Here is a 115,343-nt window from a genome sequence, read left to right on the forward strand (position 1 = left end):
GCCGTTTAATATCAAAGCTCGTTCATACTTTTAACAAGTCTATTATTAACTCAGCCCTGCTGAGTCATTTTTTATGGTTTAGTCTAAACTCCAGTAGTAAAGCATCCTGGTAAATGAGAAACCAAGCTAAATATATACAATATACATTTTCTAAAAAATACTTCATAAAGTAGACATGAGGAGTTAGACTAAAACGATAGTCTGGGTCTTGTCCAATTTTTAAGTTATTAATATCTTCAAGAGCGTCTTCTAACTTAACAAATAACTGTTTGTCAGGAATCCTACTAAATTCTTCTTTGAGATATTCAACTAAACTTGATTCAAAATTATCAAATATCCGTTCATCAATAGCAGTAGATTGCAATTTAGATTCATCATGCTGTATTAAATTAAAAACTTTATAGATATATTTAACAAATTCATCCTCTGGCATTAATATGAGATCATCTTTTTGCTGGAATGCTTCTGTTAGTTGTTTACTTAAAGTTTCTGTCTGTCGTTTGTATTCTTGGGAATAACGTTCAAGTTGAAGTTTATCCCTAAATAGTTTTTCTAACCATGAGAATCTTGCACCTGACTTTTGAATTTCTTGCAATAGTTGGATTGCACGTCGGATATCCCCACGTTTTAAAGATAATTTGAACTGCTGACTTCGCCACCAATTTATGATAGGATTATGCATAACCAAATCCCTCTTTGCCTTCCATAATTTCTACATCTGGAAGTCGAAAAACTAACTTTTCCTTAAATTTCATATAGCTTACTTTCTCATCTTCATACCACCAAGAGTATTTTTGCTTAATTTCTTCAGCTTCTTGGCGAGTTGATGCTATAAGAGAACGACTGTCGCTAGCATGAAAAGCTTGAATTACAATTCTATCGGCGATGGCTAGTTTTTCAAAAAAAGCAGCTTCATCAGTTGCTAAAGTAGGAAGTAAAGGGGTAATAGTGATAGAAATTTTAGGAAGAAAACCTTTGAAATAATCAATACTTTGTTTTATTTTAGTAATAGCATTTAGTCTAGCTTTAATACTGGGCGATCGCGGTTCAAAATCTTTCCTCACTAATTCGCTACCAGTGGGAATGCTCATATTAATTCGCAATCGCTTAAATCGTTGTAAATAATCAATATCTCTAGTAATAATTGGGCTACGAGTTTGAATCACCAAAGTTGGAATTGGATAACCGTCAATCCCCATATCTAGCATTACCTCCAACAACCGACGAGTCAATTGATGTTTAGACTCAAGTGGTTGATAAGGATCAGTAACGCTACTCATGTATATACTAGGAGGAGTCTGAGGATTTTTTTCATACCATTTTTTTAATTCTTTCCCTAAAATCTCAGCAGAATTTTCCTTAAAAATTACCCATTTTCCCCAATCTTGGCGCATTTGAGCATTAGGGCTAAATGCAGCAGCATAGCAATAACTACAACCGTATTGACATCCCCTGTAAGGATTTAGAGTAAAATCATAATTACCAATAAAACCAGTAGCTTTTGTTAATAGTGATTTCGCATTTTGGGCATAAACATTGACATCTCCAAATTTTTCTTTGACTAATTTGGTAGGTATGCATTCGCAATAACCTTCATATTTTGGTTGTGCCATGTGAATCCTGATATTTATTGAGAGTGAATTAACGCACCCTACTTCTTATGATTCCCATTTTTATTTTTAAATTACTTCCCCAAGGTGTACGCTAGTGCGATAAATCATATAGACAAAACCACTCTCATCACAAAAGCGCTGATATAATTCTTGAAAACTATCAATAAGCTGTTCGTATGCCGAGCCTTCATGCGGTAGATAAGAAGCACTCATTGCTCGTCCAATCAGTCCAGTTAAATCTATTAATTTGGCTCATGGGTTTTTATGGAAAAATAAAAATGAACCTGTTAGTTGGGCATATTTTCAGGGAAACATAGAATTGTAGCCTATGAAATGCGTCAATCTACCAGAAATTATGACAGCTAAAGTGATAAGTATTTGTAACCTCAAGGGTGGAGTTGGCAAAACTACCATCGTCATGGCATTAGCAGAATATTTAGCCGGCGATACCATGTACAAAAAGCGTGTACTTGCTATTGATCTTGACCCTCAAAGCAATTTGACTAGTGCTTTAATGTCAGAAGAGGTTTGGGAAAAGGAATTTAACAATAGAGGATTGACATTGCCTTTCTTATTTAAAAATCCTGAATATTTTTTAGACAGTGCAAAAAATGAGAAGTTTATAGCTAAAAACAATATTTCAAATGTTAGAAATAACAATTCTTTTTCTCACCTACATCTTATACCCAGCAGTCCGAGGTTATTTGAAATTCAGGAAGATTTACCATCAGGCTATTATTCTTTAAACTTAAAACCTGTTGAGCTTCTTCGTACAATACTAAAACCATTATTGAATAATTATGACTACATATTAATAGACTGTGCCCCAAATATTAACACAATAGTTAAAAGTGCATTCCTAGCTAGTAATGCTTGTATAATCCCTTGTGTACCAAACAGAATGTCAATTCATGGATTAGATTTATTACTTGAACACATTGAAAAGTTTAACAAAGATTTTGAACACAGCTTACAACCAGTAGGAACTCTAATTTCGCGTTATAACGGAACTTTAGCCCAAACTGAGAATTTAAATTTTATTATCGGGCATCCTTTTTTTCCTACCGTTTTTCAAACAAAAATTCCAGAAAGAGCAAAAATTGCCGAAAGTTTAGATTGGAGTATTGAATTAACATATAAACAAAAATATGGTGGCGATGCTCACGAATCGATGGTGAAATTAACTAAAGAATTTATTCAGAGAGTAGGTAGATAATGGAAGCATCACAAATTGCAGATTTATTAAGAGCGATCGCAGAAGTAGTAGAATCCGATCCCAAACTTGCCAAGGCTGTAGAAAAATGTTTAACGAACAGTTTAAACGCTCAAAAAAGTAAAAAATTGTCCGAAGCAACACCAAAGCAATCAGACGCTAGTAAAACTCTTGAAAATGGCGATCTTATCCTAAGTGAATGTAGGCAAATTTTACGCGAACAGAGTGAAGAACAACTGAGGTTTTACTTAACTGAGCTAGGAGAACAGGTTAGAGAATTATTGAAACACGGTCAACTTGACCCGAAACGCTCTATGCGCCGCCGAAAGGATTTGAATATTATTATTGAGCATATTATTCAAAAATTGCAAGCTCAAGATAAAAGCGGTAAACTACTTGCAGCCTCAATCTCTAAAATATGATGCAGCTTTATTAATTCCTCTATTGCTGTTCTAACCAAGCTATCAAATCAGCAACTTCCGAAAAATCCAACAACGCCTCTCCCAAATTTTCTAACTGTTCAGCATATAAATTCCGAACCTGTTCAACTAACGATCCATCAATATCACCAAAACGCCGTTTAAGCTGACGACTAATCAATTTAAACGCTTCCTTTTGAACGATATCTTGATAAATTACAGACTCTTTCATAATATCCTCCCGCAAAAATTGCCAAACCAAATCTTTTGCAAACCTCAAAACGGTGAGAACTTCTATACAAACTGCAATATAAATAAAGTCGACAATATTTTTATACCGCGCCTCTACGATCCATTTCAAAACCATATACATAGATATCAGCAACCTTATAGCGTTTCTCTTTTTTCCGCCATTCAATAATGCCAATTTCCGCTAGAAAAGAAGCAAATTCTTCAAAATCTGCTATATCATGTGCTGACTCTTCCCATACTGTTTGTAACTGTTCTTTAGATAAGAAGGCCAATTTCCCCTTAAGAGAATCAAAAAATTTAGCCAAATCAGGGTATTCCTCTTTAATTTCTTCACATCGCTTTTCTGATGCTTTTTTCAAACCAAATTCTAGGGATTTTCCTTGAAGTAAGCGATCTGTACGGAATTTGCTTGATGATTGTCCCTTATAGGTTAGTTCTTGTTCTTTTGCTCCTTTAAGTAATATACTTAAACTCCGAGGAAAAGTAGTACCACTTGAATCTGTTAATCGTTCATAAACCCATCGAGATACATTTTTAGCTCTGTTTCCACCTCGGCGACGACTTCCCCAAAGTATTTCTAAAGCTTTATCAATCGCCTCTTCAGTAGCTTGGTCAATACTTTCAAAAGCAACAGGAGATATTCGGTCAACCAAATTCTTGAAATCTTCAGATTGTATTGCTTGGCGAAGTGCTAATCGGAGAAAGTCAATCCTAGTCCATTGTAAGATAATGTCCCGTCCAGTAAAATGACTTTTATTGTCGAAACTTAAATGATTCCATATATCTTCTCTCAAGAAAATTTTAAATCTAATTTCTGTTAATCTGTTAGCATCACAAGATTGAACTAATTGGAATAAGCCAGTGAGTGCTTGCTGTCTTACTCCTCCTACTTCAGGAAAATCTTCATCTAAATCATCGTAAAGAAACCACAGTTTTTGAGAATTATTTTTGGCTTCTTCATTAAGAAGAATATCTATGGCATCTTTGACTATGAGGCGGAGTTCAGAGTTAGTAGATAATTCTAACAAAACTTGAGTAGATTCAGACTGCCATCTTTCTTTAGGTAAATTATTAATAATTTTTTTCAGTTCACTAAACTTTGCACCTTTCTTACCTTTAGGAAAATTAAATAAATTTTCATGATGACATCTCAGCAGTAAATAAGCTCTCCAGAAAGCTTCCCATGTGCCACTATTTTGCTGCAAATTTTGATGGATGATTTGGAATTCATCACGAGATGGGCGACTTTTTTGGAATCTACCATGTGCTGATAAAAATATAGTCTTATCCAACCGTCCATGAGCTAGTTTTTGAGCAACACTTTTGTGTTTTAGAAAAAGCCAATAAAGTGCAGTTTTTCCTGTGCCTTTTCGTCCTCTAATTAGACAGGTTGTATCGTCTAAAAATCTTTCAAAATCAGTAGTGCGCTGAAATAGTAGATTCAAATCTTGTCTTTGATCAGCAGCATTTACTTCAGGAAATTGGAGAGTTTCAATAATATTCCACCGATGATCTATTGTATTTAAAACATTGCTACGTTTGAGTTCATCAGTTTTTTCATCAATTAAGTTCGCAATTTTTGTGTAGTAATCTTGCATACCTTGTACAAGATAGCTATCAGCCAAAGCGATTGGCAAAAGATAAGGGACTACTAAAAGTTTTTCTATTGGAGTTTGAGAATTATCTAAATCTGGCTCATCTTCATCTGTTTCATAGTTTTCATTTGTTACTGTATTTAATCTGTTCAGCAATGAGTACCAAATTTGTTTTACTTTCGACAAACCAATCTCAGTAACATCAGGAACAGGAGAAAAAACAAAATTAATGGATAAATTTTTTACCCATTGCAGGGATTGTATTAGCAGTTCTATTCCTTGTTTATTTTGTTCGTTAGGAAAAATAAATATAATTGCTTCGTCAGCTGCTTGAATTAATGATAAAGCTCCCCATTGATTGATTCCAGTTCTCGAGTCAATTAAAATAATATCAGGTTTTAATTGTTCGTAAATTTCACGTTTGAAAACAGACCAAAGATTTTGATCTCCATCAATAATAGTAGTAGCATGAAGATCATCAACTTTGGAGACATAATCAAGATTCAGACAACCAGCAGTAACAACAAATAATCTTCCTGTGGCGTTAGAGATTTTCACTTCACCAAAAATTTCAGCAATTGAAATACTTGGTTCTACGTCTTCTGGTAAGTAGGAACGCTCATAAAAATAGTCAACTATTCCATACTTTGGTTGTGGCTTGAGGTCGAATGCTGTACTCAACCCAGGTGCTTCTAAATCTAAATCCACAGCTACGACTTTAAGACCACGCATTGCCAAAATTGAGGCAACATGGGTTAATGCAGTAGTTCGACCTACTCCTCCTTTAAAGGAATAAAAAGTTACGGTTCTGGGTAAACTGGGTTCAAGCTGGGGAAGTTGAGGTTGATTTTGCGGATTTGCTGCTTGAATTGCTAAATCTTGCCAAGTTTGTATTGAAGTTGTATTAAAAGCCTGTGGTGCTGAAAGATTTAGTGAATCTGCTTCTTGACGCGTATATAAGGAAATAAACCCAGGAGATAAATGAGGAACTTGTGATTTAAGTAAATTAAAACTTTGTTCTTTCCTCTGAGGAATAGATAAATTAATAAAGCGATCGCTGACAATAGTCAAATTCAATAAACCTGATGTAGAAATATTTAAATCAACCCATTCTTCTGAATTATGCACATACTGGTTTGTAATTTCCTGTTTTAGCAAAACCTGCCAACTTTCCTGCATTTGACCACCTATTTAAAGTTGAGTAGTTTGCTTTTGTAACCACCTCTTGAGATTCTGATAAGCTTTTAACCAGCGTTTATAACTTTTATCATCAGGCTCAAGGCCACAATAACGCATATCTATAAAATTTTGGCTATTTGGATTTTCCACTTCATTAAGCCATTTTCGCACTTCAGGAAAATTAGCAATTCTAGATTTAAGTCGATTGTGCCGATTTAATGCTTCTGTGTAACTATGTCCCGGATTAGTAATAGTATGCCCAGGATTAGTAGCATCTGTCTTCCATTCCTGAGTTGCACCCTTTGGTAAGGTAGCAAAAATCATTGCTTTTAATAAACATTCAATAGTTACACCTCCAAAGTGCATAGCGGCTACTCTTCTTTCCGATTCCTTTCTACATAATATTTCAGTATCAAGGTGACGCTGCATAAAAGCGGCTTGGTAATCTTCCATTTCGTTATTTTCTCGTTTGAAACACCTGAATCTTGACATAAAAAAATAGCCGCCTCCACAAGGGAAGCAGCTATTTTTACAAACAGAGGACTACAAAGTATTAGTAATCGAAGTCGCCACCACCAGCGCCACCGCCAGCAGGAGCGCCATCCTTAGGCTCAGGCTTGTCAACTATAATACATTCGGTTGTCAACACCATACCAGCGATCGAAGCAGCGTTTTGCAGAGCAGAACGAGTCACTTTCGCAGGGTCAACAATACCAGCTTCTAACAAATCGACGAATTCGTTTGTCGCAGCGTTATAGCCAACATTAAATTCTTTCTCTTTCACGCGTTCAGCGATCACAGCACCATTCTGACCGGCGTTTTCAGCAATCCGCTTCAGAGGTGCAGGTAAGGCACGAACGACAATCAACGCACCAATCAACTCTTCATCTTTAAGATTGCTCTTTGCCCAAACTTCCAATTCAGGAGCAAGGTGAGCCAGAGTTGTACCACCGCCAGGAACGATACCTTCTTCCACAGCAGCTTTGGTGGCGTTGATAGCGTCTTCTAGACGCAGCTTCTTGTCTTTCATTTCGGTTTCGGTCGCTGCACCCACTTTCACTACAGCAACACCACCAGAGAGTTTAGCAAGACGCTCTTGTAATTTCTCTTTGTCGTAAGAAGATTCGGTTTCATCGATTTGACGACGAATCTGTTCGACACGAGCCTTAACAGCAGCTTCGTTACCTTCGGCAACAATTGTGGTGCTGTCCTTGGTAATGGTGATCCGGCGAGCTTTACCCAGGCTATCTAGCTTGGTGTTATCTAGCTTCAAACCAGCATCTTCGGTGATTAGTTGACCGCCAGTTAAAACAGCGATGTCTTCTAGTAGTGCTTTGCGGCGATCGCCAAAACCAGGAGCCTTAACAGCAGCCACGTTCAGTACACCGCGTAAACGGTTTACTACCAAGGTTGCCAAAGCTTCTTTTTCAATATCTTCGGCGATAATCACCAAAGGACGACCAGCACGAGCTACTTGCTCTAACACTGGCACAAGGTCTTGTACCAAAGCGATTTTCTTATCGGTCAGCAGTATGAAAGGCTCATCAAAAACCGCTTCCATCCGTTCAGCGTCGGTAGCGAAATAAGGAGAGATGTAGCCTTTGTCAAAGCGCATCCCTTCAGTAATTTCCAACTCGGTGAACATAGATTTCCCTTCTTCTAGGGAAATTACGCCTTCCTTGCCCACCTTGTCCATTGCTTGGGCAATCATCTGACCAACTTCTTCGTCATTACCAGCCGAGATCGCACCAACTTGGGCAATGGCTTTGGAATCTTCTACTGGACGGGCGTGTTCTTTGATTTTGTCTACCAAAAAGGCAGTAGCTTTGTCAATACCACGCTTCAGCGAAATTGCGTTAGCACCTGCTGCAACGTTCCGCAAGCCTTCTTTGACGATCGCATGAGCTAAAACGGTAGCAGTGGTGGTACCATCGCCCGCAGCATCATTGGTCTTAGAAGCAGCTTGACGAATCAGAGCTACACCAGTGTTTTCAATATGGTCTTCTAATTCGATTTCTTTAGCGATCGTTACACCGTCGTTAACAATTTGCGGTGCGCCAAATTTCTTTTCTAGAACTACGTTACGACCTTTGGGGCCAAGGGTAACAGCTACAGCCTCAGCCAGGATGTCAATGCCTCGTTCCAAGGCGCGACGGGCGTTTTCGTTGTAGATAATGCGCTTTGCCATAGGTGTCTAAATCCAGGGATTAGGTCAATTTTTTCTTGAATTGGGTATTGGGCATTGGGCATCAGGAAAACTGTTTCCTATTCCCCATTCCCCATTCCCCACTAGATAACGACTGCTAAAATATCTTTTTCAGAAAGCAGTACATATTCTTCGGTGCCGAGTTTGATGTCGGTGCCAGCGTACTTGGAGTACAGCACCTTATCGCCGACTTTAATATCCAATTCCTGACGGCTGCCGTCGTCGTTACGCTTGCCAGGGCCAAGAGCAACTACTTCCCCTACTTGGGGCTTTTCTTGGGCATTGTCGGGTAAATACAAACCGCCTGCGGTCTTTTCTTCAGGGGCGCTCACTTTAATGAAAACGCGATCGCCTAAAGGTTTAACTGTAGAAACGCTTAGAGATAAAGCAGCCATAATTATTTTCTCCAGAGTTTAGCACTCTCAACTCCTGAGTGCTAATCTACCGAAAATTAGCATCCAATGGCAAGAATCCCTGTAGTACGGGTTCCCGAACTACAGAGTCAGAGATGTACTTAAGTATAAATGCTTAATTAGTTATACCTTGCGGGTTCTGTTCCGTAAGTTACGAAGAGAGTAGGGAGTGGTGAGTAGGGAGTAAGGAGTAGGGAGTTATGAGAATTCTTCCCCATATCCCCATTCCCCATTCCCCATTCCCTTTTATTTGTTACGGAACTGTAATCAGGGAGCCGCTCGATGAGTAAGAATAGAGTGATCCAGTCTAGCCATCAAATCCCCAAAATCACTAAGTCTCTAAAACATAAGACCCTGAGTAATTGTGTAGAAAGTTTAGGAATTGCAAAAAATCAGCGACATATTTTTATTTGCGCTGACCAGATAATTGCTAATTGCTGCTCAAAACGAGCTAGTCTGGAATCCTGGGAATACTTAAAAAGCGACTTAGGAGTTAAAACTCAATGAGCCGCAACCGAGTTATCCCATTTACGTCTCTAGAACTAAAGCCAATTACTTGCGTGTTTCTTGTTCTAGACCCATAATGGTGGTTTAACCTGATGGTGTCTGGTATCGCCAAGCAAACCGGAAGTTACCCTGGGGATCGTCCGAGAACACTTAAATACGCATAATGGTGGTTGAAAAATATGCGTTTTTAACCGACCCTATGCCAGAAACTTCCCTAGTTTCTTGTGAACACCTCATAGAGGCTTAACAACCGAAGGATATGGTATAGCAGTAAGCTTAAAGAAAGTGCGGGTTGGTTTTGAGGTAGGGTCATCTTTAAGCCAATACTTACTTGTGAGTCAGAAGGATTATTATTTTATCAGTGTTTTCTCGCCCGCCCCTTTCAATGCGATATATAATAGCGCATTATAGATACTACTGCTATACGTATCCTTGCTGGACTTTTGCTATCGAGCTACTAGTCTATTGAAAATGCTCGGCATTTTTAAGACTTCGAGACAGCAAAGGCAAGTTAAGTAGGAAAAAGGACAACATCTCAGATAACCCACCACAGAGGATAAATATTCAAGACTTTGATGGACCGAAGCGCGACAAGTGCCACTGCTATGAAAGAGCCCAGCATGAAAGATCACAAACGACTTCTATTGATTGATGATGACCCTAACCTCATCTTGCTGGTGAAGGATTACTTAGAATTCCGGGGATATGAAGTCATCACCGCCGAAAATGGACGTGAAGCTCTGGAAATTTTAGAGCAAGATGTTCCAGACATGATCATCTGCGATGTGATGATGCCGGAAATGGACGGATATACTTTTGTGGAACAAGTCCGGCAAAACGAACGCACCAGCTGGATTCCGGTTCTTTTCCTTTCAGCTAAGGGACAAAGTGCAGACCGAGTTAAGGGTCTGAATAAAGGTGCTGATGTTTATATGGTCAAGCCCTTTGAACCAGAAGAACTCGTAGCCCAAGTTGAATCCTCGCTGAAACAAACTATCCGTTGGAAAGAACACCAAGCAAAAGGAGGCGAAAACGGTTCCCGTATCCAGGTTCCCTTCGATGTGCAATTAACCCCAACCGAACTGAAAGTAGTCCAGTTTGTCGCTAGGGGTTTAGCTAACCGTGAAATTGCTGAAGAACTAAATGTTAGTCAGCGCACGGTTGAAAGCCATGTGTCCAATATGTTGGGCAAAACCAATCTCCACAACCGCACTGAACTAGCGCGGTGGGCGATTGAAAATCAAATGGCTTAAACAAAGTTAAGAGTTAAAAGTTAGGAGTTATGAATTATAAATTTTTTAACTTCTAACTCCTAACTCCTAACTCCTAACTCCTAACTCCTAATTAAGATTTACCACCCATCTTCTTCAGGGCTGGATTGGTGCAAAACTTCTAAATCCAGTTCATCCAGGTAAGTTAGGGCGCTTTCAATCTGGGAAACAGTACCTCGCAGTTCCAAATCGAAGCAGCTATATTGTGGCACGTTTGCGCTGACTTGAGCATCAGCAATAATGACTGTAATGCCATAGTGAGAAACCAGTCGTGAAATGACTGGTTCCTCATGCAAGTCTTTAGGAATGCGAACCTGGATGCGAGTTTGGGTGCGTCTATTATCTAAAATATCTGTATTAGATTTTACTTGTTTATTTGGAATTGCCATTCTAGCTTCTTACTCGACTTCTGGGATGGGTGTTTCGCTTTGGATGATTTCTTTTAACACTAGCGTCACTTATCCCACCCAGGCAAGCAAGAAAGTATTTGCCTTAGTAAACCATTAATCTAAATGTAGTAAATGTGAAGAATTGCTCATAATCCGGTAGTTACGAGGTTGTTTGTTATTATATATAGTTTTTGCTCACATTGAATATAGCCAATCTGTAGGGGTACAACAGTTGTTGTACCCCTAATTTTTTTGTATATAATAAATATTATTGAAACTGCTTGTTCTAAGTCTCTCTCTTTCTAGGAGAGAGAAATAGAAGTGAGGTTTTCCAGATACCATGAAAAGTCAGGAACAGAAAGGGGATTGAAATCAGTTATCATTGTTAACTGTTCACTGATAATTAATAACTGGTTATAAGTAGGGGACTCTGATTATCAAAATTTCTGAACCCATAAACTTTATAACAAACCTTGTTTTTTCAACTTAGCTAGCGCATCTTCAGCAGCAGCTTTTTCTGCATCTTTTTTATTGCGTCCATTACCCGTTCCAAATGCTTCTTCCTGTCCATCCACAAATACTTCAGATTTGAACACTGGTGTATGAGATTCACCACCTATTTGTATTGTCTTATATATCGGAGGAGTAGTGATACCCCTGCTTTGCACCCATTCCTGAAAGCGATTTTTTGAGTCTACATTAGAGCGAGACACAACAATATTCTCAGGTACAGAATCAAACAGTGGTTCTACAATTGCGCGAACTTTTCCAATATCAGAACCATTGTCTAAATAGTAAGCACCAAGAACAGCTTCAAAGGTACTGCTAAGTAAATTGGGATTTTGGTAGCCTCCGTCTCGAATCGCACCTATTCCTAACTGCATCCTAAAGTCTAAACCAACCTCCTTGGCAAACTTTGCTAATTGCTTCTCATCTACCAACGCGGAACGCCGCCGCGTTAATTCATCTTCTCTTCTTTCTGGGTGACAACGATAGAGATACTCACCACTTAAGAAGTTCAACAAAGCATCACCAAGGAATTCTAAGCGTTCATTATGTTCACCTTCTCCTGGATTTTCATTGACATAAGAACGGTGGGTAAGCGCACGACGTAAAAGTTTTTCATCATGGAATATTAGAATTTGGTGCATTTTTATCTTGTGTCTTGTTGCAGAAATTGACTGTTGGGTAACTATACAAGTGTGTTTTTGTTCAGACATTAAAAAACCGCAATTTGCGGTGTCTTGTGAAAACCCAGTTGAGTAAAAAGCTGGGTTTTCCAAAGCTATCTTAGGCAGCCAGTATATCTAACTCAGTTAAAAATAACTCCTCATTTTGCTTTCGGACTTTGCCATCCTTTACAGCAACATCAATAAATTGACTAAAACGCTTAAATTTCTTGCCATCATCTGTAGAAATAGATGAGTATCCTTGATAGTTAGCATAACGTTGACGCATCAATTTATCAATGCGACCAAATACGCTAGGCTTACCTTGACTTAAGGCAGTGTTGATAGCTTCAGTTAGATACTCTATTGCCTCATTGTAATTAATCTGAGGCACAAGAGCCGTGTTTTTAGGTTGAGTTTTATTGCTATTGTCAACTAGCTGAGGTAATTCATCTACAAAGTAGAAGTTATCATTACCAACTAATTTAATTAGCTTTGGACTGGCACTACCTCTTTGAGCAAAGATGATCACTTTTTTACCTAAAGCCTTTAAAATGCAAATTAAGCCAGCATAGTCCCTGTCTCCTAACATCAGGATAATTATATTAACAGAAGCATTAAAGGCAACCCAATTAATACAGTCATTTATCAATCTATAATCTGCACTATTCTCTGAATTATCAGGAACATCAACACCCTTCATACCAAGAATTGCTAGCTCATTTTTGGTACCAACTTGGTTTATGTAGTGTGAATTATAGTAGACATTTTGACAGCCGATATGCCCCTTGGATTGGGCAAATTCCAGCAAAAAATGACCCTTCCCTTTGATTGAAGAGACGTTTTGAATATCGGCAAAAATACCGATAGAATTTTTCTGCTGTCTTGTTTGTTTTTTGGAAGATTGATTAGCGTGTGACATTGTAATATATCCAGTATTTTTTGGTGAACTGGACAGCTTCAACAAATCACACATCTAGCAGTAGCAGGGCTTTATACGAGGAATTTGTACTCAAAAAAAAGTACTACTCTGTAATAAAGCTATCTACTGTCGCTTTTCTTTGGTTTAAGTCTCAGCAGTAGAACTCCTAGTTTCCTAACAAGTTTCGCGTCATCCCCTCGCCTGAATATTTATCCAAACATCTCGTCTTCCCGTTGAAAGTCTAGTCAATCAGTTGACCGGACATTGGACTGAATACTCAGCCGAAGGGATGACACGAAGCTCGGCAGGAAACTAGGAATTCTGCTGCTGAGACAACTACCAAAAACCTGCGTTTTAGAGTGCGGTTATTTTGCTGTCTTAACTACAGGATTGCATAGCTGCTCCTGGATGTCAATATATTTATTTGTGAAGATTTCGTAAAAGCGCTCACCCATATCCATGAACTTTAAAAATGCTCTATGGTATTATTTCAAAAATATTTTAGCTAATAAATAATTTACGGTTTACTTTGCGCGTAGGCGTAGCCCGTCGTAGACATCGCACCATATAAAATACCTAAAATTTTCTTAATATCCTTAATATAATATTCACTCAAATCAATGGAAACTACATTACCTTCAAGTTTGAGAAATTGCCAGATTGTACCGATAGTAACAGCACCATATATAGCTTTGATTTGATTTCCACCTCTCTCGTTAAATAACTGAGCTGCTACCATTTCAGCAATACATTGGGCTAAACCAGACCTCAAATTTTCATTTTTACTTTCTACTATAACAATTACAGGACTACGGACAAGCAACTGCTCTGAAGAAAGACTCAAAATAAAATCACAAAAGCCATTTAGTCCTCGTTGGCTATCAACAGTAAAGTCAACTCCAGAGAAAAAGCTGATTTCATAATTAAATTTGCGTCTAATTTCTAATAAAATTGGACTTATTATCATTTCGCTCCGAGCTTTTTCAGAACTTATCGCTACTGCTAAATCAACATTTTCCCTCAGAATAGTAGATAATAAATCACTACACTCTTGCTCCTGTACATTTGCAAATAGTCCAGATGATTCGTGGATAACTAACTCAAAAGAATCAATAACTTCAATAAGTTTAAAATCACTATAAGCCATAAAACTTACTCCTTTGTCTTATGACTTAATTCTATAACAAAGTTTAAAACTTCACTTTGGCGGAAACACTCTAGCTAAATCAAGAGACAAATCAGAGAAGCAGGGAAAATTTATTACCTCATTTGACAAGACAATTCGCTTATTTGAATAACCATATCTGCCTTTGTTATCCTGATATGGTTCACTGTAAGCTTCCAAATAATTATCGAATAAATTGAATATCCAATAATCAGTAATACCCGCTTGAGCATAGAGAGTGATTTTCACATCTTGGTCATAAGCTAAAGAAGAATCTGAAACCTCCATCACCAATAACACATCAGTCGGTTTAGGGTGAGACGATAGATAATTATCATCTCGGTTTTGAACAATCGCAAAATCCGGTTCAGGTTCGCTCTTAGGTGGCAAAGTAATCGGGGCTTGAGATTGCAAAGTTGCCCTATCTCCTACAATTTTTGGGAGTTGCTTCCAGAAATTCCTTAAACAAGTTTCATGAGCTTTACCTTTGGATGCCATTTCAATAATTTCCCCGTTGATTAATTCAATGTGGTCATCTTCATGGAAAAAGCCTAATTCTCCAAGCCTGTGGTATTCATCTAGTGTGAAGCGTTTAGCCTGAGCAATACTCATAACCTTACCTTTCTCTCATTGCCATAATACTTATTCTAAAGGTGTCAGAAATTGGTATGCTAAAGGCCAAGACTCGCTATATTGCAAATAATGCCTGCGCCTACTATCAATCCCACCATCACTGCCTTTCCCTTGAGTGCCGTAGTCGGTCAAGAAGCAATAAAATTAGCCTTGCTGTTAGCCGCAGTTGATCCTGGTTTGGGAGGAGTGGCGATCGCAGGTCGTCGCGGTACGGCAAAATCTGTGATGGCTCGTGCTATCCATGCTCTACTACCGCCCATTGAAGTTGTCAAAGGTTCAATCAGTAATTGCGACCCCAACCACCCAGAAGAATGGGATGATGAACTTTTGGCGGAGTACGCAGACAAAGACATTCAAGATGTTCCCGTCGAAATTATCCCCGCGCCTTTTTTGCAAATTCCTCTAGGTATTACAGAAGACCGACTCCTCGGTTCAGTGGATGTGGAAAAGTCGGTAAAACAAGGTGATACCATTTTTCAGCCCGGTTTACTCGCTACAGCAAACCGAGGTGTACTGTACGTAGATGAAATTAATTTATTAGATGACCAAATATCAAATCAGCTTCTAACAGTATTATCTGAGGGACGCAACCAGATTGAACGGGAAGGAATTAGTTTTCAGCATCCGTGTAAATCTTTATTTATTGCCACCTACAACCCAGAAGAAGGCGGATTACGAGAGCATTTACTAGATAGAATTGCGATCGCCCTCTCTGCTGACGGTGTACTCGGCTTAGATCAAAGAGTAGAAGCAGTTGAGGTGGCTATCGCCTATTCCAAATCTCCCCAAGATTTTCTCAAGCAGTACAACGAAGATTTAGACTCACTCAAAACCCAAATCATCTTGGCGCGGGAATGGTTGAAAGAAGTAATCATCACCCATGAACAAATTGCCTACTTAGTAGATGAGGCCATTCGCGGCGGAGTTCAGGGACATCGCGCCGAGTTATTCGCCACGCGGGTTGCCAAAGCTGCGGCGGCTTTGGAGGGACGAACAACAGTTAATGCCGAAGATTTGCGCCGTGCGGTGGAATTGGTGATTGTACCACGCGCCACAGTTGTGCAGACACCACCACCCGATCAAGCACCACCACCGCCTCCACCCCCACCACAACAGAATCAAGAAGAACCCCAGGACGAATCGGAGGAGGAAGAAGAGGAAGAACAGGAAGAAAAAGAAGAAAATCAAGAACAAGAACCCCCTAGCATCCCGGAAGAATTCATTTTTGATCCAGAAGGGGTAATTCTGGATGACAACGTGCTTTACTTTACTCAAATGGCGAAGCGGCAAGGTAAATCTGGTAGTCGCAGTGTCATATTTTCCGATGACAGGGGACGTTACATTAAGCCAATGTTGCCCAAGGGGAAAGCGCGACGCATTGCAGTAGATGCTACCTTGAGAGCTGCGGCTCCTTATCAAAAATCACGAAGAGAAAGACACCCAGATAGAAAAGTTATTGTTGAACAAGCTGATATTCGCTCGAAACGCCTGGTACGCAAAGCCGGGGCGTTGGTAGTATTTGTAGTAGATGCTTCTGGCTCAATGGCCCTGAATCGAATGCAATCGGCTAAAGGTGCGGTAATGCAACTGTTGACAGAAGCTTATCAAAACCGCGACCAAATAGCATTAATTCCCTTCCGGGGAGAACAAGCAGAGGTATTATTGCCTCCAACACGTTCTATTGCTTTAGCGCGTAACCGCTTAGAAAGATTGCCCTGTGGTGGGGGTTCGCCCTTAGCGCATGGTTTAACTCAAGCTGTGCGCGTCGGCTTAAATGCCCAGATGAGTGGAGATATTGGGCAAGTTGTCCTTGTGGCAATCACCGATGGACGGGGTAATATTCCCTTAGCGCGTTCTTTGGGTGAACAGCTAGAACCAGGAGAAAAGCCAGATATCAAAGGAGAATTATTAGAAATTGCTGCCAGAATCCGGGCTTTAGGAATGCAACTATTAGTAATTGATACGGAAAGTAAATTTGTGTCTACAGGCTTTGCCAAAGAATTATCGCAAACAGCAGGAGGTAAATATTATCATTTGCCAAAAGCGACAGATCAAGCTATTGCTGCCATGACCAAAGGTGCGATCGCTGATTTAAAATCTAGATAATTAGTCATTTGTCACTTGTACTGAGTTTACGGTGAGCGCAGTCGAACTGCGGAGTCGTTGGCGCAGCCTCTCGTAGAGAAGTATTTGTCAGTTGCTTTTCTACTAACCACTGACCATTGACTAATGACTACGATCCCGTGGGCATTACCTGTGGTTGCAAATAGCAAATCAAATCTTGAATTCCCTTTTGCAGGTAGCGCGTTACTGTCATTGGACTTGTGCCAATATTTTTAGCTGCGTCCTTGCGAGAAAGTTCCTTCAAAAATACCATTTCAACTGCCATACGGGGCTTTTCTTCCAACATATTTATCGCGCCTTGGAGTTGTTGGCGTTCTTCTTCTTGTTGCAGAAGCACATGAGAACGAGGACAAGGAAGTGCCTCACCCAAGGTTATTTGACAATCAACATAGTTAACTGCGGTTGCATCTAAACTCAAAGGCATCCGATTTTGAGCAGCTAACTTGGTTTCTTGCCATTCTTGCACAGATACCTGAAGTTGGCTGGCAATTTCAGCATCCTTGGGCGGGCGACCTAAAGACATTGACAAGTCCTTGCGAATCTTTTGGCCTTCATTGTATAATTCTTGCCAACGACGGGGAATTTTTAATAGAGTACTGCGATCGCGCAAAAAGTGCAGCATCTCGCCGCGAATATATGGCACTGCAAAGGAACTAAAAGCATATCCTTGGCTAGGGTCGAAGCGCTCAATTGCCCTAATCAAGCCAAAATAACCGATTTGTTCTAAATCTTCATAAGGTTCATTGCATTGATGGCTAAATTTATGAGCCATCTTCCGCACTAAGCCAGTATGCAACTGTACAAGTTTATTACGAAGTTTAATAGAAGGATTCTGGTGGTACAAGTGTAATAATTCTATACCATCAGATCGTAAATAGGATTCACTTGTTGCCATATACATTCCTTTGTTGTAACTCCTACTTCCTAAGAAAATGGAGCTGCGTATATTTTCTTTTAAGCTGTCATTATTTTCCTTAGTCAAGGCAGAATAAGCCATCGTCGTTTCACTGAACTTATGAGGGGTCTAACTCCACAATTCCGTATTTTTACGCATGATTTTGCTAACTTCTCTGTTGCAGATTATTTTTGTTTTTTAGATAAAAATTTCAACCTTTCTTAATCTTTTTTATTTAGTTGTCTTCTACCTTGCACTTCCTGGTTTCTCATCCTAAATCTTGGTAAGAATAGGAATAAGCACAATGTCTTCCTAAAAAACAGTTTTTCAATATGAGCAATACCAGTAATTTTCGTGAAGCTATCCGTGAGGCTAAATCTCACGCCCTCGTTGGCCCAAACGTAATCGCCAACGCCCTCCCCTACGTCGGTGGTGGATTGGTGCTAACGGCATTAGGAACCTATGGCGGTTTGGGAGTTATCCGTACTAACCCCGGCATATTTTTTCCCACCTTCATTGGTGCGGTGATTTTGGAGTTAATTTTGTTCTTTGTTGCCCAAAATGTTGCCCAAAAAGGTAACAAGGGATTTGCACTACCTCTGTTGGCAACCTACAGCCTCTTGTCTGGATATACTCTCAGTGGCTTGGTATTTGTCGCTTTGAGATCCCAAGGTGTTGGCATTCAAGGCATTGGGTTGGCTGCCCTTGGTTGTGGCGTTACCTTTATTTTCGCTCGTCAAATTGGGTCAAATCTTTCTGAACAAGATGGCATGGCTTTGACGAAAACCATCAATCTTGGCGTTATCGCCTTGGTGGTTGTGTGCCTTGCCCAATTCGGCTTTGCGATGTTTGGTATTTACACGCCAAATTGGTTAGAAATTGCCATCTCTGGTTTAGGTGTGTTTCTGTTTGTTGGGGTTTCTGTTGTGGATTTCTACATCTTGCCCCGCACTTACAGCGATGACCAATATCTGCCTGCTGCTTTGTCGATGTATCTCACTTATATCAACTTGTTCGTCTTTATCTTGCGGTTGCTAATTGCCATTAATGGCCGCGATTAATTGTCTGTAGACACTCACAAAAGTAACCTTTTATAAAGCAAAAACCGTGGTTGAATTTTTAGCACCCACGGTTTTTTATCGTTTTCATAGTAGAATATACAGATAAGTTCAGCCTCAAGAGAGCAAAACTATGCTAGAACTCTTAAATATCAAAATCGAAGTAGAAAGGTTATCTAATATCTTGACCAAGGCTGAGGACTGTCTTTGACCTCCAATATTTGACTGCAAGAATTCAATATTTAGATCAAGTAATTGCTCAACCTGATTTTTGGAATAATCCAACCCGTGCTTATGAAGTACTTCAAGAAATTGAATACTCCATATTCTACAAGCATCAGGAATATCAGCGCTGGTGTTCGATTCTAGAAGATATCAAAGCTGCGTTGGAATTGCTGGAATTATCAGCTGATAAGCAATTGTTGCAAGAGGCGCAAACCAACCTTACCCAACTCCAGCAAGAACTCGAAACAGTAGAAATACAACAATTACTGTCTGACCCCTGCGACCAAAAGGGGGCATTCTTGACAATTACGGCTGAGGTTGGAAGTATAAATGCCCAACACTGGGCAGCTATGTTATTACAGCTATACCATCGTTGGGCAGTAAATCATCATCATAAAGTATATCTAGTGCAAGAGTCAGCAGGTGATTTCGGAGGGTTCAAATATGCCACCCTAGAAATTATAGGGCGTTATGCTTATGGCTGACTGAAATCGGAGCAAGGAACTCATGCAAGAATAGAGCGAATTTCTCCTGTTTATGGCAATGGCAAACGGGATACTTGCGTAGCCAGTGTAGAAGTCAGCCCGATTTTAGATGACTCTATTGATTTTGATATTCCAGAGAAGGATTTGGAAATTACTTTCCTACGCTATCAGGGAAATGTCAATCGGACAGAAATATGGGTGCGGGTGTTTCACATTCCTACCGGGATTAGTGTATTTTGCGACCAACAGCGTAGTCAGATAGAAAATAAAGAGAAAGCCTTAGCTATTCTCAAGAGTAAACTGTTTGCGATGCCTACGGCTGGCTACGCCTACGCACTAGCCCAAAATGTCCAGCTTGACGAAATTCAACCCCGGCTGATAAAATCTTTATCCAACAAGCTCATCCGTGAATATATCTTGCATCCTGATACCAAGGTGAAAGATTTACGTACCAATGTCGAAACACCTGCTGCGACAGAGGTGTTGAACGGTGAAATTGATTTGTTTATCAAAGCCTATCTCCAACAGCTAAATCACACTACTTCAGTGAGTAAAGAAGCCCTTGATAATTTCAAGTAACTTTTGTAACTAGTGCAGAAAAAATTTGCCCAATTACAGCTAAAATCAAGAAACATCAGTAGAATAAAGAGCAATTTTTTAATCCAAAGCGCTGTATCTCTCATTAAACAAGCATTATGGATGTCCTAGAACTCAAACGCGAAATCGAAACGTTGTCTAGCCGCCTGGGTAAAACCCAGGACTATCTTTGACATACCTGCACTGACAGCCAAAATTCAAGACCTGGAAAAAATATCAGCACAGCCAGAATTTTGGGATAACCAAACCCAAGCCCAACAAACGCTGCAAGAACTCAACGAACTGAAAGCCCACCTCCAGCAATACGATCGCTGGCACGCCAATTTAGAAGATACTAGGGCAGTTGTTGAATTATTGGAATTAGAAACGGATGAGGCACTACTCCAAGAAGCCGAATCTACCATCACCAAACTGAATCGTGACCTTGACCAGTGGGAGTTACAACAGTTACTTTCTGGCCCCTATGATGCTGAAGGTGCTGTATTGACAATTAGTGCTGGCGCTGGTGGCACAGATGCTCAAGACTGGGCATTTATGCTGATGCGGATGTACACGCGTTGGGGCGAAGCTCATGGCTATAAGGTAACTTTAGCTGAAGAGTCAGAGGGTGATGAAGCCGGAATTAAATCGGCAACCCTAGAAATTACCGGTCGCTATGCTTATGGTTACTTGCGTTCGGAGATGGGTACACATCGCTTAGTGCGGATTTCCCCTTTTAATGCTAACGGAAAGCGACAAACCAGTTTTGCTGGGGTGGAAGTGATGCCACAGATTGATAACTCTGTACAATTGGATATTCCAGACAAAGATTTGGATATCACCACAACCCGCTCTGGTGGTAAAGGTGGGCAAAATGTCAACAAAGTAGAAACGGCGGTACGGATTGTTCACATTCCTACGGGTCTAGCTGTGCGCTGTACAGAAGAGCGATCGCAGCTGCAAAATAAAGAAAAAGCCCTAAATCGCCTCAAAGCAAAGCTGTTGGTCATCGCCAAGGAGCAACGTGCCCAAGAAATCGCCGAAATTCGTGGCGATATGGTGGAAGCCTCCTGGGGAAACCAAATCCGTAACTATGTGTTTCACCCTTACCAAATGGTGAAAGATTTGCGTACAAATACAGAAACAACAGCGATTGGCGATGTGATGAATGGCGAATTTGATACATTCATCCAAGCTTATCTGCGCCAAGAAAATAAACTGGTAGAAAATACTCCAGCATAATTTGCGATTATTTACAAGTGCTAAGTAATTATTTTTAACATTACTTAGCACTTGTTATTTGTTTTTGAGGATTTTAAGATTGGCGCGACGCCGAATAGCCCGCACTTCTCTACGAAACGCTGCGCGAACGGCTACGCTCAACACAGGCTCAGTGACCGTCGTAGACATCCCATAGCACCCCATCTCATTGGTGCCTTTAAAAAAATCCCTTGTTAATATACAGGCGATCGCAATTCTATCCCAGACCAACTGTTACAGTTATAAAAGAGTCTGTAGACAAATAACTATGAGCAACTCTCCTTCAACAGAACCTCAACCTAGCTACGTAAAGCTTGCCATGCGAAACATGGTGCGGAAGGGTGCAACTTCCCTGAAGCACTTTGCGTTGACTGCGGTAGGGCTTTTAGCTCTCCTTGTTGGTCTTGCTTACCTAACTCACTAAAGACAAACCATAAACCTCAGACAAGGAGACTGCGTGCCCCTGAGCGTTGAACTATATGTGGAAGATTCTTTTTACGATTTGTCCCCGACAACATCTGTAAAGATTCAGGACACTTATGCCCGAATTACTCCTGAAACTTGGGAAAACTGGTTTAATCAATGGTTAGAAATACTTCACCCTCAGATTCCGCCAGCGCCAAGTTATGAAATCGGGCTGCGTTTGACAGATGACTCACAAATTCAAGAACTGAATGCCCAGTATCGTCAACAAAATCAGCCGACAGACGTTTTAGCCTTTGCTGCTTTGGAGGTGGACTTCCCGCAAACCGAAGAAATGCTTGCTTCTGTACCATTATATCTAGGTGATATTATTGTGTCTGTAAATACAGCACAACGTCAAGCTCAACAACAAGAACACAGTTTACCAACTGAGCTAGCCTGGTTAGCTGCTCACGGTTTATTGCACCTCTTGGGCTGGGATCATCCTGATGAAGAAAGTTTAGAGCGAATGTTAGAACAGCAAGTAAAATTGCTGAATACAATAGGTATTGCTATTGACATAGAATAGCAGTAGCTTGTGTATCCCTTAGTGTTGGGGTAATACTTTTATAATATTCGCGTGGAAAATTGCCTCATAGTTAATTCTGCCATTAAGATTGGCGAATATTCCCACTGTAGCAACTCTGTTTTTGTATTTTTAAGTCTATGTCCCCAAAAGTTTCTCCATCACCAACGCCCACCTCGTTACAAACACTGGTGTCTAACGAACGGGAATTTTCCTGGAAAGTAGCCTCTAATTTATTTGTTAGTTTTAAGTATGCCTGGGCTGGAATCAGCTATAGTTTTCAAACTCAACGTAATTTTCGCATCCATATAAGTGTTTGTGCAATGGCGATCGCATTAAGCGTTTTTTTGCATCTGCAAGCGGTGGAAATCGCGGTAATTGGTATCACTAGTGGTTTAGTTTTGGCATTAGAGTTACTAAATACAGCAATCGAGTCCGTTGTGGACTTAACCGTTAAGCAGACATACCATGATTTGGCAAAAATCGCTAAAGATTGTGCGGCAGGTGCAGTACTTGTCTCTGCTTTCGTAGCGATGCTAGTAGCTGGTACCCTATTGCTCCCTCCTCTGCTAAGGTTAATTATATCGGCTTTGTAGATGTGATTTGCCTAGACATAGCCCAACCCAGGCATTGCCAAGTTACTCCTTGAGAGGATCGCCCTCTGTCCCATCCCTTTTAGAGAAGACATTATTTAAGTCATGCGATGTCTACGACGGTCACTGAGCGACTTGCCTTGAGCGTTCGCGTAGCGTCTCGTAGAGAAGTCGAAAGGAGCCGAAGTGCGGGCTATTCGCCGTCGCGCCAAGCATCCTGGCTAAAAGGTTACTTGGTAATCTTTAGTAGAGTAACCGCTTTATATTTAAGCGTTCACGTTAGCGTTATTTTTACACCTAGCGAACAAATAGCATGAGATATTTGTCTATGCTTTTTGGAACTGATAAGTGGTAAAAACCAGGAGTGATGAGCTTTGATTATAGTTATAGATAATTACGATAGCTTTACATATAACTTAGTGCAGTATCTGGGAGAATTGGCAGCAGAATTCCCAGTTGCAAATGATATTCAAGTTTTTCGTAACGACAAGATATCCATAGATGAGATTCGGGCATTAAAGCCGCAAGCCGTAGTTATTTCTCCTGGGCCAGGTCGCCCGGAAGATGCTGGAATTTCCTTAGAATTGATTGAACAGCTAGGACAAGAGTTACCAATTTTGGGCGTCTGTTTGGGACATCAAAGTATTGGTCAAGTATTCGGTGGTAAAATAATTCCGGCTCCAGAGTTGATGCATGGCAAAACCTCTCAGGTGTCTCACAGTGGGGTGGGGGTTTTTCGGGGATTAGAAAATCCTCTAATCGCTACCAGGTATCATAGTTTGGTAATCGAACGTGAGACTTGCCCAGATGTGTTAGAAATCACCGCTTGGGTTGAAGATAACACTATTATGGGAGTGCGACACCGGAACTATCCTCATATTCAGGGCGTCCAGTTTCACCCAGAAAGTGTGCTGACATCTTCAGGAAAACAGTTGCTGCGAAATTTTCTGGAACAGTTACAGTCGAGAACATAATTAATGAAACGAAGACAGTTGATGGGCTATGCTGGGGCGGGGTTGGTCACAGCTTTGCTTACTAACTTGGGTTCTGAATCTCAAGCTGACGCACAATCTAGCGGTTTATCAGTTCAGTGGTTGGGTCATACTTGCTTTCTTTTTACTGGTGGCGGTGCGAAAATCCTCGTCAATCCATTTCGGACAGCCGGCTGTACTGCTGGGTATCGTCCACCAAAAGTTGCAGTAGATTTAGTACTGATTAGCAGCCAACTACTGGATGAAGGTGCTGTGGACATACTACCGGGAAATCCAAAACTCATCTACGAACCAGGAGTTTACGAGTTTAAAGGGATTAAGTTCCAAGGAATTGCCATAGACCACGATCGCAAAGGTGGTAGACAGTTTGGCTCAAATACTGCTTGGAGTTGGAAGCAAGGCGGAATTAATATCTTACACTTAGGGGGAGCGGCCGCACCCATTTCCATTGAGCAAAAAATCTTGATGGGTCGTCCCGATGTCGCATTCATTCCAGTGGGAGGCAGTGCAAAAGCCTACAATGCTCAAGAAGCAAAGCAGGCTATTCAAGTGTTAAATCCCAAGTTGGTGATTCCGACCCATTACCGCACACAAGCTGCTGATGCCGCTAAGTGCGATATTTCGCCACTAGATGATTTTCTCACCTTGATGAAAGGTATGACAGTCCGGCGTAGCAATGGAGATAGTATTTCCATTAGCCCTAAAGATTTGCCGGAAAGTAGCGTGATTCAGGTTTTGAGTTACAAGTTTTGAGAAGTACGGGATCAGGGAGAAATCAATTCAAAATTCAAAATTCAAGAATTTATTTCTACCTCCTGCCTCCTGCCTCCTCTTTCCCAATGCCCAATACTTCGGCTTACCTCGGCTCCGCCCTTCGGCTACGCTCAGGACAGGCTCGGCACAAGTCGCGGTTCCTGAGCGTAGTCGTACCACTTCGTGGAAGCAAGCTACGCGTAGCGTCTCGTAGAGAAGGGCAGTACAAGTGCCCAATGCCCCTAAATTTTAGAATGTGTACCATTCTGGAGTAAGTTTATCAGCATCGCTGATGGGATTGTCAACGGCTGTTGTGCCATCGATAGTCCAAATGGTGTCTGCACCACCTGTCTGATCGCGCCAGTAGATGTCGGTCTTACCATCGCCGTTGAAGTCGCCAAGGGATGGTGTCAAAGCTGCGTTATTAGTAGGTAGGAAAGCTTGAGTAGCAACTGTTGTGCCATCCATCAACCAAGCGGTGTTTTCGCCAGTTGTGCTATTGTGCCAGAAAATATCGGTCTTGCCATCGCCGTTGAAATCGCCAATTTTAGAAGTCCAGGCTGAGTCAAGTGTCCCCAAAGTACCCTCTGTGACTAAGATACCATTCATCGTCCAAACTTTGTTCTCACCTGTTTGAGTATTTCTCCAGAGAATGTCAGTCTTATAGTCGCCGTTGAAATCACCAAAGGTAGGAGTCCAGGCAGCATCCTGTGATTGCAGCGCCAATTCAGTCTTTTGTGTGCCATCCATAAACCAGGCGGTGTCAGCACCGGTTGTCGGATTGCGCCAGAAAATATCGCTCTTACCATTGCCATCAAAATCAACAATGCTAGGAGTTAGCGCGGGGTCTGTTTTATCTAAAACAGTTGCACTTAGAACTGTGGTGCCATCCATCTCCCAAATAGCGTTCTCACCAGTTGTAGCATTATGCCAGAAGATATCGGTTTTGCGATCGCCATTGAAATCGCCAATTTGAGGACTCCACGCTGGGTCAACGCTGGTTAGAGAAGCAGCATTAGCAACTTTGGTCCCATCCATTAGCACAATGCTATTTTCACCGGTTGTCTTATTGCGTAATAAGAAGTCGGTTTTGCCATCACCATTGAAGTCAGCAATTTTGTAATCATAGGCAGTTAGGTCGAATTTACCTAGAGAACCCTGTTCCAAAACTTTTGATCCATCCATTAACCGAATGATAATCTCACCGGTTGTAGAATCGACCCAAACTTTATCCGTTTTGCCATCACCGTTAAAATCAGGAGTAATGGCCGCACTAGTTATATAAGGATTAGGATTGGGATTTGATGACGTTTTAACAGGTACGGTCACTGGTTCACTTTGTAGTGATAGTGAGGAACTACTACTTCCAAGACCCAAATTAGTATCTAAACTACTAAGAGAATTTGTCAATATTTGTGATTTGGCAAGAGAGTCTGCTGCCCATTGATTTGTATTCAAAGATAAGATTGAGGAATTTGTAGTTCCAAGCATGGTGTATTTTTATGATTGGTTGTTATATTCTTTTAACTTTTTGCGATTATCTCTTTCTGTAACGAAATAACATTTACCGGGGTTTCAATATTTCTTTATAACTATTTTTTCTTTATTAATGTCATTCTTTGAAGATAAATATCTATTTGTTATAAACGATTATGATGAAATTTTCAAGTTCTATATAAGCAATTGTAAAATATCTTTTGTGCTTGATCTATATCATTATTTTTAGATAAAAATTGATTGTTTTTATCTATTCTATTTAATATTTAAAAGGTTAACTAAAACATCCAGATATATGTAAATGTTACTCGGTTACATAAAATATTTATACTATGTAATTCTAATGTAATTACCAATAAGATCCCCGACTTCTCAAATAAGTCGGGGATCTGAGCTTTTCAAGATAATTGATTATTCGCCAATGATTTATGACTTGAGTGTAAACAAATATTGGCTAGAATAACTTAGACATGATCTGTGCATCCTCTGGTTGCCCAAAGTGTAAAATAACACAATATTTTCATAAATACATCAACTATGCAAGCAGAATATCGGCAGCGTCGCCAGCAGTTAATGGCAAAAATTGGTGATGGTACAGCCATTTTTCGCAGTGCGCCAATGGCAGTGATGCACAACGATGTCGAGTATGTTTATCGCCAAGAAAGTGATTTTTTCTACTTGACTGGTTTGAATGAACCACAGGCAGTTGCAGTGTTAGCGCCACATCATTCAGAACATCGGTTTGTGCTATTTGTCCAACCAAAGGATCGTGAAAAGGAGGTATGGACTGGTTATCTTTGTGGGGTAGATGCAGCTAAGGAAATTTATGGTGCTGATGAAGCGTACCCCATTAGCGAGTTAGATGAAAAGTTGCCGCAGTATTTGGAAAAAGCCAGTCGGATTTATTATCACTTAGGACGCGATCGCACTTTTAATGACCAAATCCTCACACATTATCAAAGTTTACTGCGGACTTATCCTAAACGTGGTACAGGTCCGATCGCTATTGAAGATACTGGCACTGTCCTCAACAGCATGAGATTGATCAAAAGTGAAGCTGAATTAGAATTGATGCGTCAAGCAGCTGCGATCGCCACGGAAGCGCACAATTACGCCCAAGAAATCGCCGCACCCGGACGTTATGAGTATGAAATACAGGCGGAGATGGAACGGATCTTCCGAGTCCGGGGTGGCTTAGGACCAGCTTATCCTTCCATTGTGGCTTCCGGTGTGAATGCTTGCGTACTGCATTACATTGAAAATAATCGTCAAATGCAGGATGGAGAATTACTGCTAATTGATGCCGGTTGTGCCTATGGTTATTACAACTCGGATATTACCCGGACATTTCCTGTTGGGGGTAAATTTACGCCAGAACAAAAGACGCTGTATGAAATTGTTTTAGAAGCGCAAAAACAAGCGATCGCTCAAGTGCAACCAGGTAATCCATTCAAATTAATTCATGATACAGCAGTACGCGTCCTCACGGAAGGTTTAGTCGAACTTGGTATTCTCAAAGGTGAAATTCACAAGTTAATAGAAGAAGAGAAATACAAACCATATTATATGCACCGCACCAGTCATTGGTTAGGTTTGGATGTTCATGATGTGGGAGTTTACCAGCATGGTGAAGATAAACCGCAGATTTTACAACCAGGTCAAATTTTGACAGTGGAACCAGGACTATATATTGTGCCAGATACTAAACTAGCAGAAGACCAGCCAGAGACACATCCTCGATGGGTTGGCATTGGTATTCGGATTGAGGATGATGTGTTAGTTACACCTGGGGGACATGAAGTATTAACTGCGGGGGTTCCTAAAGCAGTAGATGAAGTGGAAAGATAAAAAATGGGGATGGTAGATAGCCCCGGCGATTGGAAATCGCGGCTACACAGACTTGTGTTGAGCGGAGTCGAAATACAAAACCTGCCTCCGCAGGTTAACAAACCTTTGATTTTTTCTTAGAGGTTGTTTGAAAAGTTTTTTTGTATACGCCTAACCCTTAGAGATCCCCCTAAATCCACGCCACTGCGGTCATGGGGGAAACCCCCAAGACCGCAGTGGCTCCCCTTCAAAAGGGTGACTTTGATTCTTCCCCCTTTTTTAAGGGGGGTTAGGGGGGATCATTAAGTGCCTAAAATCACAGCCAACCACTTTTCAAGCAACCTCTTAGGTGGACTTTGTTTGTGTAGTGGCGAATTCTTGCCCAATACTTTTTTCAACTCTTCATTTCTAAGGGAAAAATGACGGTGAAAGTAGAACCAACACCTACCTGGGAGACTAGGTTAATTTGACCTTGCAATAGTTTTACCAACCGGGAGACGATCGCTAACCCCAATCCTGTACTATCGGGAAGATAGGAGCGATCGCTAGAACTGACGCGAAAGTAGGGTTCAAATATCTGGGCTTGGTTTTCTGGTGCAATGCCAATTCCAGTGTCAGAAATTGCGATCGCCCATCTTTGGTTCTCCAATACCTGACACATAATAATCACAGTCCCCGACTCTGTATAACGAATCGCATTACTAATAAGATTTGTGACAATTTGTTGCAATTGAAAAGAATCTGTGATAATTTTTTCCGGAGCGCGATCGCAATCTGATACGATTTGTAAATTTTTTCCAGCAGCTAAAGGTTCCAACATTTCACACACATTATCGATTAATTGACGCACATCGGTAGGCACTAATTGGATTTTTATCTGCCCGGCGTCATAGCGTGAAAGTTCTAGTACATTATTGATCAGATGGAGTAACTGTCTACCATTGCGTAGTACCCGCTCAATATGTTCTAAATTGGTAAAGTTGTCTTTTATCTCAGTCTTTCGTCGTTGTTGGCGTAAAAACAGATCCGAGTAGCCAATAATGGAAGTTAAAGGATGTTTCAATTCGTGGGCTAGTTGGGAAAGATGGTCTTGATTGGCGCTAATTAACCGCGTGAGTTCCTGATTATGGAGTGTTAGTGATGCTTGCAACTCTTGTGATTGGCGCAACCGTTCCTCAACATAACTCTTGAAACACCGAGCGATCGCTTCATCTACAATCGCGTCAATCAAACGCATAGAACGAATTATCTCTGATGGGATTCCACTCAATAAATCTGATTGTAGAACATCAAATATTACTGTTCGCAGCAGATGATATTCTCTAGCAATTTCTGCTGGATCAAAGCCTTGTTCGGCTCGAATCGCTCCATGCTGAAAACTGGCAGTAACTATTGACTGAATATCATTATCTTGAGATTTTGAAAGCACTGTCACCAGAGCTTTCAAAACATCGGGGATATGATTTTTGATCGCTGTATAAGATAAGTCATCAGCACTTTCAATCCGTCTATCCTTGCGAACTGCTGCAATCCAATTATTGAGGATAGTGTCCGTTTTTTCAGCCAGTAGTTGACTAAAATCCATTATGTTAAATTCAGCTAGGAGATAGATGAGTAAACTTCCATATCCAATTATTTTACCGAGTGCAGTGATTTTCTACCAAATTTAGCTATATAGTTCACCTACCAAAAGAGATAGATTTTACAGATTCTTTGGTTGCTAGATTAACTATCCGTAGATAAGAATTAAAAAGTATAATATATATCTTAAGTTTGGCTAACAAAATTTTAGCCTTTAACAGTCTTGATGCTTAATTTAAGGGACTTCCAACAAATAAATTACTCAGCAGTTCTAGAAATTTCAGGGAAAGTCCCTGAGATAATATAATCATCCAGCCATCTTCTCGATACCGAAATTGAAAAGGATACAGAGTAACTAAACTTATTGAACGCGCTTACATCCCCTTGTGGGTGTGGGTGTAAGCGCGGCTAATCAAAAAGGCGATCGCCAAAAGATATGATAATTTACTTGTCGCTTGTGCGCGTGCATAGACATTACCCTGAAAGCACAGTTTCAAGCCCAAGAATCCTCAGCTTTCAATGGGTGGGAGTGTCTAATTAACGGAGCGCCATCAAACTTCCTTGTCGAAGCGAGAAGGGAAGAGCTATATTCCTCTATATTTATGATATCATTTGGCAACTCATCTTTTTACTCGTAAAATCGAAGACAAGATCAAGGTCAGTAGAAAAGAGTCCCTAAATTAATGAGTACGTTAATCAGTCAGGGTGGAAGAGCTATCACTAAATTTCAGGTGGTAGACCGGATAAACGATATCGCTTGGCAAGCTCATCAAGGTAGCGTTGCGGCGATTATTCAGCTATTGAACGAGAAGCTAGCCAAGTCTGGTGTCAGAACTAGAGCCATTTTTTCTGATGGTGTCTTACAACTTCTGTGTGAAGCGCCTCGGGTAGAGCAACTTGAGCAATCTCCCGTGGTAGAACAAATCGAGCAAATTCTTAAGTCCATCGCCCCGCGTCACATTCGCCGAGTCAATATCAACAGTCGAATTGTTCGGGAACAACAATTACTGTGGTTAAAGGAAATAGATAGCGATCGCGATAATCAATTGCTTTGGTCACAGGAAATTACATTAATTCAGCCAAATATTATAAAGCAACTAATTAAAGACTTCACAGAAGCAAAAGCTGAACTAGGAAAACCAAGTTTCCCTAAAACTCAAGTCTCTCGTCCTTTAGTACTTATTAGCAAAGAAAAACACAAGAATAAACCTAAAAAAAAGATATTAGCAGTAGTTAGTTTATGCTCACTGTTGTTGCTTAGTTGGATTGTTTATGCCCAATTAGGTAATAAACTAAAAAATTTAATCCAACTAGAAACTTCCAAATCTTTAACTACAGAAAATACTAACGCAAAGAAAGCCCAAATAACATTCCCATCTCCTAAAAATAGCCTTTCTGAACAACCTGATGACCCATTTGCCATATCTGTGCGAATTGCAAACCAAGCTTCTGCATCTGGAAAAACAGCCACAACCTCAACTCAGTGGTTAGAGATAGCTGCTAAGTGGCAAAGGGCTTCAGATTTAATGAGTACGGTGCCACAAAACCACAACCGTTATCAGGAAGCTAAGATTCGTACCCAACTATATAAAAAATACAGTGAGGCTGCACAGCAAGAAGCCGACAAGAGTAAATCTTAAGTTTTTGTGATTGGAAAACTTCAATTACTAATTGGTATTCCAGCAGTCGGGAATGGATTATTTACTTGACTTCATACTGTTGGAGAAAATTGAAAAAAAATCGACCTCTGTCAATAAGGTCGATTGAATCCAATACCCTTGGGGTAAAGTTTAACTCTTTGTTAAAGTCAATCTAAAATTTAAAATCCAAAATGTGCATCTTCCCTAACTCAGCAGTTCTCCTGTTTCTTGCAAGGAGTGCAAGCGGCGGTAAATACCCTCGTGACGCAAGAGTTCATCGTGGCTACCCACTTCTACAATCTTGCCTTGCTCCAGAACTACAATTTTATCGGCTTCCCGTACTGTGCTTAAACGGTGGGCAATGACGATGGTGGTACAAGTACCCTGAATCGATCGCATGGCTAGCTGAATTGAGCGCTCAGACTCATAATCTAAACTAGAGGTGGCTTCGTCAAAAATCAGCACGTCTGGTTGTACTAGCAACGCCCTCGCAATTCCCAAGCGTTGTCTTTGTCCTCCAGATAGTCTGACACCTCGTTCCCCGACGACGGTGTAATAACCTTGGGGTAAGTGCTGCATTACTTCATCGACTCTAGCAATTCTACACGCTTCCTGAACCTGCTCCAAACTAGCATTTGGTCTGCCATAGGTGAGGTTATCCAATATAGTACCGTTGAAAACGTCTACTTCTTGGTGAACGATCGCTAGCCTTCGTCTATACTTACCTACATTCAAAGTGCAAATATCTTGACCATCAATCAGAATTTGACCTGATTGAGGTTCAAAATATCGCAATAGCAATTTCACTAAAGTAGACTTCCCAGAACCGGAACGCCCCACTAATGCCACTGTTTGGTATGGCTCAATCAACAAGTTGATATCTTGCAAAACTTGACGGTTGGCATCATATCCAAAACTGACGTGTGATAACTCAACTTTTCCAGTGAATTTATAAGGTGATTCTGTCTGCTTGCTCTCTTCTAAAAGACTAGCTGAATCAGGTGCTGTTGGCTCTTGGAGAAATTCGTGAAACCGCAGCATCGAAGAATAACGACGAGCAAAAACTTCTGCCAAAGTGCCAATAGGTTCTAATTCGGCATAAGCCATGCTAGAAAGAGTTAAGGTCATGATAAAATGACCAAGAGAAATTCTCCCATGTACTGTTGCTGCTAGAGTTAAACCCAGGATCGTAAACACGCAAAACTGAATTACAGTCCTTTGCCAAGTAGCCAGTTTTACATAACCTTTGTGGATGCGATAATCAACCACCATTAGTTCACGATCCAAACGTTCCTTTTGCCGTTTCAGTTCATTAGCTTCTGTAGCAAATGCTTTCACCGTTTTGATGTTAGTGATCAGTTCAGAATTGCGGCTTTCCGTATTTTCTCCATATTTATCTAGAAGAGTTTCGTGCCAAATTATCTGCTGTAAATTCTTCAAAGTAAAGCTAAGAATAACCACAAAAGAAATCAGATATAAAATCGCAATTCGCCACTCAATCACAAAGATAAAGACGAAAATTGCTAGTATACGAACTAGTCTAGGAATTAACTGTCCGGCAATTTCGGGGTATGTAAAAGTGTGATTACCAATACCTCTAGCTATTCTTCCAGCAATGCGTCCGGGGTTATTTTCATCATAAAATTCCAGTGGGAGAGTCAGAATTTTTTCTATGGCTGTTTGGGCTTTCTGCCGACGCAATCTTAAGGATATATCCCAATGAAACCAATGGGTTAACCAGGGTTGTGTTGGCGCTCTCACTACGGTTACAAGGAATATTAAACCCAGTAATACACCCAAAGATAGAGTTTTATTAACTGGATAATTGGTGATGTTAGAAAAAGTTGCGATCGCATTTTGAAGTGGTTTATCCAAAGGTTGAGCAGACAAAACGTTTAAAATCTGCCCAATCGCATAAGGAACAACCAAATCAAGAATTTCGTAAATGCTGGATGTTGTAATACTAAAGAGACTCAGCTTCCAGTCAGAGCGAAAGTAATTGACAATATCTTGAAATTTGGCCATGATGCACACCGTCCAAGAGCGCGATCGTAAACTTGGAATTTATATACTACAAGCGTACTACAAAAGAGTCAATAGCTAGATGACAAATCACTCTTTGGGAATAGTTGGCAGTTATTGAGGGACCAATTTTAGGCGATAGTGGTAGAGGGTAACTGGTCGAGAACCAGCTTTAAAGTAATCTGGCTCTTGGGGTGAAAGATAGACAGCAGTAACTTGATCTGCTTCAATCGCCGGATTAGCTGTTGGAAGTTTCTGATAAGCAGTGGTAGATTCTACAGAGTTTAAATAGGGGCGTGAACCGCCTTTAAACAGTTGTTGAAACACTTCTGTGGTGATGAACTTGCCATCAGAGGTTATTTCTGTAGCCCGTGCAGTCACAATAGAAACTAGTTGGCGACTGCTACGCAAGAACGTAATTTGACGATTAGGTGAATCTGGATCTACTTTGACTAATAACACTGCTTCATCCCCTAAATAAGCCCTTGCCAAATTCAAACTATTAAATGCTCTATCTGCTATTAAAATGGGGGATTTTTTATCTATCTTAGGTAATATATTTAACCCAGGAGTATGTGGTTGCTCTTTCACAAATCTTACTACAAAACTCACAGGCTGGTTTAACTGTCGGCGATTACCTTCAAACCCTGGCGTTACGATTTCTGGTGCTAAAGGTGCAGCTAAATCTACTAAAGTACTTGTAACTTGCCAAGTACCAGCCATCCATTCAGGGTAAACTAAATCTCCCGATGCTGGCTGCACAGAGGTTAATTTTTCCCATTGAGGAAAGTTGGTTAACCGTTCAGATAATTCTCCGGCTTCAGCTTCTCCACTCCATAGCAGGAAAAAAGCAATTAAGCAAAAACTCCAAATCGCTTTTATAAAAAACATTAGCAGTTTTATATTTAACGTTTATTATTTATTGATTAAAAATTAATCTATAATATCAACTCCGATTGATTTTAGTGAGAGCGCCTCAAGGCTGGTATCTCTAAGCTATAATCCTCTTCAGTACCAGAAATGTTGAAGTTCTTTAAAGACTTGAGCTAGAGATGTTTTCGTAGCTTTTTGTCGCCCGTTTAAAAATTCTTGAAAAAGCTCAGGATCTAGAATTGCGGCCACTAATTCCTCTTCAGTATAGAATAGCTGAGGTTCTTGACTAGTCACATTAATTATTAAGGGTAGCTGTTTTTGGGCTTCGTAAAGTGTCCATTTAATTCTAAAAATCTCCAAGATTTAGAAACATTTCTTTCTATGTTTATTAGTTGGAATTATTGTAAGCTTAATTATTCTTCTTCAAGTGATTCAATTGATTAGAATTTTTTTAGCTTGGAAATAAATGCAACCTGAGATTGCTAACCTAATTAAAACTTTGATATAATATAGCGCTTCCCATTCAGATGCGGTACAACATTATATCACGAGATGTAGGGGCACGGCACTGCCATGCCCCTACTCACGTAAACGAGAACCGCTATAAAGCCTATATTTTTTAATTTCATGACCTTGCCTTAGTTAAATAAAATAACTGGTAATTGAAAATTTAGTTTTCCACAATTACCAATTATCAATATCAAGATTAAATTTCTGCTGGTAAAGGTTTCCAAACTTCTCCATACTTCTCTTTTAGAGTCTCCCAAGCTTCCACCTGTCCGGGTTCATATTCTCCCGGTTTACCCCATTGCAAAAATAGGCTTAAAGCAGATTCTTGTTTCTCATCTAAAAACCGAATAGCATAGGTTGTAAAATTACCCCTCTTCGCTTCACCAGTTTCAAATTTCACTTGAATAATTTTATCCATATTCAAGTGAAACTCAAAGCCTTCGGTGTGCATATTCGCATACTTACCTTTAGGCAATTCTGCATAAAATAGCTTTTCTATTTTGCCCCGTGCTTCTAATACAGCAGCGCTGCTAGTAACAATTAAACGCAAAGTTCCTAGAGTCTCACAAGCTTCTAAAAATTCTTTCAAAGTAGTACTCATAAATTATTATCCTTTCTTAGTTTTTTACTAATGACTAATGACCAATGACTACTTTTACTTTTCATATTGTTCATAAGCCGCAACAATGCGCTGAACTAGAGGATGGCGCACGACATCTTTTTGGGAAAATTCGCAAAAGGCAATGCCTTCAACGTGTTTTAAAATTTGTAAAGCCACTCCTAAACCCGATTGTTGGTGAAGTGGTAAATCAGTTTGTGTCATGTCGCCTGTAATCACCATCCGCGAACGGAAACCCAAACGAGTTAAAACCATTTTCATCTGAGCGGGTGTAGTATTTTGAGCTTCATCCACAATTACAAAGGCGTTATTGAGGGTGCGTCCCCGCATATAGGCGAGTGGGGCGACTTCAATCACACCGCGTTCCATTAAACTGGGTACTTTTTCTGGGTCGATGAATTCATAAATAGCATCGTAAAGTGGGCGAAGATAGGGATTAACTTTCTGCTGTAAGTCTCCAGGCAAAAAACCGAGTTTTTCACCGGCTTCGACAGCAGGGCGAGTTAAAATTAACTTTTCAACTTGGTTCGCAAGGAGTGCTTGCACGGCGACAACAACAGCGAGATAAGTCTTGCCGGTACCAGCAGGACCAACGCCGAAGGTGAGATCGCGTTTACGGAGTGCGTCGATATATTGACGCTGACGGAAGGTTTTGGCACGGACTTCTTCACCCCGGCGACTTTTGGCGAGGACATCTCGTTGTAAATCTTGTAGTTCTCCTTGGCGATCGCTATCTATGGCTTGACGGGCTGTTAAAATATCGGCACTGGAAATAGTATGGCCTTTAATCCAGAGGTCTTCAAGCGATCGCACTAATCGAGAAGCCAGATCAATTTGCCCTTCGGTGCCAGAAATCACTAATTCCTGTCCGCGTAGGACTAAAGTAGCTCCTGTTTGCCGAGATAGGAATTTGAGATTTTCTTCTCCATCTCCCCCAAGAGCGATCGCACTGGCAACATTCGGCAGTTGAATTGTTAAGACACCTGCCATAGTATTTCTTAATTGGTGAGGATCTGTGTTTGACAAAGGTTAATGTTTTCTCGCTAAGGACGAAATTACAGTTTTATTACTGACGTTTTGGAAAAATATTTGTAACAAATTAATCGGCTGTAGGGTTGCCCTCATCCCCTAACCCCTTCTCCCAATATGGGATTCGGGGAACTGGAGAATTTGCTCCCCTCTCCCATGTTGGGAGAGGGGCTGGGGGTGAGGGCATAGCCCCTACTGGTGAATACTCCAAAAAAAGATCCAAAAATCTTTTTGCTACTTTTTCTCTTTACAAAAATTCTGAGCGGAGGTAACAACAACCGCTCAGACTTGCTCTCTAGTTTCAACCTAGCGGAGGCGCGGTTTAACAATGGGTTTAGGCCCATCATTTGCACGCGGTTCTCTCTTCGTTGGCGGTGGCGATCGCTCTTCTGTGTCTTCATCAAAAGACATACCCTCGCGGCCTGGAGTGGTGCTGCCGTAGATATCCAGGTATGCTGATTGCCCAGCTGCGGTTGCAGCTGCGGCAATTACTGTGCGAATCGCCTGAATATTGCGTCCCCCTCGACCAAACACTTTACCTTTATCTGTGCTTTCAAAGGCGATGCGAACCCAAACCCGGTTAAGGGCTTGAGAAACTTCACAATCGACGCTTAATGTCTCTGGAGATTCCAAAAACGGCTGCACTAAAAACCGAACCAGCCCATCATAGTTAGGGCTAGCTGTTGGGAGTTTTGTTCCGAAATTATGATGCGGCTGTTGCACTGACCTGCTCAAAAACATTAGCTTTTACTAGAATGCGACGAACGGTGTCAGTGGGTTGAGCGCCTTGTTGTAGTCGCTTGACGATACCGGGAACGTCTAGTCGCACTTCATCGGTTCTGGGGTTATAAAAACCCAATTCTTCTAAGGGACGGCCATCGCGGCGAGCGAGGTTGTTAATGGCGACAATGCGGTAACTTGCTTCCCGCTTTTTACCGAATCGTTTCAAGCGCAGTTTGATCATGGTTGAAGAATTATTCTCCTGTTGTTAGATATTTAGCAACTAATTGGTGAGGAAGTAACCGAAATCTGGCTGTTGCCGAGAAATTGAGGGTTAGTTTCCTCTGCTGATAAATTCTGAGGTGGAAATGCTAATTTTAGCACTGCCTAGCATTTGCTGCTATTTGTCATTAGTCATTGGTCATTAGTCATTAGTCATTTGCAAATTACCAATGCCCAATGCCCCATGCCCCATGCCCCATACCCAATGCCCAATGCCCAATAACTAAAGATTGCCGAAGCCTTTTTTCTTTTTGTCTTTGGGTTTTTTCTTTTTCGTGGCTGGGGCACCATCATAACCTCGCCATCCAGGGGCTGCGGGACGATTACCAGCACCTGCGAAGGCGTTACCCATACCGCCACCGCCGAACATTCCCGGCATTCCCGGGAAGCCACCTTGACCCATTTGCTGCATGAGCGATCGCATTTTTTGGAAATCACCCACCAGTTTAGTTACATCTGACTCTCTATACCCTGAGCCACCAGCAATCCGCCGCCGCCGACTGGGAGAACTGGCTAATAAATCGGGGTCATGGCGTTCTTGGCGAGTCATGGAGTTAATCATCGCCTCACAGCGCTTCAGTTGGGTTTCTCCCTGCTTGAGTTGATCGTCTGAAAGCTTGTTCATCCCTGGGATCATCTTGATTAAGCCTCCCAGAGAACCCATGTTCTTCAGCATCCGTAACTGCTTGAGAAAATCAGTAAAGTCAAACTTCGCTGACAAAATTTTCTCCTGCATTTTCTCAGCATCCGCTAAGTCAAACTCTTCCTGGGCTTTTTCTACCAGGGTTAGCACATCACCCATCCCCAGAATCCGGGATGCCATGCGATCGGGATAAAACGGTTGCAGTGCCTCGACTTTTTCACCCACACCCACAAATTTAATCGGCGCTCCCGAAATCTGTCGCACAGAAAGCGCTGCACCACCACGGCTATCACCATCCATCTTGGTGAGAATCGCCCCAGTAATGCCGATCTTCTCATGGAAGGTGCGGGTAAGATTGGCTGCCTCTTGACCAGTCATCGCGTCCACCACCAACAGAGTTTCATGGGGTTGGACGGTTGCTTTGATGCGGGCTAATTCCGCCATCATATCTTCGTCAATTTGTAGGCGACCCGCAGTATCAATAATTACTGTGTTTACACCTTCTGCCCTAGCGCGTTCTACACCTTGTCGGGCAATTTCTACGGGATCGGCGTCGCTTCCTAGTTCAAATACTGGTACGTCAATTTGCTTACCCAACGTTAGCAACTGGTCGATCGCGGCTGGGCGATATACGTCTGTCGCTACCAATAAGCAGCTACGCTCTAATTTTCTCAGATGTAAGGCTAACTTAGCGGTAGCTGTGGTTTTACCAGTACCTTGCAACCCAGCCATGAGAATAATCGTAGGCTGTTCCGGGGCTTCTGCGATGGGAACATTTTCGTCTCCCATCACCTGCACCAATTCATCATGAACAATTTTGATGAACTGTTGGTCAGGTCGCACGCCGGTAATCACCTCGGCTCCCTGTGCTTTGGTTTCAACTTCGCTAATAAAATCTTTGACTACCTGGAGATTGACATCTGCTTCCAACAGGGCGCGGCGCACTTCGCGCAATGCATCTTGAATGTTGGATTGAGAAATTTTGTCCTGTCCCCGCAGTTTTTTCCAGGCGGATTCTAAACGGTCAGATAATGCATCAAACATAATGTAATTACAGGTAGTTCGCCAATGGGGAATTTTAAACCGCCGATGAATGCGATTTGGAATTTCCGCTAAAGTTTTAACGTGCTATTTACCAGCTTAGTATTTTTCACCGCGACTGTAGCAACCAGATACTTACCTTTATTGAACTGGCAAATTGTGCTTTGGATGTAAATTTTGATTTTTGCAAAGGCAGAAATGCCAGCACTATAGATGAAGTAAGGATTTTAGTGTGAATAGTTGAGAAAGCGCAGGAGAGCGAAAATATATGAAAGAATATAGGGCATATATGTGTGACTTTGGGCATCAGTGGTCTCTTTTCAAGGATAAACAAGACCCTGAAGATGAAGGAGACTGTATATGTTCAGAAGGTCATCCCGCAGTTATGCTCAGAAAGCAACCAGCAGTTGATGATGTTCAAATGACTTTTAGACCAGCAGGTAGAGTAGTAGATACACCCAAGCAGCAGGTTGATCGACGAGGCAAATACTATATAGTAATCTCTAACTTAGCAGGCACACAGGAAAGAGTTTCAAAAAAAGTATATTCTTGGGAAGAGATATATCAAATTGGTAAAAGGTTTGATAAGCGTTCATTTGAATGGGCATTAAATTACTGGGAAAGTCTTTATCTTTGACTGGATTCTGGCTATAACATACAAACTTCAGGAAAAATAAATTCAATAATTCAAAATTACTATTATTCATTAGCACACAAAAACTTCTCAAATACTCTTGGATACCTATGACTAGCAACACACTGCTTCAACCCACAGAAATCGTCCACCTATCGGGCATCAGTTGGCAAACTTATGAAAACTTGCTAACTGAACTTAGTGCTAGTCGCCGCCTCCGGCTTACTTACAATCGAGGTACTTTAGAAATTATGGTTCCTTCACCTGAACATGAACGATACAAAGAAATTGTGGGTCGATTTGTCGAAACTCTAGCAGAAGAACTAGAAGTGAGAATTGACTGCCTTGGTTCTACTACTTTTAAACTTCCAAAACTTAGTGGAGCGGAACCAGATAAATGCTTTTACATTGAAAATATTAATGTAATCAGAGGCAAAAAAAGAATAGATTTAACACAAGACCGTCCACCAGATTTGGTAGTGGAAATTGATATTACTAGCAGTTATAAAAATCGCTTTGAAGTCTACGCTGATATGGGTGTGCCTGAAATCTGGCGATATGATGGTAATAATTTTAGTATTAACATTTTACAAAATCAGAAATATATATCTGTTGAACGGAGTTTAGCATTTCCTAATCTGCCATTAACAGAGATTTCTAATTTTTTAGAGCAGGTGGGAGAAAAAGATTATTTGGAATTAGTTAAAGAATTTCGCCAATGGGTGAAAAGCCAAATTTAATATCAAAAAATAGCAAATTAATTTAGACAGATGTCGCAGCGAATCAAAGTATATTCATATTCGATATACCACTCGTCAAATTCATATATTGGTATTGCTCTTGCCGAAAAAGCATTGCGGGGTTTGCCTGTTGATGTTGAACGACGACCAATCTACATACCGAAAGAGCGAGGTATAAAGGTAGCTGACCTCCAAGGACGAAGTGAAACCGCTCTGTTATCGTCGTATCACAAAGAAGATTGTCTGCGGTGGGCAAAAAAGTACGGCATTGAAATTCGGCTCAAGGAGTATGAAGAATTTGGTAGGTGGGTCAAGCGCTGGGAGAAAATGAAATTTGGTCGGGAAGAACTTCCCGCGAGGGCGTATTACGCTGCTTGTGGAACTGGGAAAGAGCATCTACTTGATGCCGCTTTCTTTCGAGCGTCGTATATTGACCTTCTGGATGTCAACGATGAGTCTGTGATTAGGAAAGTTGCAAATGATGTCGGGTTGAATGGCGATCGCATTCTTGAATTAATCCACGGCGAAACAGCTAAACTTGCAGCAGTAGCAGCCTTAGCAGAATACGAGCAATTTGGTTGTCCTGGAGTGCCAACCTGGGTAGTAGAAGGCGAAAGATTTTGGGGAAAGGATCGTGTCGATTGGGTAACAGAAAAGGTAAAACAATTATGTAATATTACCGTGAACGATGAATGATGCGTAAGCAAGTTCGTAGTAAGGACTTTAGTCCTTATTTTCTCAGCATTAAAGAAGAATCCAGGCGATTAGAAATCGCGGCTACACAAACTTTCGTCCGCCTGCGCGGGCTAACATCAAAATAGAGTATAAAACAGCGCTAATAGGGTAGCACAGCTAGCTGTGCTACCTACGAATTACCTGTATTCCACGCTACCAAAGTTTTGGGTTATGAAATCCACATTATTTAGTAATGATTCAGGTTAATGCCAGCTTCTTTTGCCATTGCTTCTAACCCATTAATTTGTAGGGTTTTGATTGCTTTAGTAGACAGCTTTAATCTTACCCAGCGATTTCCGGCTTCCCACCAAACACGCTTGTTTTGCAGATTAGCGTGCTGAAGGCGTTTAGTACGGCGGTGGGAGTGGGAAACAGCAAAGGCGTTATTTGCCTTCTTACCAGTTAGTTCACAGCGACGGGACATAGCAATTATCTCCAGATTCTTATTTTAATACAGCCTTTCCATTTTAGGTCTTAGGCAACAGAAGTGGGGAATGGGGAGTGGGGAATGGGGAGTAGGGAGTGGGGAGTAGGGGAAGAATAACTATTAAACAATGCCCAATGCCCAATGCCCAATTCCCAATGCCCCAAGCACTACTTACTAGCTTGTTCCGTCAACTTAGTGAGTACCTCATTTGATCGCTCGACGAAAGATTTCATTCCCTCAGCGTCAAATCCCTTCTGAGACATCAGCGCTAAATCGTAGACGTGTTGGCAAATCAAGTTGACTAACTGATTTGTAGACGATTGACCGTCACCTTGAATAATACTACCTTGGCTAATATTTGCCAGATTTTGAATCAGTGGGTGAGCAGTATTCACGAGCAAAACGTGGTCTTCGGGAAATTCTACTGACTGCTGCTGCATCATGGCGTTCATTTCGCGCAGGCGGCGGAGAATCTCTGGTAAAAGCACGATCGCAGGTGGTGTACCTTGAGGATCGTCTGATTTCAAGGCTTCGGTACGGATGTTGAGTTTGGGTTTGTTGAGGGATTTCTCAAATAACTCTTTGATCGTCTCACTCCGGGTTTTATTCGTGTTGGGATCAACAATTTCCGTAGCTTTGTCTTGTTCTAGCAGGGTATTATCTAAATCTGAGTCTACCCGCGTAAATTTGACATCCTGATATTCCCGCTCTAGGAAGTTGATAAAGTGGGTATCAATAAAGGAGTCCATAAACAGGACTTCCAAGCCTTGATTTTTGTGCAGTTCTATGTATGTAGCTTGGGTTGCTCCATCGGTGGTGTAGAAAACTCGGTTTTCGTTGCGTTCTTTATTACGTTCTAGATACTCTTTCAGCGTGGTGTAAGGTGCGCTGGGTGCTGAGTTCTCAGAACTGGATGAGGGAGTGACATCTTGCCAAGCATCCCCGTCTGAAGACTGTACCTCAACCACTGGAGTTTCAGCAGCAACTTTTTCTGTCAATTTGGCGGTGGTGCGGAAGACGATGATATCTTCGATTTGTTTTTTGAATTTATCGTCGTTGAGAGCGCCAAATTTTACAAAGGTGCCAAGGTCTTTCCACGCGCTAACATATTGTTCGCGGTTGTCGCGGAAAAGTTCTTTGAGGCGATCGCCTACTTTTTTGGCAATGTAGTCACCAATTCGCTTCACGGTGCGATCGCCTTGCAAAGCACTACGCGATACGTTCAGGGGAATATCGGTACTATCAATCACACCCCGCATCGGCATCAGAAATTGCGGGATAATTTCTTCGCAGTTGTCGCTAACAAAAACTTGATTGCAGAATAGCTTGATTTGCCCTTTCGTCACATCTACATCGGGTCTCATTTTCGGAAAATACAGAATCCCGTTGATGATAAAGGGATAGTCTGTATTTAAATGTACCCATAACAGGGGTTCTTCCTGGAAAGGATACAGGTAGCGGTAAAACTCTAAATAATCTTCTTGACTCAGATTACTTGGAGAATCTCGCCACGGTGCTTTTTGCTTATTTACTACTTCACCATCGAGTTTAATTGGGACTGGCAAGAAGTCGCAGTAAGTCTTGACAAGATTCTTAATTCGTGCTGATTCGAGAAACTCCTCCTCTTCTCCTTCCAAGCTGAGAGTAATAGTAGTACCGCGAGTTGTCCGAGGCGAATCTTCGAGGGTGAAAGCTGGGGAACCATCACAAGTCCAGTGAACCGCTTGCGCTCCTTCTTGATAAGATAGGGTATCAATTTCTACCTTTTGCGCCACCATGAAGGAAGAGTAGAAACCAAGACCGAAGTGGCCGATTATCGGTTGATCTGATTTGCCTTCATACTTGTTAATAAATTCTTCAGCACTAGAGAAGGCAACCTGATTGATATATTTCTTAACTTCATCTGCCGTCATCCCGATACCGTTATCGGAAATCGATAGGGTTTTCTGATCTTTGTCAATGGCAATTTCAATTTCAGCTTCGCCGATATCTCCAGCATAATCTCCAGCGCGGGATACCATTTTCAGCTTTTGGATGGCATCTACAGCGTTGGATACCAGTTCCCGCAAGAAGATTTGGTGATCTGAGTAAAGCGACTTCTTGATGATGGGGAAAATATTATCAGTATGAATACTGATAGTGCCTTGTTCTAGCATAATTGGTAATCTTCGATGTTAGTATCTGAAACGATGATAGTAGGTAATACAACTTAGCCCTCATCTTTTCCAGGATAAACCCGGAGAACACAGAAGGACATGATACCAATTAGGATTTTAAAAGCATAGCTTAGGCGACCGCACCTTTTTTGAGCATTGTTTGCCCCCATTATCTGATTCGGATTTCCCTACTCCCCCATCTCCCCACTCCCTAAGTATTACTAGAATTCTTCTGCAACACCAAAAAATAATGGTATGGATAACTGGGATCGATAAATTCTTGCTTGACAGTTAACCCAGCTTTGGCAACAGAGTTTAAAATTCGGGTTTTGGGATATCCTTTCAAACCCATTTCCCAGTAGTGTTCGTCACAGACTGGCGTTGTACTCCAGAATTTCGGCATATTGAATAATAAATACCTTGGTCTACCTGAAAAAGAAGTATTGATCTGAAACGAGAGGTATTGGGTGCAATAGGGAATCGAAATTACCAAAAATTTCTTTGTTGCTTCTGCCAGTTTTTTCAATGCTGCTTCTGACTCAGGGTAGGGAAAGTGTTCCAGAACTTGAAACAGAACGATCGCATCAAATTTATCTTTTGGCAATGAAAAATCTGTGGTCAAATCCAAGATCATTTCTGGCTTGAGGTTGGGGTCAACATCGGCGGTAGTGACGTTGTATCCATTATTTTTCAGGATATCTGTTAATAGAGAATTAAAAATGCCAATTTCCAAAACGTTTTTTACCTGATTACCCAGCGAAAAAATTAGACGCAGCTGGTGATGGTAACTAACGAGGCGATTTTTTGATAAATATTCTGAATTTCTAATATCTAGTGAGGTGATGAGTTGCATAAAACTTGCCTACCTAAGCTGATAGACTGACAAATGTGGTGCCTATACAACTACAGGGTTCCCGGAAAAATCGTGAAATTAACAGCATTTTAATTCGACGACATCGGGAAGCGATCGTTTATGTGCAACATACTCTGACCTCTCTCCTCAAAGGCTATGGTGGAATGGCACTAAGTTAAGATATAGCCCTTGCCCTCACTGGAACAAGCCTCCAAGCTGGGAATCCATTCTGGGAGGGCTGCCGCCTCCTTTTTCTTGACGAGAGGCAGCAGCCCATTCGGAATACATTCCCAGTCTTCAGACTGCAAACAAGGTTACACAAGGCTTTCGGCTTTTCTTGGTGCCATTTGGCTATTGAATAATTTATTTGCTAACTCTATAGATTGGTCTAACCTGACGATAAGTATTAAGTAAGCTCAGAAATTTCTTTCCATCAAAATTTATCGGGTCAACTTTTTTACCAGAACGGTCTACTAAATGGTGAGTAGTAATGCGATGGTCTGGGACTTGACTTTGAGCAATTAACCAAGCAAGAGAATGATATTGAGCTTCCGTGTAGCCGCTATGGGTTTGTTCGCTGCTACTGTCATAACTATCTGGCGGTGTTTCCAAAGAAACGTGATAAGCGAAATTATTCACCGATGCCGGCAAATGCGGATTAGTCTGCACAGTTTCCACTCCCTCGGAACCATCAAACACTGAGTTAGCTGCACCAAAAGCCCGCTTTTCTGGCGGTACTAGATAAACCACCGTTCCGTCTAACTTGACTAAAGCGTGGTAACTTGCTTGCACACCTTCATCGTTATGGGCTACTTGAAAGAAATTAACGGCGCTGGAAGCAGAATAACCAGTTTCATGGAGGACGATAATTGGTTGGTTGTTGACAGGAACGCCGTTCACATCTTGGGTGTAACGTTCTCCATAGTTACTGGGATCAACTGAAGCAACTTGATAACTAGGTCTGTAGTGTGCAAAAGCTTGAGTGGTTACATACTTTGCTACAGACTTGTTAATCTTGACTGGGGACTTGATAACATTTTGAAATTTCTTCTCTGGCTCTTTCGCTGATTGGAATTGCACCTGCGGATATTGACTGAAGGCCATAACCCGTGGATTGGATATCTGGGATGTTGTCGGATTATGTTGTAATTTTGTTGCTCGTCCAATTAGCAGCACTACAACTAAAGCCATGAACATCAGCGAGATTAGTAGCACCCTAGTCGCCCAGTCTTTAAACCTCATTTTTCTAATACCCGTAAAACGGTAGATTTTAATTTATAGCTAAACTGGCGTATCCCTGGTAGAGGCGCACTTCTGTAAACCCCTAACGCCTATGGTATCCAAACGAGAATCGCTATAATACTTTAATTCTAGTCAAATATACGTTATTAGTATATCTTGGAATGCTAAGTAATTGTTTTAAATGCTTCCTCTGTCTAGGGAGCTATTTAAATGCTCTCAAAACCATTGCTACTCGTTCAGGTAATGTGTTGATGAATTGTGTCTCTACAATTCAAATTCATCATCTCAAATCTAAAATAGTTAGCGTTTATACTCTGCTGCGTGGTGTTCGCATAGCCACAGGTAATGTCCCTCTGGAGTCAAGACTTTCTTTAATCCGCCCCAGTGCTGCTGGGGATCTTTTTCTTCTAAAAGTTGACGCAAGGCACGCAAAGCTGCACCATCAGCGCGTTCTGGGTCTAAATCTTCACTTTTAGGAAATTTGTTTGCTAATTCTAAATCTTCAGATTCTTTGAGTTCAGGTAATTTTGCTGCTAGTTCTTTAAATAGTTCTAAATTATTTTTAAATAGGGTTTCATATTCTTTGGGATCTACCACACCTAGCCAAGGGCCAATTATCGGTGCGGCAAATTTCAAGACTTTGAATAATCTACCAATATAAGGTGCTGTTGCTCTCAGCCATTCGGCAGGTTCATTTATTTCATATAAACCACCTTCTTGGGTGGGATGCCAACAGCCCGGTGCTTGGCAATAGAGTTGTAAATCTAATTTTTGTCCAATTAGATTCTTTTGCCAAGCTGTGCCGCCACCGGAATACAGGATAAAGACATTGGGACAGTGAGAATCGATGATTGCTTGTTCGCGGCGGAAGGCATTGGTAAATTCCCGTTGCGTCAGTTCTCGGAGATTTTTGAGTTCATCGAGAATTAATGCTTGTCCGTCAACAACTTTTGTTTCTAACTCGTCAATGCGTTCTAGCACTGCATTTTGGGTATTCAAGTCTAAGCCATATAAGAGTTCTGATACTGATACATCTTCCATAACTTCTGGACATTCAATTGTTCCTCTCTTTTTTTCCCAGCGTTGCGAAAGTTGTTTATAGTCAAATTCGTGAGTACATGGTTGACCATTATGACCATGACATGGAATTGTGCGTTTAATATCTAATCCGGGAAATCTGGCGAGAGTGAGTTCGATGCCATCTCGAAGCAGGACAAAGAAATTTAGGGGGTTGCGGCCTCGCACTGTTAATTTAATATAGCGATCGCTTTTAACAGCTTCCACTAACGCTAAATGTTCCTGTTCATAAGCAAATAAGACTCCGTTACGCCAATGAATACCAGTTGTGAAGCGGTGTTGACGCGCAATAAACCAAGTGGGAATTCCCGCAGGAATGGTATTGAGTTGAAATTTCATCGAAATTTCATTGCACTCACCTGTTTGTTTAATTTGCTGCCATTCCTGCTCATAATTAGGCGGGTCGAGGGGCAAACGTTCCACAACCAGACTGAGATCCCGGTTTTCTTGAGTGCGGTAGGAAAGGTCAAAACGCTCCATGAGGCGCAGAAAGTGATCCCGCGTTGATGGCTCTAAGTCATGCCAAAGTCGATCCATTTCCTGACGGGTAAAGATGCCCTTGCGGTTGATTACGTTTTCGCTTTCCAGCACTTTGCTGATATATTCAGTTACCCACTGGGGCTTGAGGATAACGGTATCATTAAGTTCTTCGTTGTCTTGGAAGTAGAGAATTTCACCTAATTCATGCAGCCATCGCGCTAGCACTTCCTTGCTGATGTCAGCAACTTTGGACTCAATTATGATGTCCCACAATTGCTGGGGTGTGATTTGTTTTTTTGGCTGGGTGCGGATGGCGTTGGCAGCATTTAGCCAAGTAGTAGGCCAGATTTCACCCATTAAGGGTAACTTGGCGGCTGTTTCTGCAATTCCTTGCCGCAATTCTTCAACGCCGAGGCTGATTTTTGAGCTAATTTTACAGTGTTCAATAATCTGGGGGTACTTGTCGCGTAACTCTTTCAGGGGAAGGTCTGCATCTCGCTCGTCGATGTGGGTGGCGACGAGTAATATCGGAGAATCGGGGGCTAAGGCTTTGATTGTATCCAGCCAGTAGTTGAGTTTACCTTGCTCAAACCCTAGTCGAGCATTCCAGGCGAGTAAGAACAGCGATCGGTTGGTGAGAAAGAATTGGTGGGTTGCATGATAGATTTCCTGTCCGCCAAAATCCCAGGTGTTCAGTTGCATGGTGACATCTGCTTGCGTGGGATGGGTTAATTCCAGGGATTTAATTTCAATGCCGTGGGTGGTGGATTCCTGGGTGTCGAACTCTTCACCGCGTAATGCTCTTAATAAGGATGTCTTGCCCACACCTCCTTCACCGACAACTAGTAGTTTAGAAACCCACTGCCGTTGGCTACCCTCTAACCTTTCTCGAAGATAGGTCAAAGTTGCCTGGGTTCCCTGCTCGACAATTTCAGGCGGCGGCGAGGTTAGTTGGGGATTGTTATCGAGGGATAGCCTTCTCAAGTTAGAGAGTTGGCTGATTTCTAGCGGCAGGCTGCTGAGTTGATTGTCAGAGAGGTATAACTCAGTCAAGTTGGAGAGTTGGTTGATTTCTGGCGACAGGCTGCTGAGTTGATTGTTATGGAGGTATAGCACTGTCAAGTTGGAGAGTTGGCTGATTTCTGGCGGCAGGCTACTGAGTTGATTGTTATCGAGGTATAGCTCAGTCAACTTGGAGAGTTGGCTAATTTCTGGCGGCAGACTGCTGAGTTGATTGTTATCGAGGTATAGCTCAGTCAACTTGGAGAGTTGGCTGATTTCTGGCGGCAGACTGCTGAGTTGATTGTTTGAGAGGGATAGCGTTATCAAATTGGAGAGTTGGCTGATTTCTGGCGGTAGGCTGCTGAGTTGATTGAAAGAGAGCAATAGCCTTGTCAAATTGGAGAGTTGGCTGATTTCTGGCGGCAGGCTGTTGAGTTGATTGTTATAGAGGGATAGCGTTCTCAAGTTGGAGAGTTGGCTGATTTCTGGCGGCAGGCTGTTGAGTTGATTGTTATGAAGGAATAGCGTTGTCAAGTTGGAGAGTTGGCTGATTTCTGGCGGTAGGCTACTGAGTTGATTGAAAGAGAGGTTTAGCTCCGTTGCCTTTTTCTTCACAGCTTTTTCTATAATTTGCAACAGTTCTTCGTTTGTCATCTGCAAACCTCACCAACTTTGTAGCGATATTTACTACAGTAGTATACTGCAACTAAGCGTTAGAGACTGGATTCGTGGGTTTATCTGCATAAAAACGGCTGTGATGTTTAAATTAGCGGGGTGCGATTTTTAACTTTGCAATAACATTCACTCATTCAGGAGTCAATAGGGTTCGGTTAAGGCATGAGACGCGATAAATTGCCGTCTCTACAATGGACTGATTATTGTAAAGACGGCGATTTATCGCGTCTTTGTGATCTAGGATCTGTCATGAAAAAACCTTATCGTTATCCTGTATTGATTCACGAGTATCAAAGACTCGTCGGCGAGTATAAAAGACTCATTCACGAGTATCAAAGACTCGTCGGCGAGTATAAAAGACTCGTTCACGAGTATAAAAGACTCGTCGGCGAGTATAAAAGACTCATTCACGAGTATCAAAGGCTCGTTTACGAGTATAAAAGACTCATTCACGAGTATAAAAGACTCATTAACGGAGTTCAAAGGGTGCATTACGCTTTCGCGCTAACACACCCGAAGACTACGATCGCTTTATAATTGCCATCGCCCCACCAACATTACAGGCGATCGCCTCATGGCATACATTGAATATAGTTAGCAATCGGCAATGCCATGAATATTCGTCAAGACAAAAAACGCATTTAGCCCACGGACGATAAGCTTCTTGTCTGTGTAGCTGTAAATGACCTTCACCAAGGCGCTTTTACCTAACTTCAGAATAAAAGCTGCCAAAAATATCACAATTTGGGAAAATAATAAAGTAGGTCGAATATAGCGTTTATCACTGGCGTGCATTACAGTTTTGACCTCTCTCCAAACCTCTCTCCTACAAGGAGAGAGGCTTTGAATATTACTCCCCTTCCCTTGTAGGGAAGGGGTTGGGGGTTAGGTCTGTATTGGACTCAACTGCAAGCAGCTATATTATACGACTAACCCAAATTATTCTCGGAAAATATGACTCATCCTTTCCTTGAACGCCTGCGTAGTCCAGATAGCCCAGTTCTCGTTTTCGACGGGGCGATGGGAACCAACTTACAAACCCAAAACCTGACTGCTGAAGACTTCGGCGGCGCACAGTATGAAGGTTGCAATGAATACTTAGTCCACACCAAACCCGAAGCTGTCGCTAAGGTTCACCGAGACTTTCTCGCTGCTGGTGCTGATGTCATTGAAACGGATACCTTTGGTAGTACGTCCCTGGTGCTGGCAGAATATGACTTAGCAGACCAAGCCTATTACCTCAGCAAGACAGCCGCAGAATTGGCGAAGCGTGTGGCTGCGGAATTTTCCACGCCAGAAAAACCCCGGTTTGTGGCAGGTTCCATTGGCCCCACAACGAAACTCCCCACCTTGGGACATATTGACTTTGACACCATGAAAGCTACTTTTGCTGAACAAGCAGAGGCGCTGTGGGATGGTGGTGTGGATTTATTTTTGGTGGAAACTTGCCAAGATGTGCTGCAAATTAAGGCGGCGTTGAATGCTATTGAAGAGGTGTTTGCTAAGAAGGGCGATCGCAGACCGTTGATGGTGTCTGTGACAATGGAAAGCATGGGCACAATGCTGGTAGGTTCCGAAATCAGCGCTGTGCTGACAATTTTGGCACCTTACCCAATTGATATTCTTGGTTTAAACTGTGCCACTGGCCCAGACTTGATGAAACCACATATCAAGTATCTGGCAGAACATTCACCTTTCATCGTTTCCTGTATTCCCAACGCGGGTTTACCTGAGAACGTCGGCGGTCAAGCGCACTACCGCCTGACACCGTTGGAATTACGGATGTCATTGATGCATTTTGTTGAAGATTTGGGTGTCCAAGTGATCGGGGGTTGCTGTGGGACACGTCCAGAACACATTCAACAATTGGCAGAACTTGCTAAAGACCTGAAGCCAAAAGTTAGACACCCTAGCTTAGAACCAGCAGCAGCATCAATTTACACCACTCAGCCTTACGACCAAGATAATTCCTTCTTGATTGTCGGCGAACGTCTCAACGCCAGTGGTTCCAAAAAGTGCCGCGATTTGCTAAATGCGGAAGATTGGGATGGACTCGTTTCAATGGCCAGAGAACAAGTCAAAGAAGGCGCACATATCCTCGATGTCAACGTGGATTATGTGGGACGTGATGGGGTGCGGGATATGCACGAATTAGTTTCGCGCATTGTTAATAATGTCACACTGCCGTTAATGCTTGACTCCACCGAATGGGAAAAGATGGAGGCGGGTTTAAAGGTTGCCGGTGGGAAGTGTTTGCTGAACTCCACCAACTACGAAGATGGGGAACCGCGCTTTTTAAAGGTGCTGGAGTTAGCGAAGAAATACGGTGCTGGTGTAATCATTGGTACTATCGATGAAGATGGAATGGCGCGGACAGCAGACAAAAAGTTTGCGATCGCCCAGCGTGCATACCGTCAAGCTGTAGAATATGGCATACCACCCACAGAAATATTCTTTGATACCCTCGCGTTACCAATTTCCACCGGGATTGAAGAAGACCGAGAAAACGGTAAAGCTACCATTGAATCTATCCGGCGGATTCGTGAAGGATTGCCTGGATGTCATGTGATTTTGGGTGTTTCTAATATTTCCTTTGGTTTGAATCCAGCCTCGCGGATGGTGCTGAACTCGGTGTTTTTGCACGAAGCGACGACGGCGGGAATGGATGCAGCCATTGTCAGCGCTAACAAAATTTTACCGCTTGCGAAGATTGACGCCCGCCATCAAGAAATTTGTCGCCAGTTGATTTATGATGAGCGGAAATTTGAGGGTAATGTTTGCGTTTACGATCCTTTGGGAGAGCTTACCACAGTATTTGCTGGAGTCACAACCAAGCGCGATCGCTCCTTAGATGAAAGTCTCCCCATTCCAGAACGTCTCAAACGCCACATCATCGACGGCGAACGCATTGGCTTAGAAGAACATCTCAAAAAAGCCTTAGAAGAACATCCCCCCTTGCAAATTATCAACACCTTCCTGCTAGATGGGATGAAAGTTGTCGGGGAATTGTTCGGTTCTGGACAAATGCAACTACCCTTCGTTTTGCAATCTGCGGAAACCATGAAGGCGGCGGTAGCGTTTCTAGAACCGTTCATGGAAAAATCAGAATCAGGTAACAATGCCAAGGGAACCTTTATCATTGCCACAGTGAAAGGCGATGTTCATGACATTGGTAAAAACTTGGTGGATATTATTTTATCCAACAACGGTTACAAGGTGATTAACCTGGGAATTAAACAGCCAGTAGAAAACATCATCAACGCTTACGAACAGTACAAACCTGATTGTATTGCCATGAGTGGTTTGCTGGTGAAATCCACCGCTTTTATGAAAGAGAATTTGGAGGTATTCAACGAAAAGGGAATTAGTGTCCCTGTGATATTAGGTGGTGCGGCGCTGACTCCCAAGTTTGTCTATGAAGATTGCCAAAAAACCTATAAAGGTAAAGTTGTTTATGGCAAAGATGCCTTTTCTGACTTGCACTTTATGGATAAATTAATGCCAGCAAAGGCTGCTGATAACTGGCAAGATTTGCAAGGATTTTTGAATGAGGTAGAAACTGCTGAAGTTTCGACGAATGGTAACAAAGAATCAGTAACTACAACTGGGGAGAAAACAACATCTGCTGAACCAAAAGAAGTAGATACCAGACGTTCTGATGCTGTGGCGATAGATATTGAACGTCCGACGCCGCCTTTTTGGGGAACGGAGTTATTGCAGCCTAGTGATATTCCCATCGAGGAAATATTCTGGCACTTGGATTTACAAGCTTTAATTGCTGGACAGTGGCAATTCCGCAAACCAAAAGAGCAATCTAAGGAAGAATATCAGGCTTTCTTAGCTGAGAAAGTTCACCCAGTTTTAGAAACTTGGAAACAGCGAATTATTGAGGAGAAGCTGTTACATCCCCAAGTTATTTACGGGTATTTCCCCTGTCAAGCTGAGGGGAATTCTCTACATATATATGACTCAGAAAACCACTCACAACAGGTTACAACTTTTGAGTTTCCTAGACAGAAGTCTTTAAGGCGGCTGTGCATAGCAGATTTCTTTGCACCAAAGGAGACGGGAATTATTGATGTGTTCCCAATGCAAGCGGTGACTGTGGGTGAAATTGCCACAGAATTTGCCCAAAAGCTGTTTGCAGCGAATCAATACACCGATTATCTGTATTTCCACGGGATGGCGGTACAGGTTGCAGAAGCGATCGCTGAGTGGACACACGCCAGAATTCGCCGGGAGTTAGGCTTTACTGCTGAGGAACCGGATAATATTCGGGATATATTAGCACAACGCTATCGTGGCTCACGGTATAGTTTTGGTTATCCAGCTTGTCCAAATATTCAGGATCAGTACAAGCAACTGGAGTTATTGCAGACTGACAGGATTAACTTGTATATGGATGAAAGTGAACAACTTTATCCAGAACAATCTACCACTGCAATTATTACCTATCACCCGTTAGCGAAATACTTTAGCGCGTAGAATCAACCTAATGCGCTTGGTGTAAGTGATATTTTGCCCTAGAAGATCCCCCTAAATCCCCCTTGTTAAGGGGCGTTGGGGGGATCTAAGACTTTGAAAACACGCCCTAGGGGATGAGGGCTGTCTTTAATTTTGAAGTGTTAACTTGCTCAAGGAGGCGCGATCGCGTCAAAATAAGAGTTAAGACGCTGTAACCTAACTTAACAATGACCCCAACGCAGCTTGAACAAACTCTTTCCCCTCAACCAACACCGCCAAACGAACGGGGATATGAATATGATTTGGTAATTGTCGGCGGTGGGATTATTGGGTTAACTCTAGCCTCGGCTTTAAAAGATTCTGGCTTGAGTGTCTTGCTAATTGAGGCAAAAGTAGCATCGGCGGCGGTAGCCAAGGGACAAGCTTATGCAGTTCACAAACTTTCGTCACTAATTTATGAAGGCATTGGCGTTTGGGACAAAATGTTGCCTCAAATCGCTAAGTATTGCCGAGTTCGTCTTTCGGATGCCGATTATCCCAATGTGGTGGAATTTACCACAGATGATATAAATACAGCAGAGTTGGGTTATGTGGCGGAACACCAAGCGCTGTTGCAGCCGTTGCAAGATTTTGTCCAAGATTGCCCAAATGTGACTTATCTGTGTCCGGCGGAAGTGGTAAATACCCGGTATCAGCAAAATATAGTGGCGATAGACATAAAAGTTGCCGATCAGCTAAGGACAGTTCGTAGCAAATTAGTTGTAGCAGCAGACGGATCGCGATCGCCAATTCGTCAAGCGGCTGGAATCAAAACTTCTGGCTGGAAATATTGGCAGTCTTGCATTGTGGCCTTTGTCAAACCAGAAAAACCTCACAATAACACCGCTTACGAAAGATTTTGGTCTAGCGGTCCCTTTGCGATTTTACCTTTACCGGGGAACCGTTGCCGCATTGTCTGGACAGCCCCCCACGAAGAAGCAAAAGCTTTGTGTGCTTTAAACGATCAGCAATTTTTGGCAGAACTAAGCCGTCGCTATGGCGATCAGATGGGGAAATTGGAATTACTAGGCGATCGCTTTGTTTTTCAGGTACAACTCATGCAAAGCGATCGCTACGTTCTCCCACGACTAGCATTAATTGGTGATGCGGCGCACAATTGCCATCCCGTCGGCGGACAAGGTTTAAATTTAGGTATTCGGGATGCAGCAGCTTTGGCGCAAGTAATTCAAGCAGCCCACAAAGCGGGTAAAGATATTGGCGACATTCAGATTCTCAAAGGTTATGAACGCTGGCGCAAGCTAGAGAATCTGACGATTTTAGGTTTCACCGATTTGTTAGATCGGATGTTTTCTAATAATTTCTTCCCTGTGGTGGTGATTCGTCGCCTGGGTTTATGGTTTTTACAGCGAGTACCTATATTAAAGGTATTTATGCTGAAATTGATGATTGGCTTGAAAGGGCGGACTCCAGAATTGGCAAAACGATAAACCCCTTTGAGAAATTCAAATTTGATTTCGTTCAAATCACCAGACTCAGAACCCCAACTTCTTAGAGAAGTCGGGGTTCTGCTTATTTACCAATGATTTAAGGGACTGACAAATAAAAAAATATCCCAAAACTGACGCAAAAATCCTCTCTATTTCTCTTCTCTCTGTATTGCGCCAGTTGCTTCAAGTCGGGGAACCCGCCCAACGCACTGGCTTCTCTGTGTCTCTGTGGTAGCCTTCGGCAAGCCCTTCGATCTACGTTTCTTTGGATAATTTATTTCTTGGAAATCCCTAAAACTCCAAATTTATTTAACGCTCCCCAGCCACTCAGTAATCCCTTGAGCGATCGCATCCGCTATCTTCTTCTGTTCTCCTGGGTTCACCACCTGCTCAAATTCATCAGGATTGCTCATAAAACCCAATTCCAATAACACCGATGGCGCAGCTGTCGGGCGTGTCAGCGCCAGATTATCCCAAAATACACCATAAGAAGGTCTACCGAGTTTTTTGACTACATAGTTGTGTAAAAACATGGCAAGGTTGTGAGCTTGGGGTTGATACCAAAATGCGCCGAATCCCTTGGTTTTTTCGGCATCGCCATCATCGGGTAGGGAGTTGTGGTGTATGGAAAGTGCGATCGCAGGTTCTTCTCGACTGATAATTGCCTGACGTTCTACTAGGGAAACCTCTTTATCATCCTCCCGCGTCATTACTACAGTCGCTCCTCGCTTGATCAAATCGTCGCGCAGCAACTTAGATACCACCAAATTCACATCTTTTTCTAAATATCCAGTTGGGCCACTGGCACCAGTTTCTTTACCGCCATGCCCTGGATCTAGTACAATCTTGAAATTAGCTAAAAGTTTGCGTCTTGTGTTCCCAATTTTAGGCGGATGACGCAAAGCTAAAACCAGGGTTGTGCCGTCGTATCTCAGCTTATATCCCCACTGTTGAGCTTTTTTGAGTTTAAAGGTGTATTTTACTTGTCCTGGAGCTTCCTGTTGCCAGTCTAGACGATCAATTAGGGGGTCATCATCCAGGCGAATAATGTCTGTTTGGGCAGTGGTGTTGTAGAGAGTAAGAGCGATCGCTTGCTCACTTTGTTGTACGCTCACAGATACGGGAACTTCCAAAGGGAAAACTATCTCTGTGGCACTAGGGAGTTGACGGTATCCGACACTGCGAATTATTGTCTGTGGCGGAACTGCACCAGGTAGAATGCGGGTTTCTTTACTATTAATCCAAGCGCCATAGTCTAGGCGCAACCATTCACCTTCCCTACCTGTAACTGTTGTGCGTGTACCTTTGGGCAATGGTGTGAGTCGAGAATAATCGGTACTAGGGCCAGTGCGGGCTACACCTGCGTCTACCATCACCTCAACAACTGGTAACTCTGCTCTGGAGAGGATTTGAACTTTACCAGATCCTGGTTGAGTGATCGTCTTACCATTGAGCGTCAGTTGAAACTGGGTTTGTCCCAGATCGGCAGCTGTTGCCCCGGTGGTGCAACCTTTGTAATTGCCTACGCTAGACTGGGCATGAGGCTGATTTTTCCCTGTCAAAGCTGCAAAATTATTTGGTAGTTCTGCCTGTTCGGGTTGGGGTGAAAGGACAACAGTTTGATTAGCTAGGGTTACAGAGACATTGGCATTGGGGGGTGCGATCGCACTAAAACAAATGAGTTCTCCCGGTAGTCTGGCAATGTCAACTGCGGGAGTCAGGGAATCTTTAGCAAAGGCTAACCCCTGTGGTAGCTCAGGGCTAGTGGTAAGCCTTGTCACTTCAATCTTGAGTTCTTGATTGTGGTAACGCACAGTAAAAAGATTATCCCCCAACTGCAAGGGGAAACTAGGGGAAAAATGACCAGCTTTGCTGCGGGTAATTGGCTTACTATTGATCAAAACCTGACCATCTGGTGGTGCAGTGCCCAGAAAGAAGATTTTTTGGGCACTTGTCTGGTAGTTTGTCTGGGGAAAAATAACTATAAGAGATGGCTGTGCCAATGCTATTGAGGAGGAGAGAATAAAGCCTAATATTACTAGTCCTAGAAGGTTTTTCACAGCAAATCACAGAAGATTACACCACAATAACTGTGGCACAATGACGGGATGTATTTTTAGAAGTTGTTAGAAATTCAAACTACTATGACTAAGTTTATCTTTGTTACTGGAGGCGTAGTTTCCAGTATTGGTAAAGGCATTGTAGCAGCAAGTCTAGGGCGTTTGCTCAAGTCCCGCGAATATTCGGTGTCAATTCTCAAACTCGATCCTTATATTAATATCGATCCTGGCACCATGAGTCCCTTTCAGCATGGGGAAGTATTCGTTACCCAGGATGGGGCGGAGACAGATTTGGACTTGGGGCATTACGAACGCTTTACCGATACCTCGATGTCGCGCTTGAACTGTGTTACTACTGGCTCAATTTACCAGGCAGTCATCAATAAAGAGCGGCGCGGAGACTACAATGGCGGTACTGTCCAGGTAATTCCTCATATTACCAATGAAATTAAAGACCGGATTCTGCGAGTTGCTAAAAGTACAAACCCCTCTGTAGTAATTACAGAAATTGGCGGGACGGTGGGAGATATTGAATCACTGCCGTTTTTGGAAGCAATTCGCCAGTTTCGTAAAGAAGTGGGACGGCAGAATGTGCTGTATATGCACGTAACGCTAGTACCGTGGATTGCTTCTGCGGGTGAAATGAAAACTAAGCCGACACAACATTCAGTTAAAGAACTGAGATCCATTGGCATTCAACCAGATATTTTAGTTTGTCGGAGCGATCGCCCCTTACCAAATGGATTAAAGCAAAAATTGTCGGGATTTTGCGATGTGCCCGAAGAATGCGTCATCACTTCCCAAGATGCCAAAAGTATCTATGAAGTACCGCTAAATCTGGAACGGCAAGGAATGGCAGAACAAGTACTGAACTTGCTGCAAATGGAACAACGTAAACCAGATTTGACGCAGTGGAAAACTCTGGTGAAACGGTTACATAGTCCCAAGCACGAGGTAGAAATTGCCATCGTTGGTAAATATGTACAGTTAAGTGATGCCTACTTATCGGTAGTGGAAGCGCTGAACCATGCGGCAATCTCCACCTACGGCAAACTGCGTCTGCGTTGGATCAACTCAGAAGATTTGGAAGGTGAACCAGCCGAAAATTATCTTGAGGGTGTCGATGGCATAGTTGTGCCAGGAGGTTTCGGGGTTCGGGGAGTAGATGGGAAAATTGCCGCAATTAAATACGCGCGCGATCGCCAAATTCCCTTTTTGGGTTTATGCCTGGGTATGCAATGTTCTGTAATTGAGTGGGCGCGGCACGTAGGGGGATTAACAGGTGCCAACAGTGCTGAATTTGACCCCTATACAAGCGATCCGGTAATTAATTTATTGCCAGGACAGCAGGAAGTAGTGGATTTAGGGGGTACAATGCGCTTAGGACTATACCCTTGTCGTGTTCTCCCTGATACTTTAGCTTTTAAGCTTTATCAAGAAGATGTGATTTATGAACGACATCGACATCGATATGAGTTCAACAATGATTACCGCGATCTGTTGTTAAAGTCCGGCTATGTGATCAGTGGTACTTCTCCTGATGGACGCTTAGTTGAAATTGTGGAATTACCCAAGCACCCATTCTTTCTTGCTTGTCAATTTCATCCAGAATTTCAATCGCGCCCCAGTACCCCTCATCCCTTATTTAAAGGATTCATTCAAACAGCGATCGCTCTTTCTCTTTCCACATCTAGTACACCAACACCATTGGAGGTGTCTTAATAATTCAAAATGACGCTCGTGACGCTCGTTGGGCTAAAGCGTCTCCCTTTGGGAGATGACTCGCTAACGCTCTTAGCGTCTCTCTTTCTCCCAAAGGGAGAGGCTAACGCTGCGCTAACAAAATTAATTGCAACATTAACTTAAGGCTTCAGTAGATTTGGACATCCAGGGTGCATCATTCGTAAATTTCGGACTTGAGGAGATGTTGTGGCGTACTGGGTGAAAATCCTTTACGAGAGGAAAGAATATGTAGTGAATTTTGAGCGTGTCCATGCTTTTTGTTATGAACTCAATGGCAGGGTTACTTTTTGGCTACCCGATAGCGCTATTCCCATAGTGATTAACCCGCAAAGTAACTTGGAAGATTATCAAAAGATTTTCGATTATTTAGAATGTGTGACAGGATTAGAATTAGATCACGCCCACTGGGTAAGAATAAATTACGAAAAAAATGAATATGTAATTAATCTCAACTGCATCAGTTCCTTTTGTCATGAACCGAATGGTAGGATAACTTTTTGGTTGCCAGATGGTACTATCCCCATCATTATCAACCCTGTGAGTAATCCTGAATCTTATGAAAAAGTTGTGAAATACGTTCAGAAAGCAACAGGATATTCTTTATCTTAGTGTGAACGAGGAACTTACTCTTACTAAACTTTTAACTAAAGGTAACGAAGTTAGCAATAAAGGCACGAGGAAAGATTCAATGAATACTGTTGTGCTTAATCTAGAGCCGATTGCTCATTTAACCGATGAGCAATTTTATCAATTGTGTATTGCCAATAGTGATTTAAGCCTGGAAATGAATGCAGTCGGAGAATTAATTATTATGCCACCAGTAGGAGGAGAAAGTGGAAATCAAGAAGCTGGACTAATCACCGATTTAGAAATCTGGAATCGTCAAGTTAAATTAGGCAAAGTTTTTAGTTCTTCAACTATATTTATACTTCCAAATTGTGCAAAACGTTCCCCTGATGCGGCTTGGGTAAAGTTGGAACGGTGGGAAGCTTTAACACTAGAACAGCGAAAAAAATTTCCGCCACTTGTACCCGATTTTGCAATTGAACTGTGTTCCGAGACAGATCGCCTTGCACCTATCCAAGGGAAAATGCAGGAATACATCGAAAATGGTTTGCGTTTGGGTTGGCTAATTAATCCTCAAGATAAGCAAGTGGAAATTTACCGACTTTTGCAAGCTGTAGAAGTTATCCAACTGCCGGCGATTCTTTCTGGAGAAGATATATTACCTGGATTTGAGTTGCAAGTATAGGTAGGCGATAAGCCTCAGTCCCTAGTTCTCAGAGGGTAAAAGCACAATTAATTCTCCAAGGCGCTTCAATATACTGAGTACTTGGTGTAGTTCTGAATCACGTTCAATTGATAGCGCATAAGATCGGGCATACCAAGAATGTTCTTGTTGAATCAATTTGACAAAAACAAATTCCCTACCATTGATTAGTAAACCAAAAGTCGGTTGTGTAGGATTTGGACAATCAAGCATATAAGCAAGTGCTTTAGGTAGGGCTATCATCACATCAAATTTACTGCTTTTAGATTCGATGACAAGTACCCAAAAACGTTTTTGGATGACAAGAACATCAATATTTCCTTTAACGAGAAAGCTTTCGTCTTTAGCAGAAATCTCCACAGAAGTCTCGGTTTCAATCTCAAAAGGAGGTTGATAAAACCCCGCTAAATCGAGTAAAGGAGACAGTACTACCATCTTTACCGCCTCTTCTGACATTAGACGGTGCTTATTCAAGTTTAAATAGTTGCTTTTGACTCGCGCCATCGCTTCCTGTTCACCATCAGTCAGAGTTGGTAAATTTTCAGTCCATTCTGGAAAGAAATTAATGTCTGTGGCAAGTTGCAAACCAAATTTTTCTTCTAATTCGTAAAGACTTATATCTCTCGCTGGGATTGTTTGAACCATAATCTAACATTCCGAATAGTGTTGCCATGCCAACTTTGCTGCACCCACTATCCCTGCAAAATTGCCTAACTCGGCTGGCAATATTTGTAAACCTGCTCGTGATAAAGGCTGCACTCGCTTCTCAATTTCTGCCTTCACACCTGGTAAGAAAAACTCAAAGCTGCCACTGATACCGCCACCAATCACGATCGCTTGCGGTGTGAGTACATAAATCAAACTCGTCAAACCAATCCCCAAATAAGTACCATATTCTTGCCAAAAAGTCAATGCTGCGGCATCTCCTTGTTGGGCAAGAAAACCCAATTCCACGGGTTCCTTGAGAGTGCGGCGGCGAATTGCAGTCGCACAGGCATATTGTTCCAAAGAGCCTTGATTGCCACTATTACAAATTGGGCCATCAGGATTTAATGAAATTAAACCCAATTCCCCGGCGGCTCCTTGATGTCCAACAAATAGTTTGCCATCAAGGATAATTGCGCCACCAACCCCAGTACCTAAAGTTAGCAGAATCAGATTTTGAAAATGGCGACCGGCTCCCAGCCAAGCTTCTCCCAAAAGAGCGCAATTAGCATCGTTAGCGATCGCAGTGGGTTTGCCAGTTTTAGCTTCTAACCAGTCTGCTAAAGGTACATCGAGCCATCCAGGTAAGTTAATGGCGATTTTGGCAATGCGTCCTGCGGCATCAGATGGGCCAGGAGTACCAACACCAATAGCAACAGCTTGATTATCTGGATCAATTTGAGCGATCGCCTCTACCATCACCGCCAGCACCGCCTCCGGTGTCGTCGGTTGGGGAGATGCCACAGTCAAAGATAAGAGACAAGTACCATCAGCTGCAAAGCGCCCCAGCTTAATCGCTGTTCCCCCCACATCAATGCCAATTACTTGAATTTTGTCATTTGTCATTTGTCATTGGGCACTTGTACTGAGTTTCGACTACGCTCAACTACCGCGCAGTCGTTGGCGCAGCCTCTCCAAGAGTTGTATGGGGCATTGGTAATTGGTGAACAGTTATCACCCATTCTCTATCATCGAGTTTAAAATCAACAATTCGTCAGGGTTTTAGGATTTTGCACGAAAAAATTCTGAGTTTTCCGTCTTATTGGGTGTGAGTCGTAAATCAGCAACAGTCGTGGTACGAAAACTTGATCGCTCCTGCCAAGCTGTAATGGGCGCACCTCGTAAAATACCAGCAAGAGCAACGGAAAGGATAAACCCGCCAGTAGCGGCAGCAATTAACGTTAGATTATCTTTCATACAAATCTCTCTATTGTTTATTTGTTATTTGTCATTTGTCCTTTGTCTAAAACTAATGACCAATTACCAATGACCAATGACTACTTTTGGATTCTATTTTCTCTCCGTAATCGGGGATTGACAAATTCATTTAACCCCTCACCAAGTAGTGATAACCCTACTACCATAAATGTCATCGTTAAACCAGGGAAAAGCGTAGTCCACCAAATGCCAGTAGGTAGAGCTTCTAAGGCTTGTTTTAAATCATGTCCCCATTCTGCCACTTCTTCGGGAAGTCCTAACCCCAAAAAGCCCAAACCGCCCAACACCAAAATCGCATCAGCAGCGTTGAGTGTGAAGAGGACGGGTACGCTTTGAATAACGTTGAAAAACAGATAACGAGAAAGCACAACCCAAGTGGAAGCGCCCATTGCTTGAGCAGCTTCGATGAACACTTCAGTTTTCACGCTGACAGTGTGGTTGCGAACAACGCGGTAATATTGGGGAATGTAGGCAATGCTAATAGCGATCGCTGCATTTAATATTCCACGCCCCACCACAAAGGCCAGTGTCACAGACAGCAGTAGCCCCGGTAGAGTGTAGATGCTATCCATAATAAACAGCAACACTTTATCCAACTTACCGCCGAGATAACCACTCAGCATCCCCAAAGGCACACCGATAATCATACTCAGCGCCGTTGCTAAAATCACTACCTGCAAAGCAGCTTGAGCGCCGAACAATGTCCGGGAAAACACATCATAACCCAGACGACTAGTACCAAACCAATGTTTAGCTGAGGGTGGCTCGTGAATTGGATTAGAGAGAAAATCTTTGGGGTTTTGCAGCCATCCCCAAGCCTGCAATACGGGAGCGAAAAATGCCAGGAAGATGAAAAATAGGGTAATGGCTAACCCGATGAGCATGAGTTTTTGGGAAAGATTGAGACTGTTGCCAAACTGTAAAAATGTCGGTAGCCGCCGTTTTGTAATGGCCATAAAGCGATCGCCTGGAGCAAAGCTTGATACGCTGACTATTTTACATATTAGATAGGCGATTGCGTAAACATCCTGAATAAAAGTCCGACTGCTTCACGGTAGATACAAAGCTAGACTGAGCTAGAGGTGAAATTATGCCTTGAAGTAATTGCTATTGGTAAAGTTAGGTCTATTATTAGTAGAAAACCAGATATGCTGATTTCACGGCTACTAGAAACTGAGCAAAGTACAAGCGATCATCATTAAGATGTATCGGCTCAATAAGTAGGGGTAGCAGAGCAAAAGAAGTGAAGCGAGGTACACACAGTGTCATAAAATAGGACAGATGACGCAAAAGCTTATTCCCTTTGCTTGGTCATGGATGCCAGAATAACTCACTACCCCGAAGTATTGAGCGGATAGATAAATTCTTTGCGTCTTTTGGCTATATGTATCTTATGGGTTAAAATAATTAGTACTTGGTAATGACTCCCTCTACAAGACGCTGCGCTATTATCTTTTACTGTATGTTTTTAGCCTTCCCGGACATCCAAAAAAATAAATATTTATGAAAATTGTCTGGAAGATGATGTTGATTAGTTTTCATGTTTACTTTACTGATTTATCATGAAGTTTATATATTTCTGCTAACTTTTTTTGAAAATTATAGTAACCTGAATTTTAGTGAGTACTTTACTTGTTATCTACCATCTAGCTTAAAGTAGCTATTTTGCAGGTATGTACTACTAATCAAGAATTTCGCTGTAAGTTCTTGAATTTGTCGCCTCAAATTGTGCAGGGTGACTATTTAGTTAGCCCCACATAACATTAGAAACAGTTTCCAGTACTTATGAAGAGATTTCCTTCTGCTGAACTGGTCGTCTGTGTATCTCACCACACACCATTCTGACGACAATTATCAGCTAACTCATCCTTGGCCGGAGGTTTACCGAACAGAATTCAGGAGTTAGGAGTCAGAAGTCAGTTGGATTTTTGTATGACTGGCGGATAGCGAAGCGTTAGCGAGTCATCCCCCTTAGCGCTAGCCTCTCCCTTTATGAGAAGGGGAGACGCTTTAGCGCAACGAACGTCTGAATAATGGGGTTTAAGACCCCCCACCAAATTGAAAATTTGGTGGGGCAACAATTCAGTCGCGGGTCTGAATCCCTTACTGTTAGCAAGTCCGCGTACCTTACAGAGAAGCAAGCTACGCGTAGCTTCTCGTAGAGAGGATTCTGACCAGAGCAACGGAAATGTCTCCGGCTCCGCTCCTGAATTCAGGATAGCTGAATTCTTCTTCAACTCATATTGTTCAAGTGATAATTTTGCCCAATCCCAACACTAAGAGTTGCTCTAGATTCAATACGGTTCATTTAACGTTTTAATCTTTTGAAGATTTCCCCAACCCAGGCCAGTCACTCACGGGGGAAACCCCCAGAGGCTCTCTACCAGACGCTAGACGAAGGGAGAATACCTGCTGGCTCCCCTTAAAAAGGCTTGCTTATAACCCTCTTTTACCCGCTTAAAAAGTGTGTCACCAGAGGTGGGGGGATCTTAACCTTAATTAACCGAACCATATTGGCTCTACAATCACAAACCTAAGTAAGACATTCAGCTTTTTGAATGCTTAGTTTTTAATCATACTTTTTCTCTTGATGAAGTTTCCCTCAAGAATAAACTTCTTAGAAAAGTACTCGACGACTTTCGTCACGGCTACAAAAACATAGTTAGTTAGCGCAGAATTAATGCCTAAAAGCCTTGCTGGTGAGCTATTAACATCTACATTACAGGAGATTTTGGTGGCTCCAGACTTCAACATTATCGGCAAAAAACTTTTGCAAGAGAACTAAAGTATCTGCAATTTTAGGCGGCAAAATACGTATAACAATGATGCTTTTGTGACTGATGGGCGAGAGCCAATGGTCTATGCGTCGCACTTGAGTTACTGTTAGATTGTCTAGATTAGCGAAAGATACAGAAAACCAATCTAATTTTTGAAATACTATATCCTGGCAACTAGTCGGGCAATTTTGCTATTGGTAAATAGCATGAATTGGTTTAGTTGTAACTCGTGGATTGTAGTTTAACAGAGATTGGTGAATTAAGAGTTGGGGGGTGTGGAATCTCTGTACTAACTCAAATGTGACCGCTATATTTATCTAACAGTGCTTCCAACAAAGTCGCGGTGAATTCCGAAAAGGTAATTCACTAATTTTGCTTGCAAACAAATATTAATTTTATTCCAGAGCGATCGCAATGAAGACACTTCCAATTAGTAGATACAGATTTTTTCAAAAGCTCCAGCCCCTATCTTTGTTGAAAAAAATCACTGGTAAGTCTGTTACTGGTTGTTTGCAGGTGTTTAGCACGTCCGGCTCTTGGTCAATATATATGGACGAGGGTAAACTAATTTATGCCTGCTACTCAGAGAAAATGTTCGAGCCGCTTTACAGAAATTTGCAACGCTTGAGTCAGCAAATTTCTACTCTCCCTAACGGAATCAAAGAACAGTTGCGGGCAATATTTGAAACTGGTATTGAAAATCAGGCAATACCGAACCCAGATTATCTGGCTATTTGTTGGTTAGTAAATCAGAAATATATCAGTCCTTCTCAAGCAGCGATATTGATAGAGCAATTGGCGTTAGAAGTTCTGGAGTCATTTCTGAACTTAGAAGAGGGGAGTTATGAATTTATTCCTGAAAGCTTTCTGGATGATATGCCAAAGTTTTGTCATCTAAATGTCCGCTTACTAGTTGAAAGATGTCAAATGCCTCAAGGTGTTGGCGTTCGCGTTAGCGTCTCTGAAAGAGAAGCCTCTCGTAGAGAAGCGGCTTATCGTCAGACATCGCCAAGTTCTCAATCGCATCCCTCGCAATTGTTCCAAATAAATGAGCTACAACCTAAAACCAAAACTACACCAAAGCTGCCTAGTACAAATGGCTATAAACCAGCAGCCTACCCTATTAATACTAATGATCATAGAGGTCAGCGAATCATTCAACCGCCTGCTGACAAAAAAATCTACACAATCTTTTGTATTGATGACAATCCCACGATGTTGAATGCTATTAAAAGTTATTTAGATGAGCAAACATTTTCTGTTATTGGAGTCACTGATTCTTTAAAAGCCTTAATGCAGATTGTTCGCATAAAACCTGACATAATTTTGTTGGATATTTCGATGCCTAATTTAGATGGATATGAACTCTGCTCTTTGCTACGGAAACACTCCTATTTTAAAAATACACCTGTGATTATGGTGTCAGAAAAAGTAGGATTTATAGATAGGGCTAAAGCTAAGATGGTTAGAGCATCAGGCTATTTAACTAAGCCTTTTACACAAGGAGATTTACTAAAAGTTATCTTTCAACATATTGTTTAATTGATTTATATAAAAAACAACTCAACTTAACCAACATATTATTTTGGAGGTTTTAGGTTGAGTATTACTTGGATCGCTACTATTCTAGTTATAGAAGATTGTCTGAGTTAATTGAAATTAATTAGTCGCTATAAATAATCTGAGAAAAAAGCCAAATGCGATTGTTACTGATGTCCTAAAAATCAGACAACTCATCGCTTGTGGGCAAAAAAGCAAGGTGCTGATGCCTACATAATTAAGCCATATACGCCTGAGCAGCTATCATACTTGGCATAAACTAACAATCAAGGCAAAACAAAACTTCACGGAGTCCTAAAGGACTCAGCCAGCCTTCTCCCTTTGGGAGACACAAGCGCGAACATCCCTTGCCTGAAGTACGGAATACGGCGCTATGAGCCTGTTCCTCAAGGGTTTTCGGCATATTCCTTATAATTTTTCTTACCCTACTACTCCCTACTCCCTATTTATAAGGAATTAGCTGCCAATATATTAAATATTGATCTAATATGCGTCACAATTAATACTGCCACCAAAATTCATTGATAAACTACAATCTCTTGTAGGTCTACTGTAGTCAGGGGCAGCCAATTGTGGCACCTTGGATCTTAGTGGCTAGAAGCACCTTGGAACGGGAATAAAGGAACTTCCACTATGCTGATTTGCCCTCAGTGTAAATTTGAAAACCCCAATAGCAACAAATTCTGTCAAAAATGTGGCACGTCCCTGACTCACAAAGTCTGTCCTGAATGCAGTACCGATGATGTGCCTGTGAATGCACTAAGTTGTCATAACTGTGGCACGGAATGTGGAACAGTGTTTTGGGCAATTATTGCCAAGGATACGACTGAGGAAACTGTGGGAGATGTGGGAGTAGAGGGAGATGAGGGGGATGAGGGAGATGAGGGAGCAATATCTTCCTTATCTCCTTTACCCCTTAGTTCTCAGATTGCATTAGGCTCCTATTTAGACTCCCAAGAGCGCTATCAATTGTTAGATCCGCTACCTGCTCAAACAGAAACTGCAATCGTTACTGATGTAGGTGTGAGAGTTTTAGACTGCCAGCCGTATCAAATATCACCCATTGACGCAATACTAGCAAGTCAGCAATCAGACTTGCTAACGCCATCAGTGGAAGAAAGTGGAATTCCTCGCCTTGCTAAACTTTATATTGCCTTACAATCCGAAGGTCAACGAGAGATACCGCCGATTCACGATGCATGGCAGCAGGGTGATATGCAGGTAGTAATAATCGAAGACCGTTCAAATTGGCAGCATTTACTCGAACTGTGGCAAGAAGAAACAACTAGTTCGTTAAAAATTTTACACTGGTGTTATGAAATGACCCAACTTTGGGCATTACTGGAACCAATAAATTGTCGTCAAAGCCTTTTAGATTTGTCGAATTTGCGATTGGATGAAGACCAAACACTGGCGTTACAAAGGTTGTATGTAGAATCATCGAATTCTCAGCCTGCCACTGAGTCGCCAGAAGATGCCCAAGTCCAAATATCTGTTATTCCAGAGGAGCCGTTAACTATTCAAGCTTTGGGCCGGGTTTGGCAAGGGCTATTTAGACAGTCTCAACGCACTCAATTTGGCTCTGTAGTCCAGATGTTGGGGGATTTAGAGGTAGGTAAAATTGAGACGATCGCCCAATTGCGATCGCGTTTGGAGGAAATCTCTATTGAACTAGAAGCGCTAGTAACCGCAACTTTGCCCCCAATAAAGGAGATAAACACTGCTGTGCCCATTATCCCGCAATCAGATGAGCCAGAAGATATCATTAGTTTTGCTAATGATATGCCAACTGTTGTGCTAGCTATGCAGTTAAGTAGCTTGGAAGATGCAGGACGCACAGATGTAGGACGTCAACGTCATCATAACGAAGACTATTTAGGCATTGAAACCAAAATCCATAAACTGGAGTTGCCCAAAAGTCGAGTCTTGGAAGGGCATGGTTTGTATATTCTCTGTGATGGGATGGGTGGACACGCTGGCGGCGAAATCGCCAGCGAGTTAGCAGTCAACACCCTACGGCAATACTTTCAAGAACACTGGATTGCCAACCAATTGCCAACAGAAGAGAGCATTCGTGAAGGAGTGTATTTAGCTAATGAGGCGATTTACAAGCTCAATCAACAAGATGCTCGTTCTGGAGTGGGGCGTATGGGTACAACTTTGGTAATGCTGTTAATTCAAGATACTCAAGCAGCAGTTGCTCATGTGGGAGATAGCCGTCTCTATCGCGTGACGCGCAAGCAGGGATTAGAACAAGTCACAGTAGATCACGAAGTTGGGCAACGGGAAATTAACCGAGGAGTGGAAGCAAGCATCGCTTACGCCCGCCCAGATGCCTACCAACTCACCCAAGCCTTGGGGCCTCGTGATGAAAACTCCATTGATCCCGATGTCGGCTTTTTCGACATCAATGAAGATACCCTTCTGCTGTTGGCATCGGATGGTCTATCAGATAATGATTTACTTGAAACCCATTGGCAGACTCACTTAGAACCCTTACTTAGTTCTGGCGCTAACTTAGAACGGGGTGTTGCAGATTTAATTGATTTGGCGAACCAACACAATGGTCATGACAACATTACTGGTATACTAATTCGGGCAAAAGTACGCCCAAATCTGGAAAGTTGAAAATTTAGGGACTGGGGACTGGGGACTGGGGACTGGGGACTGGGGACTGGGAACTGGGGACTGGGGACTGGGGACTGGGGACTGGGGACTGGGAACTGGGAACTGGGAACTGGGAAATAATTTTCTACTCTCTAATGCCCAATCCCTAATGCCCAATCCCTAATGCCCAATCCCTAATCCTTAATCCCTAATCCATTTACCTTGTAGGTTGTATTGTGGTTAGTCTGACCCTGTTAGAACCGCAGCAGAAAACGCCCCTCCAGCAGTGGTGCTTTGAGAACTCCTCCATAATTCGGATTGGTCGAGCGGCAGATAATCACGTTGTTTTAACTGATAGTTTAGTTTCGCGGCATCATCTAGAACTGAGACAAGTCGGTTCCGCTAACAATGGCGATACTTGGCGGCTGATTAGTCAGGGTACAAATGGGACTTTTCTCAACGGTATCCTTGTAATTCAGAGTCCTTTACCAGATAATTCTCTTTTGCAATTGGCACAGGGAGGCCCAATACTGCAATTCCAAATTCAGGATGTAACAGCACTGGAAACTGGCTTGCAACAAATACAAGGGACAGAAGAAAACGCTGCCGAAACAGTCTACTCAGCCCAAAATAGAGCAAATTTATCCTCCGCTTGCACCCACGAAGGCAACTCCCCGAACAATCTGTTTTGCATCCACTGTGGTCAACCTCTCTCAGTGCAACAGAAGATTCGCCATTATCAGGTGTTACAAACTCTCGGACAAGGAGGTATGGGTACTACTTATCTCGCTTGGGATGCGACTGGTCAGATTGTGGGTATCTCACAACTGCTGGTTTTAAAGCAAATGAATGCTGATATGGTGAGAATTGCCAAAGCTCAAGAGTTATTTGAGCGAGAGGCGTACACTCTCAAATCCCTTAACCATCCTGGAATTCCCAAGTATTACGACTTCTTTGTAGAAGGCGGGAAAAAATACTTGGCAATGGAACTAATCCACGGACAAGATTTAGAGAAACGTATTTTTACCACTGGGCCAGTGACACCAAATCAAGCGATCGCTTGGATGATCCAAACCTGCGATATTTTAGACTATCTTCATAGCCAAAGTCCTCCACTGATTCACCGCGATATTAAACCCGCCAATTTAATGGTGCGAGGTTCAGTAAATCGCATAGTGGTGCTGGATTTTGGCGCAGTTAAGGAAATTGGCACAGCGCCCGGTACTCGAATTGGTGCAGAAGGTTACTGCGCTCCTGAACAAGAGCGGGGACAACCTTTGACTCAATCTGATTTATATGCAATTGGGCCAACGCTGATTTTTCTGCTCACAGGCGAAAACCCCTTCAAGTATTATCGCCAACGAGGGCGAAACTTCAGGTTTGATGTGGCAAAAGTTCCGACTATTAGTTCCCAATTAAGAGATGTGATTGATCGCGTTACAGAACCATTGCCACGCGATCGCTATCAAACTGCAAAGGAATTAGCTGCGGCGTTATCTGCTTGCAAAGTTTAAAGAGTGGGGGGTAGGCAATGTTGAAATTCCCTATTCCCTATTCCCTACTCCCTATTGCTCATCCCAAGTTTCTACAGCTAGCAATTCGCTAACTGGGTCTTGCATACTAAAGCCAAAATCGAGCAGTTCCTGTTTCCAGTGCTGCCAGTCATTACCGTAGAGCAAAGCGATTTTCCAGATGCTATCGCTTGGCTTGATAATGTTCGATTCTATGAGTGATTGCACGTTACGCTGCAATTTCACCATTGGGTGAATCACTTTTTGAGTCATAACCTCGATTGAATTCTGATTTTGTTGGTAAATGCTTAATTAAAACTGCTTACCATTCTGCAATTGTTGCCGGCCCGTAGAGTGGTGTAATTTGGTAAAGCTAGTCTTAACTTTTTAACTATACCATAACAAACTCTACTAGGTTACTTGTAAATTGGGTTTTGTACGGTAATTACCACCACAAAACCTTAATTCTACCAAGCAGTCCTTAAACTTTTTGCAGAAGTTAGGCAAATGTTAAGGACAAAGGTTTAAGGGATGCTTCTGTTTCCCCTTTTCCCTTTAACCTTTCCCGTCTTCTTTGTCTTCTTAACCTTTATACTTTCTACACAAGAGTGCAACAGTACCTTTTGGAAGATATCTGTTGTGAACGCTGGGCAGAATAAATTAGTCGTCTGGTAAGTTGCACAAAGTAATATGACTGAGGACGACTGGGAAAATTCTATTTGTTGGAATCACAAAAAATGTGTGTGCTTGTGGAAGAACCCGTAAGACACGGGTTAGGTTGAATGACAGGGAAATTTGCACTTGAGTAGAAATATCTACTGTCTTTGTTTATTTAAACGCTATTTAGAATATCGCAAACATCTGGCATTAGGCAGATTAATTGCAAATCTTTATATAATTTTAACATTTTACGCGATGTGCAACTTAATTCTTGAAACCCCACTTCCATTCCTTTCCCCCACAGGGCTATCCATTACCCGGATCTTTCTTAACATTTGCGATAGTATTGACTCAGGTTTTTATAACCCTGATTCCTTCGTTGTTCATTCTCAATAAAAACGCAGTTTTAGCGAGAAGAATAAAAGCGAATTTGTCAAGTATGCCTAAATTGCCAGTGTCTAAAACGGTTATAGAACATGGGTTTCAAGATTGTAAAGAAAGATGTGGGTAACGCATAGCCCACAGGGAGAGAGGCTTTGATTCTTACTCCCCAACGCTAGTAGGGAAGGGGTTGGGGGTTAGGTTTGAGAGAAAGTTGCACACGGCGTTATTTTGCTCAAAGAACTAAGACCTAAAGGGTTGCCCTGTTTAGTTGCAGGAGAGGGTTTTGCCTTGAAGTATAGGAGCGATGCCTAGGTTGGTAAACTACGCATAGCAAAATTCTCGGTGCAGCATCGTTTAGCATAAACTTCTCTCGTATTCAGAGTCAGCATTTGAAGTTTGTGTAAAAAATTTTTAGCGAAGATGTTAGTTTCTATTTGCAAGTGGGTAACCTCAGAGCAGGAGGCTTGCTGATACCTAAGTATTTACCTCAGCAAGTATGTGAGGTATGGCTGGTTCAGACGAAGAATACCTAATTTCCCGCAAAAAGCAGATTGAGCGGCGGCAAAAGATTGTCATGATCGTGTCGATGTTCTCGTTTTTTGGTTCTACGGTATTTGCAGTTATTCCAGCAATCCAACAGGCTAATCAACCTAAGCCAGCAATTGCATCTCCTTCTGCTGAGTCAGGATTACAGCAACAGGCGCGGGGCTACGAACTGGTTTTACAACGGGAACCAGAAAACCAACTTGCTTTAGAGAAACTGTCTGTGCTGCGGTTGCAATTGAAGGATGCTAAGGGTGCGATCGCACTTTTGGAGAAGCTGGTGAAGTTGCACCCTGATCGGCAGGATTATAAGACTGTGTTGGAGCAAGTGAAGAAGCAAGAGGGGAATGGACAGGTAAATGGCGATCGCTAAGTGGTTAATTAGTTCGCCTTAACACTAAGATGAAATTATTTAAACTCTCGACTTGTCCATGAATAATCGTTAATTCGATATTTCTCTAATAAAAATATGTCTCGCTCTCGAATAGTTGATATTGCATCATATCTGCCCAAACAAGTTTTACATAATGATGATTTAACCAAAATTTATCCAGGTTGGTCTTCTGAAAAGATTTATCAAAAAACAGGAATTATTGAAAGACGTATTGCGGTAGATGATGAAACTGCTGCTGACTTGGCTTTTAAGGCAGCCCGTAATTTATTTGAAAAAAATACTGTTACTCCTGGGGATATCGACTTTATTATTCTCTGTACTCAAACACCAGATTACTTTTTACCTACCACCGCCTGTTTACTCCAATATCGTCTGGGAATTCCTAACAGTGCCGGAGCCTTTGATATTAACCTTGGCTGTTCTGGTTTTGTTTATGGCTTATCTGTTGCAAAAGGACTCATCGAAACCGGATCTGCTCGTAGAGTTCTTTTCCTGACGGCAGATACCTACTCAAAATTCATTCATCCTATGGATAAGAGTGTACGCACCTTATTTGGCGACGGGGCAACAGCCACCTTAATTGAAGCATCGGACGAAACAGATGAAGAATTTATCGGACCTTTCGTATTTGGAACTGATGGCAATGGAGCCAATAACATAATCGTAAAAACAGGTGGTTTCCGTTCTGCACGATCTGAAGATACGGCAAAGGAAGAAGTTGATGATTCTGGTAATGTGAGGTCACAAGACAATCTATATATGAATGGTTCTGAAGTGATAGCATTTACACTTTCTTCAGTGCCAAAAGCGATAAATGATTTGCTAAAAAAATGCGGTAGAGCCTTAGATGATTTGGACTATATTGTTTTGCATCAGGCTAATCAGTTTATCCTTGATGCTTTACGAAAAAAGCTCAATTTACCTGAAGAAAAGTTTCCAATCTTTGTAGAAACGTGCGGAAATACAGTATCATCGAGCATACCCCTTACCCTGGAGTCAATGCTTAATAAATCTTGTTTAAAACGAGGAAATAGATTATTGCTATTAGGGTTTGGAGTTGGGTATTCTTGGGCTGCAACGGTAGTTAAATTTTGATTTTTAGGAGTTAATTATGCAAGCTTTTTACGAAGGTCTAGCCGAAATACTTGAGATCGATGTCAACGAAGTTTCTCCAAGTCTTGACCTAACTCGAATGGACTGGGATTCACTTGCATTTATTTCTACAATTGCGTTAGTCGATGACTGCTTTAATGTGATGCTGAATGGAGACTCTCTTGCCGCTTCTCAGACAGTGGGAGATATTGAAAAACTCATCTCCCAAAAGCAAAAAGGATAATTTCTATATGAGTGTCATCAACACACCAGTTGGCAAGCAACTTAGAACAAAAGGGGGTCGTATAGCTGGAGTGGTAGCTTGTCTGCCAACTCGTCAAATTTCTAATGACTATTTTGCAGAACAGTTTGGTGCAGATACTGTTAAAGAAGTAGTTAAGATGATTGGTGTTGAGAATCGACGTTGGGTAGATGAAGGAGTTTCAACAGCAGACCTTTGTTACCAAGCAGCAGAACGTCTTTTAAGCGGTTTAGACTGGCAAAGAGAATCTATTGATGCTTTGATCTTCGTATCTCAAACACCAGATTATCGTCTACCTGCCACTGCTTGTTCACTTCATGGTCGTCTTGAACTTCAGCCTTCGTGTTTAGCCTTTGATATTAATCTTGGCTGTTCAGCTTATCCCTATGCTTTATGGCTGGGCTTAAATATGATTCAAACAGGGGCTGCTAAACGTGTTCTTCTGGCAGTTGGTGACACCAGCAGTAAGTGCATAAATCCCTCTGATCGGTCTACTGCCATGCTATTTGGAGATGCGGCAACTGTTACTGCGTTAGAGTATTCTGAGAATTCTTCAAATGAGGCTTTTTTTATACTTGGCACTGATGGAAAGGGATCTCACAACTTAATTATTCCTCGTGGTGCATCTAAAGATTATTCTCTTACAAACGATCCAAGACTAGAAGGTAAAGACCCAAGTTGTCTTTACATGGATGGTACTGAAATATTTACCTTTACTATGCAAGTAGTTCCTCCCTTGATATCATCGACGTTTGAATTTTCAGGACAGAAAGCAGAAGATTTTGATACCTTTCTGTTTCATCAGGCTAATTTATTTATGCTCAAACACTTGATTAAAAAGACAAAATTGCCAATGGATCGGATTCCCATCAACATAAATAAATTCGGGAACACCAGTAGTGCCTCTATCCCATTACTCATGACTGATAATCTCGGTTCATTATTACAAGAAAAATCTATCCGTTTGGCAATGTTTGCTTTCGGTGTAGGTTATTCTTGGGGTTCTACTGTACTTACCGTTGGTCCACTTGATGTTGTTGAGATGATTGACTTTCAGCTATGAGTATATTTGCTACCGATGCACTAAAAGGAAAAGTTTTTCTGGTTACAGGAGCTTCATCTGGTCTTGGAAAAGTAGCGGCGATCATGATTGCTGAATGTGGTGGGCAAGTGTTGGTTTCTGGTCGCAACGAATCTAGGTTGGCAGCTTGTATTGAAGCTATGAAAGGAACTAATCATGTAGCTTTGCCTTTTGAGTTGTCTAATGCTGATGAGGTGGCTGATTGGGTGAAGTCTATTGCTGTAAAATACGGTTCGCTATCGGGCATATTTCATTCAGCAGGATTAGGATTAGTTCTACCAGCAAGAATGATCAAACAATCTCATTTAGAAAGTCTCCTTCAGAGTAGTTTGTTTGCAGCATTTGGTATCGCTCGTGCTTCATCTTCCAAAGGTGTAATAACTGATGGTGGATCAATTGTGTTTATGTCTTCTGTCATCGGTTCTAGAGGTCAGCTAGGTATGACTGCTTACTCTGCCGTCAAGTCAGGAATCGATGGTATGGTTCGCTCACTTGCTTGTGAGTTAGCACCGCGTAAAATTCGGGCTAATTCCATTTTGGCTGGAGCAATAGAAACAGAAATGATCGCTGAGTGGAGAGCAATCAGTGCTACAGCAGCAATTTTGGAACTTCAAGATAGACATTTACTAGGATTTGGAAAGCCTGAAGATGTAGCAAATACAGTCCTATTTTTACTCTCTGATGCCTCACGATGGATTACTGGGACAAACTTAGTAATTGACGGTGGGTATATGGTGCGCTAGTAGAACAGTTATATAGTGATAAAAAAGTATGCAATCTTATATACATCCTTCTTTCTACAGAAGTAAGGATATTTTTAAACAAGAGCAGACTAACATTTTTCATAGTCTTTGGCAGTTTGTCGGATTCACTTTAGATTTAAAAAACCATAATGACTATATTTGTACAGAAGTAGGTGGTAAGTCGGTCATAATTCAAAACTTTCATGGTGAGTTGAAAGCATTTCATAATGTTTGCTCCCACCGATTGAGTCGTATTCGCCAATCTAGTCATGGAAATGAACCTCTCAAATGTCCATATCATGGGTGGGTTTACGATAGTCATGGCATTCCTGTAGCTATTCCATGTAAGTCTGAGTTTAGTGATCTAGATGATTCTGCTCTTCAATTATTGAGACTTGAGCAATGGTTAGTAGAGATATGCGGCTCTCTAGTTTTTGTAAAGAGGTACGATGACAAAAAAACACTCAGAGAATATTTGCAAGAAGAAATTTTTAATACTTTAGAAAATATTTCAAAAGCATTTGGTCAAAAAAATGACTGTTACGAAGTAAGTATTAAAGCTAATTGGAAGGTTGTAGTAGAAAACTCATTAGAAGACTATCATGTTAAACAAATTCATCCACAAAGTTTAGGTAAGCTTTTTATACCTGAATGCAATTATTCTTTCTCAAATCTTCATTCTATAGGAACTCTAGTTCATAAGAATCAGAGTAAAAAAATGGAAACACTAGAGTCTATTTTTTCAAACAGACCTTATAAATTAGATAAATATTACCATTATTTACTTTTTCCTAACTTAATGTTAGCAACGACACAGGGACTATCATTTAGTATTCAATCAGTTTATGCTACCAGCCCTAATGAAACTAAGTTCAAAAGCCACTTATTTTTAAGTAAATTGGATAACAATACTAATGAGGCTTCTAGATCGCAACAGGCAATAATTGAAGTTTTATCTAAGTCAATTAGAGAGTTTAATAATAAAGTTCTTAGTGAAGATTGGGTAATATGTGAACAGGTTCAACTAGGAATTTCTGAGAGTGAGAAATATGGAATTCTTAGTATTCGAGAAAAGCGAATACAAGAATTTCAAAAAGCATATATTTCTCTAATGAACAAAAAGTTGGATTAAAAAAATGAAACGTCTACTCATAGTTGGTGCTGGTGGATTTGGACGAGAAGTTCTTTTATGGGCTTCAGATGTCTCTAAACATCAGTCGGAATGGTCTGTAGCTGGATTCCTTTGTGATGATTTAAATGCCTTAGATAATTATGATTATGACATACCGATTGTAGGGGGTATACAAGATTACATTCCTAGTAACGAAGATTTACTAGTAATGGCCATAGCAGATACTCGTAACAAACTAGATTTAGCAAAAAAGCTTGAGGAACGTGGTGCAAAGTTTATAACCTTAATCCATCCAACAGTGATAGTAGCTAAAAATGCCAATATCGGTAGAGGATGTGTCTTTTGTCCATTTTCTAGTGTCTCTTGTGACACAAGTGTTGGTAACTTTGTGACAGTTAACACCAGAAGTGGTATAGGTCATGACAGTAAAATTGATGATGGGTGTACTTTGAGTAGTCATGTTGATTTAGGAGGTTATGTTGAGCTTGGAAGAGGTGTTTTTATTGGTAGTAGTGCTAACTTACTACCAAAAACAAAAATAGGTGATTTTGCAACTATTGGAGCAGGTAGTGTTGTTTTAAGGTCTGTAAAATCGGGAGTGACTGTGTTTGGTGTTCCAGCAAAAACTATCTTGCAAAAAAATGAATAAAAGCATTTATTCCGAGTAATTTAATATGGAATTATAAAGCTTCCATATATCATGTTCCTTCTCGATTATGGTTTTGGTTTCGAGAAATAGATAATATTCAAATGTCTGTTATTAAAAATTTATTAACTGAAACAGAGGGATTTTATTTCAAAGAGGGGTTCGGGAATTACTGGGGAGTAATGAACAAATGATTAAGCGCAAACAAAATTCAGTGATTAGCTATATTTAAATGATAGTTTTTGCAGAGTTATGGGTAGCCTAATGACTAGGAGGGTTGCTGAAGTTTTAAAGCAACAATTTTTGTAATATGGCAAGTGCAGGGAATGATTATTTAGTCAAGCCCAGTAAGCAGGTTGAACGACGGAAAAGAGTTGTAACATATATTTCCATCGTATCTTTTGGTGGATCAATGCTATTAAATAAGTAATATTTAAGTTAAAGATTAATATTAGCAATTATAATATCTCATATATTACGACCTTTTAAATACAAAAAACTTAAATTAAAAAATTATCATTGATTATTTTGTTTATCATTCCTACAAATTTACCCAAAGCATGAGAGAAAAAGATGCTTCAGATAAAACAACACTTAAATGAATTAGCATTATTTGGCGGAACACCAACATTCCCTGAAAAATTATATGTTGGCCGTCCCAATATTGGAAACCGCGAACACTTATTAGCTCGTATCAATGACATATTAGATAGAAAATGGCTAACTAATAATGGTATCTATGTACAGGAATTTGAGCAAAGCATTGCTGAGTTTGTCGGAGTAAAGCATTGTATTGCTACTTGTAATGCAACAGTGGCATTAGAAATAGCCATTCGCGCTGTCGGGTTAAAAGGTGAAGTTATTGTCCCTTCTTTCACCTTTATTGCTACTCCACACGCCCTACAATGGCAAGAAATTACACCTGTTTTTTGTGATATTGATCCTCAAACCCATAATATAGATCCAAACAAAATAGTTCAAAGCATTACCCCGCACACCACTGGTATTCTTGGTGTTCATTTGTGGGGTCGTCCTTGCAATGTGGAAGCTTTAAGTGAAATCGCTCATACTTATAATTTAAAATTAATGTTTGATGCGGCTCATGCTTTCGGCTGTTCACATCAAGGACGTATGATTGGTACTTTTGGAGATGCCGAAGTTTTTAGCTTCCACGCTACTAAGTTTTTGAATACATTTGAAGGTGGGGCAATTGTTACAAACAGTGATGAACTAGCAGAAAAAATTCGCTTGATGACAAATTTTGGTTTTGCTGGTATGGATAAAGTTATCTATATTGGTACAAATGGCAAGATGACTGAAGTATCAGCAGCAATGGGATTAACTTCTTTAGAAAGTATTGATAACTTCATTGAAATTAATTATCGTAACTACAAATGGTATCAACAAGAGCTTGCTGATATTCCAGGTATTTATTTACTGAAATATAACGAAAATGAAAAATGTAACTATCAATATATCGTTTTAGAGATTGAAGAATCTGAAACTCAAATAAGCAGAGACAAATTGCTCCAAATACTTCATGCTGAGAATGTGATAGCTCGGCGCTATTTTTATCCTGGTTGTCATCGTATGGAACCTTATAATTCGTATTTCCCCTATGCAAGATTGCTACTAACTGAAACTGAAAGATTATCTGATAAAGTTTTACTCTTGCCTACAGGAAGTTCAAGTAATAAAGAGCAAATTAGAATAATAGCTCAAATTATTAGGATTGCCATCATGGAAGCTAAAAATATTTTTCCGTAAATAAATCTATAGAAACTAATGTCATGAATCAGAACACTAGAAAAGATAAATTAAATTTTGTGATATTTTCTCTGCCATTTCAAGCTCATATTGGTGGAGCTATTGCTCTTTATAATCTCGCTAGAATTATTGATGAAGCTGGATTTTCATGTAAAATATTTGATATGAATGGGCTAAATTTACCTAATATTATATTTGAGAAATATGCAACAGAAGGCGATGTCAATGAAAATACAGTTGTTGTATATCCAGAAATTATAGTTGGCAATCCTTTAAAGGCAAAGTATGTAGTTAGATGGATTCTTTGCGAAATTGGTATTCATTGTCCTTCTGATATATATACTACTTGGGGAAAGTACGATTTTGTTTATCATTACGGTACATATAATTCTCGAAAAGATGTAAAGGATTATAATCTTATTTGCCCTCTATACACAAGTCCAGCATTAAAAGATCATGGCAAATTAAGAGATGGATATTGTCATATTATCAGAAAAGGTCATAAATTTCACAAGTCCTTAAAATATATTCATCCATCCGATTCTCTCTTTTTGGATGATAATTTATCTCAAGAAATTCTGATTGAGATATTTAATAGAAAAGAATATCTCATTTCTTATGATCCATATTCATATATTTGTGCAATGGCAGCTTTATGTGGATGTATTCCTATCATAGTGCCGATTGCAGGAACTACAAAAGAGGAATGGTTTAAAAGTTTATCTACTTCAGTAATTTTAGAAGAATCTGGTGAATGCGAACTAAAGGGAATTGCTTATGGACTAGAAGAAGTAGAATATGCGCGAAATACATTGCAGGAATTACGATATCAACAAGAAATCCAGATTAAATATGGTAAAGAATCTGTCCATCGTTTTATAAATGATATGACTAAGATATTTTCGGCCAATTTAGAATTGGATATATCACCTAGAAATAAGAATATTTTACAAGTTAAAGACGTATTTATAACTAGTCAATCTCAAGATAGTACTCAAACAAAACCTAAGCGAATACAGCATAATTCAACACATCTAGTTAGTATTTGTATTCCTACTTACAATGGTGAAGCATTTATTGCAGAAGCTATTAATAGTGTTTTATGCCAAACCTATCCAAATATAGAAATTATCTTATCTGATGACAATTCTACTGATAGAACACTTGAGATTGCTGAATCATTTAACCAAAAATTATCTTCTGATTTTTCAATTCTTGAGCATAGCCAATATGGACTAGCTCAAAATTGGAACTTTTGTATTTCTCAAGCCAAAGGTAAATATATAAAATTTTTATTTCAAGATGATTTACTAGAGCCAACTGCTATTGAAGAAATGGTTAATTTGGCTGAAGAAGATGAAGAGATAGGTTTGGTTTTTTCGCCACGAACACTCTTCACTAATACTGGCGATACCGTTTATGATTCAAAATTTTTAATGCATCATGAAGCTAAAGATGTACACAAAGCTTGGTCAACATTAAAGCCAATTCAATCAGGACAGCAACTTTTGCTAGATCCAAATATACTTGACAATCCAATTAATAAAATTGGAGAGCCAAGCACAGTCCTCATTAGAAAAGACGTTTTTGAAAAAGTAGGATTATTTAATCCTGAGTTTTGTCAACTCGTAGATTTGGAAATGTGGCTCAGAATTATGAGCCAATATAAAGTTGGTTTTGTTGACGAAGTTTTATCTCACTTTAGAATCCACCCACAACAACAAACTCGTCGAAATACTGCTTTAAAGGATGCTATTTTATTAGATTACCAAAAACTGTTTCAGACAATTTACAGCGATACACGATATCCTGAAGCAACCAGGCAACAAGCTCTTTATAGATACGCAGCTTTGAGCGAACAAAATGCAGAATTGCATCAGTTGCGAAAACAAATAGCAGAAGAATGTCTGAACATTTCAGATGAGCAGATAACAGATATGTATGTGGGTCTGCTAGGTAAAACACATAAGATGTTAGTGAATAGTAGCATCAAATATGAAAGTCTGACTGATGAAGAACAGATTTTTGTTAATGATATCGTTAAAAGTATATCTCAAGGTTTTAATCAGCCAAAAGCAATTCAACATTTACTAGCAGCTATGCTGTATTACCGTGCTGACCAGTTACCATTACAGCATGACCTATCTCGCATACCCAGTTGGTTAATTAAGGACTATTTACAATTCCTATTTTCTTCCCCAGTCCACTTTCAAGAACCCGGTGACGCAGATAATTACTATTATTATATGCGGGGATCGATTGATTATTTACACACATCGATATTACAAAATCCTGATTCTCAGTTGTGGGATGAAATAGTTAGTAATTTTGTGTCAATTGCTAATTTTATTCCACTATATTTTAATGAGCATAATCTTAAAGATATCTATATTAAACGTGGAGAAATTATAGACTTTTTGCTAAAACTTAAGGGTTATGAGGTTGATTACGACTTTGCTGATAGACTTATAAGTAGAAAAAAAATTCGCTTGGGTGTCCTAGCAGCACATTTTCTACCTGGTTCTGAAACATTTGCTTATCTTCCTATTTATGAGTATATCACTAGAGATTTTGAAGTAATTTTGTACTCTCTTAATCAAACTGGTCATCAACTAGAGCAATATTGCCAAAGCTGTGCAAACTCTTTTAGACTACTACCACAAGATTTAACAGAACAGGTAAATATTATTCGTGCTGATGATCTTGATATATTATTCATTGCTACCAATGTGACGGCAGTAACCAATCAAATCTGCTTCTTATCAATGCATCGGTTAGCTAGAATACAAGTCACAAGTGGTGGCTCTGTGGTAACAACCGGAATGCGGCATATAGATTATTACATTTCTGGTACGCTAACCGATCCATCGGCAACGGCACAACAGCAATATCAAGAAAAGTTGGTGAAACTGGAAGGAACTGCTCATTGCTTTAGTTATGGTAATGCAGAAGAAAATGTAACTGTCAAAGTTGATCGAGAAAGTTTGGGTATATCTGAAGAAACAGTTATTTTTATCTCTGGTGCTAACTTCTTTAAAATCATTCCTGAACTAATTAATACGTGGGCAAAAATCATTTCTGAAGTTCCCAGTTCGGTTTTAGTGCTTCTGCCATTTGGCCCGAATTGGTCAAATAGTTATCCTAAAAAAGCTTTTGTTAATCACTTAAATAAAGTATTTTCAAAGTATGGAATACCAGCAAAGCAACTGATAGTCTTAGATCCTCAGCCAGTGCCAAACCGTGAAGAAGTTAAAGAATACTTCAAAATTGCCGATGTTTATCTAGATTCTTTTCCATTTGCTGGAACAACTTCTTTGATAGAACCACTACAGGTTAATTTACCAGTAATTGCTAGACGGGGAACTAGTTTTCGCTCTGCAATGGGGGCTGCAATGGTGCAAGCATTAGATGTACCTGACTTAGTTGCGGATAGTGAAGATTCTTATATACAGTTAGCGATCGCACTTGGCAATAATCCTGAATTACGCCAACAAAAGAGCGTCCAAATCAAAGAAAAAATGCAAGGTAATCCTAGTTTTCTAGATAGTCGCTCTTACTCAACGAAGATAGGTAGCCTCTTTCAAGAACTATTTAGTAAATATCTTGCAGATACTCTGAGTCAAAATTTCCGCTTAGGAGACATTAGCCTAGTTATTTTCCCAGACTGGTCACAGCCAGAAGAACTACTATATCAAGATTTAGCAAGTGTCATTTCTACTCTCACTACTCACCCAGATAAAAGTCGCTTAACTCTCCTGATAGATACTTACAATATTTCTGACGAAGAAGCCGATATGCTTTTATCGTCTTTGACCATGAATTTGCTTATGGAAGATGATGTAGATATAACTGAGGGGCCAGAAATTTCTCTGCTAGGGAAAATGAGTCATACACAATGGAAAACTCTTTTGCCTAGAATTAATACTCGAATTGCTTTAGCAACAGATAATCAATCTGCGATCGCACAAGCGAAAGCAGAAAAACTTCCATCCTGCGATGTAGATAGCTTGAGCGCATCTAAATTAGAGATGACGCCTCTCTAACCCACTGCATATTCTGTAAACTTCCTCATGAAAGGAGACTGAAACCCTAACACAATGTCCTCTTTGGGAACTCCCATAGTAACTAAATTTGCTGCAATATCATCTTCTGTACCATTCCACTGAAGCCAAATTTTTTCACCCTTAATATCAATATGGATGATGCAGCTATGTACCCAATCTTGACCTTCCCAGCCTACATGGACTACCTGGTAATGGTCACGTTCTATATCAAAAATATTCTCAACGTCTATATTACCATCAGAGGGTTTTTGCTCACTATATTCCTGTAATATCTGCTGTACAATCTGGCGATAGTGGGCTAGTTTATCCATTTGAAAATAACCTCTTGCTCTACATCATAAATAATCATTTTGACTTGATTCTCTCCAATCATGGCTTGGGGGAAATCAAGTTGAAAAAATGTTTTATAAGTTGTCAAAGGTACTGCTAAATACAAAATACGCTCTGGCTGTCGTCGCCTTAATGCGCCTCTATAGTTGATAAACTGTCCCAATGCTGTATGAAATTCTGAGATTGCAGATGATTTCTCCAAAAAACTTTTAACTTCAACAGCAATTTTTTCTCCTTCCCGTTCTGCCGCAATGAGTTTTTCAGCCGCTAAATCAATAGAGACATTCACACCACCCACGCTAATTGAGAGCGGGTCATGAGTAATCTGCCAACCATCCTTCTGCAAAGCTTTTTTGACAACTTCATGAAAGACATCTTTAGCAGACATAAATATCTACAATAGTATTTCTTGTTTTTATATTACCTCTTACAGCAATTTTCAGGTAAATAGACCACGCGGTAGGGGCACAGCACTGGGAGCATGTCAACATAGAGCCAGGGCGAATAGAATGATGCCTCCGGCACGCCTGCCGTAGATGCCCAAAGGGCTGTAGGGCGAACGCGTCTACACAAACAAAGTCCACCTCCGTGGACTAATACGAAATCAAGGATTCTTAACCCACGGAGGTGGGTTTTGCCTGTGTAGACGTGGTTTCTAACCGCTTATTTTGCCTCAATATACTTCTGCCACATCTGCTCGTAAGCCTTCTCCATCTCACGGGTAAATTGCTTGCCATTCCACAACGGGGCTGTTTGCCGCGATGCTTTCAGTTTCAAAGCCACCTGCTGACGTAAAGCCTCATCTTTCCCCAAACGCACACCCCACTCTACATACTCATCATCTGTCCAGGCAATGCCTTCTGTGATACCTGCATTCATCATCATGGTGTAGCTGTTACGCGCTGCAAACTGTTCGCCGACTCGTGTCACCAAGGGTATACCCATCCACAATGTTTCTAGGGTTGTTGTCGCTCCGTTGTAGGGAAATGTATCTAATACAATATCAGCAATACCTAAATTAGCACGATGAACTGCCTCTGAATGAATTTGTGGTAAAAATCGTAACCGAGAACAATCTACACCTTCTTCTTCGGCAATTTGATAGAAGAAGCGTTTAATTGTTTCCTCTTCAGAAAGTCCTTTAATCAAAAAGTAGCTGTTAGGTACTTGTTTGATAATTTGCATTTGCCATTTTGTCGTTTCTGGATGGCGTTTATATCCTCTTTGGGCGCTGAGATAGACAACGGCATCCATAGGAATATCCAAGTCATCGCGGCGGAGAGTTGGGACACCAACTTCAAAACCATCTACTGCTATGTAAGTTTGGGGTAATCGCCAGATTTTTTCTGTATAGTAATTTTGGGCATCATCTGGCAGTACATAAGGATCTGCGATAAAGTAATCAATTGCAGGTATGCCTGATGCATCCCACCCCAGCCAAGTAACTTGAATTGGGGCTGGCTTGAGTGCCATCACTTCACTAGTAGTATCTAGAGTGATGCTATCAAGGTCAATTAAAATATCAATTTCATCTTGATATATTTGATCAGCAATTTCTAGACCATTCATCCCTAATTGACGAGCTTTTCCTGCCTGACTTAGATACCATTCTTGGAGATAGTCATTGACTAATGTGTAGTTAACAAAATAAGTATGAATATCAAATTTATCTCGATCATGATGTTGAAATAACCAGCGAGCTAGCCAACCAACAGAATGATTCCTTAGAGCGTAAGATACATAACCAATTTTTAATTTCTTAGTAGGGGAAGGGAAATTTCGATTACTGATAATTTTGTGGCAATAATTTTTTCCTTCGGATTGGGCGAGAGCTTGAATATAAAAGTTAAAAATATCAGCTACTTTATTATGAATAGCTCGGAAATCAGCAGGAGCATCTTTAATGTGAGGTATGGCAAAAGATGGCGTAAGCAACCTTAATATTCTTCCTTCTTCTAAAGGAATTCGTTCAGCTTGAATAAACTGTTGAAATACGGTTTCCAATTCTTGACAAGTTGTACATATCTCTTGCCAATATCCCCCTGCTGACATTAGACCCCTTAAGAGCAAATGGAGGGCAAAAATTTTATCAGCCAAACCTTCTGATAAGGAATAACACAACCTAGCTGTCTCTATTCCTTGAGAATAATTACGACTATCTTGATAAAAAGTCGCTAAGTGGCGCAAAATTTCTACATTATCTGGCTCCAATTTTAAATGTAATTCTAGTAGAGATGCTGCTAGTAATGGCTGCCGCAAACTATGACCAATTTGCATAGCAGCAGGAAGCAGTATAGAGAAGCATTGATGAGGATCAGAAAAATAAGTAAGACTAGCTTCTATTAAATTTAGATTAATTGGATGTAAGGGAACAGTAGTTAAAAGTTCTTTTAAAACTTGGATTAATAATTCGGTATTGATTTCTATATCTTCTTTTGCGGTTAAGCTTTCAATTAATCCGCAATCATTCAAATCATCAATTTCTTCAAATTTTTCCAACTTTATATAAAGTATAATAACTTGAAGCAGATTATCTATATAACTAGGATTAATTTCCCTTATATGCTGACGAATTAACCAAGCTAGAGAATATTCCGCCAGTCTTTCACGTCTTTCAGCTTCTATTTTTAAAACTTTAACTAGTTCATTTGTCCAAATTGGTAACTGTTCTTCATCTGCCTCTGTCATTGGCAGCATCCAAGTCATTTGAGCCTCTGCTTCTTCCCCTTGCAATAGCAGTAGTAATCCTAAATGCCAATAATAGGAGATAGTATTTGGTTCTATCGCTATTGCTTGCTCGTATAACTTTGCTGCTTGCAAATAGTTCTCTTCAATGAAGTATTCTTCAGCCTGTTTTTGCCAATTATATACATCAGTAATCATTTGGATTCTCTTAGAAAAAGTATGAGCAATCTAATTGTGAATAAATCACAAAACTGAAATAAAGTGGATAGAAGAATCTACCCACTTGGGAAAATACGTAATTTAGCTGAATAAAAGTTGTTATGACAACTTAAGTTTTATATCAAGTGTTGTCGGTGAGTAATTTTGATCTACTAACTCACATATCTACTCTACTTAGCTAAACTGACAAAGTTGGTGGCGCAAGTCGGTGAATTAGTAGTGGAGTTGAAACTATTGCCAATGGTGCTATCTACATCTACACCACCGTTAACTCTGGCTTGTGAAGCTTCACATAAAAGAGCTATGGTGGTAGCTTCACTGGTAGAAGCTTGCGTTGTTACACCTACATTACCCATATAAGTTTTGAGAGGTGCAGCCGCAAGTACTGTTGATGCTTGGTTACTGACTTGGCTAGAGTTAGCCGTACCACCACCGTTAATTTTGTAGATGTAGTTTGAGGTTTGTGTTGCAATACCAAGACCTAAACTACCAAAGTCAGCTTGAGCTGCAAATTTATTTTGTTCCAAGTAAAAAGCTTGTTGCGCGCGGTTCATCGAGCCTGTATAAGTTTTAGCTTCTGACTGTTTGGCTTTGTTAGCTTGGTTCAAGAAAGAAGGTAGTGCGATCGCAGACAAAATACCAATGATGATAATTACTACCAATAATTCAATGAGTGTAAAACCTTCGTTTTCTTTCTTTTTGCCGAGGATGTGTTGGAGAAACTTGGCTTTTAATTCCGTTTTCATAAGTGTTTTCCCAGGGGTAGGAAGTGGTTGTGTGTTCTAGATGTAACTTACCCACCTGCGATCGCTTTCCTATCACCTTCAGAAAAAAAGTTTGGGGAGATACAGTCACACAATCCAGAATCCTTACATCCCAAATGGCACAAACATCACTAAGCCCCTCAACACCAGAGGCTAGATTCTCAATATCAATTGTGGATGTGTCTTATTCAAATTCAGGCGGCCACAACTCTGATATAGCCAGTTCCCAACCCGGTAGCAAGTCTGGTAATGTGAGGGTGTCGCCATTCTGCATCACCACTGGAGTTTGGTTTATTCGATAAACTGTTACCGTCAATTTGTCAGGGTCAATCAACATACCGACTGTAGACTCAAGTTGCAAGAATAGCTGAATCTTCTTTTCAAGCGGTTTAATTCTGTCGCTTTTAGATTTAATCTCAACCATTAAGTCTGGAACTAACTCTACAAAGTCGCGCTTGGTCTTTTTCAATTCTTCAGCGCGAACAAACGACACGTCAGGCGATCGCAGGTTTCTTTTTTCCGAGTCGTCCTCTTCTATATTCGGCAAGATAAACCCTGCGCCAGAAACAGTTATAGATGTTGAAGTTATCAGGAAATATCTGCGAGAAAACTTTTAGCGATTAAGAGCATCTTTGGCAAGTATTGAACCTGTTGTACCGTAGGCATTTGGCGTAGGCGTAGCCCGCACTTCGGCTACGCTCAGGACAGGCTCAGTGACCGTCGCAGACATCGCTTCCCATCTTCCCTAGCCAATCATAATTTATTATGCTATATTAAGCGTAGTCGTTATGAGTTTGTATAGTAGTATGACTAACCCCACAGTAGAAAACTTAGTAATTATCGGTTCTGGCCCAGCAGGGTACACAGCCGCCATCTATGCCGGACGCGCTAACCTGAAACCCGTTGTATTTGAGGGTTTCCAAGCCGGAGGTTTACCTGGTGGGCAATTAATGACAACGACAGAAGTTGAGAACTTTCCAGGGTTTCCCCAAGGGATTACGGGGCCGGAACTGATGGATCAGATGAAGGCGCAGGCGGAGCGCTGGGGGGCTGAGTTATATACTGAAGATGTGATCTCAGTTGACTTGAGTCAGCGTCCTTTTACAGTGCGATCGCCAGAAAGGGAAATTAAAACCAACAGCATCGTCATTGCTACTGGTGCAACCGCAAAGCGTTTGGGTTTACCCAGCGAACATGAATTTTGGAGTCGGGGTATCTCAGCTTGTGCGATTTGCGATGGTGCAACACCAATTTTTCACGGTGCAGAATTGGCTGTAATTGGTGCTGGCGACTCGGCGGCGGAAGAGTCAATTTACCTCACCAAGTATGGTTCTAAAGTAAATATGTTGGTACGCACCGATAAAATGCGGGCTTCTAAAGCTATGCAAGACAGGGTTTTGAACAACCCGAAAATCCAAGTGCATTGGAACACAGAAGCCGTGGATATCTTCGGTAGCGATCGCATGGAAGGGGTAAAAATCCGCAATACTCAAACTGGTGAAGAAAGCCAACTGCACGCTAAGGGTTTATTCTACGCCGTTGGTCACAGTCCCAATACTTCTTTATTTAAGGGGCAATTAGAACTAGATGAGGTAGGTTACGTTGTCACCAAACACGGTACTGTAGAAACCAGTGTAGAAGGCATTTTTGCTGCTGGCGATGTCCAAGATCATGAGTTTCGGCAAGCAATTACGGCTGCGGGTACTGGCTGTATGGCGGCGATGTTGGCAGAACGTTGGTTGTCATCCAGTGGGTTGATTCAAGAATTCCATCAACAGTCAGAAACGGCGGTTAATGAATTAGAACATCAGCCAGCTAAGAAGACTGAAGCCGAGGAAGAAGCTGGATTTAATTTGGATGGAACGCGCCATGTGGGAGGTTACGCTTTAAGGAAATTGTTCCATGAAAGCGATCGCTTACTCCTGGTTAAATATGTCTCTCCTGGTTGTGGCCCTTGTCATACCCTGAAGCCAATTTTAAATAAAGTGGTGGATGAATTTGAAAGCATTATTCACTTTGTGGAAATTGACATCGACAAAGACCGAGATATTGCTGAAAATGCTGGTGTAACAGGAACGCCAACGGTTCAACTGTTCAAAAATAAGGAACTTGTGAAGGAAGTCAAAGGCGTCAAGCAAAAGAGCGAGTACCGCCAGTTGATTGAAAGTAATCTTTGAGATAGTAGGTATTGGAGACTGGGAAAGACTCTGCCCAATACCCGCCATATTCCAAATAAAAAAATACTCAACTACTTATTGTGGGGTGGGCGTCTCGCCCGCCCATATACAAGGGCGGGCGAGATGCCCACCCCACAAGATTGGGTAATTTATTTCTTGGAAGTCCCTAAACTTTTGCGTTATCTGTCCTATTTTATGATACTGTGTTTACCTCGCTTCACTTCTTTTCCTCTGCTACCCTTACTTATTGAGCCGATACAATTGAGCTATCTATGAAGGTTAGCTGAGTTGACGACGAAATTGGTTAATACTGATAGATAAAAGCACTATGGCAAAAACCAAAAGTGCGATCGCATTCAACCAAAGTACATCTAAACCTGAGCCTTTGAGCAGTATTCCCCGGACGATCGCTACATAATGACGTAGGGGATTGAGTATCGATATATACTTAAATATGACAGGCATATTTTCAACGGGTGAAATTGCACCAGAAAGTTGAATCAGTGGTAAATTAATAAAAAATGATGTGAGTACAACTTGTTGCTGAGTCCGACATACTGTTGCCAGCATAATCCCAATGCCAATTCCCACAAATAAATAAAGTCCTGATAGTCCTAAAAATAGAAAAGCATTGCCTCGAAAAGGCACTCCAAAAACTAATCTTCCCAAACTCAAAGCTAAGATGACATCGCCCATTAACAGAATAAACAGGGGCACAATTTTAGCCAACAAAATTTCCCAAGCTTCAGAAGGAGTCATTAACAGTTGTTCTAGAGTTCCTGTATCCTTTTCTCGGACAACTGTGACTGAAGAAACCAAAGAACTAATTAGTGTCAAAATTACTCCCAAAACCCCTGGAATGAAAAACCAACTACTCACTAGTCCCGGATTATAAAGAAAGGTGGTTTCAGTGTTAATTAATGCTGGTGTTTTATTAGATGAAAAGCGTTGATTAAATTGAGAAATCATCTGACTTAAATAACCTTGAGCAATTCCAGCAGTATTCGCATCTACTGCATCAACTAAAACCTGGATATCGGCTGGCTGATCTTCGGATAAATGGCGGTTAAAATCGTAGGGAATCACCAACCCGGCTGTGATTTTTCCCTGTCGGACTTGCTCACCCAAATCCCGATCGTTAAACAGATATTTTTCCACGACAAAGACTTTATTTTGAGTTAATTCAGCAACTAACTCTCGGCTTTCATAAGTATTAGCATAATCAACGATTCCTAATTTTAGATAATGCACATCTGGATTCAGAGAAAATCCATAAATTAGCATTTGGATTGTGGGAGGGATTATCAATAATACTAGTGTTTCTCTACTCCTCAATATTTGGCGAAATTCTTTAATAGTTAAACTCCATAATCGGCTATTAAACAACCTTTGGATTAAGTTCATGGCTAATTTAGTTCTAATTGATTAATTATTAAACAGGCTTAAATAAATTCAAGTTTGTAGTAAGGACTTTAGTCCTGATAATCCTTGCTTTGAGCGATGAATTGCTCACTACGAACTAGGATTTTATTTTATGTTTAACTACCTACTTATTCAGGTAATGATTAATCTGGTAGTTGCATTCGTTTTAATATCCGACGTGCGGCATTAAATAGCAATAACCCTAAGATAACTAGCATTAAAAATGATAGCCAGATTCCTGGCCAACCAGTGCCGCGTACATAGGCATCACGAGTAATGTCTATATAATAACGTGCTGGAACAATATAAGTAACTAATGACAGGGGAAAGGGTATATTAATAAGCGGATAAATGAATCCACTTAGTAATAAAGATGTCAAAAAACCCAATAATGCAATAGCTTGGACGGCAGCGTTTTGAGTTGCAGAGCGAACACCAATTAATAAACCAAACATAATACTATCCATCAAAAATATTAGTGTGCCTATTATTAATGGCGTTGGATCTCCAGCTAATCTGAGTTGCCAAATTATCACACTGATTGTGATAATCAGCAAAGCTTCGCTAATTCCAATTAGTAGGTAAGCTAAAGCTTTTCCTAATAGGAATTCTTCAGCACTGAGACTAGATGCATAAACTTGTAATATCGTCCCCTTTTCTTTTTCACGCACCATAGTAATTGCTGTTAATAATGAGGGATAAATCCACAATACAACTGCAAAAACTCCTGGGACTATTGAAAGAGATTCTTTTCTTCCCGGATTAAACCAGAGGCGGATGTGGGCAATAACTTTATCCGATGATGGTTGTAAGCCAGAATTTTGAAGAAAGAATCTTGTTGTTGCTTGAATACTGTTTTTGATAACTCGTGCATTATTAACATCAGTTGCATCAACTAAAATTTGGACTGTGCTAGTTAAACCTGATTTAATGCGACGACTGAAATCTGGCGGAATGACTACAGCAGCTTTTGCAAGTCCTTGATCAATTGCCCATTGAGGATTTTGGATCTTAGATTTTGCATTGGAATTGAGAAGCGGAAAGCGATGATTATTAATTTGTTCAAATTGATTGGTAGCAAATAAACGCTCGGTATAAGCACGACTGAGGGGACTAAGATCAAAATCTTGCACAAATAAGGGAATATTTTTAGATTCTAATCGAATCGCAAAACCGAAGACAATTAAGCTGATAAATGGGAGAAGAAATGCTAAGGCTAAAGTAAAGCGATCGCGCTGAAATTGGGCTAATTCTTTACGACATTGAGATAAAATTCGTTTCATTTTTGATTAATTCTCCCTCTCTTCTTCTTCGGTACGTTGGACAATCCCAATAAATGCATCTTCGAGAGAAAAGGGAATAGGTCGCAGAGAGCGAAGATTGATCCTATTTGTTTGTAAAATTGAGCGGATATGGGGAATATCTGAGTCTGAATGATCGAGAACAAGGTGTAAGCGATCGCCAAAAATTGATACTCGCCACGGTGCGAACTGAGTTTTAAGTAAATTCGAGGCATCTTGGGTTTTATCGGTTACAACCTCCACCAGTTGGCCGGGTTGAGCAGCTTTAATCTCACTCGGCGAACCCTGCGCCACCACTTCACCCGCCACCATAAACCCCATTCTGTTACATTGTTCTGCTTCTTCTAAATAATGGGTAGTCACCAATACTGCTGTACCGGCTCTGGCAAATTCATTAATCAACCGCCAAAATTGACGACGTGCTAAAGGATCTACCCCTGATGTCGGTTCATCTAAAAACAAAATTTCTGGCTCGTGCATCACCGAAGCACCAAAAGCTACCCGTTGCTTCCATCCTCCTGGTAATTGTCCCGTGAGCATATTTTCTCTGCCAACTAAACCACAGGTGGCAAGTACCCAGTCAATTTTGGGGCGGCGTAACCGACTTGGTACACCATAAACTCCACAGTAAAATTCTAGATTTTGGATAATGGTCAAATCATCGTAGAGGGTGAATTTTTGACTCATGTAGCCGATACGTTGGCGCACAGCACTACTACGCAGATTTTGAGTTTGTCCAGCTAAAGAAATTTTCCCGGATGTTGGTTCTAGCAAGCCGCAGAGAATCTTAATCGTAGTTGTTTTTCCCGCACCATTGGCTCCTAGTAAACCGTAAATTTCGCCATAGCGAACTTCCAAATCTACACTCTTAACTGCCTGGAAGTCGCCAAATACTTTTCTGAGTTGATTCGCACCAATAGCAATTTCCCTCCCAACTCCCAACTGCCCACTCCCCTTTTTCCCACGAGGAAAAGTGATAAATTCTGGATCATTACCAGCTGCACGTAGACGGGAAACAAAAACGTTTTCTAAGGTAGCGTCAGCAGTTTGAATGCTGTCAAGTTGTAGCCGTTGCTGAGTGAAAATTGTTTGAACTGCGGCTGTACCGACTGCGGCATCTTTAACTAGAACATCCAAGCGATCGCCAAAGGTTTGGACATCGACAATTGATGTATATTTACTATTTGTCGCCTCATGCAACGCTCTTTCTGCGGCTTCAAGTTGCTGAGTCCGAACTTCCAAACGCTGTAAACCCAGACTCTCGCGCAACTGCGAAAGAGTACCAATTTGGTGAATTTCGCCTTCATACATTAAAGCAATGCGATCGCACCTTTCGGCTTCATCTAAATAAGGTGTCGCCACAACTACGGTGACTCCCTCGGCGGCAATGGCGGCGAGAACATCCCAAAATTCTCGGCGAGATACCGGGTCAACTCCTGTAGTCGGCTCATCTAATAGCAGAATTTCCGGTTGGGAAATCAAGGCACAGCACAAAGCTAATTTCTGCTTCATCCCACCAGAGAGGCGACCCGCCAAGCGATCGCTAAATTTATCCAAACTCATTAATCGCAGATATTTTTGACGACGCTGCCCAAAAAGCTGGTCGGGAACTTCACGCAATCCCGCAGTATAACGCAGATTTTCATCAATGCTCAAGTCGAGATACAGTGAGAATTGCTGTGTCAGATAACCAATAGATAAACGCGCATCGCGGGGTCGTTTACCTAAAATCTGGATCTTGCCAGCAGATGCTTCCATCACCCCGCCTAAAATATGGAAAGTTGTGGTTTTTCCCGCACCATCAGGGCCGATTAAACCAAAAATTTCCCCTTGCTGGACGGCAAAATCTATTCCCTTAACCGCAACTAATTTTCCATAACGTTTGGATAAACCTTCTACCTGAATTACTTCTGCACCAATTTGGGGATGACTTAATGAATCGCCCAGTTCAGCAGATGGCGTGATGGTAGTCATATAATTCGTAACTCGTAATTCGTAATGACACTCGTTGGCTCTTAGCGTCTCCCCTTCTCCCAAAGGGAGAGGCTAGCGCCAAGGCAGAAGACTCGCTAACGTAATTAATTTTTGTAATGGGGCTTTGATAATTAATAATTATTTTCTAGAACCTCCTGCCTCTTGCCCCCTGCCTTTCTTTGGTCATTTCTTTGCCTCTGGTGTGATGGTAATCTCACCATCCGCCGGCATTCCTGGCTTGGCGAATCCATTGGGATTGTCGATGGTGATTTTAACCCCAAAAACTTGTTTAACTCGGTCTTGCTGAAAATAAATATTCTCAGGGGTAAAAGATGCTTCAGTATCAACAGCAGCAACTTTAGCACTCAAGGGTTGTTTGGGTGCGGAATCTAGAAATACCTTCGCTAACTGACCAACTCGCAGTTTTCCAATTTCGCCTTGAGGGATAAAACCACGTAAATAAACTGTTTTGGGATCAATCACTGTCAGCAGGGTTTTGCCAGCCGTCACAACTGCTCCTGGTTCTACATTTCGGCTGATGACTACGCCTTCAATTGGGCTTTTCACATTTAAGTAAGCAATCTGGGCTTTAGTTTCCTGCTGGGAAGCTTTAGCATTGGCGACATCAGCTTGAGCGGCGGCTAATTTTAAGCGCGTCTGTGCCAATTGGGTGCGTAACCCAGTTAGTTGGGCATTACGGATAGAAGGATTTAACCCTGTGCTTTGGGCTTGGGTTAATTGTCCTTGGGCAGAATTGACTAATTTCCGATAAGAATCTACCGATGCTTGATGTGATTTCAGGGTAGCAAAGGCAGTTTCAAAGCTGGTTTGGGCTTGGTCAAATTGTTGCTGAGTAACGGCTCCTTCGGCAACTAATTTAGTGTAGCGATCGCGATTCATCCGCGCCAGTTTCAATTCCGACTTGGCTTGCTCTACTTGAGCGATCGCTTGATTTAGTTGCGCCTGAACTGAAGCAACTGATGACTCAGCTTGAAAAATCTGACCTTTGGCATCTCCCCGCGCCTGTTGTAAGGTAAGCTGATTTTCTATAATCTGACTTTCTAGGATATTAATTTGCAACCGCGCCTGTTCTTCTTGTTTGCGGATGGAATCTAAACGCGCCTCTGCACCTTGAAGTTGTGCTTGAATTTCGGCATCATCCAACTTCACAATCACTTGATTTTTACGAACTGCATCGCCTTCTCGCACCGCTACAGACTCGATTCGACCCGCGACTTTTGCACCAACATCAGTTTCATAGCCTTCAATGCGACCACTCAACCGCAGGGCGTTGGTTTCCGAGTGCGGTGAGAGAAAAAACCAGGTTGTGACACCCGCACCTATAAGTAATAGGGCTACGGGTATCAGCACGCGGGGAGATAGTTTACCCTTTTTTTTCTCCGGTACAGCACCATCAATAGGTTCTTGGGGTGGTGAGATTAACTGAGTCATATTGTAGTGGGGAAGAATATCAGATTAAGCTAGTTCACTTTTGCCCTGACATCAATACCATCCTTGAGCAGACAACCAGGTTTGGTATATCTGACGATGCGATCGCCAATATCCCGAATTTGCTTATGATCTGTCACTAAAAGAATTGTACAACCCAATACGCTATGGTTCAGCCGAATCAGTGAAAACACTACTTTTTAAAGCTAATTCGTAAAATAATTAGATATCTCCAGAAATTAACTATGCATTAACTGTAGATATGCAAACTAGATGTGGTTTAGCTGATAATTTGCGATCGCTCCTTGAGCATATTTCAATTACAGCAGTTTTCATGTATTTGAACCACATCTGTCGTCGGGGCACAGCAATGCTGTGCCCCTACCGCGTGGTCTATTTACCTGAAAATAGCTGTAAACTCAACCACCGCCAAATCTTGTCAACAACTCATCGCGGGATAATTCGAGTAACAAACGGCTGTAATCTTGTGGTGGTAACTGTAGCAAAGGCTCAATTACTCGTTCCAATTCGTCATCCAGCCAACCAAACCGGACACGCAACAAGTTTTCTACCACTTAGCGACGTTCATCTTTTTGTCCTTCTTGTAAGGTAGCTTCTCGCCATTCTAAATAAGCTTGCGATAAGTTCATAATCACCTCTTGGTCATCTTCCGTCAGGTTTTCTTGGTTTATGACAGTTATCCGCCAACTGGTAATCAGTTCTTGGATATTTCGCCGTAACGTGCTGTTTTGAGGAAGTGACAGCAATTCGCTGAGGTCTGAATTGCCTTCCAAGTTTTCCCAGTCCCCACGTCCCTTTTTCAACCTTGACAAAAGTGCAGTTACATAAGATACGCTCATGTAGCCTTTATTGCGATCGCCAACAGTCATCTACAATTTGTCAGTGACAAAAATGACGCTATCACAAGGCTTTCAGACATAACATATGAGAATTAAAGAAAAAAATAATTACTAATTGCTAAAAAACTCCGGTTTTTTTAGCTTCGTGATGATAAATAAAAGTAATAGCATTGGATGTCATGCTTCGTACCCCGAAGGATTACTGAAATTCTTCGCTGCTTTCAGCATGACTACTGAACATCAAACAACATCTATCGCCAATCAGTTTTTTGCTGGGGATGCTTCTTTGCCACAAAAAAAGCTCTAGCACACAACTTACTCTCGATCCGTCTAAGTAACTATGCTGATAAAGTGTAAAGATGTCACTGTATCTTGGAGCAAATTTTAAAGGAATTGCAAAGGACTTGGTACCATTTTGGCAGGTTTTTATCCCAAGTATGGGATATTAGTAGATTGTAGAAATCTTTATTTTTATTCAAACATTAGTTTCTATCTACTGAAACCTGGTAATACCAAGGAAATTCAACACAGATAAGTTTAAGTAATTTAACGAAGTAGGAAGTAATACATGGTATTATCACTGTCTTCTCATAACGTTATCCAGTATCTGCAAGACGCGGGTCTGTGTATCTCAGAAGATGGCGTATCAGAAAAATCTGAGTTGCCAGGAAGTAGTAAGAACAATTTCAATTTGCTAGTGACTTTAGCAGATAATCGCCAACTGCTCCTTAAACAAGAACGTAACGTTAACAACAATGACGACGCGCCTCATGAATTGTTTCAGGAGTGGCTATTTCACCAGTTGCTGCAACAGTTTCCAGTTTTAGGTAATACTTCAGCGATTGCACCATTGGTAGTGCATTTTGACGAAGAAAATTCTATTCTCGTCCGTAACTACTTGAGTGAATATCTAGAGCTTGCGACATTCTACCACAACAACGAGATTTTCGCACAAGAAATTGCTTCTGCCATCGGCACTACTTTGGCGGGACTGCATCGCGCCACCTACAACCGCCGAGAATATAAAGATTTTATGGCAACTGCTCCCCAAGGAGAGTTTCGCTATGGCTTTTACAATCCAGCCCAAGGGGTAGGGTCAATTGGCTTAGAGATTTTTGGGAGTGTTCCCACAGATGCACTGAAATTCTATGTTCTCTATCAACAGTACGAGAGTTTGGAATCTGCGATCGCGGATTTGGCATATAACTGGAATCCTTGCTGCTTGACTCACAACGACCTGAAATTGAACAACATTTTAGTTCATTCCAGGTGGGAGCAATTAGACAATTGTCTAGTACGAGTAATTAACTGGGAAGCTTGCTCTTGGGGAGACCCAGCTTTTGATTTAGGAACTTTACTAGCAAGCTACTTAGGAATTTGGCTCAAGAGCCTCGTAGTAGACCCCACCATTGAGTTAGAAGAATCTCTACATTTGGCGTTAACACCGTTAGAGATTTTACAACCTTCACTTATTGCCCTAATTAGGGCTTATGTAAATACTTTCCCAATGATTTTGTCATACCGCAGTGACTTTATTTTGCGCGTTATCCAGTTTGCGGGGCTGGCACTGATTCATCAAATTCAGGATACGATTACCTGCCAAAAATACTTTAATAATGCTGACCTCTGTATGCTCAAAGTAGCTAAAAGTTTACTCACAATGCCAGAGCAAGCTGTACTAACTATTTTCGGAATGTCAGAATCAGAAATCCTGAATCCTGTGGCAAAAATCCATAAATTTCCTCAGCCGGTAAGGGAGCAGCAGTTACTTCGCATTTATTACGAAAAAACTCAGTTGCGTGGTTGTTAATGCCAAAGGAGAAGACTGCCGTACCTCACCAATAACACAGAACTCTGACTCACTTCGACTACGCTCAGTGACCACCTGAATTCTATTTTTTTAAAGTTTGATTTCGGAATGGACTAATGCTAAATTACTCTATCAATCAACCGCTAAATTCTCTATTTGATATTGCTAAGAATATCCAGATTGAGTCAAATTTTTGTATTTGCCATCCCAACTATCAACCCTTTGCTCTGCCAACTAAAATAGCCGACAGATTTCAGCAAAATCCTGTAGATTTACAACAGAAATATCTCACTTTACTGCTACGAAATTTTCTCTATGGAATCTATTACAATGGCTCTCTGCAAAGTACTTTGGCAGTGAATACTGATAGTACTAATCAGCCGCCAAAGCATAATTTAGCAGATAATTCCATTTTGGAGATTGATTGGAATTTTTACGAGCAATTGCACGCCAGCAATCACGGCATAGGCTACTTTGACCCGAAATGGCAGGTGTTGCGAAAAGAACCTGATGGGACTATAGCGGTGACTAAAGGCGGTTTAACACTTTATGTTGAGCCAGATTGCCATCTGCAATCCAGTAAGAAATCTACGAAAGTGGGTGATATGGTAGCAATCTGGATGCCGAAAAATAGACTGCAAAATGGCTGTTACTTGGCAGTTAGTAATATTGGACAGGAACGCCAGAGCAACCCAAACGCAGATTTAGGAGCAGGGCGAATTTACTTTAATTTTACGGCATCTGGTGCGATCGCTCTCATGGAAAGCTTGACACTGCAATTGAACGCAGCCTCGATTCCCTTTAGCTTTCAGGTTCTCCACAACCCTTCTGCATACGGACGCTATGATTCGGGGCTACTCTACTTTGAACTCCCCGACTATCCAGCAATCCGCACAATCCTTCAGGCTGTTTATATAGAAAATCAATCCCATTTCCAACCCGAAATTCCTTTGTTTACCAAATTTTTAGCTCCAGGGTTAGGTTTAGCCGAAGAACCAATCCAAAAATTTGCAGCACAGGAAAGTTTTGGGATGAACCGTTGCCAAATCGTCGCTAATGCTTTGCTGGAAGCTTGGCAAAAAGGTAAAAATGCGATGGAAGAACGGATGAGGACGATTGACCAACACTTTGCGCGACACTTAATAGATTTGCAGCGTCCTTATCTCAATCCCAGTTCTGAGGATATATATTATCCACTAAACTAAATTGATGAGGAGTGAAGGAGATGAGGGAGAACTTTTCCCCAATCCCCAATTTAAAATTTAAAATTCCACAATTACCGGCGTATGGTCGCTGGGTTGGGTTAATTTTCTGGGTGCAACATCGATGATGCAACTTTTAGCACGCTTATATAGCACGGGTGTCAGATAGTGATGGTCAATCCGCCAACCTAAGTTGCGACGGAAAGCGGCGGCGCGATAATCCCACCAGCTATAATTTCCGCCTTCTGTGGTGAATTTGCGAAAAGCATCGGCAAATCCCATTGTCAAAATATCCCGTAAGGCTTGGCGCTCTGCTTCTGTTGCCATAATGTGATTTTCTGTACTCACTTGCTCGTGAATATCCTTATCTTCTAGGGCGATGTTGAAGTCGCCACATACACAGATTGCAGGTTCTGACAGCACGAGCAATCGTAAATACTCATGCATCGCTGCCAACCAGCGTAGTTTGTATTCGTATTTCTCGGTTCCTACTGCTGCGCCATTGGGAACATATAAGTTTACAATCCGAACACCATCAATTACGCCTGTAATCACGCGCTTTTGCTCGTCCCATTCGTGGTGTAAATCTGGTAAAATCGCCCGAAAGCCGCTACTGACATCTAGCAGTGGCTGGCGGCTAATCAGGGCTACGCCGTTATAAGATTTTTGTCCTGATACATAAAGGTTATAGCCTAACTGCTCAAAAGGCGATCGCGGAAATTCAGCATCCACAACTTTGGTTTCTTGCAAGCAGAGAACATCAACAGGATTCAGGGTTAACCAATCGATAACCTGTTCAAGGCGAGTGCGAATTGAGTTGACGTTCCAAGTAGCGATTTTCATTAGTTAATTATCAGAATTTTTGTAAATTACTAATTACAAATTATGTAATTATTGTACAATTAATTAATATTTATAATTTCTGTTCCATTTCCCAATTACGTCTAAATAAAGCTTTAATAACTTGATCCCATTCCAGATTTTAGTATTATCAGCTACAAAAAATTCAATTTTGTAAGTTCTGCTACAAAATATTCTACCTCATTATGATCCCCAAGACGGATGCAACAAGTAATAGGTTAGCTATAAGTTAGAAATGTAGCTCAGGCTTGACTTTTGCCGATAGTCCGTTAGGTTTGTCGGTAGAGAATTTGGGATATGGTTAACCTTTACTGCGCTTTTATTAGCCCATTAGGTTAATTTAAATGTCAAAAGAGTAAGTAGAAATGCTCTTGCCTCATAGAATAATGATATAGCTCATTATTGAGGACAATTTCATAGACTGAACCAAAAAAATTTATGAAAATCGCTCAAGTTGCCCCCTTATGGGAAAGGGTTCCACCTCCTAATTATGGAGGAATAGAATTGGTAGTCAGTCGCTTGACTGATGAACTTGTTCGTCGCGGTCATGAGGTAACTTTATTTGCCTCTGGCGATTCGGAAACTTTGGCTCATTTAGAAGCAGTTTATCCGCGTGCATTGCGCTCAGATCCAAACGTGAAAGAGTATGCAGTGTACGAAATGCTGGAACTAAGCCAAGTTTACCAACGTGCTGCCCAATTCGATATTATCCATTCTCATGTAGGGATTTCGGCACTACCTTTAGCGAGTTTCATAACAGCAACTTCTACAGTCCACACGCTGCACAATAGTTTTACAACAGACAACCGTCACGCATTTAGCTACTACCACAAACAACCATACATCAGCATTAGTAACTCGCAACGTCAAATCGATCTAAATTATGTTGGCACAGTTTATAACGGAATTGAGCTAGCAGATTATCCATTCGTAGCCCAACCATCAAAACCTCCATATTTGGCATTTTTAGGTCGTTTTTCCCCAGATAAAGGGCCGCAATATGCGATCGCCATTGCGAAACAGAGTGGTTGGCGCTTGAAGATGGCAGGAAAGGTTGATGCAGTAAATTCAGAGTTTTTTGAACAAGAGATTGCCCCCTACATAGATGGTCAGCAAATCGAATATCTTGGCGAAATTAACCACGGCGAAAAAACAGAACTTCTGGGCAATGCCGCCGTCACTCTTTTCCCCATTAACTGGCAAGAACCTTTTGGCTTAGTAATGATTGAATCGATGGCAACTGGTACACCAGTGATTGCCATGAATTTAGGCTCTGTACCAGAAGTTATTGCTCACGGTAAAACAGGTTTTATCTGCAATAGCCATGCAGAAATGGCAACAATGATTCCAGCAGCTTTGGAACTCAATCGTCAAACCTGTCGAAAATATGTGGAAAACAAGTTTAGCGTTAGCCACATGGTTAACGGATATGAAGCTGTTTACAGACAAATTATTAAAGACCGCATAAAATCGAATGGTCGCATTCATGCTGCCAACATTCAGTTTTAATCAATTGCTTTTTTTACTGAGCTTAAAACAACAACTTTTTTTAAGGAGAACATTGGTATGAGTACGAGAGCCAACACTTGCCCATGTTGCGGTGGTTCCCTCCTGCGTCATGCCCGTCATGGTGAACTATATTGGTTTTGCCTGTCGTGCCGACAAGAAGTACCTCTGTTAACTGTTATTCGCCTACCGAATGTAGAAACCCGGAACACCGCAGTAGTTTCACAGCCAGCCGTGAATACCTAGTACCGGAAGGCAAAATTCAAAATTCAAAATGACACTCGCAGACTCGCTAAGGCTGCGCTAACAAAATTTAAACAGGTATACAGCGTAAGCGGTTCCCTGATTTGGAATGGGTGGTTTATTTACGCCGTGCTGTACTAGTTTTACGGCATTTTTAGATTAATAAAAGCTTACTGGTTCATATCATCAATTCTGATAGGTGATGGTAGTCAGATCCCCGACTTCTTAAAAGTTGTCGGGGATCTTGCAGCCACCCAAAATTAATGCGATAGACCACTACCATTACTTTGTGAAGCTAGTTTTGAGGGTTGATAGTAAGCACAAAGCGTGCTTATTTTCTAAGGACTAAAGTCTTTACTACAAACTTGCTTACCCATCAATTCCAACTTCACAGATTACTAAAAATCAATACTGATTTAGTTTAGACCTATGAATTAGCTCCAACTGGTAAAATCGGATGGAGCTAATTCATAGGTTTTAAAGTTTTGTTAGCAGCATTACTTCATGGTCAAGAAGATTTACGCCTAGAGGAAGTTCCTGACCCCACTCCGGCGGCTGGTGAAGTTGTCATCCAGGTGGGAGCAGCAACAACTTGCGGTACAGATTTGAAAGTTTGGCGGCGTGGTGGTCATGCCAAGATGCTGAAACCACCGACACTATTTGGTCACGAAGGTGCTGGGCGAATTGTTGCCTTGGGTGCAGGGGTGAGAAATTGGCAAGTAGGCGATCGCATTGTCGCTAATAATTCTGCTCCCTGCATGAAATGCTTTTTTTGTCAACGACAAGAATATTCATTATGCCCAAATTTAACATGGAATAATGGGACTTTTGCCGAATACCTAAGAATTCCTGCACCCATAGTAGAGCATAATTTGTTGCAGATTCCCGACGAGTTGCCCTGGGAATTGGCAGCGATGACAGAACCTTTAGCTTGTGTCTTGCATGGTGTAGCGCGTTCTCATATTAAGCTCAAAGATCGAGTAGTCGTCTTGGGAGATGGGGCGATCGGGCTGATGTTTGTGGCGGCGTTGAGTGAGAAAGCTGAAGTTTGGCTATGGGGAGGTAATAACCACAGACTAGAAATTGCTCAGAAATTGGGTGCAGCCCAAACCTTTAATTATCATCAAATCTCGGATATTCCTAGTGTGGTGAAAGAACTTAGCCAAGGATGGGGTGCAGATGTAGTAATTGAAGCCACTGGTGTACCAAGTGTTTGGGAAACTGCGATCGCCTGCGCCCGTCCTGGTGCAATAGTCAACTTATTCGGTGGATGTCCACGGGATACCAGCATTACTGTGAATACAGAACAGCTACACTATAGTGAGCTTACCCTCAAAGGCGTGTTTCATAATACACCAGAGTATGTGCGATCGGCTTTATCACTCATAGCCAGTTGCAAAATTCCCTTTGAGTTACTTATTAGTGAACAGCGGCCATTAAAAGATTTGGAACAGGTGTTTTCTGATATGAAGGCACGTAAAGTAATTAAGGTGGCAATGATTCCTTAATTTTTTGCGGGGTACAACAGATGATCTGGATCTAGCCAAACAATGTAGAAAATCTCGTCAAGAAAGAATCCATGAACCCTACCATGTTCATTTGAGGAGATGGAAAACTGATAAGGTATGTCAACTAATTGTTCCTCATTTGGCAAACCAAATGCTTTCTCGCTAGTATCTTCCCACTTAATGGGATGACATCTAAGGGAAGGGTACTGCTACGATTCACTAATAACTCTTGAGCGGTTAAGCTAGATAGAGCTTTTAACCCAATACGGTTCAGTTAAGGCTAAGACCCTTTTTTAACGAACCGCAAAGGACGCAAAGGATGCAAAGTAAGAGAAGGAAGATAAGGAAGAGAAGCTTAACTGAACTGTATTGGCTTTTAACCGATCAAGCAAGGTCAGCCAGTAAATTACTTCTTTTTCGCTACAAGAAAACTTGCTGTTACTGTCCTGATAATATTTAAATGAAAAGCTGACGCCTTGAGGTGGCTTCAGCTTTGTTAGTTTAATACCTGATGTGCCATCTTTGACAACCTCAGTCTTCTTAATCTTTTTCTTCGGCACGAGATCCGTAGTACTCTTTCATCCACTGTTTCTGAATAACTTCGCTGGAAGGTTCATCAGGTGGTAGATTTCCTCTAGCCAAATTCTAGGGTGTCTCGGCATGAGTCATCTGCTCTAGTTCATAAGCATCGCAGGCAAAGTACTCTTGTGCAACTTCATCTAGAAACTCTTGAACCTCTTGGGGTAATTCTGGGTTAGCATCTTCTAAAATTGGTTGCCATCCAAAAAGCCTATACTTCTGGTACAACACAGGTATCACAGGCCCATGTATCCACGCTTGAAAATCCTCTGGGAATAGAGGAGTGTCATTGAGTGCAAGATGCCAAGCCTGAGCATAGTACACAAGCTTTTGCAGCTTTAGATTACTGATAAAAGAGCCTGTTTCATTTGCTAACCAGATAAAGTAATCTGCTACGTTAAAACATGACAACACTACAACCACCCCCTTCAGTCTGCTAGATAATAGCTAGCCTTCATTCGCTCTCATACATCAGCTTACAGAGTTATCACAGCAAGACCTAGGAAGAATTTCTCTGCTTATAGTTTAATTGTACTACTTTAAATTTTTACTTAGAGAATCGTAAAACTATCAATAAGTAAGATCCTTGATGTCTTAAGTTGGGTTGACGCTTGAAATAATCTTGCTGAAAAACGGGAAGACTATGGTTACTCCCTAATGGGGAAATTTCCATGAAAATCCTGAATAGCAAAATGCTCAAAAAATCTCTGCTTAACTGTTTGATTTTGCCTTTTTCTTTAGCAGCTGGGCTGTGTGTGAGAACGCTTTTTGATTCCCAAGCCAATGCTTTACCAGGGCAAAGTACAGAAGAAGTCGGCACCTGGATTAAAGCACATCCCACACTCCGCCCCAGGAGTGGGGAGCAATTATTTGTGCAAAAGACTGATACAGCCGCCCAAAGATTTACTTTTCAAGCGTCGGTATTGCCTCCCGGTAGGGTGGAGTTTTCCAAAGACCGAGGCAGAATTCGGACTGAGCGCATTGCTATGTATGATGCTATTAACGGCATGACATTTGCACGTCTCCAAGAATCCTTACGGGTGATTTATGGCTTGGAGATTTATCAAGACTACGATCGCGCCCAAGTCGTGTATGAATATCCCAATCAAAAGGTAGTTAATTCGGCGCGTCTAGCCAAAACTCCAATTCGGGAAGCCTTGAAGGGAGAATTACGAGTCGGCGATCGCTACGCCTATTGGGTGGAAATTGCTCAACCCAAGACGGGCAAAGCTTTTACCGGTCAAATGACGATTTTCCTCAAAACTGACCTAGACAAGTTAGAAAATGAGCTACAAGTTCGTTAATGGGCATTGGGCACTTGTACTGAGTTTCGACACTTCGGCTACGCTCAGTGCATCGCTACGCTCAACTACCGCGTTCGCGTAGCGTCTCGTAGAGAAGCCGTTGGCGCAACCTTTCCAAGAGTTGTATTGGGCATTGGGCACTTGTACTGAGCGTAGCCGAAGTATGGGGCATTAATTATTCTCCTTGTCTCCTTGTCCCTTCTCATTTAAAGATTACTGAATTGGTGTTCTACAACTTCCCCAACTCCATCTGAGGTAGGGTTTGCCATGTACCCGAAAAGATACTTTCAGATGCTAAGGAAATTCGTAGCAAATCTTCTTTCAGTAGTGGTGGCCAATCAACCCCGGCTTTACGCCCTGCGCCAAATAGCTGTTGTGCCTTAATGGTTAACTGATAAAGGGCTAAAGCCAGTTCTCTGTCTAGGCTCTTTGCCTCTTTGAGGGCTTCAAACACCACTTTCAATGCTAACAAAATCGAAGTGATCTGACCGGGTACCGGCGGTTTACCCTGTTTCATACGCGTTAACAGCGCATCTGGGTTTTCCTCGGTTGTGATTGTCTGATCTATGAGGAGTTTCCGAGCTGTTTCGTAATTCATGTAGCCAGTTTAGCGTACATTTTGCTTCAGCAGGAATACCTAATTAAAAACTCATAAAACTGGCTTTTGGTTATTTATAGCAATCTCTCATGATTTGTGAAATGATAGGCGTGGGGAAAATAATGGGGAATTTACGATGCTCTAGGTTAAGCAGATAGACTGAATATAATATCTTTGAAAAATACACCTTCCTGGAAATCCGAATCAAAATGATCTCACCGGTCTTACTAGAAATTGAACGCTCCGTCCTTGCCTTGTCTTTGGAAGAACAACTTTGGCTGTTAGAAAGTGTTGTTCGAAAAATCCGAGAATCTGAGTATATAAAAGATAAATTACCTGATGTAAATAATCTAGAAGAACAATTGGAACTGACGGCTAGTGTGCCAAATATTAAAACAGAATTTGCTGCTATAACTGATGAGTTTGCGATTTCTGAAATACTCTGATATGTATAAACAAAAATTATGAGATTGCCAGACTTAAAAAGTTAAATATACAAGTTATCGGTGAGCGTAGGCGCAGCCCAACCTAGGCATCGCAGTCTCTAAATTAATCATTTACACAGCAAAATCAGTATTAATCAGTAATTGCAACAACCTTCTATGTCACCTATATAGCTAATTTATTTCTGTTCGCACGGGGAAGTGGCGATCGCAAAATCAGATTATTACCCAAAATCCCATAATTGAAATTAGGGGATTTCCCTACTCCCTATTCACTTTTAATTTTGTTTCATTTCTCTTTACGGTTTAACCCAGTTATGGTATATCACTGTGGTAAATACGCTCTTATGATGTTGCTGATAATAAGTCAATAGGGGCAATCTCGCAAAAACAAAAATCTTCGGTGCTTATTACATTGTTTGAAGTTATGTAGCCTTTTGATTACGGCCTATCAACCACTGCGGTAGACTATGCGTTGATTATGATTCTTTCGCAGAGAAGAACACTCGAAAGGAGCCGTTTATTCAATGTCTCATTCCGTAAAAATCTACGATACCTGCATTGGCTGCACCCAATGCGTCCGCGCTTGCCCCACTGATGTACTTGAGATGGTTCCTTGGGATGGCTGTAAAGCTGCTCAAATTGCCTCCTCACCCCGTACAGAAGACTGCGTTGGCTGTAAGCGTTGCGAAACCGCTTGTCCCACCGACTTTTTGAGCATTCGGGTTTACCTGGGTGCTGAAACAACTCGCAGTATGGGTCTAGCTTACTAACAAGCTCATGCCGAGTGCTGAGTGCTGAGACAAAAAGAAGTAAATCAAAAAAACAATTTCTTGATCCTTCACTCAGAACTCGGAACTCGGCACTCAAGACTTTTAAGTGTCTCAATAGCAAACACTTTTAGCATCCGACAGTGGGCATACCCCACGTGAGGAAATCGTAATTTTAGATTGGGGATACAATCTCTGGGTATCTAAATCCTAGAAGCCGCATTTGTACCATCAAGTCAAAAGCTGACTGGGAATCCGTTGTAAAACCCTGAAATCCATAAAAATATCTAGTGGTAGAGGGAGTAAATTACTCCCTTTTTTCTTTGCAAAACGTCCACTTTGTGCTAGATACTATACTGGATTTAATCATCCTGAAAAAAAGTGGCGTGAACAATGTGCGGAATTGTTGGATATATAGGCACTCAAGCGGCGACAGACATTTTACTGGCTGGGCTAGAAAAACTAGAGTACAGGGGCTATGATTCTGCTGGAATCGCCACTATTTGGGAAGGTGAGGTAAATTGTGTGCGGGCAAAGGGCAAACTCCATAACCTGCGTTCTAAACTGGAACAAATAGAAACCCCTGCTCAAATTGGTATTGGTCACACACGCTGGGCAACTCATGGTAAACCAGAAGAATACAACGCCCATCCCCATTTGGATACGGCAAAGCGAGTGGCGGTGGTGCAAAATGGCATTATCGAAAACTACCGCGAGTTACGCGAGGAACTCAAAGGAAAAGGACACGAATTTGTTTCTGAAACCGATACCGAAGTCATTCCCCATCTCATCGCCGAATTTTTAAAGAATCTTCCCCCATCATCTCCATCATCTGCCTCATCTCCCTTCCTAGAGGCAATTCGCCAAGCCGTTAACCACCTCAAAGGGGCATTTGCGATCGCAGTTATTTCTGCTGACTACCCCGATGAATTGATTGTTGTTCGCCAACAAGCGCCCTTGGTAATTGGTTTTGGGCAAGGGGAATTCTTTTGTGCATCTGATACGCCTGCGATCGTTGCCTACACCCGTGCGGTGCTACCTTTGGAAAATGGCGAAATTGCCCGCCTCACACCTTTGGGCGTTGAGATTTACAATTTTGCTGGCGACAGGTTGAAAAAACAACCCCGACTGCTCAACTTCAATCCGGCAATGGTTGAAAAGCAGGGATTCAAACACTTCATGCTCAAAGAAATCCATGAGCAACCAGGGGTAGTAAGAGCTAGTTTAGACGCTTACTTTCATCCAGCCGAATCTACCGAATCACCAATCAACCTTGGTTTACCTGCGGATTTATATACCGATTTAGAACAAATTCAGATTGTCGCTTGTGGTACAAGTTGGCACGCAGCATTAATCGGGAAATATTTACTTGAACAACTAGCAGGAATTTCAACTCAGGTACATTACGCTTCTGAGTATCGCTATGCACCATCACCGGTGACGGCTAACACCTTGATCATTGGCGTTACCCAATCAGGTGAAACCGCCGATACCTTAGCAGCTTTGACAATGGAAAAAGAACGTCGCCAAGGGAAAGAACCTAAATATCAAGCGCGATTACTGGGTATTACTAATCGCCCGGAAAGCAGCCTTGGTCATCTGGTACCGCATATCATTAGTACCTTAGCGGGAATTGAAATTGGGGTAGCAGCGACAAAAACTTTTACTGCCCAATTGATGGCATTTTATGCATTGGCATTGGATTTAGCAGCTCGTCGTCAGACAGTTTCAAAAGATACATTAGAGAAAATTATTAATGGGTTGCGGCAGATTCCCAAAGAAATTGAGGCCACTTTAGAAACTCAGGAACGCTTAACCGAACAGCTAGCCCACGAATTCGCCGAAACCAAAGATTTTATTTTTGTGGGAAGGGGAATTAACTTTCCCATTGCTTTAGAAGGGGCGTTGAAATTAAAAGAAATCAGCTACATTCACGCCGAAGGGTATCCGGCTGGAGAGATGAAGCATGGCCCGATCGCACTTTTAGATGCGAAAGTACCAGTAGTGGCGATCGCAATACCTGGTAGTGTTTACGAAAAGGTTATTTCTAATGCTCAAGAAGCCAAAGCTAGAGATTCTCGGTTAATTGGCGTGACTCCCGTCAACGATGGTGAAGCTGCGGAAATATTTAATGATCTTCTTCCCATCTCCCATGTAGACGAGTTACTTTCTCCGATTCTGACAGTAGTTCCTTTGCAATTATTGGCTTATCATATTGCCGCCCGTCGCGGTTTGGATGTCGATCAGCCCCGGAATTTGGCCAAGTCTGTAACGGTGGAATAGTCTATTTATAGAGGTAGTAGCGTCTGTAGAGGAATAATTCGGCTGAACAATTAATAATTCGGTCAAACAATAAATAACTCGGTTGAACAATAACCCTTTGTAGAGTACGCTTGTATTAAGCAGATATGCGATCGCTCTCAGGGGTTATTTTTATGGTTAGAGGCAGAGGAGAATGGACGCAAGCCAAATTTGAGCGCTATAGAAAAGAAGGTCGTGGGCGGGGGAGTGGTAAAGACTATAAGCCCTGGATTACAATCCAAGATTTTCCCTCGAAAGGTCGGTCGTCTAGGACTCCTGGCTGGAAAAGCAACCGAGTACATCATTTCTTGTCAGACCAAGAAAAACGATTATTTTATTTATTTGAGTGGTCAGATGTCGTCACAGATACAAGAGAGCAATTCCCTTTAGACGACCTTGACCTAGCGATGAGTATTGCTACGGAGATGGGTATAAAGTATCCTGTAGACCTACAAAGTGGTACTCCTTATGTCTTAACAACTGATTTCATGCTTACAGTAAATCAGAATGGAAAGCAGGTTCAGATTGCCCGAACAGTTAAGCAATCAACAGAGCTAGAGAAAAAGCGAGTAATTGAAAAATTGGAATTAGAGAGGCGGTACTACTTAGCAAAAAGCATAGACTGGGGAATTGTTACAGAAAATGAAATTCCAAGGCTATTAGCGGACAATGTTGAGTGGATTCATTCTGCCTATAAATTAGAAGCAAATTCTGAGATGGATATTGCCCAATTACATGAGCTAGCAACTATTTTAAAATCCAGGCTTCAGGAACACGATATAGCAATAAATAGAGTAACTACCGCTCTAGATAAAGAAATGAATATCAAGTCTGGTACATCACTTTATATTTTTAAGCATTTAATTGCCGCAAAAAAAATCATTATAAATATGTTGGAGACAAAAATATCTGCTTGCCCTTCCAGCAAAGTGATCGAAAAAATTATATTTTAGAAATATTACTTGGTAAGTAAGATGCAGGAAAATTTATTTATAAATGACCTTATCGAGTGGGAATCAGATGGAAATAATCAACTGACTGAAAGAATTATTTGGATCGACGAAGGTTATATTATTGCCTTTGTTCTTGATGTTAATTCTAAAAAAGGTTTGCCAGAACCGAAGAAAGTATCTGAAATTTTAGAAGCTATGTCTGAAGGTCTTGCATTTAAGCAGAAACAAGACCCTTGGGCAAGAATAATTCGTGAGGAAAATTTAACAGATAGAGATAAAGAGTATAGAGATAAAGCCTGGGAAATAATTTCATCTTTAGTTGTCCACGAACCTTCAATATATTATAGGAATATTCGAGGTTCTCTGGTAAGGCAAGTTATTAAAAGCTATAACGACGGAAGAGAAAAAGATAAATTAGTAGAAAGAACTGTTTATGGATACATGAGACGATTTTGGCAAAGGGGAAAAACAAAAAATGCTTTGATCCCTGATTTTATAAATTCATCAGGTAAGGGTAAAATTAGAGGAGATTCAAGCAAGAAGAGAGGAAGACCTAAAAAATATTCATACGATCCAGAAATCGGTGAAGGGGTCAATGTCACGGAAGAAGATAGGAAAATTTTTAGAATAGCTATTAGCAGATTTTACAATAATCCAAAGGAAAACTATTTCACATCTGCTTACGAGTTGATGGTAAAGGAATTTTATAAAGAAGGAATTAGATATGACGAGAATGGTGTTAGAAAATCTATTCTAACTCCGACTGAGAAAATACCTACAATTACTCAATTCAAATACTGGTATCAAATTGAGCAATATGATGTAACAAAAACTTTGACATCTCGAATAGGAGCGAAGAGATTTGCTCTGGAAAACAGAGCTATTTTGGGAACCTCTAAGATGGAAACTATTGGCCCCGGTTCTCGATATCAAATTGATGCTACAGTCGGAGATGTATATTTAGTTTCTAAATACAATCGTAACTGGATAATTGGTAGACCAGTTATATACGTAATTATTGATGTTTTTAGTCGAATGATAACGGGTTTTTATGTTGGTTTAGAGGGGCCGTCTTGGATAGGAGCAATGATGGCTTTAACTAATGTAGCCGCAGATAAAGCCATGCTTTGTCAGGAACATAACATTGATATTGCTGAAGAACAATGGTCTTGTAATCAAATGCCAGATGCAATTCTAGGAGACAGGGGAGAATTGGCAGGAATGGCTGTAGAGACATTAATCCCTAATCTTTATGTTCGTATCGAAAATGCAGCTTCCTACCGAGCAGATTGGAAGGGTTTAGTTGAAAGGCACTTTCGTATTATTCATGAGTATGTAAAGCCTTTCTTACCTGGTTATGTGGATACAGATTTTAGACAAAGAGGCGCAAGAGATTATCGACTGGATAGTAAACTCGATATAGACCAATTTGCTGAAATTATTATTCGTTTAATTATTTTCCACAATAATAAACCTCTCAATGAATATGAGAGGGATGAAGCGATGATTGCTGATGATGTACCTCCTATCCCTAGAGAGTTGTGGAAATGGGGTATCGCTAATCGCTCTGGTAGACTTAGAAGCTTTCCTGAAGATATTGTCAAGTTAAATCTAATGCCAACTGAAAAGGCCACCATCACTGCTAAAGGCATTAAACTCAGGGGCAAGAATATGTACTATAGCTGTGATCAAGCAGAAAAGGAACAATGGTTTGAAAAAGCTAGAAGCAATATGCTCTCTAAATCAGAGAAATCGTTAATAGTTTCCTATGATATTAGGAACCCTAATTTTATTTACCTCCGCTCAGAGGATGGTAGAAATTTTGAAAAGTGTTTTCTTATTGACCCAGAAGGTAGATACATTAACAAAAACTTTTATGATATTGAGTATATGCTTGCTTACGAAGAATTACAACAGCAGAAAACTCAAGGCAAAACACTACAAGAAAAAGTTGATTTAATAGCAGATATAGAACATATAGTTAGTAAAGCAGAAAACATGACTGAAGCGGCTCAGGATGAACCATTAAGTAAGAGCAAAAAAGTTGCTGGTATTAGAGAAAATAGGGCTTTTGAAAAGGCTAAACGACGTGAAAATGAGGGATTTGAGCTAGCAAAAACAGAAACTCCAACTAGCACGGAAGCTGTAGAGACGAACAATGAAAGCTTAAAACCACCCAAATCGTTGCAACCTAATCATCTTGATATTCTTAAGCAGAAACGACTGGAGCGTAAACGTGGACGGAAAGAATGAGCGTGAATGGGTTGAAATTCCAAATGGTGATTGGGCTGCTATTGCTAAATATAGTGACCATAAGTTAGCTGAATACAATATCAATCCCTTAGTTCAGGCATTACCTCCTATCCTTTCAAGAGATGAGTTTGTTGAAAGAGTGACAAAATTGCCTGATTATGATTCTGTAGAGACGGAGCTAGAGTCACAGTATAGATTTCATTGTATTGAACGATTATCGAGATATTTTGATCCACAGAACAAGACAATCGAGCTACAGAAGGTAATTGCTGTGTTAATTATGCAAGGGTATATAGCTCGAAATATTTTGAAGCCAGAATATGCACGTAGGTCAAGGCAAATCTATGATGCTATAAAAGATGGCGGCGGTAAAACATTGGAAAATTATGTTTATGTTCCTACTTCTGCATCAGGGCTGACACTGATTGGCCCATCAGGAATGGGCAAGTCAACTAATCTGCTGAATATTCTGTCTTTATACCCGCAGGTCATTCTTCATCCAGAATATACTACTTTCCAAATTGTTTGGCTGAAAGTTGATTGTCCCCATGCAGGCTCTTTGAAAGGTTTATGTACTGATATTTTTCTTGCTGTTGACAAGCTTCTTGGAACTAGCTACTTCAAGAAATTTGGTTCTAGAGGTAACTCAGAAGACTATATGTTAGCTCAAGTTGCCCAAATTGCTCATACCCATCACTTAGGAGTTTTGGTTATAGATGAAATGCAAAATTTAGTGAACGCAAGAAGGAATAGAGATGATTTATTAAATTTTTTAGTCAAAATGGATAACACTATCGGAGTTCCAGTAATTCGAGTGGGAACAAACGAGGCTTTTCCAATTTTACAAGGTAATTTTCGGAATGCTAGAAGAGGAACAGGGCAAGGAAGTGTAATTTGGGAAAGAATGCTTCAAGATGATGACTGGGATTTTTTTCTCACGGGAATATGGGAGTATCAGTGGACAAAAACTCCTGTTGATTTTTCTGATGAAATTAACGAAGCTTTCTACTACGAGTGTCAAGGAATTATTGACATTGCTATCAAGCTCTATAAAATGATTCAATGGAGAGCAATTTCGCTCGGAGGTGATGAGAAAATTACTGTTGACCTGATTCACCAATCAGCGAAAGACGGACTATATTTAGTCAAACCAATGCTGGATGCTATTAGGTCAGGAGATCAGGATTGGATGATTAAATACAAAGATATTGCTCCCATTGATACTACAGAATACAAAAACAAGTGTTCGTCTGAGCTTGAATCTAGGGACTTAGAAGAAGTTCGCAGATTAGCACGTAAGCAGCAAAACAGGGGAAATCAATCAGTAAAGCTACGTCATATTATTGTTGAACTTGTGAAGTTAGATGTAGAGCCTTCTGTAGCTAAAGAGTGTGCTGAAAAAGTTCTTGCAATTAATGAAGATAATGCAGATATTCCTTCGTTGGTAAAAGAAGCATATATTTATGCTTTGCAAGGTGAACCAGTTAGCAAAGGCACTGCAAAAACGAATATACGCAAAACAAAGCCAAAATATCAGAGTAATGATATTCGGCAAATTGTCGAAAATGCCAAGAATAAAAAAATTCCTGCTTATCAAGACTTGAAAGCAGCAGATATAATTAAAAATCCACTTCAAGACTTTATCAATATTCAGTAGGCTTATGCTCAGTTTTTTTCCACAACTTTATCCTGATGAGCTTTTGTATAGTGGTTTAGCTCGATATCATACCAGGAGTGGGAACACAAGTTTCAGGCAAACAGAAATAGAGCTATTTGGATATTATTCTCAACAAATATGCAGAGTTATTTTACCTAGTAACTTAAATTATTTAGTTAATAACTTACCCTTGCGTTCAAAGCAGACTGTAGAAAATATAATTCAAAATCATAGTTTATACCCTTTTTATGCGACTTTTTTAATTCCACAGGAAGCTTGGATAGTAAAAGAATCAATGAAGAAAAAACTTAATGGCTCTATCTTAGAGATGGCTAAAGTAGCTTTTAATTCTACCGATAGAGCAAAAAAGTTTCTCAAGTTTTGTCCTATATGTATGGAAGAAGATACGCAAAAATTTGGAGAAGGTTACTGGCATACGTTTCACCAAATTCCTGGTGTAATGGTTTGCTCTGTTCATAATTCAGCCCTATATGATAGCTCAGTTCTTGTCGAAATGCGGAACACACACTATCATGCTGCAAGCCCAGATAATTGTATTCTCAATACGAACACAATAAATTATACAGAGGTAAATTTACGAAACTTAATAGTATTAGCCAAGGAAGTTGAGTGGCTAATTAGTAACAATATGGATTTTAAAGGTTTAGCTTGGCTTCGCAGCCAATATAAGGATTATTTAGTTAATAAGAAATTAATTGCACTTTTTCCAGGTAGTAAATTTATATTTAAAGATAAAGATTTTTCTAAATCTATCATTAATTTTTATGGACAAGAATTTTTTGA

At 41.1% G+C, this 115,343-nt stretch carries 100 protein-coding genes and 2 pseudogenes (1 of these 102 running past the window's edge); 50 read left to right on the top strand and 52 right to left on the bottom strand.

All coding sequences use genetic code 11. From position 1 onward, the window contains the following. Positions 1-64 precede the first annotated feature (64 nt). The 3 genes from V7K50_RS07980 to V7K50_RS07990 all read right to left on the bottom strand — a co-directional run bounded on the left by V7K50_RS07980 (position 65) and on the right by V7K50_RS07990 (position 1,826). Positions 65-682, bottom strand: coding sequence for a hypothetical protein (locus V7K50_RS07980; RefSeq protein ID WP_334958856.1), 618 nt, complete (start codon positions 680-682; stop codon positions 65-67). Then, the gene (locus V7K50_RS07985) at positions 675-1,613 is read right to left on the bottom strand and encodes an SPL family radical SAM protein (protein WP_334958858.1); all 939 of its coding nucleotides are present in this window, start codon (positions 1,611-1,613) and stop codon (positions 675-677) included. Before V7K50_RS07985 ends, V7K50_RS07980 begins: the two co-directional genes overlap by 8 nt. A gap of 66 nt (positions 1,614-1,679) precedes the next feature. Next, the gene (locus tag V7K50_RS07990; RefSeq protein WP_334958859.1) at positions 1,680-1,826 is read right to left on the bottom strand and encodes a hypothetical protein; all 147 of its coding nucleotides are present in this window, start codon (positions 1,824-1,826) and stop codon (positions 1,680-1,682) included. Between the two features lie 142 nt (positions 1,827-1,968). On the opposite strand from V7K50_RS07990, the gene V7K50_RS07995 reads away from it, so the two are divergent. Continuing rightward, positions 1,969-2,829, top strand: coding sequence for a ParA family protein (locus V7K50_RS07995; RefSeq protein WP_334958861.1), 861 nt, complete (start codon positions 1,969-1,971; stop codon positions 2,827-2,829). Continuing rightward, complete coding sequence (locus V7K50_RS08000) at positions 2,829-3,248, top strand: hypothetical protein (protein WP_334958863.1); 420 nt, start codon at positions 2,829-2,831, stop codon at positions 3,246-3,248. The genes V7K50_RS07995 and V7K50_RS08000 overlap by 1 nt, the downstream gene beginning before the upstream one ends. Before the next feature lie 19 nt (positions 3,249-3,267). Here V7K50_RS08000 and V7K50_RS08005 read toward each other — a convergent pair whose 3' ends face one another. The 5 genes from V7K50_RS08005 to groES all read right to left on the bottom strand — a co-directional run bounded on the left by V7K50_RS08005 (position 3,268) and on the right by groES (position 8,872). Continuing rightward, positions 3,268-3,612 (bottom strand): DUF4351 domain-containing protein, encoded by a 345-nt coding sequence (locus tag V7K50_RS08005; protein ID WP_334958865.1) that lies wholly within the window; start codon positions 3,610-3,612, stop codon positions 3,268-3,270. After that, positions 3,578-6,271, bottom strand: a complete 2,694-nt coding sequence (locus tag V7K50_RS08010) for a MinD/ParA family ATP-binding protein (RefSeq protein WP_334958867.1) — start codon at positions 6,269-6,271, stop codon at positions 3,578-3,580. The genes V7K50_RS08005 and V7K50_RS08010 overlap by 35 nt, the downstream gene beginning before the upstream one ends. Before the next feature lie 12 nt (positions 6,272-6,283). Continuing rightward, positions 6,284-6,724: a hypothetical protein gene (locus V7K50_RS08015; protein ID WP_334958869.1), complete on the bottom strand. Its 441-nt coding sequence runs from the start codon at positions 6,722-6,724 to the stop codon at positions 6,284-6,286. 100 nt (positions 6,725-6,824) lie between these two features. Beyond that, positions 6,825-8,459 carry a chaperonin GroEL gene (gene groL, locus V7K50_RS08020; protein WP_334958871.1) on the bottom strand — a complete coding sequence of 545 codons (1,635 nt, stop codon included), beginning with the start codon at positions 8,457-8,459 and terminating at the stop codon, positions 6,825-6,827. Between the two features lie 101 nt (positions 8,460-8,560). Beyond that, on the bottom strand, positions 8,561-8,872 hold the full coding sequence (gene groES / locus V7K50_RS08025) for a co-chaperone GroES (RefSeq protein WP_334802295.1): 312 nt from the start codon (positions 8,870-8,872) through the stop codon (positions 8,561-8,563). Positions 8,873-9,972: 1,100 nt separating this feature from the next. On the opposite strand from groES, the gene V7K50_RS08030 reads away from it, so the two are divergent. Beyond that, positions 9,973-10,650 carry a response regulator transcription factor gene (locus V7K50_RS08030; RefSeq protein WP_012407592.1) on the top strand — a complete coding sequence of 226 codons (678 nt, stop codon included), beginning with the start codon at positions 9,973-9,975 and terminating at the stop codon, positions 10,648-10,650. 98 nt (positions 10,651-10,748) lie between these two features. Here the strand turns inward: V7K50_RS08030 and V7K50_RS08035 are convergent, their stop codons facing one another. The 5 genes from V7K50_RS08035 to V7K50_RS08055 form a co-directional block, all read right to left on the bottom strand. Further along, complete coding sequence (locus V7K50_RS08035) at positions 10,749-11,057, bottom strand: NIL domain-containing protein (RefSeq protein ID WP_181927876.1); 309 nt, start codon at positions 11,055-11,057, stop codon at positions 10,749-10,751. Positions 11,058-11,518: 461 nt separating this feature from the next. Beyond that, the gene (gene rnc / locus V7K50_RS08040; protein WP_334959070.1) at positions 11,519-12,208 is read right to left on the bottom strand and encodes a ribonuclease III; all 690 of its coding nucleotides are present in this window, start codon (positions 12,206-12,208) and stop codon (positions 11,519-11,521) included. 139 nt (positions 12,209-12,347) lie between these two features. Next, positions 12,348-13,148 carry an NYN domain-containing protein gene (locus V7K50_RS08045; RefSeq protein ID WP_334958873.1) on the bottom strand — a complete coding sequence of 267 codons (801 nt, stop codon included), beginning with the start codon at positions 13,146-13,148 and terminating at the stop codon, positions 12,348-12,350. Positions 13,149-13,665: 517 nt separating this feature from the next. Next, complete coding sequence (locus V7K50_RS08050) at positions 13,666-14,295, bottom strand: hypothetical protein (RefSeq protein ID WP_334958875.1); 630 nt, start codon at positions 14,293-14,295, stop codon at positions 13,666-13,668. Between the two features lie 51 nt (positions 14,296-14,346). After that, positions 14,347-14,925 (bottom strand): Uma2 family endonuclease, encoded by a 579-nt coding sequence (locus tag V7K50_RS08055; protein WP_334958877.1) that lies wholly within the window; start codon positions 14,923-14,925, stop codon positions 14,347-14,349. Between the two features lie 90 nt (positions 14,926-15,015). Here V7K50_RS08055 and bchD point away from each other — a divergent pair, with 90 nt between their 5' ends. Next, a complete protein-coding gene (gene bchD, locus V7K50_RS08060; RefSeq protein WP_334958879.1) occupies positions 15,016-17,052 on the top strand; it encodes a magnesium chelatase ATPase subunit D in 2,037 nt (678 codons plus the stop codon). Between the two features lie 127 nt (positions 17,053-17,179). Here bchD and V7K50_RS08065 read toward each other — a convergent pair whose 3' ends face one another. Beyond that, positions 17,180-17,965: an RNA polymerase sigma factor SigF gene (locus V7K50_RS08065; RefSeq protein WP_334958881.1), complete on the bottom strand. Its 786-nt coding sequence runs from the start codon at positions 17,963-17,965 to the stop codon at positions 17,180-17,182. A 332-nt stretch (positions 17,966-18,297) separates the two neighbouring features. On the opposite strand from V7K50_RS08065, the gene V7K50_RS08070 reads away from it, so the two are divergent. The 9 genes and pseudogenes from V7K50_RS08070 to V7K50_RS08110 all read left to right on the top strand — a co-directional run bounded on the left by V7K50_RS08070 (position 18,298) and on the right by V7K50_RS08110 (position 24,895). Next, positions 18,298-19,026 (top strand): Bax inhibitor-1/YccA family protein, encoded by a 729-nt coding sequence (locus tag V7K50_RS08070; protein ID WP_334958883.1) that lies wholly within the window; start codon positions 18,298-18,300, stop codon positions 19,024-19,026. Between the two features lie 130 nt (positions 19,027-19,156). Next, positions 19,157-20,312 (top strand): annotated as a pseudogene (locus V7K50_RS08075) (PCRF domain-containing protein). Between the two features lie 116 nt (positions 20,313-20,428). Beyond that, positions 20,429-21,551, top strand: a protein-coding gene (prfB, locus tag V7K50_RS08080) for a peptide chain release factor 2 (RefSeq protein ID WP_334958885.1) whose coding sequence is annotated in 2 segments (ribosomal slippage) — positions 20,429-20,500 and positions 20,502-21,551 — 1,122 coding nt in all. Because the reading frame shifts where the segments join, the coding sequence is not laid out codon by codon here. Positions 21,552-21,837: 286 nt separating this feature from the next. Further along, positions 21,838-21,993 (top strand): DUF3285 domain-containing protein, encoded by a 156-nt coding sequence (locus V7K50_RS08085; protein ID WP_012408076.1) that lies wholly within the window; start codon positions 21,838-21,840, stop codon positions 21,991-21,993. Positions 21,994-22,032: 39 nt separating this feature from the next. Next, positions 22,033-22,560 (top strand): rRNA maturation RNase YbeY, encoded by a 528-nt coding sequence (gene ybeY / locus V7K50_RS08090; RefSeq protein WP_334959072.1) that lies wholly within the window; start codon positions 22,033-22,035, stop codon positions 22,558-22,560. A 137-nt stretch (positions 22,561-22,697) separates the two neighbouring features. Beyond that, the gene (locus V7K50_RS08095) at positions 22,698-23,153 is read left to right on the top strand and encodes a diacylglycerol kinase family protein (RefSeq protein ID WP_334958887.1); all 456 of its coding nucleotides are present in this window, start codon (positions 22,698-22,700) and stop codon (positions 23,151-23,153) included. 107 nt (positions 23,154-23,260) lie between these two features. Continuing rightward, positions 23,261-23,467: a hypothetical protein gene (locus V7K50_RS08100; RefSeq protein ID WP_334958889.1), complete on the top strand. Its 207-nt coding sequence runs from the start codon at positions 23,261-23,263 to the stop codon at positions 23,465-23,467. 57 nt (positions 23,468-23,524) lie between these two features. Continuing rightward, on the top strand, positions 23,525-24,124 hold the full coding sequence (locus tag V7K50_RS08105; protein WP_334958891.1) for an anthranilate synthase component II: 600 nt from the start codon (positions 23,525-23,527) through the stop codon (positions 24,122-24,124). A 3-nt stretch (positions 24,125-24,127) separates the two neighbouring features. Then, on the top strand, positions 24,128-24,895 hold the full coding sequence (locus V7K50_RS08110) for an MBL fold metallo-hydrolase (RefSeq protein WP_334958893.1): 768 nt from the start codon (positions 24,128-24,130) through the stop codon (positions 24,893-24,895). A 249-nt stretch (positions 24,896-25,144) separates the two neighbouring features. On the opposite strand, the gene V7K50_RS08115 is transcribed toward V7K50_RS08110, so the two are convergent. Further along, positions 25,145-26,386 (bottom strand): FG-GAP repeat domain-containing protein, encoded by a 1,242-nt coding sequence (locus V7K50_RS08115; RefSeq protein ID WP_334958895.1) that lies wholly within the window; start codon positions 26,384-26,386, stop codon positions 25,145-25,147. A 543-nt stretch (positions 26,387-26,929) separates the two neighbouring features. On the opposite strand from V7K50_RS08115, the gene V7K50_RS08120 reads away from it, so the two are divergent. Then, a complete protein-coding gene (locus V7K50_RS08120) occupies positions 26,930-28,240 on the top strand; it encodes an aminopeptidase P N-terminal domain-containing protein (RefSeq protein ID WP_334958897.1) in 1,311 nt (436 codons plus the stop codon). Between the two features lie 373 nt (positions 28,241-28,613). On the opposite strand, the gene V7K50_RS08125 is transcribed toward V7K50_RS08120, so the two are convergent. Beyond that, a complete protein-coding gene (locus V7K50_RS08125) occupies positions 28,614-29,804 on the bottom strand; it encodes a sensor histidine kinase (RefSeq protein ID WP_334958899.1) in 1,191 nt (396 codons plus the stop codon). Between the two features lie 679 nt (positions 29,805-30,483). Here V7K50_RS08125 and V7K50_RS08130 point away from each other — a divergent pair. Then, the gene (locus V7K50_RS08130) at positions 30,484-31,440 is read left to right on the top strand and encodes a hypothetical protein (protein WP_334958901.1); all 957 of its coding nucleotides are present in this window, start codon (positions 30,484-30,486) and stop codon (positions 31,438-31,440) included. A gap of 204 nt (positions 31,441-31,644) precedes the next feature. Here V7K50_RS08130 and V7K50_RS08135 read toward each other — a convergent pair whose 3' ends face one another. From V7K50_RS08135 to ffh, 8 genes are all read right to left on the bottom strand, one after another. Next, positions 31,645-33,465 carry an ABC transporter ATP-binding protein gene (locus V7K50_RS08135; protein WP_334958903.1) on the bottom strand — a complete coding sequence of 607 codons (1,821 nt, stop codon included), beginning with the start codon at positions 33,463-33,465 and terminating at the stop codon, positions 31,645-31,647. 111 nt (positions 33,466-33,576) lie between these two features. Next, a complete protein-coding gene (locus V7K50_RS08140; protein ID WP_334958905.1) occupies positions 33,577-34,353 on the bottom strand; it encodes a DUF6816 family protein in 777 nt (258 codons plus the stop codon). Positions 34,354-34,470: 117 nt separating this feature from the next. Then, entirely contained in the window at positions 34,471-34,695 is a 225-nt protein-coding gene (locus V7K50_RS08145) for a prevent-host-death protein (protein ID WP_334958907.1), read from the bottom strand. 346 nt (positions 34,696-35,041) lie between these two features. Next, entirely contained in the window at positions 35,042-35,446 is a 405-nt protein-coding gene (locus tag V7K50_RS08150; protein ID WP_334958909.1) for a ChuX/HutX family heme-like substrate-binding protein, read from the bottom strand. A gap of 54 nt (positions 35,447-35,500) precedes the next feature. After that, complete coding sequence (locus V7K50_RS08155) at positions 35,501-36,454, bottom strand: PhoH family protein (RefSeq protein WP_334958912.1); 954 nt, start codon at positions 36,452-36,454, stop codon at positions 35,501-35,503. Positions 36,455-36,799: 345 nt separating this feature from the next. After that, entirely contained in the window at positions 36,800-37,234 is a 435-nt protein-coding gene (locus V7K50_RS08160) for a KH domain-containing protein (RefSeq protein WP_334958914.1), read from the bottom strand. Then, the gene (gene rpsP / locus V7K50_RS08165) at positions 37,197-37,457 is read right to left on the bottom strand and encodes a 30S ribosomal protein S16 (protein WP_012409382.1); all 261 of its coding nucleotides are present in this window, start codon (positions 37,455-37,457) and stop codon (positions 37,197-37,199) included. The genes V7K50_RS08160 and rpsP overlap by 38 nt, the downstream gene beginning before the upstream one ends. 261 nt (positions 37,458-37,718) lie before the next feature. Beyond that, positions 37,719-39,182 carry a signal recognition particle protein gene (gene ffh / locus V7K50_RS08170; protein WP_334958916.1) on the bottom strand — a complete coding sequence of 488 codons (1,464 nt, stop codon included), beginning with the start codon at positions 39,180-39,182 and terminating at the stop codon, positions 37,719-37,721. Positions 39,183-39,447: 265 nt separating this feature from the next. Here ffh and V7K50_RS08175 point away from each other — a divergent pair, with 265 nt between their 5' ends. The 3 genes from V7K50_RS08175 to V7K50_RS08185 all read left to right on the top strand — a co-directional run bounded on the left by V7K50_RS08175 (position 39,448) and on the right by V7K50_RS08185 (position 41,249). Continuing rightward, positions 39,448-39,816, top strand: coding sequence for a hypothetical protein (locus V7K50_RS08175; protein WP_334958918.1), 369 nt, complete (start codon positions 39,448-39,450; stop codon positions 39,814-39,816). 107 nt (positions 39,817-39,923) lie between these two features. Beyond that, entirely contained in the window at positions 39,924-40,553 is a 630-nt protein-coding gene (locus tag V7K50_RS08180) for a Uma2 family endonuclease (RefSeq protein WP_334958920.1), read from the top strand. A 30-nt stretch (positions 40,554-40,583) separates the two neighbouring features. Next, a complete protein-coding gene (locus V7K50_RS08185; RefSeq protein ID WP_334958922.1) occupies positions 40,584-41,249 on the top strand; it encodes a DsbA family protein in 666 nt (221 codons plus the stop codon). 226 nt (positions 41,250-41,475) lie between these two features. Here the strand turns inward: V7K50_RS08185 and rpmB are convergent, their stop codons facing one another. The 3 genes from rpmB to V7K50_RS08200 all read right to left on the bottom strand — a co-directional run bounded on the left by rpmB (position 41,476) and on the right by V7K50_RS08200 (position 44,724). Beyond that, on the bottom strand, positions 41,476-41,712 hold the full coding sequence (gene rpmB, locus V7K50_RS08190; RefSeq protein ID WP_094350731.1) for a 50S ribosomal protein L28: 237 nt from the start codon (positions 41,710-41,712) through the stop codon (positions 41,476-41,478). 170 nt (positions 41,713-41,882) lie between these two features. Then, positions 41,883-43,871 (bottom strand): molecular chaperone HtpG, encoded by a 1,989-nt coding sequence (gene htpG / locus V7K50_RS08195; protein ID WP_334958924.1) that lies wholly within the window; start codon positions 43,869-43,871, stop codon positions 41,883-41,885. A 211-nt stretch (positions 43,872-44,082) separates the two neighbouring features. Next, positions 44,083-44,724, bottom strand: coding sequence for a class I SAM-dependent methyltransferase (locus V7K50_RS08200; protein ID WP_334958926.1), 642 nt, complete (start codon positions 44,722-44,724; stop codon positions 44,083-44,085). 38 nt (positions 44,725-44,762) lie between these two features. Between V7K50_RS08200 and V7K50_RS08205 the strand changes: the two genes are divergently transcribed. Then, entirely contained in the window at positions 44,763-44,903 is a 141-nt protein-coding gene (locus tag V7K50_RS08205; RefSeq protein WP_334958928.1) for a hypothetical protein, read from the top strand. Between the two features lie 184 nt (positions 44,904-45,087). Here V7K50_RS08205 and V7K50_RS08210 read toward each other — a convergent pair whose 3' ends face one another. The 3 genes from V7K50_RS08210 to V7K50_RS08220 form a co-directional block, all read right to left on the bottom strand. Beyond that, a complete protein-coding gene (locus V7K50_RS08210; RefSeq protein WP_334958930.1) occupies positions 45,088-45,966 on the bottom strand; it encodes an N-acetylmuramoyl-L-alanine amidase in 879 nt (292 codons plus the stop codon). 300 nt (positions 45,967-46,266) lie between these two features. After that, positions 46,267-49,179 carry a leucine-rich repeat domain-containing protein gene (locus V7K50_RS08215; protein ID WP_334958932.1) on the bottom strand — a complete coding sequence of 971 codons (2,913 nt, stop codon included), beginning with the start codon at positions 49,177-49,179 and terminating at the stop codon, positions 46,267-46,269. Positions 49,180-49,794: 615 nt separating this feature from the next. After that, the gene (locus V7K50_RS08220) at positions 49,795-49,995 is read right to left on the bottom strand and encodes a hypothetical protein (protein WP_334958934.1); all 201 of its coding nucleotides are present in this window, start codon (positions 49,993-49,995) and stop codon (positions 49,795-49,797) included. Positions 49,996-50,154: 159 nt separating this feature from the next. On the opposite strand from V7K50_RS08220, the gene metH reads away from it, so the two are divergent. Beyond that, complete coding sequence (gene metH / locus V7K50_RS08225) at positions 50,155-53,685, top strand: methionine synthase (protein WP_334958936.1); 3,531 nt, start codon at positions 50,155-50,157, stop codon at positions 53,683-53,685. A 206-nt stretch (positions 53,686-53,891) separates the two neighbouring features. Then, on the top strand, positions 53,892-55,151 hold the full coding sequence (locus V7K50_RS08230) for an FAD-dependent hydroxylase (RefSeq protein WP_334958938.1): 1,260 nt from the start codon (positions 53,892-53,894) through the stop codon (positions 55,149-55,151). 305 nt (positions 55,152-55,456) lie between these two features. Here V7K50_RS08230 and V7K50_RS08235 read toward each other — a convergent pair whose 3' ends face one another. Beyond that, positions 55,457-57,211, bottom strand: a complete 1,755-nt coding sequence (locus V7K50_RS08235) for an N-acetylmuramoyl-L-alanine amidase (RefSeq protein WP_334958940.1) — start codon at positions 57,209-57,211, stop codon at positions 55,457-55,459. An 84-nt stretch (positions 57,212-57,295) separates the two neighbouring features. Between V7K50_RS08235 and V7K50_RS08240 the strand changes: the two genes are divergently transcribed. The 3 genes from V7K50_RS08240 (at position 57,296) to V7K50_RS08250 (ending at position 60,206) form a co-directional block, all read left to right on the top strand. Continuing rightward, entirely contained in the window at positions 57,296-58,933 is a 1,638-nt protein-coding gene (locus V7K50_RS08240; protein WP_334958942.1) for a CTP synthase, read from the top strand. A 207-nt stretch (positions 58,934-59,140) separates the two neighbouring features. Next, the gene (locus V7K50_RS08245; RefSeq protein ID WP_334958944.1) at positions 59,141-59,563 is read left to right on the top strand and encodes a hypothetical protein; all 423 of its coding nucleotides are present in this window, start codon (positions 59,141-59,143) and stop codon (positions 59,561-59,563) included. Positions 59,564-59,642: 79 nt separating this feature from the next. Continuing rightward, complete coding sequence (locus V7K50_RS08250) at positions 59,643-60,206, top strand: Uma2 family endonuclease (protein ID WP_334958946.1); 564 nt, start codon at positions 59,643-59,645, stop codon at positions 60,204-60,206. A 21-nt stretch (positions 60,207-60,227) separates the two neighbouring features. Here the strand turns inward: V7K50_RS08250 and V7K50_RS08255 are convergent, their stop codons facing one another. From V7K50_RS08255 to V7K50_RS08270, 4 genes are all read right to left on the bottom strand, one after another. Continuing rightward, positions 60,228-60,869 carry a type I restriction endonuclease subunit R gene (locus V7K50_RS08255; protein WP_334958948.1) on the bottom strand — a complete coding sequence of 214 codons (642 nt, stop codon included), beginning with the start codon at positions 60,867-60,869 and terminating at the stop codon, positions 60,228-60,230. A gap of 3 nt (positions 60,870-60,872) precedes the next feature. Then, on the bottom strand, positions 60,873-61,775 hold the full coding sequence (locus tag V7K50_RS08260) for an ROK family protein (RefSeq protein WP_334958950.1): 903 nt from the start codon (positions 61,773-61,775) through the stop codon (positions 60,873-60,875). Between the two features lie 156 nt (positions 61,776-61,931). Continuing rightward, entirely contained in the window at positions 61,932-62,126 is a 195-nt protein-coding gene (locus tag V7K50_RS08265) for a hypothetical protein (RefSeq protein ID WP_334958952.1), read from the bottom strand. A gap of 80 nt (positions 62,127-62,206) precedes the next feature. Continuing rightward, positions 62,207-63,103: an ABC transporter permease gene (locus V7K50_RS08270; protein ID WP_334958954.1), complete on the bottom strand. Its 897-nt coding sequence runs from the start codon at positions 63,101-63,103 to the stop codon at positions 62,207-62,209. Positions 63,104-65,338: 2,235 nt separating this feature from the next. Between V7K50_RS08270 and V7K50_RS08275 the strand changes: the two genes are divergently transcribed. From V7K50_RS08275 to V7K50_RS08285, 3 genes are all read left to right on the top strand, one after another. Beyond that, positions 65,339-66,466 carry a response regulator gene (locus V7K50_RS08275; RefSeq protein ID WP_334958956.1) on the top strand — a complete coding sequence of 376 codons (1,128 nt, stop codon included), beginning with the start codon at positions 65,339-65,341 and terminating at the stop codon, positions 66,464-66,466. A 651-nt stretch (positions 66,467-67,117) separates the two neighbouring features. Continuing rightward, positions 67,118-69,112, top strand: a complete 1,995-nt coding sequence (locus V7K50_RS08280; RefSeq protein WP_334958958.1) for a serine/threonine phosphatase — start codon at positions 67,118-67,120, stop codon at positions 69,110-69,112. 215 nt (positions 69,113-69,327) lie between these two features. Continuing rightward, entirely contained in the window at positions 69,328-70,605 is a 1,278-nt protein-coding gene (locus tag V7K50_RS08285) for a protein kinase domain-containing protein (RefSeq protein ID WP_334958960.1), read from the top strand. A gap of 51 nt (positions 70,606-70,656) precedes the next feature. Here V7K50_RS08285 and V7K50_RS08290 read toward each other — a convergent pair whose 3' ends face one another. Further along, complete coding sequence (locus V7K50_RS08290) at positions 70,657-70,875, bottom strand: DUF4327 family protein (RefSeq protein ID WP_334958962.1); 219 nt, start codon at positions 70,873-70,875, stop codon at positions 70,657-70,659. A gap of 1,276 nt (positions 70,876-72,151) precedes the next feature. Between V7K50_RS08290 and V7K50_RS08295 the strand changes: the two genes are divergently transcribed. From V7K50_RS08295 to V7K50_RS08335, 9 genes are all read left to right on the top strand, one after another. After that, entirely contained in the window at positions 72,152-72,562 is a 411-nt protein-coding gene (locus V7K50_RS08295; RefSeq protein WP_334958964.1) for a tetratricopeptide repeat protein, read from the top strand. 96 nt (positions 72,563-72,658) lie between these two features. Beyond that, complete coding sequence (locus V7K50_RS08300) at positions 72,659-73,678, top strand: ketoacyl-ACP synthase III (protein WP_334958966.1); 1,020 nt, start codon at positions 72,659-72,661, stop codon at positions 73,676-73,678. Positions 73,679-73,694: 16 nt separating this feature from the next. Then, entirely contained in the window at positions 73,695-73,919 is a 225-nt protein-coding gene (locus tag V7K50_RS08305) for an acyl carrier protein (RefSeq protein ID WP_334958968.1), read from the top strand. A 7-nt stretch (positions 73,920-73,926) separates the two neighbouring features. Next, entirely contained in the window at positions 73,927-75,000 is a 1,074-nt protein-coding gene (locus V7K50_RS08310) for a ketoacyl-ACP synthase III (RefSeq protein ID WP_334958970.1), read from the top strand. Further along, entirely contained in the window at positions 74,997-75,761 is a 765-nt protein-coding gene (locus tag V7K50_RS08315; RefSeq protein WP_334958972.1) for an SDR family NAD(P)-dependent oxidoreductase, read from the top strand. Before V7K50_RS08310 ends, V7K50_RS08315 begins: the two co-directional genes overlap by 4 nt. Before the next feature lie 28 nt (positions 75,762-75,789). Next, positions 75,790-76,893, top strand: coding sequence for an aromatic ring-hydroxylating oxygenase subunit alpha (locus V7K50_RS08320; RefSeq protein WP_334958974.1), 1,104 nt, complete (start codon positions 75,790-75,792; stop codon positions 76,891-76,893). Between the two features lie 4 nt (positions 76,894-76,897). Further along, positions 76,898-77,542, top strand: a complete 645-nt coding sequence (locus V7K50_RS08325; RefSeq protein ID WP_334958975.1) for an acetyltransferase — start codon at positions 76,898-76,900, stop codon at positions 77,540-77,542. Positions 77,543-78,112: 570 nt separating this feature from the next. Then, positions 78,113-79,306, top strand: a complete 1,194-nt coding sequence (locus tag V7K50_RS08330; protein ID WP_334958977.1) for a DegT/DnrJ/EryC1/StrS family aminotransferase — start codon at positions 78,113-78,115, stop codon at positions 79,304-79,306. 23 nt (positions 79,307-79,329) lie between these two features. Further along, positions 79,330-83,349 carry a glycosyltransferase gene (locus V7K50_RS08335; protein WP_334958979.1) on the top strand — a complete coding sequence of 1,340 codons (4,020 nt, stop codon included), beginning with the start codon at positions 79,330-79,332 and terminating at the stop codon, positions 83,347-83,349. On the opposite strand, the gene V7K50_RS08340 is transcribed toward V7K50_RS08335, so the two are convergent. From V7K50_RS08340 to V7K50_RS08360, 5 genes and pseudogenes are all read right to left on the bottom strand, one after another. Then, positions 83,346-83,681: a XisI protein gene (locus tag V7K50_RS08340; protein WP_334958981.1), complete on the bottom strand. Its 336-nt coding sequence runs from the start codon at positions 83,679-83,681 to the stop codon at positions 83,346-83,348. The two genes, V7K50_RS08335 and V7K50_RS08340, sit on opposite strands and share 4 nt — an antisense overlap. Beyond that, entirely contained in the window at positions 83,669-84,088 is a 420-nt protein-coding gene (locus V7K50_RS08345; RefSeq protein WP_334958983.1) for a XisH family protein, read from the bottom strand. Before V7K50_RS08345 ends, V7K50_RS08340 begins: the two co-directional genes overlap by 13 nt. Positions 84,089-84,363: 275 nt before the next feature. Then, positions 84,364-86,583, bottom strand: coding sequence for an O-linked N-acetylglucosamine transferase, SPINDLY family protein (locus V7K50_RS08350; RefSeq protein ID WP_334958985.1), 2,220 nt, complete (start codon positions 86,581-86,583; stop codon positions 84,364-84,366). 191 nt (positions 86,584-86,774) lie between these two features. Then, complete coding sequence (locus V7K50_RS08355) at positions 86,775-87,350, bottom strand: type IV pilin-like G/H family protein (protein ID WP_334958987.1); 576 nt, start codon at positions 87,348-87,350, stop codon at positions 86,775-86,777. A gap of 202 nt (positions 87,351-87,552) precedes the next feature. Beyond that, positions 87,553-87,942, bottom strand: a pseudogene (locus V7K50_RS08360) (Uma2 family endonuclease); the annotation flags it as partial. A gap of 232 nt (positions 87,943-88,174) precedes the next feature. On the opposite strand from V7K50_RS08360, the gene trxB reads away from it, so the two are divergent. Further along, positions 88,175-89,545, top strand: a complete 1,371-nt coding sequence (gene trxB / locus V7K50_RS08365; RefSeq protein WP_334958989.1) for a thioredoxin-disulfide reductase — start codon at positions 88,175-88,177, stop codon at positions 89,543-89,545. Positions 89,546-89,824: 279 nt separating this feature from the next. On the opposite strand, the gene V7K50_RS08370 is transcribed toward trxB, so the two are convergent. The 7 genes from V7K50_RS08370 to V7K50_RS08400 form a co-directional block, all read right to left on the bottom strand. Next, positions 89,825-90,949: an ABC transporter permease gene (locus tag V7K50_RS08370; protein WP_334958991.1), complete on the bottom strand. Its 1,125-nt coding sequence runs from the start codon at positions 90,947-90,949 to the stop codon at positions 89,825-89,827. Positions 90,950-91,110: 161 nt separating this feature from the next. After that, positions 91,111-92,250, bottom strand: a complete 1,140-nt coding sequence (locus V7K50_RS08375) for an ABC transporter permease (RefSeq protein ID WP_334958993.1) — start codon at positions 92,248-92,250, stop codon at positions 91,111-91,113. Between the two features lie 6 nt (positions 92,251-92,256). After that, positions 92,257-94,242, bottom strand: coding sequence for an ATP-binding cassette domain-containing protein (locus tag V7K50_RS08380; RefSeq protein WP_334958995.1), 1,986 nt, complete (start codon positions 94,240-94,242; stop codon positions 92,257-92,259). Positions 94,243-94,425: 183 nt separating this feature from the next. Further along, positions 94,426-95,694 carry an HlyD family secretion protein gene (locus V7K50_RS08385; protein ID WP_334958997.1) on the bottom strand — a complete coding sequence of 423 codons (1,269 nt, stop codon included), beginning with the start codon at positions 95,692-95,694 and terminating at the stop codon, positions 94,426-94,428. A gap of 29 nt (positions 95,695-95,723) precedes the next feature. Then, positions 95,724-95,885, bottom strand: a complete 162-nt coding sequence (locus V7K50_RS08390; RefSeq protein WP_334958999.1) for a hypothetical protein — start codon at positions 95,883-95,885, stop codon at positions 95,724-95,726. A 225-nt stretch (positions 95,886-96,110) separates the two neighbouring features. Next, on the bottom strand, positions 96,111-96,266 hold the full coding sequence (locus V7K50_RS08395) for a hypothetical protein (protein WP_334959000.1): 156 nt from the start codon (positions 96,264-96,266) through the stop codon (positions 96,111-96,113). Further along, a complete protein-coding gene (locus V7K50_RS08400) occupies positions 96,267-96,581 on the bottom strand; it encodes a hypothetical protein (protein WP_334959002.1) in 315 nt (104 codons plus the stop codon). It abuts the gene before it with no gap. Positions 96,582-97,119: 538 nt separating this feature from the next. Between V7K50_RS08400 and V7K50_RS08405 the strand changes: the two genes are divergently transcribed. Continuing rightward, a complete protein-coding gene (locus V7K50_RS08405; protein WP_334959004.1) occupies positions 97,120-98,361 on the top strand; it encodes a phosphotransferase family protein in 1,242 nt (413 codons plus the stop codon). A 116-nt stretch (positions 98,362-98,477) separates the two neighbouring features. Further along, a complete protein-coding gene (locus V7K50_RS08410) occupies positions 98,478-99,566 on the top strand; it encodes a T3SS effector HopA1 family protein (RefSeq protein ID WP_334959006.1) in 1,089 nt (362 codons plus the stop codon). A 57-nt stretch (positions 99,567-99,623) separates the two neighbouring features. On the opposite strand, the gene xth is transcribed toward V7K50_RS08410, so the two are convergent. Beyond that, positions 99,624-100,406, bottom strand: a complete 783-nt coding sequence (gene xth / locus V7K50_RS08415; RefSeq protein ID WP_334959008.1) for an exodeoxyribonuclease III — start codon at positions 100,404-100,406, stop codon at positions 99,624-99,626. Between the two features lie 456 nt (positions 100,407-100,862). Between xth and V7K50_RS08420 the strand changes: the two genes are divergently transcribed. The 3 genes from V7K50_RS08420 (at position 100,863) to V7K50_RS08430 (ending at position 103,681) form a co-directional block, all read left to right on the top strand. Then, positions 100,863-101,933, top strand: coding sequence for a glycosyltransferase family 4 protein (locus tag V7K50_RS08420; RefSeq protein ID WP_334959009.1), 1,071 nt, complete (start codon positions 100,863-100,865; stop codon positions 101,931-101,933). 57 nt (positions 101,934-101,990) lie between these two features. After that, positions 101,991-102,176 carry a hypothetical protein gene (locus tag V7K50_RS08425; RefSeq protein WP_334959011.1) on the top strand — a complete coding sequence of 62 codons (186 nt, stop codon included), beginning with the start codon at positions 101,991-101,993 and terminating at the stop codon, positions 102,174-102,176. Between the two features lie 482 nt (positions 102,177-102,658). After that, positions 102,659-103,681 carry a zinc-dependent alcohol dehydrogenase gene (locus tag V7K50_RS08430; RefSeq protein WP_334959014.1) on the top strand — a complete coding sequence of 341 codons (1,023 nt, stop codon included), beginning with the start codon at positions 102,659-102,661 and terminating at the stop codon, positions 103,679-103,681. Positions 103,682-103,974: 293 nt separating this feature from the next. Here V7K50_RS08430 and V7K50_RS08435 read toward each other — a convergent pair whose 3' ends face one another. Beyond that, a complete protein-coding gene (locus V7K50_RS08435) occupies positions 103,975-104,241 on the bottom strand; it encodes a hypothetical protein (RefSeq protein ID WP_334959016.1) in 267 nt (88 codons plus the stop codon). Positions 104,242-104,326: 85 nt separating this feature from the next. Beyond that, positions 104,327-104,674, bottom strand: a complete 348-nt coding sequence (locus tag V7K50_RS08440) for a Panacea domain-containing protein (protein WP_334959018.1) — start codon at positions 104,672-104,674, stop codon at positions 104,327-104,329. Positions 104,675-104,952: 278 nt separating this feature from the next. On the opposite strand from V7K50_RS08440, the gene V7K50_RS08445 reads away from it, so the two are divergent. After that, complete coding sequence (locus tag V7K50_RS08445; RefSeq protein ID WP_334959074.1) at positions 104,953-105,564, top strand: hypothetical protein; 612 nt, start codon at positions 104,953-104,955, stop codon at positions 105,562-105,564. Between the two features lie 229 nt (positions 105,565-105,793). On the opposite strand, the gene V7K50_RS08450 is transcribed toward V7K50_RS08445, so the two are convergent. Then, positions 105,794-106,162, bottom strand: a complete 369-nt coding sequence (locus V7K50_RS08450; protein ID WP_334803794.1) for a Dethiobiotin synthetase — start codon at positions 106,160-106,162, stop codon at positions 105,794-105,796. Between the two features lie 209 nt (positions 106,163-106,371). Between V7K50_RS08450 and V7K50_RS08455 the strand changes: the two genes are divergently transcribed. The 7 genes from V7K50_RS08455 to V7K50_RS08485 all read left to right on the top strand — a co-directional run. After that, the gene (locus V7K50_RS08455; protein WP_334959020.1) at positions 106,372-106,608 is read left to right on the top strand and encodes a hypothetical protein; all 237 of its coding nucleotides are present in this window, start codon (positions 106,372-106,374) and stop codon (positions 106,606-106,608) included. 524 nt (positions 106,609-107,132) lie between these two features. Further along, on the top strand, positions 107,133-107,378 hold the full coding sequence (psaC, locus tag V7K50_RS08460; protein WP_015175986.1) for a photosystem I iron-sulfur center protein PsaC: 246 nt from the start codon (positions 107,133-107,135) through the stop codon (positions 107,376-107,378). Between the two features lie 390 nt (positions 107,379-107,768). Further along, positions 107,769-109,658 carry a glutamine--fructose-6-phosphate transaminase (isomerizing) gene (gene glmS / locus V7K50_RS08465; RefSeq protein ID WP_334959022.1) on the top strand — a complete coding sequence of 630 codons (1,890 nt, stop codon included), beginning with the start codon at positions 107,769-107,771 and terminating at the stop codon, positions 109,656-109,658. A 326-nt stretch (positions 109,659-109,984) separates the two neighbouring features. Then, the gene (locus tag V7K50_RS08470; protein ID WP_334959024.1) at positions 109,985-110,629 is read left to right on the top strand and encodes a TnsA endonuclease C-terminal domain-containing protein; all 645 of its coding nucleotides are present in this window, start codon (positions 109,985-109,987) and stop codon (positions 110,627-110,629) included. 21 nt (positions 110,630-110,650) lie between these two features. Next, positions 110,651-112,882 carry a Mu transposase C-terminal domain-containing protein gene (locus V7K50_RS08475; protein WP_334959026.1) on the top strand — a complete coding sequence of 744 codons (2,232 nt, stop codon included), beginning with the start codon at positions 110,651-110,653 and terminating at the stop codon, positions 112,880-112,882. Further along, positions 112,866-114,539, top strand: a complete 1,674-nt coding sequence (locus V7K50_RS08480; protein WP_334959028.1) for an ATP-binding protein — start codon at positions 112,866-112,868, stop codon at positions 114,537-114,539. The genes V7K50_RS08475 and V7K50_RS08480 overlap by 17 nt, the downstream gene beginning before the upstream one ends. Positions 114,540-114,543: 4 nt before the next feature. Continuing rightward, a protein-coding gene (locus V7K50_RS08485) for a TnsD family Tn7-like transposition protein (protein ID WP_334959030.1) crosses the window boundary here: on the top strand, positions 114,544-115,343 show its 5' portion. It continues 148 nt past the right edge of the window; the window shows 800 of its 948 coding nt (coding positions 1-800); its start codon is at positions 114,544-114,546; its stop codon lies beyond the right edge, outside the window.

Source organism: Nostoc sp. (assembly GCF_036917135.1).
In the GTDB taxonomy this organism is placed as follows: Bacteria; Cyanobacteriota; Cyanobacteriia; order Cyanobacteriales; family Nostocaceae; genus Nostoc.

Bases quoted from the DNA above. Each gene is read 5' to 3' on its own strand.
- V7K50_RS07980 (WP_334958856.1), bottom strand. From the start codon at position 682: ATGCATAATCCTATCATAAATTGGTGGCGAAGTCAGCAGTTCAAATTA.
- V7K50_RS07985 (WP_334958858.1), bottom strand. From the start codon at position 1,613: ATGGCACAACCAAAATATGAAGGTTATTGCGAATGCATACCTACCAAA.
- V7K50_RS07990 (WP_334958859.1), bottom strand. From the start codon at position 1,826: ATGAGTGCTTCTTATCTACCGCATGAAGGCTCGGCATACGAACAGCTT.
- V7K50_RS07995 (WP_334958861.1), top strand. From the start codon at position 1,969: ATGACAGCTAAAGTGATAAGTATTTGTAACCTCAAGGGTGGAGTTGGC.
- V7K50_RS08000 (WP_334958863.1), top strand. From the start codon at position 2,829: ATGGAAGCATCACAAATTGCAGATTTATTAAGAGCGATCGCAGAAGTA.
- V7K50_RS08005 (WP_334958865.1), bottom strand. From the start codon at position 3,612: ATGGTTTTGAAATGGATCGTAGAGGCGCGGTATAAAAATATTGTCGAC.
- V7K50_RS08010 (WP_334958867.1), bottom strand. From the start codon at position 6,271: ATGCAGGAAAGTTGGCAGGTTTTGCTAAAACAGGAAATTACAAACCAG.
- V7K50_RS08015 (WP_334958869.1), bottom strand. From the start codon at position 6,724: ATGGAAGATTACCAAGCCGCTTTTATGCAGCGTCACCTTGATACTGAA.
- groL (WP_334958871.1), bottom strand. From the start codon at position 8,459: ATGGCAAAGCGCATTATCTACAACGAAAACGCCCGTCGCGCCTTGGAA.
- groES (WP_334802295.1), bottom strand. From the start codon at position 8,872: ATGGCTGCTTTATCTCTAAGCGTTTCTACAGTTAAACCTTTAGGCGAT.
- V7K50_RS08030 (WP_012407592.1), top strand. From the start codon at position 9,973: ATGGACCGAAGCGCGACAAGTGCCACTGCTATGAAAGAGCCCAGCATG.
- V7K50_RS08035 (WP_181927876.1), bottom strand. From the start codon at position 11,057: ATGGCAATTCCAAATAAACAAGTAAAATCTAATACAGATATTTTAGAT.
- rnc (WP_334959070.1), bottom strand. From the start codon at position 12,208: ATGCACCAAATTCTAATATTCCATGATGAAAAACTTTTACGTCGTGCG.
- V7K50_RS08045 (WP_334958873.1), bottom strand. From the start codon at position 13,148: ATGTCACACGCTAATCAATCTTCCAAAAAACAAACAAGACAGCAGAAA.
- V7K50_RS08050 (WP_334958875.1), bottom strand. From the start codon at position 14,295: ATGGCTTATAGTGATTTTAAACTTATTGAAGTTATTGATTCTTTTGAG.
- V7K50_RS08055 (WP_334958877.1), bottom strand. From the start codon at position 14,925: ATGAGTATTGCTCAGGCTAAACGCTTCACACTAGATGAATACCACAGG.
- bchD (WP_334958879.1), top strand. From the start codon at position 15,016: ATGCCTGCGCCTACTATCAATCCCACCATCACTGCCTTTCCCTTGAGT.
- V7K50_RS08065 (WP_334958881.1), bottom strand. From the start codon at position 17,965: ATGGCAACAAGTGAATCCTATTTACGATCTGATGGTATAGAATTATTA.
- V7K50_RS08070 (WP_334958883.1), top strand. From the start codon at position 18,298: ATGAGCAATACCAGTAATTTTCGTGAAGCTATCCGTGAGGCTAAATCT.
- V7K50_RS08085 (WP_012408076.1), top strand. From the start codon at position 21,838: ATGAGCAACTCTCCTTCAACAGAACCTCAACCTAGCTACGTAAAGCTT.
- V7K50_RS08095 (WP_334958887.1), top strand. From the start codon at position 22,698: ATGTCCCCAAAAGTTTCTCCATCACCAACGCCCACCTCGTTACAAACA.
- V7K50_RS08100 (WP_334958889.1), top strand. From the start codon at position 23,261: ATGTCTACGACGGTCACTGAGCGACTTGCCTTGAGCGTTCGCGTAGCG.
- V7K50_RS08110 (WP_334958893.1), top strand. From the start codon at position 24,128: ATGAAACGAAGACAGTTGATGGGCTATGCTGGGGCGGGGTTGGTCACA.
- V7K50_RS08115 (WP_334958895.1), bottom strand. From the start codon at position 26,386: ATGCTTGGAACTACAAATTCCTCAATCTTATCTTTGAATACAAATCAA.
- V7K50_RS08120 (WP_334958897.1), top strand. From the start codon at position 26,930: ATGCAAGCAGAATATCGGCAGCGTCGCCAGCAGTTAATGGCAAAAATT.
- V7K50_RS08125 (WP_334958899.1), bottom strand. From the start codon at position 29,804: ATGGATTTTAGTCAACTACTGGCTGAAAAAACGGACACTATCCTCAAT.
- V7K50_RS08130 (WP_334958901.1), top strand. From the start codon at position 30,484: ATGAGTACGTTAATCAGTCAGGGTGGAAGAGCTATCACTAAATTTCAG.
- V7K50_RS08135 (WP_334958903.1), bottom strand. From the start codon at position 33,465: ATGGCCAAATTTCAAGATATTGTCAATTACTTTCGCTCTGACTGGAAG.
- V7K50_RS08140 (WP_334958905.1), bottom strand. From the start codon at position 34,353: ATGTTTTTTATAAAAGCGATTTGGAGTTTTTGCTTAATTGCTTTTTTC.
- V7K50_RS08150 (WP_334958909.1), bottom strand. From the start codon at position 35,446: ATGAGTACTACTTTGAAAGAATTTTTAGAAGCTTGTGAGACTCTAGGA.
- V7K50_RS08155 (WP_334958912.1), bottom strand. From the start codon at position 36,454: ATGGCAGGTGTCTTAACAATTCAACTGCCGAATGTTGCCAGTGCGATC.
- V7K50_RS08160 (WP_334958914.1), bottom strand. From the start codon at position 37,234: ATGTTTTTGAGCAGGTCAGTGCAACAGCCGCATCATAATTTCGGAACA.
- rpsP (WP_012409382.1), bottom strand. From the start codon at position 37,457: ATGATCAAACTGCGCTTGAAACGATTCGGTAAAAAGCGGGAAGCAAGT.
- ffh (WP_334958916.1), bottom strand. From the start codon at position 39,182: ATGTTTGATGCATTATCTGACCGTTTAGAATCCGCCTGGAAAAAACTG.
- V7K50_RS08175 (WP_334958918.1), top strand. From the start codon at position 39,448: ATGAAAGAATATAGGGCATATATGTGTGACTTTGGGCATCAGTGGTCT.
- V7K50_RS08180 (WP_334958920.1), top strand. From the start codon at position 39,924: ATGACTAGCAACACACTGCTTCAACCCACAGAAATCGTCCACCTATCG.
- V7K50_RS08185 (WP_334958922.1), top strand. From the start codon at position 40,584: ATGTCGCAGCGAATCAAAGTATATTCATATTCGATATACCACTCGTCA.
- rpmB (WP_094350731.1), bottom strand. From the start codon at position 41,712: ATGTCCCGTCGCTGTGAACTAACTGGTAAGAAGGCAAATAACGCCTTT.
- htpG (WP_334958924.1), bottom strand. From the start codon at position 43,871: ATGCTAGAACAAGGCACTATCAGTATTCATACTGATAATATTTTCCCC.
- V7K50_RS08200 (WP_334958926.1), bottom strand. From the start codon at position 44,724: ATGCAACTCATCACCTCACTAGATATTAGAAATTCAGAATATTTATCA.
- V7K50_RS08210 (WP_334958930.1), bottom strand. From the start codon at position 45,966: ATGAGGTTTAAAGACTGGGCGACTAGGGTGCTACTAATCTCGCTGATG.
- V7K50_RS08215 (WP_334958932.1), bottom strand. From the start codon at position 49,179: ATGACAAACGAAGAACTGTTGCAAATTATAGAAAAAGCTGTGAAGAAA.
- V7K50_RS08220 (WP_334958934.1), bottom strand. From the start codon at position 49,995: ATGCACGCCAGTGATAAACGCTATATTCGACCTACTTTATTATTTTCC.
- metH (WP_334958936.1), top strand. From the start codon at position 50,155: ATGACTCATCCTTTCCTTGAACGCCTGCGTAGTCCAGATAGCCCAGTT.
- V7K50_RS08230 (WP_334958938.1), top strand. From the start codon at position 53,892: ATGACCCCAACGCAGCTTGAACAAACTCTTTCCCCTCAACCAACACCG.
- V7K50_RS08240 (WP_334958942.1), top strand. From the start codon at position 57,296: ATGACTAAGTTTATCTTTGTTACTGGAGGCGTAGTTTCCAGTATTGGT.
- V7K50_RS08250 (WP_334958946.1), top strand. From the start codon at position 59,643: ATGAATACTGTTGTGCTTAATCTAGAGCCGATTGCTCATTTAACCGAT.
- V7K50_RS08255 (WP_334958948.1), bottom strand. From the start codon at position 60,869: ATGGTTCAAACAATCCCAGCGAGAGATATAAGTCTTTACGAATTAGAA.
- V7K50_RS08260 (WP_334958950.1), bottom strand. From the start codon at position 61,775: ATGACAAATGACAAAATTCAAGTAATTGGCATTGATGTGGGGGGAACA.
- V7K50_RS08265 (WP_334958952.1), bottom strand. From the start codon at position 62,126: ATGAAAGATAATCTAACGTTAATTGCTGCCGCTACTGGCGGGTTTATC.
- V7K50_RS08270 (WP_334958954.1), bottom strand. From the start codon at position 63,103: ATGGCCATTACAAAACGGCGGCTACCGACATTTTTACAGTTTGGCAAC.
- V7K50_RS08275 (WP_334958956.1), top strand. From the start codon at position 65,339: ATGAAGACACTTCCAATTAGTAGATACAGATTTTTTCAAAAGCTCCAG.
- V7K50_RS08280 (WP_334958958.1), top strand. From the start codon at position 67,118: ATGCTGATTTGCCCTCAGTGTAAATTTGAAAACCCCAATAGCAACAAA.
- V7K50_RS08290 (WP_334958962.1), bottom strand. From the start codon at position 70,875: ATGACTCAAAAAGTGATTCACCCAATGGTGAAATTGCAGCGTAACGTG.
- V7K50_RS08295 (WP_334958964.1), top strand. From the start codon at position 72,152: ATGGCTGGTTCAGACGAAGAATACCTAATTTCCCGCAAAAAGCAGATT.
- V7K50_RS08300 (WP_334958966.1), top strand. From the start codon at position 72,659: ATGTCTCGCTCTCGAATAGTTGATATTGCATCATATCTGCCCAAACAA.
- V7K50_RS08305 (WP_334958968.1), top strand. From the start codon at position 73,695: ATGCAAGCTTTTTACGAAGGTCTAGCCGAAATACTTGAGATCGATGTC.
- V7K50_RS08310 (WP_334958970.1), top strand. From the start codon at position 73,927: ATGAGTGTCATCAACACACCAGTTGGCAAGCAACTTAGAACAAAAGGG.
- V7K50_RS08315 (WP_334958972.1), top strand. From the start codon at position 74,997: ATGAGTATATTTGCTACCGATGCACTAAAAGGAAAAGTTTTTCTGGTT.
- V7K50_RS08320 (WP_334958974.1), top strand. From the start codon at position 75,790: ATGCAATCTTATATACATCCTTCTTTCTACAGAAGTAAGGATATTTTT.
- V7K50_RS08325 (WP_334958975.1), top strand. From the start codon at position 76,898: ATGAAACGTCTACTCATAGTTGGTGCTGGTGGATTTGGACGAGAAGTT.
- V7K50_RS08330 (WP_334958977.1), top strand. From the start codon at position 78,113: ATGCTTCAGATAAAACAACACTTAAATGAATTAGCATTATTTGGCGGA.
- V7K50_RS08335 (WP_334958979.1), top strand. From the start codon at position 79,330: ATGAATCAGAACACTAGAAAAGATAAATTAAATTTTGTGATATTTTCT.
- V7K50_RS08340 (WP_334958981.1), bottom strand. From the start codon at position 83,681: ATGGATAAACTAGCCCACTATCGCCAGATTGTACAGCAGATATTACAG.
- V7K50_RS08345 (WP_334958983.1), bottom strand. From the start codon at position 84,088: ATGTCTGCTAAAGATGTCTTTCATGAAGTTGTCAAAAAAGCTTTGCAG.
- V7K50_RS08350 (WP_334958985.1), bottom strand. From the start codon at position 86,583: ATGATTACTGATGTATATAATTGGCAAAAACAGGCTGAAGAATACTTC.
- V7K50_RS08355 (WP_334958987.1), bottom strand. From the start codon at position 87,350: ATGAAAACGGAATTAAAAGCCAAGTTTCTCCAACACATCCTCGGCAAA.
- trxB (WP_334958989.1), top strand. From the start codon at position 88,175: ATGACTAACCCCACAGTAGAAAACTTAGTAATTATCGGTTCTGGCCCA.
- V7K50_RS08370 (WP_334958991.1), bottom strand. From the start codon at position 90,949: ATGAACTTAATCCAAAGGTTGTTTAATAGCCGATTATGGAGTTTAACT.
- V7K50_RS08375 (WP_334958993.1), bottom strand. From the start codon at position 92,250: ATGAAACGAATTTTATCTCAATGTCGTAAAGAATTAGCCCAATTTCAG.
- V7K50_RS08380 (WP_334958995.1), bottom strand. From the start codon at position 94,242: ATGACTACCATCACGCCATCTGCTGAACTGGGCGATTCATTAAGTCAT.
- V7K50_RS08385 (WP_334958997.1), bottom strand. From the start codon at position 95,694: ATGACTCAGTTAATCTCACCACCCCAAGAACCTATTGATGGTGCTGTA.
- V7K50_RS08400 (WP_334959002.1), bottom strand. From the start codon at position 96,581: ATGACTGTTGGCGATCGCAATAAAGGCTACATGAGCGTATCTTATGTA.
- V7K50_RS08405 (WP_334959004.1), top strand. From the start codon at position 97,120: ATGGTATTATCACTGTCTTCTCATAACGTTATCCAGTATCTGCAAGAC.
- V7K50_RS08410 (WP_334959006.1), top strand. From the start codon at position 98,478: ATGCTAAATTACTCTATCAATCAACCGCTAAATTCTCTATTTGATATT.
- xth (WP_334959008.1), bottom strand. From the start codon at position 100,406: ATGAAAATCGCTACTTGGAACGTCAACTCAATTCGCACTCGCCTTGAA.
- V7K50_RS08420 (WP_334959009.1), top strand. From the start codon at position 100,863: ATGAAAATCGCTCAAGTTGCCCCCTTATGGGAAAGGGTTCCACCTCCT.
- V7K50_RS08425 (WP_334959011.1), top strand. From the start codon at position 101,991: ATGAGTACGAGAGCCAACACTTGCCCATGTTGCGGTGGTTCCCTCCTG.
- V7K50_RS08445 (WP_334959074.1), top strand. From the start codon at position 104,953: ATGCTCAAAAAATCTCTGCTTAACTGTTTGATTTTGCCTTTTTCTTTA.
- V7K50_RS08450 (WP_334803794.1), bottom strand. From the start codon at position 106,162: ATGAATTACGAAACAGCTCGGAAACTCCTCATAGATCAGACAATCACA.
- V7K50_RS08455 (WP_334959020.1), top strand. From the start codon at position 106,372: ATGATCTCACCGGTCTTACTAGAAATTGAACGCTCCGTCCTTGCCTTG.
- psaC (WP_015175986.1), top strand. From the start codon at position 107,133: ATGTCTCATTCCGTAAAAATCTACGATACCTGCATTGGCTGCACCCAA.
- glmS (WP_334959022.1), top strand. From the start codon at position 107,769: ATGTGCGGAATTGTTGGATATATAGGCACTCAAGCGGCGACAGACATT.
- V7K50_RS08475 (WP_334959026.1), top strand. From the start codon at position 110,651: ATGCAGGAAAATTTATTTATAAATGACCTTATCGAGTGGGAATCAGAT.